Origin of the sequence: Klenkia sesuvii (genome assembly GCF_037083825.1) — a bacterium.
In the GTDB taxonomy this organism is placed as follows: Bacteria; Actinomycetota; Actinomycetes; order Mycobacteriales; family Geodermatophilaceae; genus Klenkia; species Klenkia sesuvii.
On the sequence record NZ_JBAPLU010000004.1, the window covers coordinates 113,806 to 226,543 of the forward strand.

A 112,738-nucleotide genomic window follows, 5' to 3' on the forward strand; every position below is an offset into this window, starting at 1 on the left:
GCCCGGCCGCTTCTCGATCAGCCGCGCGCTCACACCGGGGAACTGGGAGAGCTGGGCGAGGGCGACCGACCCCGCCGGACCCGCGCCGACGACGAGCACGTCGACCTCGTCGGGCAGGTCGGCCGGCCGGTCCAGGCCGACGCCGGCGGCTGGTTCGACCCGGGGGTCGCCCGACACGTAGCCGCTGTGGTGGAACTGCACAGGTGCCCTCAATTCGTTCGGATAAAGAACGCATCACTCTGAGATCGAGCTGGCCCGCACAGTACGTCGCACATCACACCAGGACAAGGAGGGAAAAGGGGTGGGCACACGGAGGAGCGGGTTGTCCCCACCGGGGTGCGCGGGTGGGTCGGCGATGTGACGGCCCGGTCAAGATTCGTGAACGGCTCGTACAGACTCTTGACGTATACGATCAGCAACTGCGAACCTCCCGGTGAGCCCGGTCACTCGACCGGGGAGCCGGACCGGGAGGTCAGCGTGGCGATGGACCAGACCTGGGCGCGGCGCACCGCCGGGGCCGCCCTGCAGCGCTACGGCCTGCACGACGCGGACCTGCAGTTCGTGAAGTTCCGGGAGAACTGGGTCTTCCGGGCGACGTGCGACGGAGCCGACTACGCCGTCCGGCTGCACCGGCCGGGTCTGCACACCGCGGAGGCTGTCGGCACCGAGCTGGCCTACCTGTCGGCCCTGCAGCAGCGCGGGTTCCCGGTCCCCGAACCGGTCCGCACCACCGACGGCGAGCTCATCTGCGCGGTCGAGGACGGGCCCGGCGGCACGGTGCTGGTGTGCGTGATGCGCTGGGTCGTCGGCGGCCGGCAGCTCGGCGACGCCGGTGCCGCCTTCGACGGCTCCAGCCCGATCACCCCGGAGGACCTGCACCGGGTGGGCCAGCTGGCCGGCGCCCTGCACAACCACCTCACCGAGCTCGGCCGGCTGCCGGGGTTCGACCGGGACGCCTGGGACGGCCCCGGCCTGCTGGGTGCGCAGGCGCTGTGGGGGGACCCGCTGGCGCTGCCGGCGCTGTCGGCGCCCGACCGCGAGCTGCTGAGCGGGGCGGTCGACCGTCTGGCCGCCGACCTGGCCGACCTCGGCGACGGACCCGACGTCTACGGCGTCATCCACGCCGACCTCACCCCGGAGAACGTCCTGGTCCGCGGGTCGGAGTTCGTCGTCATCGACTTCGACGACTTCGGCGAGGGCTGGCACCTGTTCGAGCTCGCCACCGTCCTGTTCTTCTTCCGCCCGCACCCGCGGTTCGCCGAGTTCGTCGACGCCGTCGTCAGCGGCTACCGCACCCAGCGCGAGCTGGACGACCGCCAGCTGGCCCACTGGACCGGGATGCTGCTGGCCCGCGGCCTGACCTACCTGGGCTGGGCGGCCGCACGCCCGGGCGAGGAGACCGCCGCCTGGATCGCCGAGGAGGTGGTCCCGGTCGTCGTGGCGCTGGCCCAGGAGTACCTGGCCGAGCGCGCCGAGCTGGTCTGAACCACCTCATCGAGTCCCGGGCCCACCCGGCCCGACAACGGAAGGAACCGCCATGTCCACCTCCGGCTCCACCCCCGGTCCGGCGTCCGGGCTCGCCCGCAACCAGCTCGGCGTCCCCGGTGTCGTGTTCCTCGTGCTCGCCGCGGTCGCCCCGCTGACCGGGGCGATCGTGGTCATGTCCCTGGCCATCGCGCTCGGCAACGGCGGCGGCGTCGTCTTCGCCGTGCTCGCGGTGGCAGCGATCCTGCTGTTGTTCGCCGTCGGCTACGCGGCCATGTCGCGCGACCTGGTCAACGCCGGCGGGTTCTACGCCTTCGTCGTGCGGGGTCTGGGACGACCCGCTGGCCTCGTCGCCGGGTTCATCGCCACGATGGGCTACAACTTCTTCGTCGCCGGTGCCATCGGCACCTCGGGGTTCTTCACCTCGCTGGTAGCCGCCGACCTCCTGGGCGTCGACATCCCCTGGTACGTGGCCGGCCTGGTCATGATGCTCGCCTCCTTCCTCCTGGCTCGGGGCGGGATCGAGATCAGCGCCAAGGTGCTGGGCGTCGCCCTCGTGCTGGAGACCCTGGTCCTCGCGGTGTTCTGCGTCGCGGTGCTGGTGCGGACCGGCTTCAGCTTCTCGGTGTTCGGCACCGACGTGGCGTTCAGCGGGTCCGTCGGGCTCGCCCTGCTGTTCGCCGCGACGGCCTTCCTCGGGTTCGAGGCCACCGCACTGTTCGGCGAGGAGTCCCGCGACCCCCGGCGGACCATCCCCCGGGCGACCTACGCCGCCATCACCATCATCGCGCTCATCCACGCCCTCACGGTGTGGGCGTTGGTGAGCGCGGCCGGTGTCCAGGACGCCCAGCAGGTCGCCGTCGACCGCCTGGCCACCGGCGACTTCGTCTTCGTGCTCATCGAGCAGTACCTGGGCACGGTTCTGCTGGACCTGGCGCAGGTGCTGCTGGTCGTGAGCATGTTCGCGGCGTTGCTGGCCTTCCACAACATGGCCGCGCGGTACCTCTACGCGCTCGGGCGGGTGGGCATCCTGCCCAGGGGTCTGGCCACCACCCGCACCAACGGCGCGCCGCAGACGGCGTTGGTCGCCAACTTCGTCTTCTCCGTCGCGATCGCGGCGCTGTTCGCCGTCCTGGGGTTGGACCCCATCCTGAGCCTGGTGCCCGTGATGATCGGCTTCGGCACGCTGTGCGTGCTGGTGCTCCAGCTGATGGCCGCCACCTCGGTCGTCGTCCACTTCCGCCGGGTGCGTGACACCCGCTGGTGGTCGACCCTCGTGGCCCCGGGTCTGGGGATGGTGGGGTTGCTGGCGATCTGCGTGATGGCGGTGGACAACTTCACCCTCGTCGCCGGGTCCGATGCCCTGTACGTCCGGTTGCTGCCCTGGCTGCTGGTCCTCGCCCTGGTCGGTGGGCTGGCGTACGCGGTCTGGCTGCGCCGCAGCCGCCCCGAGGTCTACCGGGCGCTGAACACCGACCTCGAACGGTTCGACCCGGCCGCCGACCGCACCGACCAGCCGGCCCGCTGACGGCCCGGCACCCATCGTCCCAGGAGGAGGCGCGCGCATGGCCGACCTCGGCCTCACCGGCAGCAGGGTGCTCATCACCGGCGGCACGTCGGGCATCGGCTTGGGCGTCGCCTCGGCCTTCCTCGCCGAGGGCGCATCCGTGGCGGTGCTGGGCCGCAGCGCTGCCCGGATGCAGGCCGCCCTCGACCAGCTCGGCGACGCGGGGGAGGAGGGGGTGCTGCGCTCGGCGGTGGAGGACGTCGTCAGCCGGCTGGGCGGGCTGGACCACGTGGTCGGCAGCGCCGGCATCGCCGGCACCCTCGGCGACCCCGTCGAGGAGGTGCCGGCCACGGAGTTCCTCGAGGTGCAGCGGGTCAACGTGGCCGGTCCGTTCCTGCTGGCCAAGACCGCGCTGCCCCACCTGCGGGCCGGCACCAGCCCCACGTGCACCTTCATCGGCAGCGACTCGGGGTTCGTCGCGGTGCCCGGGATGCTGGCCTACAACGCGTCCAAGGGCGCCCTGGTGCAGCTGACCAGGGCACTGTCGGTGGAGCTGCACGGCCCGTTCGGCATCCGGGTCAACAGCGTGTGCCCCTCGATCGTGGACACCCCCATGGCGCGCGACGGCCTCGGCGTGGACTCCTTCGACGACGTCGGCTACCCCGTCAGCAGCGCCGCCGACATCGCCTGGCTGGTGCTGGGCCTGGCCTCACCGCGCTCCCGCGCCGTCACCGGCGTGTCCCTGCTGGCCGACCACGGCTACCACGCCCGCTCCTCGTTCCCCGCCTGAGCGCGGTGGTCAGGCCGGGTCCTGTGCCGGGCCCCAGGTGACCGGCAGGGAGGTCAGGCCCCGGAACACCCAGCCCGCCCACTGCTCCGACCGCCGGGGGTCGGTGCGCAGGCCGGTCAGGACCTCGTAGGCGAGCGGGACGGCGATCTCCCCGATCGAGATGCGGGCGGCCCAGTGGCCCGCGCACAGGTGCACCCCGCTGCCGAAGCCCAGGTGGGACTGCCGGGGGCGGGCGCTGTCGAAGACGGAGGGGCGGTCGAACTCGGCGGGGTCGCGGTTCGCCGCGGCGACCACGACGCCGATCGGGGCCTGCGCCGGCAGACGCATCCCGGCCAGCACGGTCTCCCGGGTGGTCTGCCGCGGGTACATGCCGATCGGGGACAGCCAGCGGACGGCTTCGTCGAACACGGCCGGCCACGCCGAGGGATCGGCCAGCACCCGGCGGCGCTGGTCGGGGTGGCCGCTGAGCGCCCACACGAGGGCGGTCACCATGTGCTGGGGCTCGTTCATCCCGCCGGCGATGGTCAGCTTCACGTTGGCCGCCACCGCCCCGTCGGGCATCCCGCTGTTCGCGAACGCCGAGGTCATGGACTCGTCGGGGTGCGCGCGGTAGTGGGGGACCAGGTCCTCCAGCAGGGCGTCGACCTCCGCCCGTGCGGCGTCGCAGCGCCGCCAGACGTCGGCGTCGTCGTGCAGGTTGCCCGTGCCGGCGATGAAGGCGTGCGACCACCGGTGCATGTCCGCCACGGCCGCGCCCTTGAGCCCCAGCAGGTCGATGAGGTTCTGCGCGGCCACCGGGGCGGCGTAGTCGCGGTCGAGGTCGGCCGCCTCGGGGCCGACCTCGCGCAGCACGTCCAGGTGGGTGCGGGCGTTGCGCTCGAACACCGGGACCCAGGTCTGGCGGATGCTGCGGGGGCGCATGGTGGCGTTCACCGGCTGCCGCTCGGCGGCGTGCTCGGGGTCGTCCTTGCGCAGCATGGGCGTCGCGCCCAGCGCCCGGGCCATCGTCCCGCCGGTGACCGACGCGGAGAAGGTCTCCTGGTCGGCCTCGACGTCGCGGCACGCGGCGAAGGAGACGGCGAGGTACTTGCCCATCGCCGGGACCCAGACCACGGGCCCCAGCTCGCGCAGGCGCTCGTAGGTGGCGTAGGGGTCCCGCACCATCTCCGCCGGGTCGACCCAGTCGGCCGTCGGGGGCTCGGTCGGGGTCGGGACCACGGGGTCCCCCGTCGCCGGCATCACGCGGCCGACGCCGTCTGCCCGGCGAACCCCTTGAGCGTGAAGGCCGGGTCGGCCGCCTGCTGCGGGGTGGGGGTGACCTCCGCGGCCAGCACCCGGCGGGCGGCGACGTGGTCGGCGGGGCGGTTCAGCGACTCCACGGCCACCAACACCCCGTCCCGGAACGCCAGCACGGAGAACCGGCGGCCCGGGACGTCGCCGCAGACCACCGTGGTGTCCCCGGGCCGGGCGAGCCCGGCGATCTGCAGCCGCAGCGGGCCCTGGTTGCTCCAGAACCAGGGCACCTCCGTGTAGTCCCCGGCCGACCCGAGGATCCCGGCCGCGACGTGCCGGGCCTGGTCGGTCGCGTTCTGCACCGACTCCAGGCGCACCCGTGTCCCGGGCGACCGTCCCGGGAAGCTGGCGCAGTCGCCGACGGCGTAGACGTGCGGGTCCGACGTGCGCAGGCGGGAGTCCACCACGACCCCGTCGTGCACGAGCAGGCCGGCGGCCCGCGCCAGGTCGTCGCGGGGGCGCACGCCCACCCCGACCAGCACGACGTCGGCTGCGTGCTCGGCGCCGGCCCCGGTGCGGACACCGGTCACCCGGCCGTCCCGGCCGAGGAGCTCGGCCAGGCCCTCGCCGAGGCGCAGATCGCTGCCCATCTCCCGGTGCGCGGCGGCGAGGCAGTCCGACATCACAGGGGTCAGGGCCCGGGCCATCGGCCGGTCGGCGGCCTCCAGCACGGTGACCGGGATGCCGTGGGCGCGGGCCGCCGCGGCGAACTCCAGCCCGATGAACCCCGCGCCCACGACCGCGGCGGACCTGGCCTGCCCGAGGTCGGCCCGCAGTGCCTCGGCGTCGGCCAGTGTGCGCAGGTCGTGCACGCCGGCCAGGCCGCTGCCGGGGAGGGCGAGGGTCCGGTTGGCGGCGCCGGTGGCGAGGACCAGCGCGGTGTAGGACAGCTCGTCGCCGTCGTCGAGGACGACCGTGCGGCGGGGCAGGTCCACGGCGGTGGCCCGGACGCCGGTGCGAAGGTCGATGCGGTGGTCGGCGTAGAAGCCGGCACCGCGCAGCGGCAGCGGCTGTGCGGGCCGGCCGGGGGAGAGGTGCTCCTTGGACAGCGGCGGGCGCTGGTAGGGCAGGGCCGCCTCGTCCCCGACGACGGTCACGGCCCCGGCGAAGCCGCCCTCGCGGAGCGACGCGGCCACCTGCACCCCGCCGTGCCCGGCCCCGACGACGACCACCCGGTCCTGGTCGGCCACGGATGCGCCTCAGACCTGGCTGGCCGGCACGTCGACCTCGACGCCGTCGAGGTCGGGGCCGGCGAGCAGCTGGCAGGACAGCCGGCTGCGGTCGTCGTCGCGGGGGGCCGTGGTGCAGTCGAGCATCTCGTCCTCGTCCTCCCCGACGTCGGGGAGCACGCCCAGCCAGGGCTCGCGCACGTAGACGTGGCAGGTGGCGCACATGGCCTGCCCGCCGCACTCGCCGACGATGCCGCGGACGCCGTGGCGCACCGCCGCGTGCATCAGGCTGGTGCCGGCGTCGACGTCGACGACGTCGGGCTCACCGGAGTCGTGGTGGTAGGTCACCGTGGGCATGTCGGTCTCCTCGGGGGTCAGGACCACAGGACAGGCAGGTGGGTGACCCCGCGGAACACCCAGCCCCGCACCTGGGCGGGGGAGGCGGGGTCCAGCCGCAGGTCGGGCAGCTCGCCCACCAGCAGGGGGAGGGCGACGCCGACGACCGACGCGCGGGCCACCCAGGCACCGGCGCAGAAGTGGCTGCCGCCGCCGAAGGCCAGGTGCGGCACCTTGGGCCGGTCGACGTCGAAGCGCTCGGGTTCGTCGAACAGCGCTGGGTCGCGGTTGGCCGCGCCCACGTGCACGCCCAGCCGCGCACCGCCGGGGATGGCCATCCCGTCGAGCACGGTGTCCCCGGTGGCCTGCCGCGGGTACATGCCGATGGGCGCGACCCACCGGATCGACTCCTCGAAGGCGTCGGCCCAGCGCCGGTCGGCCACCACGCGGTCGAGCTGGTCGGGGTGGGACAGCAGCGCCCACAGGGTGGTGGCGATGGCGTCGCGCGGTTCGTTCAACCCGCCGCCGATGGTCATCTTGAGGTTGGCGCGGACGGCCTCCAGCGGGATGGGCAGGTCGGCCAGCCCCGACAGCAGGGTGTGGTCGGGCTCGTGCCGCAACCGCACGAGCATCTCGTCGATCGCGGTGTCGACCTCGGTGGAGGAGCGCTGCGCCGCAGCCCACACGTCGGGGTCGTCGGCGTAGTTGCCGGTGCCGTCGATGAGGGTCTGCGACCAGCGCTGCAGGTCCTCGGCGGTGGCGTTGTGGAACCCGCAGATCTGCCGCAGGTTCTCCGCGGCGTAGGGCGCGGCGAACTCCGCGACCAGGTCGGCGCCGGGCCCGGCTGCCCGCAGCCGCTGCAGGTGAGCCTGGGCGTTGCGCTGGAACAGCGCGTCCCAGTGGGCCTTGATGGCCCGGGGGCGCAGCACGCCGCCGTAGGACTGACGCTCGACCGCGTGCTCGGGGTCGTCCTTGCGCAGCATGCTGTGGCCCATGGCCCGCTTCATCAGCGAGCCGGCCTCGTCGGCGGTGAAGCGGTCGGCGTCGAGCTCGACCTCGTGGGCGGCGTGGTAGCCGACCACCAGGTAGCGGTCGACCGCCGGGACCCAGTGCACCGGGGCCTGCGCACGCAGCCGCGCGAACACCGGGTAGGGGTCCTCGACCAGGTCCGGGATGGTGACCCACTCCGCGGTGGGCACCGGGCGCACCTGCTCGCTGGTCTGCGTGCTCATCGAGCCTCCTTGCTCATGACGTGGACCCACTGTGGTCGGTGTCACCTCAGCACGTAAAGTTCCGTTTCGTTGCCAACAAGCGAAGACGAGGTGGGGTAGCGGTGGCCGAGTACACGCTCCGCCAGCTGACCTACTTCGTCGCCGTGGCCGACGCCGGCTCGATCGCCGGCGCCGCGGCCCGGTTGCGCATCACGCCCACCGCGGTCGCGGCGTCGCTGTCCGGGCTCGAACGGGTGCTGCGCACCCAGCTGGTGGTCCGCCGCAAGGCGCACGGCATCACGCTGACCCCCACCGGGGTCTACCTGCGGGAGCGGGCCGAGGCCCTGCTGCGCGACGCCGAGGAGCTGCGCCTGGCGGCCTCCAGCGGCGGAGCGGGGCTGAGCGGCCCGCTGGCCGTGGGGTGCTACGCCACCGTGTCGCCGACGATCCTGCCGCTGCTGGTGCAGTGGACCGCCGAGCACCACCCCGACGTCGAGCTCGAGGTGGTGGCCCGCGGCCAGCACGACCTGGTGCAGATGCTGTTCTCCGGCGCGCTGGACCTCGCCGTGGTCTACGACATGGGCCTGCCCGACGGCCTGCAGTCGGTGCTGCTGTACACGGTGCGGCCCTACGTGCTGCTGCCGGCCGACCACCGCTGCGCCGGTGCGGGCGCGGTGGCGCTGGCCGACCTGGCCGACGAGCCGCTGATCCTGCTCGACCTGCCCCCGGCCGCCCAGCACACCGCCCGGGTGTTCGCCGAGGCCGGGGTCGTCCCGCGGGTCACCCAGCGGACCACCGACTTCGAGCTGACCCGCTCGCTGGTCGCCCGCGGGCTGGGCTACTCGGTCGTGGTGCAGCGCCCTGCCGTGGACCGCTCCTACGAGGGTCTGCCGCTGGCGACGGTGCCCATCACGCCACCGGCCGGCGAGGTGGGCGTGCTGGTGGTGTGGCCCCGGGGCGTCTCCCTGACCGACCGGGCCCAGGCGTTGGTCGGCTTCGCCGCCGAGCACGCGCACTCCACCGATGTCCGGTACCGCGCGTCGCCGGCTCAGTAGGAGGCGCGCTCGCCGTCCTCCCCCGTGGCCACCCACCGTGCGGCCAGGGCCTCCGAGCCGCGCGCGAGCAGGGCGACGTCGGCCCCCACGAGCACGAAGGAGGCGCCGGCCTCGAGGTAGGACCGGGCGGCGTCGGGGTCGAAGGCGTTGACCCCGACGGGGGTGCCCGCGGCCCGGACCGCCCCGAACGCCGCGATCACGGCCGCCACGACGTCGGGGTGGGTCTGCTGACCGAGCAGGCCCATCGACGCGGCGAGGTCGGAGGGACCGACGAACACCCCGTCGACGCCGTCCACCGCCGCGATCGCCCCGGCGTTGGCCACGCCCTCCACGGTCTCCACCTGGACCAGCAGGGACACGTGTGCGTCGGCGTCGGCGAGGTACCCGTCCACCCTGTTCCAGCGGGCCGACCGGGCCAGCGCGGACCCCACGCCGCGGCGGCCGCGGGGCGGGTAGCGGACGGCCTGCACGAGCGCCTCGGCCTCCGCGGCGGTGGACACCATCGGCACCAGCAGGTTCTGCGACCCGGTGTCCAGCACCTGCTTGATGGTCACCACGTCGCCGGCCGGCACCCGGACGACCGGCGTGACCGGGTAGGCCGCCACCGCCTGCAGCTGGGCGAGCACGGACTCCAGCCCGTTGGGGGAGTGCTCCATGTCCACCAGCAGCCAGTCCAGCCCGGCCCCCGCGCAGATCTCGGCGACCAGGGGCGAACCGGTGCAGACCCACATGCCCGCCAGCGGCCGGTCGGCCCGGCGGAGGTCGTCGCCGAACGTCGGCCTCAGACGAAGCGGCACGAGACCACCCCCAGCGACCCGTAGTCGCACACCACGCTGTCCCCCCGCGAGACCCACATCGGCCGGGTGAAGGACCCGGCGAGCACGACCTCGCCGGCGTCCAGGACGGTGCCGTGCTGGGCCAGCTTGTTGGCCAGCCAGGCCACGCCGAGGGCCGGGTGGCCGAGCACGCCGGCCGCCACACCGGTCTCCTCGATGCTCTCGTTGCGGTACAGCACCGCCGACACCCACCGCAGGTCCACGTCATCGACCCGCTTCGGGGTGCCGCCGAGCACCATGCCCCCGTAGGCGGCGTTGTCGCTGATGGTGTCCACGATGGTGCGCCCCTCCAGCTCGATGTGGCTGTTGAGCACCTCCAGCGCAGGCACCACGTACTCGGTGGCCCGCAGGACGTCGACCAGCGTGCAGTGCGGCCCCGCGAGCGGCTGCGCGAGCACGAAGGCCAGCTCGACCTCGATGCGCACGTTCGTGTAGGCGTCGTGGGGGATCTGCGCCCCGCTGTCGAAGACGGTGTCGTCGAACATGACCCCGTAGTCGGGCTCGGTGATCCCCGTCGCCTGCTGCATGGCCCGCGACGTGAGCCCGATCTTGTGGCCCACCAGCCGGCGTCCCGCCGCGAGCTGGGCGTCCCGCCAGACCCCCTGGATGGCGTAGGAGTCCTCGACGGTGGCCTCGGGGTGGCGCGCGGTGATCCGCGGGACGAGCCGCCGCTCGCGGTCGGCGGCGGCCAGCTCCTCGGCCAGCGAGGCGATCACGTCAGGTGGCAGCATCGGTTCCTCCGCAGGTCCCGGTGACCCGGCTCAGAGCTGGTTGCCCAGCTTGTACTCGCCCTGCTTCCACGACGGCATCGACTCCTCGCCCTCGGCCGGCCGGGTGTAGGAGAACCCGTCGGCGCCGATGGTCACCGCCATCTCCGAGGACTCGGTGCGGGCCACCACGGGCTGCGGGTTGCCGTCCAGGTCCAGCACCAGCGAGGCCTCGGTGTACCAGGAGGGGACGACGGGGTTGCCCCACCAGTCGCGGCGCTGGTTGTCGTGGACGTCCCAGGTGACCACCGGGTTGTCGGGGTCGCCGGTGTAGTAGTCCTGGGTGTAGATCTCCACCCGGTGGCCGTCGGGGTCGCGCAGGTAGAGGTAGAAGGCGTTGGACACCCCGTGCCGGCCGGGGCCGCGCTCGATGGCGTCCGAGCGCCGCAGGGCGCCCAGCTTGTCGCAGATGGCCAGGATGTTGTGCTTCTCGTGGGTGGAGAACGCGACGTGGTGCATGCGCGGGCCGTCGCCGCCGGTCATCGCGGTGTCGTGCACGGTGGGCTTGCGCCGCATCCAGGCTGCGTAGACCACGCCCTCGCCGTCCTGGATGTCCTCGGTGACCCGGAAGCCGAGGTTCTGCATGTAGGCCACCGCGCGGGGCACGTCGGGGGTCACCTGGTTGAAGTGGTCCAGCCGAACCAGCGCACCCGGGGTGTAGAGGTCGTAGCGCCAGGCCAGCCGCTCGACGTGGTCGACGTCGTGGAAGAACTCGTAGGGGAACCCGAGCGGGTCCTCCACGCGCACCGAGTCGCCGATGCCCCGTGTCCAGCCCTCGGCCCGCCGCTCCACCCGGCAGCCCAGCTCGGTGTAGAACGCGACCGCCTTGTCCAGGTCCCCGGGCGTGCGCACCCGGTAGGAGAACGCGGCGACGGCGGCCACCGGGCCCTGGCGCAGGACCAGGTTGTGGTGGATGAACTCCTCCATCGAGCGGAGGTGGACGGTGTTCTCGTCCTCCTCGGTGACGACGAGGTCGAGCACGTCGACGTAGAACTGCCGCGACGCCGCCAGGTCGGTGACCACCAGTTCCATGTAGGCGCACCGCAGCACGTCCGGGGGCTCGGCCTGCGGGGTGGCGATCGGGTTCGCGGCCTGGATCGGCGTCTCCTGGGAGACGTAGAAGCCCGAGGAGGTCAGGGTGCGGTCACTGGCGCGGGTCATGTCGGCGTCCTTGCTCGAGAGGGGTCCGGCGGGTGAGGGGAGGGCTCAGCGGGGTTCGGGGTCGGCCAGCGAGGGCTCGTGGTGCTCCTGCTTGCCGAAGGTCGGGTTGTGCACCGCGCCCAGCGTGATGTGCACCGCCTGCTGGTCGGTGTAGAAGTCGACGGAGCGGTAGCCGCCCTCGTGGCCCAGCCCGGAGGCCTTCACGCCGCCGAACGGGGTGCGCAGGTCGCGCACGTTGTTGGAGTTCAGCCAGACCATGCCCGCCTCCACGGCCTGCGAGAAGTTGTGCGCCCGCTTGAGGTCGTTGGTCCAGACGTATGCGGCCAGGCCGTACCGGGTGTCGTTGGCCAGGGCGAGCGCCTCCTCGTCGGTGTCGAAGGGCGTGATGGCCACGACCGGGCCGAAGATCTCCTCCTGGAAGATCCGGGCGGTCGGCGGGACGTCGGCGAACACGGTCGGGGCGACGAAGTTGCCGGTGGGGAACCCCTCGGGACGACCGCCGCCGGCCACCAGGCGGCCCTCGCCCTTGCCGATCTCGACGTAGCTCATCACCTTGTCGAAGTGCTCCGGGTGCACCAGCGCGCCGACCTCGGTGTCGGGGTCGTGCGGGTAGCCGACCGTGACCCGCCCGGCCTGCGCGGCGTAGCGCTCGACGAACTCGTCGTACACCGCGCGCTGCACCAGGATGCGGCTGCCGGCGGTGCAGCGCTCCCCGTTCAGGGAGAACACCCCGAAGACGGTGGCGTCGACGGCCGCGTCGAGGTCGGCGTCGGCGAACACCACGGCCGGTGACTTGCCGCCGAGCTCCATCGACAGCCCCTTCAGGAAGGGGGCTGCGTTGGCGAAGATGAGCTGCCCGGTGCTGCTCTCGCCGGTGAAGGAGATCAGCGGCACGTCGGGGTGCTTGACCAGCGCGTCGCCGGCGGCCTCGCCCAGCCCGTTGACCAGGTTGAACACCCCGGTGGGCACCCCGGCCTCCTCGAAGATTCCGGCCCACAACGACGCGGACAAGGGGGTGAACTCGGCTGGCTTGAGCACGACCGTGTTGCCGGTCGCCAGCGCCGGGCCCAGCTTCCAGGACTCCAGCATGAACGGGGTGTTCCAGGGGGTGATCAGGCCCGCGACGCCGATGGGCTTGCGGTTCACGTAGTTGATCTGCCGACCCGGCACCTTGAAGGTGTCGTCGGCCTGGGCGACGACGAGGTCGGCGAAGAACCGGAAGTTCTCCGCCGCCCGCCGCGCCTGGCCCAGCGCCTGGGTGATCGGCAACCCCGAGTCGAAGGACTCCAGCTCGGCCAGCCGGGCGTCGCGGGACTCCACGATGTCGGCGACCCGGTGCAGGATCCGGGAACGCTCGCGGGGGAGCATCCGCGGCCAGGGGCCCTCGGTGAAGGCCACGCGGGCGGCGGCGACGGCCCGGTCGACGTCGGCTGCCCCGCCGGCCGCGGCCTGCAGGTAGACCTCGTTGGACACCGGGTCCAGCACGTCGAAGGTCGCGCCGTCGACGGAGTCGACGAACTCGCCGCCGATGTAGTGCTGGATGCGGGTGGGCAGGTCGGCCGGGACGTGGCCCTGCGGGGTCGTGGTGTCGGTCATGGATTCTCCCAGGTCGGGGTGCGGAGGCCGGCGGCCCCCTCGGGCAGGACGGTGCTCAGGGAGTGGCCGACCGCTGCCGGTCGGCCTCGTACCGGGCGCGCCACTCGGCGTTCATCGGGAACAGCCCGTCCACCGGGTGGCCCTCGGCCACCCGCTCGGCGATCCAGGCGTCCTGCTCTTCCTGGGCGAGGGTGGCGTCGGCGACCTCCTCGGCCAGGGCGGGGGGGATGACGACCACGCCGTCGGCGTCGCCGACGACGACGTCGCCGGGCTGCACCGTCGTCCCGCCGCAGCCGATGGTGAGGTCGAGGTCCCAGGGCACGTGCCGGCGGCCGAGCACGGCCGGATGGGCGCCGGCGGCGTAGACCGGGATGCCGACCGCGGTGACCGCGTCGAGGTCCCGGACCCCGCCGTCGGTCACGATCGCGGCCGCACCGCGGGCGTGCGCGCGGATGGCCAGGATGTCGCCGAGAGTGCCCGAGGTGGTCACCCCCCGTGCCTCGACGACGATGACCTCACCCTCGCGCACGGCGTCGAAGACCCGCTTCTGGGCGTTGTAGCCACCGCCGTGGGAGGCGAAGAGGTCCTCGCGGTGCGGGACGAAGCGCAGCGTGCGGGCGGTGCCCACGACCTTGCGGTCGGGGTGCAGGGGCCGGACGCCGTCGATGGTGACGTCGTCGAGCCCGCGCTTGCGCAGCTGCCCGGACAGCCCGGCCACCGGGGCGCGCTCGAGCTTCGCGCGCAGTTCCGGGGTGAGCACGCCGGCCGGCTCGGCCGGGAGCCCGGCGGCCTCGCGCGAGCCCCACGCCTCGGACCGCTGGGCGTCGTCGACCGAGGGCACCGACCCCACCGACGCGTCGAAGGGCGTGCTGCCCTGCACCACCGTGGTGACCAGCCGCCCCGACGTCGGGGCACCCGGGGCGCCCGGCGCGTCGACCTCGACCTCGACGACGTCGCCGGGGACCACCACCGTGGACCCCGCCGGGGTACCGGTGAGGACGACGTCGCCGGTCTCCAGGGTGAGGTGCTGGGACAGGTCGGCCACCAGCTGGGCCAGGGGGAACAGCAGCCCCTCGGTGGTGTCGTCCTGGGCAAGGGTGCCGTTCACCCATACCCGGACCCGCAGCTGCTCGGGGTCGACCGTGCCGGCGTCGACCAGCCCGGGGCCCAGGGGGGTGAAGCCGTCGCCGCCCTTGGACCGGACGTTGGAGCCGCGGTCGGCGGCGCGCAGGTCGTAGACGCCGAAGTCGTTGCCCGCGGTCACCCAGGCCACGTGCGACCAGGCCTGGGACACCGGCACCCGGCGGGCGGGGGCACCGATGACCAGCGCGACCTCGCCCTCGAAGGCCAGCAGCTCGGTGCCCGCAGGGCGCTCGATCGTCCCGCCGGACGGTGCGATCGAGCTCGACGGCTTCAAGAAGTAGGACGGGTGGGCCGGACGTCGACCCCGCTGGTCGGCCCGTGAGGGGTAGCTCAGGTGCACGGCCAGGACCTTGCCCGGCCGGCTCGGCAGGGCGGCGAAGCGCGGGTCGCCTGTGGTGGGGCGCGGGTCGCTCTCGGTGGTCATCGACAGCCCTTCTTTCCGGGACGAATCGTATACGTTGCGCACCTGGGTGGTCAAGGAAGCAGGACGGCCACGACGAGGTGACCGTTGAGCACGATGACGAGGCCGGCGACGACTGCGCCGGTCAGGGTCGTCAGCCGACGGTTCGTCCACGCGCCCATCAGGTCCCGGCGGCTGGTCAGCCACAGCAGAGGCACCAGGGCGAAGGGGATGCCGAAGGAGAGCACGACCTGCGACCAGACCAACGCGGTGGTCGGGTCGACGCCGATCACCAGGACCAGGAGAGCGGGCAGCAGTGTGATCAGTCGGCGGGCGAGCACCGGTACCTGCCGGCGGAGGAAGCCGGCCATCACGACCTGGCCCGCGTGCGTGCCCACCGACGAACTGGCGAAGCCGGCGGCCAAGAGGGCGAGGGCGAAGGCGAGCGCGGCGCCGCCGCCCAGCTGCGCCCCGATGCCCTGGTGCACGCTCTGGAGGGACTCGATGCCGTCACCCGGGGTGAACAGCTGCGCGGCGATGATGAGCATCGCCGCGTTGACCAGGCCGGCGAGTCCCATGGCCACCAGGACGTCGATCCGCTGGGCACGCAGCAACCGCTGACGCCCGACGAGGGTCGCGCCCTCGCGCACGGCGTCGCCGTAGCGGCCCGGGGTGAGCGCGGAGTGCACGTAGATGACGTGCGGCATGACCGTGGCGCCGAGGATGCCCGTGGCCAGGAGAACGCTCTCGTTGCCGGCGAAGCCGGGCACCAGACCGGCGGCCACCCCAGAGGGATCGACCCCGGAGTCGACCAGCGTGTAGGCGAAGCCGGCCCCGATGACCAGCAGCAGTCCGGCGATCACCCGCTCGAAGGGTCGGTGGCCGCGGGACTGGGCGCCCAGCAGGACGAAGGCCGCGACCGCGGTGATGATCCCACCGACGGGCAGGGGGACGCCGAGCAGGAGATCCAGGGCCACGGCGCCGCCGACGATCTCGGCCAGGTCGGTGGCGATGGCCACCGCCTCTGCCTGCAACCACAGCCCCCAGGTGACCGGGCGGGGCAGTCGCTCTCGGCAGTTGGACGCCAGGTCACGACCGGTGGCCAGGCCGAGCTTGGCGGTCAGGGCCTGGATGAGCATCGCCATCAGGTTCGCTGCAGCGATCACCCACAGCAGCGTGTACCCGAACGAGGCCCCGCCGGTGAAGTTGGTGGCGAAGTTGCCCGGGTCGACATAGGCGACGGCGGCGACGAACGCCGGACCGAGTAGTGGCCACAGTCTGCGACCGGAGCGCCGCGGCGCCGGGGGGCGAGCCCTGTTCGCCCGACCCGGGAGGTCGGTGACTCGGAGCGGCGACAGGGGCATGGCGATCTCCAGGCCGGGCTCGACATCGATGTCGGTCGGAACGTATACGATGAGAACCTCGGGGGGAAGGGTCGAATACGATGACCGGCATGGTCACGCGACGTCGCGGTTCGGACGACCCTGCATGGTGACCGGCGCAGCCCCCGGGGTGTCGCCGAGCAAGGCGCAGCTGTCCTACGAGTGGATTCGCGAGAAGATCACCTCCGGTCGGTTCACGCCGGGGTACCGGCTCGTGCTGGCCCAGATCGCCACCGAGCTCGGGGTCAGCGTGGTGCCCGTGCGCGAGGCGGTGCGACTGCTGGAGGCCGAGGGACTGGTCACCTTCGTGAAGAACGTCGGGGCGCAGGTCGCCCTCGTCGACGAAGCTGAGTACGTCCACACGATGCAGACCCTCGCCCTGGTCGAGGGGTTCGCCACCGCGCTCGCCGCGCCGCTGCTGACCCCGGCCGTGCTGGCGCAGGCGCGCGCGGTCAACGAGCAGATGCGGGCGGGTCTGGCCGACTTCGACCCGCACCGGTTCACCGAGCTGAACCGCGAGTTCCACGCCCTGCTGTTCGACCGGTGCCCCAACCCGCACGTGCGGGACCTGGTCGGGCGCGGATGGAGCCGGTTGGCGGCGTTGCGCGACTCCATCTTCGGGTTCGTCCCGGGTCGCCCGCCGGCCAGCGTGGACGAGCACGAGCAGATCCTGCGGGTGATCGAGGGGGGCGGCGACCTGGTCGAGGTCGAGCTCGCCGCCCGGCGGCACCGGGCCGCGACCCTGGATGCGTTCCTGGCAGCCCGGGCCGAGGCTGGCCCGGGGCCGGTGGACGTTCGCTGGACCTCGGCCCCGGCGCGGCCGGATCCCTCAGCGAGCCCCGAGGGCCGCGACCGCGGCGTCCAGCAGCTGGAGCTGGGTGGCCGGGGACGAGGGGGAGTCGGGCAGCAGGGCCAGCACCTGTAGCCCGTAGGCGGTCGCCAGCAAGTGGTCGACCAGCACTGCGTCGGGGGTGTCGACGGTGACGTCGCCGTCGACCCGGCCCTGGGCGAGCAACGCTGCCAGCTCCTCCCTCCACCGCACGACCGAGGCGTCGCTGAGCCTGGCCAGCCGGTCGTCCGTCACGGTGCGGCTCCAGAAGGGCAGCACGATCCGCGCCTCGGACCGGGTGGTCTCGGTGGTGGGGAACACCTCGACCAGGAAAGCGCGCAGCGCCGCCACCCCCCGGAGCCCGGCGAGCGCCGCTCGGATGCGGTCGTTGGTCCGTTCGAAGACGAAGAGGAAGGCTGCCTCGACCAGCTCGTCCTTGCTCGCGAAGTAGGGCGCGAGCGCCCCGTTGGCGTAGCCGGCCTCCCGGGCGATCTCCCGCATGGTCGCCGAATCGGCTCCCCGGGTGGCCATGATGCGCCAGGTGGCCTCCAGGATCTCCTGACGCCGCAGCTCCCGGTCGACCAGCTTGGGCACGCCGACCCCCCGCGATCAGTCGGAGCAGCAGTCGCCGGCGCCGCCCGCAGGACCGTCGGGATCGCCGTCCTCGGCGGTGCGGGAGCGGCAGTGCGCGCTCGCGCTGGGCGGCACGTCGAGGGTGGGGTTGCGGTCGAAGAAGCCGACGGGCTTGAGCTTGAACCCGGTGTAGTCCACCGGCATGATCGGCCAGTCCTCGGGCCGCGGCACGTGGGTCAACCCGAAGGTGTGCCACAGGACGACGTCGGTGGCCTCGACCCCGCGGTCGGCGGCGGCGTACTGCGGCAGCCCGGCCCCGCCGGCGTGCTGGTTGACGAAGTCGCCGGCGGCGTAGCGCTCGGCCGGGTCGTAGGCGGTGACCCACAGGTGCTTGGCGGCGAAGGTCGCGCGGCGGTGGATCGGGCTGTCCGGGTCCGCGAGCAGGGCCGGCTGCCCCTCGGGCAGGAGGGCGTAGGCGACCGGTTCGCCGAGGCGGTTGCGGCTGTCGGGGTTGGTGACGTGCCAGATGCGGCCTACCCCCTGGTCGGCCATCCGCTGGGCGTCGGACTCCCGCCGCAGCGTCGTCCGGCGCTGGGTGAACGCGTTGCCGCGCGGGTTGTCCGGCCCCATCGGCACCCGGACGAAGTCCAGCTCCTCCACGCTGTTGGTGGTCCCGTCGACCGTCATGTCCAGCCGGGCGCTGAACAGGTGCTGGTGGAAGGGGGCACCCAGCCCCGGAGCCACCTGCGAGGCGTACGGGTAGCCCTCGCCCGGGTAGGCGGAGGTGAACACGACCCCGGTGGCCTTGACCTCGAACCCGATGGTGCCGTCGAGGTAGAGGTACCAGTAGAAGCCGTAGTCGTAGTTGCCGATCGTGGTGAAGAAGCTGATCACCATCCGGCGCTGCCGCCGGGTCTCCGCCGAGCCGGCCCACAGATCGGTGTGCTTCCAGAGGATGCCGAAGTCCTCCTCGTGCATGCAAATGGCGTTGCGCAGCACCTGCGGGTGGCCGTCCTCGTCGGCGATGACCGCGTCCATGTAGGTGATGTCACCCAGGCAGTCGCAGCCGAGCTCGAGGGCATTGGCGTAGCGGCCCACCAGGTACTCGCCGGTGTCGAAGTAGTTCTGCCAGGACCGCACGGGGGAGGGGTCGGCGTAGGGCACGACCATCTCCGCGATCGAGGCGCGGTGGATGATCGGCCGCAGCCGGTCGCCGTCGCGGAACCCGATCTGGTGCAGCGTCAGCCCCTCGCGGGCGTCGAAGCCGACGCGCAGCTCCCAGTTCTCCCAGCGCAGCAGGTTGCCCTCGAGGCTGAAGCTCGGGCCCTCGGGCTGGGTGATCTCGATGGGCTTCTGCGTGGTCCGCATCGGCCCGGTGACGGCGGGGTCGTCGAAGTTGCCCGACTCCTCGGGGATCGGCACCGGACCGAGGTCCATGACCTGGTCGACGGTCTTGTTCACCACGTCCACGTAGGCCACCAGGCCGTCGATCGGGTGTGCCCACGGGTGGTCCCCCGGGTGGTCCTGCCGGAAGGCCAATCCGCGCAGGATGCGCCGCCCCTGCTCCTCCGGGTACTCGAAGACACCTGCGGACAGGGGGGCGACCCGCACGTCGGCGACGTCCAGGTCCCGGGCCGCCAGCGCGGCCAGCCACTGCAGGTCGGTGGCGAGGACCTCCTCGACGACGGCGAACTCCGAGTCCAGCACCGGCAGCTGACCGTCGGTGGCGGCGTCCAGGTCGCGCCGGCCGGTCACCTCGCCCCGGGTCAGCGAGACGACGACGTCCTTGGCCGACGGCGGGGCGAGCTCGTGCAGCAGCACCCGGACGGCCCGGTCGGGCGTGCCCGCCCCGTCCCGGAGGTGGATCTTGTGCGGTTCCTCGAGGCCCACGTAGACGAACCGGGTGCTGCCGGTGACCAGCCCGGCCTCCACGAGCACGGCGCGGGCCGCGGCGACCTCGTCGGCGGTCAGCTGGTCGAGCGGGTGGGTGGACGGGGTCGCACGAACGCTGGTGGACATGGTTCTCCCGGTGTCTCTACACGTGTAGAAAATGCGTGTGACCGAGGTTACCGCTGAGGGCGCGTCCTGGGAAGGTGCCCGGAAGAACGACCCGCACGGTCAGGACACCTGTGCTCGACGGACCGCCCGGTGGCTGCGGGTCATCACGACCGGCGCGGCCGGCACGACCACGGCGGCGGCCAGGGCCGAGGCGTCGCCCAGCCTCACCAACGCCCGGCCCCACCGACGCGCCGCCGGTCACAGCGCCGCCCGCCATCAGCGCGACGGCTCCACCTCGGCGGAACGAGTGCGCACCGGAGGACCCCGCCGAGGCGGGACTTGCTCCCCGTGGAGACCAGGACCAACCCCAGGTAGCTGGTCGCGTCGACCATCCCGGTGCCGAAGATCGGCAGGAAGGCCGCGGCCTGCAGGGGATGCCGGGGCCTCGTCGCTCCCGGGTGGTCGGCCGGATCGTCGGGGCGCTCACCCTGCGGGCACCACGTCGGACTCGACGAGGACGAGGTCCTCGGGCTCACCGGGCCCGGACCGCCCACCACCCAGCGCGGGGCGGCCATCGCCTGCTCGGGGGAGACGCTCCGTCCGCGAGGCGCCGCGCGACCTCGAGGTGCGCGGAATGGTGGACGACACCGTGGGCTGGGGCGACGGTGCTCCGCCCGTCTCCCCGTTGCGGGCGCTGCTCGGGGAGATGGCAGGGAAGAACCGGCCGACCCACGTCGCCCGGCTGGACCGGACCCAGCAGGCGAGAGCACCTGCTGATCGCCGAGCGGACCCGCTCCTCCCACCGTGAGCACCACCGGAGCGCCGAGGACCCATCGGGCGGGTGACGAGGCCAGCGCCGTTGCCGCAGCGGCGGCCCGTTCAGCCGGCGTCCAGCGCCACGTGGCCAGCCGGTGACGCATCGGGTCCGCCCGCCGCGCGCGAATTCTGTACGCTGCGTTCAGACTCCGGTGTGCACCGCTACGGGCCCCGGCGTCCCTGACCGAGGAGAAGACGCCATGTCGACCGACCAGCACGCTGCCGCCGACGCGCTCCGGGCGCGACGCTCGGCCGTCATCGGCCCGCACTCGCCGCTGTTCTACGACCAGCCGCTGCACGTCGTCTCCGGGCAAGGGGTCTGGTTGACGAGCGCGAACGGGGTCGACTACCTCGACGCCTACAACAACGTGCCGCACGTGGGTCACTGCAACCCGGTGGTCGTGCGGGCCATCGCCGAGCAGGCGGCGAAGCTCAACGTGCACACCCGGTACCTGCACGAGGGGGTGGTCGAGTACGGCGAGATGCTCCTGGCAACGTTCGCCCCGCACCTGGAGCGGGTGTTCTTCACCAACAGCGGCTCCGAGGCCAACGAGCTCGCGCTGCGCATCGCCCGCCAGCACACCGGCGCCAGGGGGCTGCTGGTCACGGACTTCAACTACCACGGGAACACCACATCGCTGGCGGAGATGTCCACCGGACTGGTGGTGCGCGAGCCGTTGGGCGCGCATGTGCGACCGCTGCGGATCCCCGACGTCCTCTCCGACCCGCGCAGCCAGGACGTGGTGCTGGCCGAGGCCCTGCGGGAGGCCGCCGACGCCATCGCCTCGTTGCAGGCCGCAGGTCACGGCGTCTCCGCGCTGCTGTTCGACCCGCTGTTCACCACAGAGGGCCTGCTGCACCCGCCGGCCGGGTACGTGCAGGGGCTGGCCGCCCTCGTGCACGGCGCCGGTGGGCTGGTCATCGCCGACGAGGTGCAGTCGGGGCTGGGGCGTTCCGGCTCGGCGTTCTGGGGGCACGAGCTGCACGACATCCAGCCCGACCTGGTGACCATGGGCAAGCCGCTGGGCAACGGCCACCCGCTCGGAGGCGTGGTGACCACGGCCGCGCTGCTGGAGGAGTTCGGCAGCACCAACATGTACTTCAACACCTTCGCCGGGAATCCTGTGTCCGCCGCCGCCGGCGCGGCCGTGCTCCGCGAGACGCTGGGGCGGGAGCTGCAGGCCGGCGCTGCCCGGCTCGGTGAGCACGCCCGGACGGCCCTGGAAGAGCTGGCAGCCGAGCGGCCCGGTGTGCGCGCCGTCCGGGGGACCGGGTTGTTCTTCGGGCTCGAACTCGTCGACGACGACGGCAAGGCCAGTGCCGACCGGGCCAAGCGTGTCGTCGAGGAGATGTACCGGAACGGGGTCTTGATCAGCCGCATCGGGCCGAAGGACAACGTGCTCAAGATCCGGCCTCCGATGGTGTTCGAGCAGGAGCACCTGCACGTGCTGCTCGACCGGCTCGGGGCGAGTCTCGACGCGGTGACGGAGCCGGAGGCCGTGGCCCGGTGAACGCCCCGCCACCCATGGAGGTCGGTCCGTAGGGTGGTGCGTGGTCGGGTCGACCGGGAGAAGAGGTGGCCAGGTGGAGTTGCAGGGGCACGCCGTCGCGGAGATGCCCGGCCGGGTTCCTCTGCGGGAGCAGAACCGGCGCCGGACCAGACGCGTCCTCCTCGATGCCGCGCTCGAGGTGTTCGACGAGAAGGGGTTCGGCGGGGCCACCGTCGAGGCGATCGCGGCCCGGGCGGGCGCCTCCAAGGTGACGCTCTACTCCTACTTCCCGGCGGGTCGGGACGACTTGTTCCGCACTCTGTACGAGGAGATCAACGAGGAGGTGCTCGATCGGGCGACGATCGAGCACCGCGAGGCATCCGGCTTGGTGGGTCAGGTTCTCGCCCTGACCCGACCTCTGCTGGACATCGGCGCCCGGCCGCTGATCGGGCGCTTCTACTCCAACAGCGACCCCACCATGGAACCCGCCCTGGCACCCGTGCGCGGGCATGCCTCCAGGGCGGTGGTCCGGCTGCTGACCGACGACATCACCGAGGCGCGCGCCGCTGGCACGATGGCGTCCGAGGTCGACCCCGGTGTCCTGGCCGAGCTCCTGGTCGGTGCCACGAGAGCTGCACTGAGGCAGGTGGCCCAGGAACCCAACCTGTCGCAGGACCTGCTGGCCGGGGTCGCTGCGCTGGTCCGGGGTCTGCTCCGCGCGGCATGAGTCGGTGGGTCTCGCCGTGGGACCGTCGAGGCGGACCCGGCCCCGGCGACCACGTCGGCAGCCGCGGGCTGGCGGCGCTGCACCGACCGCCGGTGACCTGGCTGCCGCCGGCTGCCCCGGGACCCCGACAGGGAGTCGATGCCCAGGGTCTTGACCAGCACCCCATCCGGCGAGGGTGGGCGGGAGACCCCGGCCGAGTTGCAGTCGGCGACCACGGTGATCATCGCCGCTCCCGACCGCGGCCGCCGAGCAGCTACCTGGGAAGCAGCGGCCGGCGCACCACGCGGGCACTCGACGGCGTGGGCACCCACCCGGGTGGCCAGATCCTGGTGGCGGTAGCCGTCGCGCCGAGCGGGACGGCTGGGGACGGGCGACCCCTTTCGGCACCGACCACCGCGTCGGCGTCAGCAGACAGCGATGCGTCGACCATCGTCTGCAACAGGTCCCCCGGCATCCCGTGCCGAGGTCGGCCCTCCGACACGGGGAGCTGCAGGTACCCGCCGACGGCCGGTTCAGCCACCGTGGAACACCTGCTCAGCGACCGCTGAGGCCGTTGCGGCGGGCCACGTCGCCCAACCAGGCAAGGCTGGGCTTCGCGGTCCGGGTGAAGGTCTCCCGGTCGACGGCCACCAGACCGAAGGTGGGGCGGTACCCGAGCATCCACTCGAAATTGTCCAGCAGACTCCAGTGCACGTAGCCCCGGACGTCGGCGCCGTCGGCGATGGCTGCGGCCAAGCCGCGCAGCGCCTCGTCGGTGAACCTGATCCGGTCGGCGTCGTCGGCGGTGGCGATGCCGTTCTCGGTCACCAGGAGGGGAGTGCCTGGCAGTACCGAGGCGACGTAGGCCACTGCTGCACCCAGTGCCTCCGGTCGACGCTCCATGCCGTGGGCCAGGGTCTGCCGGTCCGACGGCGGGGCGATCAATCCCTGCGGACCGAACCGCTGCGCCGTGTAGATCTGCAGACCCAAGAAGTCGTCACCGCGAGCGGACTCCAGGAACCGGTCCACCATCGCGGCGCGCGCGGCGTCCATGTGGTCGAGTCCGCCGCCTTCGTCGATGTACTCGATCCCCACCAGCGTCATGCCGGCCGGCGGTGACCCAGCGCCACGGAGGACGTCCATGCTGCGCGCGTGCAGGCCCAGGAGTGCCTCCGAGACGGCCGGGTCAGGTGCAGGCAGGCCCGTGACCTCCTCCCCGCGGCGTGCCATCGCGCCGATCACCGGCTGGACAGCCATCAGGTTGGGCTCGTTCAAGGTGGCCACGTACCCGGCGTCGGCCAGCGCCGGCGCGACGTACTCGGTGAACCGCGCGAGGCGGTCCGCGGTCCGGGCCCCCGTCCAACCGCCGTCGTCCATCAACCAACGCGGCATCGTGAAGTGCACCAGGGTGACGATCGGGGTGAGTCCGCGGTCGCGGCAGCCGTCGATCATCCGCCGGTAGTGGTCGAGGGCGGCGCGGGAGAACTCACCCTCCGCGGGCTCGATCCGGCTCCACTCGAGGCTGAACCGGTAGGTGTCCAGACCGGAACCAGCCACCAGGTCGAGGTCTTCGGACCAGCGGTGCCAGGAGTCGCAGGCGTCTCCGCTGGACTCGCTGAAGGGCGAGTTCTCGGTGTGCTCCATGGCCCAGTGGTCATTGTTGACGTTGCCGCCCTCCACCTGGTGGGCAGCGGTGGCGGTGCCCCAGAGGAAGCCCTCGGGGAAGGTGACAGCAGTCATCAGTCGATCTCCTTGCGTGTCGGAGGGGCCGGAGTGGCCGTCGTCGGGCAGTGCGCACACCCGCGCGCTGTCATCCGGGTGGGTCTTGGCGTCGCTCAGCGGAGCGGGTCCTCCGCCGTGCCGTCACCGACACCGAGCCGGCGGCTGAGCTCGTCGACCGTACGGTCCAGTGCCCGCTGAGCAGCAGTCGGTGAACCCAGCCACATGTGGTTCGCGCCCTGGAGGACCTCGAGGTCGGTGTCCACTCCCGCATCCGCGAGGGCGGCGTGCAACCGTGCGCTCTGCACGGCAGGGATGAACACGTCGTCGGCACCGTGGAGCAGCAGGACCGGCGGGGCACCGGGGGCCACGTGCGTGATCGGGCTGGCCTGGGCAGCCAGGTCGGGGACGTCCGCCGCGGGCGCGCCGAGCAGGAGGGCCTCCCTCGTGGTGGCGTCGGAGAGGTCGGCGCCGGTGTCGGCAGCCACGGCGGCGATGTCACTGGGGGCGTACCAGGCGACGACGGCGGTGACCTGGCTCGAGGGTCCGGTGAACCCGAGGTCACCTTCGAGCGCGGGATCGTCGGCGGTGAGCCCCAGCAGCGCGGCGAGGTGGCCGCCGGCGGACTCGCCCCAGGCCGCGATCCGCAGCGGGTCGAGACCCAGCTCGCCGGCGCGGGCGCGCAGCCACCGGACCGCGGCCTTGGCGTCGTGGAGCTGGGCCGGGAACGTGGCCTCCCCGGAGAGCCGGTAGTCGACACTGGCGACGGCGATGCCCGCCTGGGCGACCCGCTCGAACGGTGTGGGCGAGGCGCCGCGGTACATCGGTCCGACGGTGCGGCGGCTGCCGAGGCGCCAGCCGCCGCCGTGCAGGAAGACGACGGACGGTGCGGTGACACCTCGGTCCGGGGGCAGGATGAGGTCGAGCTCGAACGGCCGGACGCCGGGGACCGCGGCGTAGGGGACGCCGAGCAGGAGCCGGGTGCCGCCGGGACCGGGGAGCATCGGGGGTAGCGGCAGTTCGTGGGCCGCCGGGGGAAGGGGCATCGCGGGGGCGGGCACGCTCGTCCTCCAGGGGCCGGGTGCGACCCGGAGAGGCCGCACCCGGCGTGCGTCGTCGGTGGGCAGGTCAGCGGTCTCCCTGGGCGTCCGACCAGTCGTAGTCGGGCGGGAAGAACTGCATGTTGTGCTGCTGTGCGGCGGCCTGCATGCGGGGGAAGTCGGGGATGAAGGGGGGCTGATCGGTGGTGGCGTGGTCGGTGGGGGTGCCGATGTGCTGGAAGAACCGTTCGAACCCGCCGGACAGGGTGCCCATCATCCGGGCTGCCTCGACGACCTGGTACGAGTGGGCGAAGCCGGCGGGTACGTAGCCGAAGTCGCCGGCGTCCAGCAGCGAGGACCTCTTCTGCCCGTCGGCGTCCTCGTAGAACAGCTTGACCTTGCCCTCGAGGACGTAGAACGTCTCGTGGGTCTCGTTGTGCGAGTGGGTGGGGATGATGTCGCCGGCGGGGGAGTCGGCGGTGATGATGCCGAACTGGCCGTCGGTCTCGTCGCCGGAGAGCAGGACGGTGAAGAGGTCACCGAAGAGGTTGGCGTGCTCCCCCTCGCCGCGGCGGAGCACGTAGGGCGCCGGCCGGCCGGGCAGCAGGCCCGTCCACTGCGGCCCCTTCGCAGGGTCGATCAGGTACTCGAAGCTCAAGGGTTCCTCCAGGGCACACGTCGTCGGTGACGTTCCGAGAATTGCGGAGAACGATCACCACCGACAGGTATCCTGCCAATCAATGGCACGGCGATGGCCCCCGATGCCGTCGGCCGTCGGGCCGCGCGCCGGCCCGCGTCAGGCCTCCGGCCAGGCGGGCACGGCTACTCGTCTGCGCCAGCGGTCACGACGACCTCCACCCGTGCACCGACTCGACCAGTAGTGCTGTCCATCGCAGCTGGACCCGGTGCAGCGCCGGCATGGTCGGTCCGATGTCCGGCGCCGAGCATGCGGGAGATGGACCGTGCCGCCGTCCGAACGGCGGGGCCGAGCAGGCGCGGCTCGGCGTCTTCCCGGGGTACGACGACCGACAGGGCGGCGACGATCTGCTCATCGGCGCCCAAGACGGGCGCGGCGATGCTGACGGCCGGGGTCGGTTCGCGGCGGCGGACCACCGCCAGACCGTCACGTCGGACCTCGGCAAGCGTGCGGCGCATGGCCGCGGGCGACACCGGGACCTCCTCCCGAGGGTGCGCCATCGGCCCGGCGAGGACCGATTCCTGGAATTCCGGACCCGCGAACGCCAACAACACCAGACCCACACCGGTGGACTGCAGTGGTAGCCGGCTGCCGGTGTCGTACAGCGCCGGTATGGCGCGGCGGGCCGACAGGCGCTCGACCAGCAAGGCATCCGTGCCCTCGCGGACGGCCAGGAGCACGTGCTGGCCGGCCACCTCCGCGAGGTCGCCCATGAACGGCATGGCCACCTGCCGGAGCCCCTGCGCCCGCGGCGCGAAGGAGGCCACTTCCCACAGCCGGATGCCGATGGTGAAGCGTCCGTCAGGACCGCGCTCCAGCGCTCCCCACGCCATCAGCCGGTTGGCCAGCCGGAGTGTCGAGCTGGTGGGGATCGCGCTGCGCCGACTCAGCTCCCCGAGGCTCAGGGAGCGGTGCCGGGCATCGAAGGCCGACAGCAGCGCGAAGGCGCGGTCGACGACCGGCTCCCCTCTCGGGGGGCGGCGACCCCGCGTCCGGGGCGGCTCATGAGATCCGTTGTTCACGGGTTGGTCACTGGAAGGTCACGATTGCGGCAGGCGGCACGATTGTTTTCCATTGGATGGCATTGTGCCTTACGGCACATCGAGGCCGTTCGCATCGTTGCGCGCAGGACGAGCAGCGCTCGGGCCGGGCCGACGGATCGGCCGCTCTCATCCCAGCCGTTGCTCCAAGCAGAGGGGTATCAAATGAATCGTTCCAAGAGCAGGACCGGTCCGGCCCTGACCGCCGTGGCTGGCATGGTGGTGCTGGCCGCCTGCGGCGGTGGCGGAGGCGGGGGCGGATCCAGCCAGAGCGCCAGTGACACGCTGACCGTCGGGTTCGACGCGGACGCCGCCCCCACGGGCTACGACCCGCTCACCTATGCGCAGCGGCAGTCGGAGTTCTTCTCGCCGTTGTACGACTCGCTGTTCGTCAGCAGCCCGGACGGTGGCATCGAGGGGAGCCTGGTCTCCGACTTCTCGAACAACGAGGACGACACGCAGACCACCCTCACGTTGCGGGACGACGTCACCTTCGACGACGGATCACCGCTGGACGCCGAGCTGGTGAAGGCCAACCTCGACCGCCGCAGCGACCCGGACATCCTCGGCTACGGGCTCCTGGCCGCCGGGGAGGCCGCAGAGATCGTGGACGTGGCCGCGCCGGACCCGCAGACCGTCGTGATCACCTGGGCTCAGCCCCAGGCGACGCCCGAGGCCAACCTGTTCGACGCCACGGGGATGATCGTGGGGCCGCAGGGCATCGCCGACCCTGCGTCGCTGCAGACGCAGCCCGATGGCTCGGGCGCCTACGAGCTCAGCGAGAGCGGCACCACGCGGGCCAGCCAGTACACGCTCGAGAAGAACGAGGACTACTGGAACGACGAGGGGTGGGCGTTCGACACGATCGTCTACCGGATCATCACCGACCAGCAGGCCCTGGCCAACGCCGTCAACTCCGGGCAGGTCGACATCGCCGGCCAGCTGAGGGGGAACGCCCTGACCCAGGTCGAGAACCAGCAGAGCGTCATCAGCATCGGCGGAACCGTGGTGGGGATGCCCATCACGGACAAGACCGGCGCGTACAACGAGGCCTTCGGCAGCGTCCAGGCGCGGATGGCGATCATGTACGCGATCGACCGGGAGTCCCTGGTCGACGACCTGCACGAAGGGTCCCGCCCGACGTCCCAGCTGTTCCCCGAGGACGCACCCGGCTTCGACCCGGCGCTGGACGAGGAGTTCGGCTACGACCCGGACCGCGCTCGCGAACTGCTGGCCGAGGCCGGGTACCCCGACGGCTTCGAGATGAACTACACCTACCTGGGCCAGCCCGACGAGGACGTCATCGTGGTCCAGCAGCAACTGGCCGAGGTGGGCATCACCCTGAACCTCGTCGCGGCGTCCTCGACGGACCAGGTCTTCGCTGCGGTCACCACCGACCCGGTGATCTTCGGTCCGTTCGCCGTCGGTTCCCAGCCGGAGGGGTTCGTCGCCGGCGTCCTGTACGGCGGCTTCATGAACCTCCAGGGGGCCGAGGAGCCCGAGATCGCGCAGCCCATGGGGCAGGCCCTCGCCTCGACCGGCGAGGAGCGGGAGCAAGCCCTGACCGACCTCAACCGGGCGATCGCGGAGAACGTCTGGTTCGTCGGGATGTACGAGGACTTCACCCACTACGGCTACAACTCCGAGAAGGTGGCCGAGCCGTCCTTCGCCGGCCAGAACAACTGGCTGCTGATCTCGTCGGTCGAGCCGGCCTGACCCACTGGTGGCCGCGGCGCCCGCCGCGGCCACCAGCCCGGTGCGCCGGTGACCGCGCGGGACGACGCACGACACAGCCCCTGCACATCCACTACCACGACGAGGAACGGTGATGGTCGGCTACGTCGCACGGCGTCTGGCGCTCGCGGTCGGCACCGTGCTCGCCGCAGCACTGATCAGCTTCCTGCTGGCACACGCCACGGACACGAGCCCAGGTGCGGTACGCCTCGGTGTGAACGGCACGCCCGAGCGGGTCGCCGCGCTCAACGAGCAGCTGGGCTGGAACCGGCCGCTGTACGAGCAGTTCGGCGACTACCTCGGCGGCCTCGTGCGCGGTGATCTGGGGACGTCGCTGATCGACGGCCGGTCCATCGCAGCGGACCTGGCCGCACGGGTCCCCGTCACGGCCTCCATGGCGCTGTTCGCCACCGTCCTGTCCGGGATCGTGGGGGTCGTCCTCGGCGTCACCGCAGCGGTCCGGGGCGGGCGCATCGCCCGACTGATCACCACCGGCAGCGGCATCGCCCTCTCGCTGCCGGCCTTCTGGGTCGGCATCCTCCTCGTGTACGTCCTGTCCCTGCGGCTGGGGTGGCTGCCGGCCACCGGCTACGTCCCCTTCGCGACCGACCCCGCGGCATGGTTCCGCAGTTTGCTGCTGCCGGTCCTGACGCTGGGTATCGGGGGCGCTGCGGTCATCGCCCGCACGGCAGGTGCCGGGATGCGGGAGGCGCTGGCCCAGGAGCACATCCGGACGCTGCGGGCCATGGGCACGCCGGAGTGGCGGGTGCGCTACGTGCACGCGCTGCGCTACGCCAGCCTGCCGGTCGCCGCGGTGCTCGGCATCCAGTTCATCGCCCTGTTCGGCGGCTCGGTCATCATCGAGAACCTCTTCGCGCTCCCCGGCCTCGGCCAGGCCGGGCAGATCGCCGCCGCGGCCAGCGACTCCCCCGCGCTGACCGGTGTGGTGATCGTGGCCACCGTCGTGGTCGTGGTCATCAACCTCCTGCTCGACCTCGTCGTCGCGATCCTCGACCCGAAGGTGCGTTCCGCATGAGCCTGCTGCCCCCGGACGAGTCCGACGCGGTCGTCACCGAGCCTGCTCCTCCGGTGCACCAGCGGCGCGGGCTGCCGTACTTCCTGCGGCGCCCGGGTGGTCTGTTCGGTGCCTCCTGGTTGCTGTTCATGCTGGTGGCGTCGCTGTCGGCCCCGTTGTGGCGGCCCTACAACCCGGCACAGCAGGACACCGCCAACCGCCTGGCGCTCCCCTCGGGCGACCACTGGCTCGGCACGGACCCCCTCGGCCGGGACCTGCTCAGCCGGATCTTCACCGCAGGCACCGAGCCGCTGGTCGCATCCGCCCTCACCGTCCTGGTCGCCTTCACCCTCGGCCTGGCCATGGCGCTGCTCGCCGCCGAGCACGGGCCGCGCGTCGAGCGCGTCACCAGCAGACTTGCCGATGTCGCGATGTCGCTGCCCGGCGTCATCATCCTGCTCGCCGTGATCGGCGCGATCGGCGTCCGCATCTTCGTCGTCATGTCGATCCTGGGCGCGCTGATCTCCGCCTCCGTCTACCGGGTCATGCTGGGCGTGGCCAAGTCCGTGCGGCAGCGGCTGTACGTCGATGCCGCCCGCGTCAACGGCCTGGGCTCGTTGCGGGTCAACCTGGTCCACGTGCTGCCCTCGATGGGGACGATCATCGCCGTCCAGGCCGCCCAGCTGTACGCCATCGGCCTGCTCATCGTGTCCGGCCTGGCGTTCCTGGGTTTCGGGCCGTCCGAGCCCCAACCCAGCTGGGGCTTCATGATCCAGGACGCGTCCCGGTACGTGTTCACCTCTCCGTGGCTGATGGTGCCCACCGGCCTCGTCCTGGCGTTGACCGTCGTCGCCGCCAACGAGCTCGCCGACGCGATCGCCAGCAGGGGTTCGGTCGCGTCGCCGGTGCGCCGCCGCAAGCGGCCGCCGGTCCGGACCCCGGCCCCCGGGACGACGGGCGCCGCGGCCACCGACCCGACGTCGCTGCTCGAGGTGCGCGACCTCCACGTGGGCGTCGAGGACGGCCCAGCGCTGGTCACCGGAGCCTCCTTCGACCTCCAGCCGGGCCGCGTGCTCGGTCTGGTCGGCGAGTCCGGCTGCGGCAAGACGATGACGGCCCGCGCCCTGCTCGGCCTGCTGCCCGACGGCGTGTCGGTCTCCGGCGGCTCCATCCACTGGCAGGGGCGCGACCTCGTCGGGTGCCAGGAGCGGGAGCTCACCGCGGTCCGCGGCAGGGGGATCGCCCTGATCTCCCAGGAGCCGATGGTGGCGCTGGACCCCATGTTCTCGGTCGCCTACCAGCTGGTCCAGCCGATCCGACGGTTCCGGGGAGTGGGCAAGGCCGAGGCGCGCCGGATAGCCGCCGAACTCCTGCGCCAGGTCGGCATCGTCGACGGGGCGCGCGTGCTGAAGAGCTACCCGCACCAGCTGTCCGGCGGCATGGCCCAGCGCGTCTGCATCGCTCTGGCGCTCACCGGTCAACCCGAACTGTTGATCGCCGACGAACCGACCACCGCCCTCGACGTGACGGTGCAGGCGGAGATCCTCGGCCTGCTCCGGACGCTGGTCACCGACACCGGGTTGGCGATCATCATCGTGAGCCACGACCTCGGCGTCGTCGCCGACATCTGCGACGACGTGCGGGTCATGTACGCGGGGCAGATCGTGGAGTCGGGTACCACCGCCGCGGTGCTCGATGATCCGGCGCACCCGTACACGATGGCGCTGCTGGGGGCCAATCCGCACGTCCCCGAGGGGGAGCCGGTGCCCGCGCGCCTGGCCTCCATCCCCGGCACGGTGCCGCCGCCGGGCTCCTGGCCCACCGGATGCCGTTTCGCCACGCGGTGCCAGTTCGTGCAGGAGGCGTGCACGACGCCGTTCCCTGCCGTGCCTGCGCACGGAGTGGGCACCGCCGAACGCTCGGGGACGGTGCTCTGCGTACGCGTCGACGAGATCCACGACGAAGGCGTGCGCTGGGGTGCCGAGCCGGTCGGCGCCGAGGTCGCCCCGGCCGAAGGACGGCCCGCCGATGACCCCGCACCGAACGCCGGAGCCGCACGATGACCGCCACCGCCCAGACGGCCTCCGCCGTACCGTCCACCGTCCCGGCGCTCGAGGTCAAGGACCTGGTCGTCCGCTACGGCAGAGGCCGGAGAGCGCGCAAGGACGTGCCCGCCGTGGACGGCGTGAGCTTCGACATCGCCCCGGGCGAGACGCTCGGTGTCGTGGGCGAGTCCGGTTCCGGGAAGTCGACCATCGGCAAGGCGGTCCTGGGGTTGCAGGCCCCGTCCGCCGGCACGGTGAAGCTGAACGGGCAGGACATCACCTCGTTGTCGCTCAAGCAGCGCAGTCGGGTGGTGGCCGACCTGCGGGTGGTGTTCCAGGACCCCTATTCCTCGCTCAACCCCTCTCGCACGATCGGCCAGACGCTGGTCGAGCCGCTCCGGCTGATGGGCATCAGAGGCGCCGACGCCCTGGGCAGGGCCCGCGCCGGGCTCGAGTCCGTCGGGCTGCCCGGCGACGCCGTCGACCGCTACCCGTCGCAGTTCTCCGGTGGCCAGCGGCAACGCGTCGCCATCGCCCGCGCACTGGTGTGCGAACCCAAGGTCGTCGTCCTCGACGAGCCGGTGTCGGCGCTGGACCTGTCCACCCAGGCGCAGGTGCTCAACCTGCTGGCCGATCTCCGCGACCAGCGTGGCCTGGCGTTCCTGTTCATCGCCCACGACCTCGGCGTCGTCCGGTTCCTGGCCCAGCGGACGGTGGTCCTCTACCGGGGCCAGGTCATGGAGACCGGCCCGGTCGACGCGGTGAGCAGCGCACCCCGCCACCCCTACACGGTGGCGCTCACCGCCGCGGCCCCGGTGCCGCGGCCGGCTGAGCAGGCGGCGCGCAGGCAGGCGCGCGAGGCGGCCGGATTCGGCGTCGCCGGGGCAGCGCAGCCGTCGGCGACCGGTTGTCCGTTCGTCCCACGCTGCCCGCTGTCCACCGATCTCTGCGCCGACCAACGGCCACCGCTCCGGCTCGTGGACGCCAACCTCGCCGCATGCCACCACGCCGAGCGCGTACCGGCGCTGTGAGCCAGGCCCCCCGCGCAGAACCACCCTGCCTGACCCTGGTCGACCGGATCGCGACCCCACCAGAGTGCGCACGATGAGCGAGGACACCCCTGCCTGGGCCGGACCCGCCCGCTTCCTCCGGCCGGTCGAACCCACCCGTCGCCCGGACGGCACCAGGCACTTCTCCGCGATGACCTACGCCGTTGCGTTCGGGTACCGGCCGCTCCAGCTGGACCTCTGGGTGCCGGCGACGTCCACGCCGGCCCCAGTGGTCGTCTGGGTGCACGGCGGTGCGTTCATGATGGGCGACCGGCGGCTGCTGCCCGAGACGCTGCGTCCCGACCAGGTGTTCCAGGCGCTGACCGCGGCCGGGCTGGCCGTCGCGACCATCGACTACCGGCATGCCCTGGAGGCCCCGTTCCCGGCCCAGCTCCACGACGCCAAGGCCGCGGTCCGCTGGCTGCGGGCGCACGCCGCCGAGCTGGCCATCGGCACCGAGCGGATCGGGGCGTGGGGCGAGTCGGCGGGCGGGTACATCGCGGCGCTGCTCGGGCTGACCGGCCACCGTCCCGACCTGGAGGGCACGCACGGCGTGCTGGGCCCCTCCAGCTCGGTCGACGTCGTCGTCGACTGGTACGGCCTCGCCGACCTGTCGACCATGCCCCGGAAGGCCCCGCCGCCGGAGATCGCGGCGTTGCTGCCCGAGGAGCTCCGCACCCCGCCGGAGGACCACCTCCTCCGCGGGCTGACCGGCGACGCGCTCGCCGATGCGAGCCCCGTCGCCCACGTGCGGGCCGACTCACCGCCCTTCCTGCTCCAGCACGGCACGGCCGACTGGCTGGTGCCCTGCGACCAGAGCACCCAGCTCGCGGCGGTCATGCAGTCCGTCGGGGCACCGGTGATCCTCGAACCCGTGCCCGGCGCCGGGCACATCTGGCTCGGTCACCCCGACGTCGACGCGATCGTCGACCGGTCGGTGCGCTACCTGGCCGACCACCTCCTCCCCGACCCCACCGGAGCACAGCACGCATGAGCGACCTGACCGTCCAGCCCGTCACCGTCGAGCACCACCGCGAGCCGCTGGGCATCGGCGAGCCCGCGCCGCGGCTGTCCTGGGTCACCCGCACCGAGCTGCCCGGCTGGCGGCAGACCGGCTACGAGGTCGAGGTCGAACCCGAGGGCGGACCGGTGTGGTCCTCCGGCCGGGTCGACTCCGCCGAGTCGGTGCTCGTGCCGTGGGGTGCGCCCCCGCTCACCAGCCGGGAACGCCGGGTCGTCCGGGTGCGGGTCTGGGGGAGCGGCCCCGCGGGGCCGTCGGCCTGGAGCGAGGACGTCGTCGTCGAGGCGGGGCTGCTGGCGCCGGAGGACTGGACCGCGCAGCTGGTCCGTCCCGTGCTGCCGGCCACCGAGGAGGCGGTGGCACTGCTGCGCCGGGAGTTCACCCTCGACCGCCCGGTCGTCCGGGCCCGGCTGTACTCCACCGCGCACGGCGTCTACGAGGCGGAGCTGAACGGGTCCGCGGTGGGGGACCACGTGCTCGCCCCGGGCTGGACCAGCTACCGGCACCGGCTGCGCTACCAGACCTACGACGTCACCGCCCAGGTCACCGAGGGGCGCAACGTGCTCGGTGCCCAGCTCGCCGAGGGCTGGTTCGCCGGGTACGTCGGCTTCACCGGCGGGCGCAGCTGGTACGGCGACCGGACCGGTGTGCTGCTGCAGCTGGAGGTCGACCACCCCGACGGCGGGCGCACCCTGGTCGCCAGCGACGGGTCCTGGCGCTCGACCACCAGCGGCCCCACGGTGACCGCGGGCATCTACTCCGGGGAGACCGTCGACCTGCGGCGGGAGCTGCCCGGCTGGTCCGCCCCCGGTTTCGACGACGCCGGCTGGACGCCGGTCGAGGTGGGTCCCCTCGACCGGGGCACCCTGGTCGCGCCGACCGGCCCGCCGGTGCGCCGGACGCAGACCGTGCCGGTGGAGGCGATCACCCGTTCGCCGTCGAGCCGGCTGCTCGTCGACTTCGGGCAGAACCTCGTCGGCCGCATCCGCTTCTCCCTGCCCGACGCCCCGGCCGGCACCGAGATCACCGTCCGGCACGCCGAGGTGCTCGAGCACGGTGAGCTGGGCACCCGGCCGCTGAAGAAGGCCCGGGCCACCGACGTCGTGGTGCTCGACGGCCGCGGGCCCCGCACCTGGGAGCCCAGGTTCACCTTCCACGGGTTCCGCTACGCCGAGGTGAGCGGCTGGCCCGGTGAGCTGCGCGCGGAGGACCTGACGGCGGTCGTCGTGCACACCGACCTGCGCCGCACCGGCACCTTCACCTGCTCCGACGCCACCGTCACCCGGCTGCACGAGAACGTCGTCTGGGGCATGCGCAGCAACTTCCTCGACCTGCCCACCGACTGCCCGCAGCGCGACGAACGGCTGGGCTGGACCGGCGACGTCCAGGTGTTCGCCCCGACCGCGGCCTTCCTCTACGACACCGCCGGGATGCTGCGGTCCTGGCTGGCCGACCTGTCCGCCGAGCAGCTGCGCGACCACGGCGGGATCGTGCCGCCCTACGTCCCCTTCCTGCCCTTCATCCCCATCCCGATGCAGGCCGACGTCGGCTGGGGCGACGCGGCCGTCGTCGTGCCCTGGGTGCAGTACCAGCGTTCCGGCGACGCCGGGCTGCTGGACGACCAGTGGGACAGCATGGTCGCCTGGATCGACGCGTTCGCCGCCCGGGCCGGGGAGGGGCTGGACTTCCCCGACGGCGGCTTCTCCTTCGGTGACTGGCTGGACACCTCGGCTCCGCCGGACCAGCCAGGTGCCGCCCGCACCCCCTGGCAGTGCGTGGCCACCGCCTACCTGGCTCGCTCGGCCCGCACCGTCGCGCAGGCCGCGGAGGTGCTGGGCCGGGACGGCGCCCGGTTCGTCGAGCTCGCCGAGCGGGCGGCCGAGCGGTTCCGCGCCGAGTACGTGACGCCGACCGGCCGGGTCACGTACCCGTCGCAGACGGCCTACGCCCTGGCGCTCGAGTTCGACCTGCTGGCGCCGGAGCAGCGGCCGCACGCCGGCCGGCTGCTGGCCGAGCAGGTGCTCCAGGACGGGTTCCACATCGCGACCGGCTTCCTCGGTACCCCCCTGGTCACCGACGCGCTGAGCAACGCCGGTGAACTGGCCACGGCCTACGAGCTGCTGCTGCAGCGGGAGAACCCCTCGTGGCTCTACCCGGTGACGATGGGGGCGACGACGATCTGGGAGCGCTGGGACTCGATGCTCCCCGACGGGACGATCAACCCCGGGGAGATGACGTCGTTCAACCACTACGCACTCGGCGCCGTCGCCGACTGGCTGCACCGCACGGTGGCCGGCCTGGCCCCGGCCGAGCCCGGCTACCGGCGCCTGCGGATCGCACCACGGCCGGGGCCGGGGATCACGTCGGCGGCCGCCACGCACGAGACGCCCTACGGGACGGCGGCGGTCTCCTGGACGGTGGACGGCGAGGCCTTCGTCGTGGAGCTCACCGTGCCGCCGGGCACGACGGCGGAGATCGCCCTGCCCGGCGACGACGGGGTGTTCGAGGTCGGGTCAGGCCGGCACTCGTTCACCCGCACGATCACCGTCCCGGCGCGGGTCGAGAAGCCCGCCCTCTTCTTCGACCCGGAGGCCCACGCATGACCGCCCGACCCGTCGTCCCCGGGTTCCACCCCGACCCGAGCATCTGCCGGGTCGGGGACACCTACTGGATGGTGCACTCCAGCTTCGAGTACGCCCCCGGCGTGCCGTTGTACCGCTCCACCGACCTGGTCTCGTGGGAGCAGGTCGGCCACGTGCTGGCCCGTCCGGACCAGCTGGACGTCTCGGCCGCACCCGGGTCAGGGGGCATCACCGCCTGCACGATCCGCCACTCCGCCGGCCGCTTCTGGATGATCACCACCAACCTCGCCGACGGCGGCTGGCAGACCCTCGTCACCGCCGAGGACCCGCTGGGTGAGTGGTCGGCGCCGGTGCGGATGACCGAGGTCCGCGGCATCGACCCCGACCTCGCCTGGGACGACGAGGGCACGCTGCTGGTCACCTACGCCGGCTTCGACGCGGACGGCCCGGCCGGGGTGGTGCAGCAGGCGGTCGACCCGGTGACCGGTGCGGCGCTCACCGAGCGGCGACACCTGTGGCAGGGCACCGGCGGCAAGTTCCCCGAAGGCCCGCACCTGTACCGGGTCGGCGACCACTGGTACCTGCTCATCGCCGAGGGCGGCACCGAGCGCGGCCACGCGGTGACCATCGCCCGCGGCCCGTCGCCGCAGGGCCCGTGGGAGGCCTGCCCGCACAATCCGCTGCTCACCGCCCGCGGCACCGACTCCCCGGTGCAGAACACCGGCCATGCGGACCTGGTGCAGCGCCCTGACGGCAGCTGGGCGATCGTCTTCCACGGCGTCCGCCCGCGCGGCACCAGCCCGGAGTTCCACGTGCTCGGCCGGGAGACCTTCGCCGCCGAGGTGCACTGGGACGACGAAGGCTGGCCGCGGCTGGGGGACTGGCTGACGCCGCCCGAGGACGGGCGGGAGGTCGAAGAGCTCGCCGGCGGCGACCTGCCACCTGCCTGGGTCTCGCCGCGGCGCTTCCCCGCCGACGTCATCACCCGGGTCGAGGGCGGCTGGCAGCTCGTCGCGGCCGATCCGGACACGGGCTCGGAGGACCTGGCGTTCGTCGGCCGCAGGCAGGAGCACCTGACCTGCCGGGCGCGGGTGGTCCTGGCCGCCGGCGACGGGGTCGGAGGCCTGTCGGTGCGCATCGACGCCCGCCACCACCTCGACGTCGCGGTGGCCGGTGACGTCGTCCGGGCGGTCGCCCACGCCGGCCCGTTCCGGTCGCTGCTGGGCGAGCGGACGGTGCCACCGGGCGACGTCGTCCTGGAGGTCCGTGCGGTGCCGTGTGAGGGGCACTTCTCCTCGACCGCGCTGGCCCCCGACCAGCTGGTCGCCGGGGTCGTGGCCGCCGACGGCGGGTTCACCGAGCTCGGCCGGCTCGACGGCCGCTACGTCTCCACCGAGGTGGCCGGAGGGATGACCGGCCGGCTGATCGGCGTCTGGTGCTCGACCGGCTCGGTGCTCGTCCGGTCCTTCAGCTACGCAGGTCGGGACACGCCGGGGGAGTGGTCGTGACCGCGTGGCTGCGCTGCTGACCGACGCGGTTCCCGCAGCCGGGAACTGGTCGTCGCCGGTGGAGGCCGACCATGTGGCTGACGGCGTCACCACGGCGAGGGGCCGTCCGCGCTGCGGTACTGACGGGGCCGGTGCGCACGCGCGCCACGCTCGGGCCGGGGTGGGAGCCCGATAGCCCGGGGTTCATCCGCCCACCACCTCGGCGACCAGGTCGAGGGCGCGGTCGACCGGCCCGATGCCGGCGTGCAGGTTGAGGAACCCGTGCAGCATCCCGGGCACCAGGACCTGCCGGACGTCGACCCCGGCCAGCGCCAGCGCGGCGGTGAAGTGCTCGGCGGAGGCCCGCAGGTCGTCGTACTCCGCGGTCAGCGCGAGCACGGGGCACAGGCCGGTCAGGACCGCCCCCGAGGGCATCGCGTAGCCGTCGGCCCGGCTCTCGGGACCACCCAGGTAGTTGCGGGTGATCGACACCCGGGCCTCGGGCGGGAACCGCAGCATCGCAGGCACCTCGGCCATCAGCGCGGACAGCTCGGCCGACAGCGGGGGAAGCACCGCGTGCGTCGTCGTGTAGGCCAGCACCAGTCCACGGGGCTGCCAGCCGTCGTCGTCGCGCAGTCGCAGCGCTGCGCCAGCGGCCAGGTTCCCACCCGCACTGGCACCGCCGACGGTGATCCGGGCGGGGTCGATGCCCAGGACCGCGGCCTGGTCACGCACCCACCGGACGGCGGCGACCACGTCGTCGTGCGGCACCGGGTAGGTCACCCCGTCGACGGCCAGCCGGTAGTCGACGCTCACCACGACGGCACCGGCCCGGGCGCACACCTCGCGGGCGACGCGGTCGGCCTCGGGCATGTCGAGGTCGCCCATCCGGAACGCCCCGCCGTGCATCCAGACGAACCCGGGCCGGGACTCGGCCCCGTCGTCGGGGGAGTAGACGCGCACCTGGACATCACCGTGCGGTCCGGGCGCCGCAGCCGGACCGACGTGGACCTCGGGCGCCGGCGGCGCCTCATCCATCGACATGAACTCGTCCAGGCGGGCCCGCGACGCCGGGTCGGCCATCGCCTCCTCGAAGGAGGTCAACCCATCGAGCAGGTGGAAGCGCGACGACTGGGACGGGTGGACGGGCAAGGCAGCTCCTCGGGACGACGGTCACCCCGACCTTGCCCGACCCGGTGCCGCCAGCACACTCCCGTGCCATTCATCGGCACGGGAGCTCAGGTGCCGCTGGGCCGACCGGCGTGGACGTCGTCGTGGACGTCGTCGTGGACGTCGTCGTGGACCAGGGCCGGCACGCCGTCCAGCGGTGGTTCCTCGGTGACCGCCTCGCCGCGGGCTACGAGCCCGGCCTCGGTGGCCAGCGGGATCTCCCGCAGGAAGAGGGCCAGCACCAGCGCGACCACCAGGATCGGGACCAGGTACCAGAACACCGGGGCCAACGCGTCGGCGTAGGCGACCACCACCGCGCTGCGCAGCGGGTTGCCGGCGGCGTCGACGGCGCCCGGGGTGAGGGAGTCCGGCGACAGGATCCCGGCGGTCGAGGCCTGCTCGGCGTTGGCCGACAGCGCCGTGCCCAGCCGCTCGGCCAACCGGGTGGTGAACAACGTGCCGAACACCGCGACGCCCAGGGTGGCGCCGACCTCGCGGAAGTAGTTGTTCGTCGACGTGGCCACGCCGAGCTGGGTGGCCGGCACCGCGTTCTGCGCGGCCAGCACCACGTTCTGCATGATCAGGCCGAGACCGGCGCCGAGGGTGAAGACCATTGTGCCGATGGTCCACAGCGAGGTGTCCCCGGCCAGCTGGGTCATCCAGACGACCGCGGCCAGGATGGTGGCCACGCCGGCGACGGTGAACACCTTGTAGCGACCGGTCCGGGCGATGAACCCGGCGGTGCCCTGGATGGTCACGATGATGCCGGCGGTCATCGGCACCAGCAGCAGACCCGAGACCGTGGCCGACTGCCCGGAGCTCATCTGCAGGTAGGTCGGCAGGAACGCGACTGCCGAGAACATGCCCAGCCCGACGGCCAGGCCGAGGGCGGTGGCCACGGCGAACGTCGGGTTGGCGAACAGCCAGAGCGGGACGACCGGCTCCACCGCCCGACGCTCGACCTGCACGAAGACCGCGAGGGCGACCACGAAACCTGCGCCCAGCGCCAGCGTCCACGGCGCCGTCCAGCCCTCGCTGCCGCCCAGGTCGGTGGCCAGCACCAGGCAGGTGGTGACCGCCGACAACGCGAGGATCCCGGCGATGTCCAGCGGGGTGGTGCTGCGCCGCCTGGGCAGGGTGAGGGCGAACCAACCGATGGCGAAGGCGGCCAGCCCGACCGGCACGTTGATCCAGAAGCACCATCGCCAGCCCAGCGAGGAATCGGTGAAGAACCCGCCGACCAGCGGCCCGGCAACGGCGGCGAGCCCGAACAGTGCACCGATCGGGGCCATGTACCGGGCCCGCTCCCGGGCCGGGACGATGTCGGCGATGATCGCCTGGGACAGGATCATCAGCCCGCCGCCGCCCAGCCCCTGCACCCCCCGCCACAGGACGAACCAGCCGAAGGCCGGCGCCAGCGCGGCACCGACGCTGGCCACGGTGAACAGCCCGATGGCCACCAGGAACAGGGTCCGGCGGCCGAAGAGGTCGCCGAGCTTGCCGTAGACGGGCATGACCAGGGTGGTGGCCAGCAGGTAGGCGGTGGTCACCCAGGCCATGTGCGAGACGCCGCCGAGGTCGCCGACGATGGTCGGCATCGACGTGGACACGATCGTCTGGTCCAGGGCGGCCATGAGCATGCCGGCCACCAGGGCGCCGAAGATGATGTTGATCCGTCGCCGGGTGAGGACAAGCGGGGGTGCTGCAGTGGTCACGGTTCTCCTAGGCCGACGGAACGGGGAGGCCTGCGGCCAGGGACGTCCAGGCCTCGTCGACGAGGGCGGGCAACTCGGCGGCGAAGTCGGTGGTCAGCCAGTGGTGCAGCGCGCTGCGCAGCGCGGCAGCAGCGGCCCCGGCCAGCAGCTGGGGGTAGAGATCGTGCGGATCGCCGCCGGTGCGTCCTGCGACGACCGCGGCCATCGCCTGCTCCGAGTGGCCGAACGCAGCCATCAGCCGGGCCAGAAGTACGGGATGGGTGTCGACGACCCGCATCCGCAGCCGCCACAGGTCGACGTCGCCGGCCATGCCCTCGGCCTGCGTGCGGGCCACTGCCCGCACAGCCTGCACCGGCGACTCCTCGGCCGGGCGGGCCGCCACCTGTGCAGCGAGCTCGCCCAGCTCGTCGGCGTCGAAGCCGAGGACGGCCTCGTCCTTGGTCGAGAAGTAGTTGAAGAATGTTCGTGGGGAGACCCCGACGACCTCGGCGATGTCGTCGACGACCACTCCGTCCAGGCCACGCACCGCCACGAGCTCGAGGGCGGCGCGGTGCAGGGCGGCTCTGGTGGCCGCCTTCTTGCGCTCGCGCAGACCGGTGCTCACCTCGGCAGGATAACCCGAGAACGTGCAGACTCCGCAAAAATGCGAAGACTGCACCTTCCGCGAGTCGGTCACCCCCCGGTCGTCCGCCGCTCGGCCGCCGCCCACGCACCGGGGTCACCGCCGGGCTCGTAGCGGACGACGTCCTGGGTCGCGCGCAGCAGCGCGCGCAGCTCAGGCAGGCCGCCGGTCACCGTTCCCGCGGCGCGCGCCTGCACCAGCACGTTCCCCAGCGCCGCGGCCTCCACCGGGCCGGCCAGCACCGGCAGCCCGCACGCGTCGGCGGTGAGCTGCATGAGCAGAGTGTTGCGGCCGCCCCCGCCGACCACGTGCACCACCTCGACCTCGGCGCCCGAGACGCGCGCCGCTGTCCGCACGGCGCGGCGGTAGGCCAGCGCGAGGCTGTCGAGGATGCAGCGCACCGTCTCGGCGCGGCCCTCCGGCGGGGTCTGCCCGGTCTCGCGGCACAGCTGGGCGATGCGCGCCGGCATGTCGCCCGGCGGCAGGAAGCGGGGGTCGTCGCAGTCGACGACGGCGGCGAAGGCCGGCACCCGGGCCGCGGCGGCCAGCAGTTCGGCGAGGTCGGCCGGCGGTCCCGCTGCCGACCAGGTGCGGAGCGACTCCGACAGCAGCCACAGACCCATCACGTTGCGCAGGTACCGCACGGTGCCGTCGACGCCCAACTCGTTCGTGAACCCGGCCGAGCGGCTCGCCTCGGTCAGCACGGGCGTTGCGAGCTCGACGCCGACCAGCGACCAGGTGCCGCACGAGATGTAGGCGAACCGGTCGGTGGCCGCCGGGACGCCGACGACGGCGGAGGCGGTGTCGTGCGAGCCCACGGCGGTGACCGGCACCGGGCCGGTGAGCCCGGTCTGCTCGAGGACGTCGGGGGAGAGCACGCCGAGCGGATCACCGGGGGCCACCAGCGGCGGGAAGAGGTGCCGGGGGAGGTCGAGGGCGTCGACCAGCGGCCACGACCACTCCCGGGTGCGGGTGTCGAGCAGGCCGGTGGTGGAGGCGTTCGTGAGCTCCGCCGCGACGGCACCGGTGAGCCAGTACGCGACCAGGTCGGGTACCAGCAGCGCTGTGCGGGCCGCGTCCAGCTGGGCCGACCCGCGCCGGGCGGCGAGCTGGAAGACGGTGTTGAAGGGGAGGTGCTGCAGCCCGTTGACCCGGTACAGCTCGGCGGCATCGGCCACCGCGTGCACCTGCGGCACACCCGCCTCGTGGCCGGCGTCCCGGTAGTGCAGCGGGTTGCCCAGCAGCGCACCGTCGGCGTCGAGCAGGCCGACGTCGACCGCCCAGCTGTCGATGCCGACGCCGTCCAGCGGGCCGGTGCGCCCGGCGGCCCGCAGGCCGTCGAGCACGCCGGCGTACAGCGACAGGACGTCCCAGTGCAGGCGCCCGCCCGCCGCCACCGGCCGGTTGGCGAACCGGTGCACCTCGGTGAGCTCCAGCCGACCGGGGCCGACGTCGGCGACCATCACCCGCCCGCTCGAGGCGCCGAGGTCGACGGCGGCGAACCTCACCGCACCCTCATCGGAGGAAGGCGGCGGCGACGCCGGAGTCGACGGGCACGTGCAGACCCGTGGTGCGGGTCAGCTCCCCGCCGGTGAGGGCGAAGACGGCGTCGGCCACGTGCTCGGGCAGCACCTCGCGCTTGAGCAGGGTGCGCTGGGCGTAGTAGGCGCCCAGCTCCTCCTCCGGCACGCCGTAGACCGCGGCGCGCTGGGCGCCCCAGCCGCCGGCGAAGATGCCCGAACCGCGCACCACGCCGTCGGGGTTGATGCCGTTGACCCGGATGCCGTGCTCGCCCAGCTCGGCGGCCAGCAGCCGCACCTGGTGCGCCTGGTCGGCCTTCACCGCGGAGTAGGCGATGTTGTTCGGGCCGGCGAACACCGAGTTCTTCGAGGAGATGTAGACGACGTCGCCGCCCAGGCCCTGCTCGACCATCACCCGGGCCGCCTCGCGCGAGACCAGGAAGCTGCCCTTGGCCATGACGTCGTGCTGCAGGTCCCAGTCGCGCTCGGTGGTCTCCAGCAGCGGCTTGGAGACCGACAGGCCGGCGTTGTTGACCACCAGGTCCACCCCGCCGAAGGCCAGCACGGCGTCGCGGAAGGCGGCGGCGACCGCGGCGGCGTCGGACACGTCGGCAGCCACGCCCACGGCCACGTCGGTCGAACCGATGCCGGCGGCTGCCGCCTGGGCCTTCGCGAGGTCCAGGTCGGCGACGACGACGCAGGCGCCCTCGACGGCCAGCCGCTCGGCGATGGCCTTGCCGATGCCCGAGGCGGCGCCGGTGACCAGCGCGACCCGGGAGGCCAGCGGCTTGGGCTTCGGCATCCGGGCGAGCTTGGCCTCCTCCAGCGCCCAGTACTCGATGCGGAACTTCTCGACCTCGTCGATGGGGGCGTAGGTGGAGACCGACTCCGCACCCCGCATCACGTTGATCGCGTTGACGTAGAACTCACCGGCCACCCGGGCGGTCTGCTTGTTCGCCCCGAAGCTGACCATGCCCACACCGGGCAGCAGCACGATCGCCGGGTCGGCGCCGCGCATGGCGGGGCTGTCGGCGTCGGCGTGGCGCTCGTAGTAGCCGGCGTAGTCGGCGCGGTAGGCCTCGTGCAGCTCGCGCAGCCGGGCGGTCACCTGCTCCAGCGGGGCGGTCGGGGGCAGGTCGAGCACCATCGGGCGCACCTTGGTGCGCAGGAAGTGGTCCGGGCAGCTGGTGCCCAGCGCGGCCAGCCGCGGGTGCTCGGCCGAGGCGAGGAAGTCCAGGACGACGTCGGCGTCGGTCAGGTGGCCGACCTGCGGCTTGTCCGTCGACGCCAGCCCGCGCAGCAGCGGCATGAGCGCAGCGGCACGCTCGCGGCGCTCGGCCTCGGGCAGCGGCTCGAACTCCGGGAGCCGCGCGCCGAACGGGTCGGCCTTGCCGTGCTCGGCGAGGAACGACTCGGCGGTGCGGATGATCTCCAGGCTGTTGGCCCGGCACTGCTCGGAGGTGTCGGCCCACGCGGTGATGCCGTGCCCGCCGAGGACGGCGCCGATGGCCTGCGGGTTGGCCTCGGCGACCGCGGCGATGTCCAGCCCGAGCTGGAAGCCCGGGCGGCGCCAGGGCGCCCACACCACGCGGTCGCCGAAGCAGCGGCGGGTGAGCTCCTCGCCGTCCGCGGCGGTGGCCAGGGCGATGCCGGAGTCGGGGTGCAGGTGGTCGACGTGGGCGGCCCGCACGAGGCCGTGCATGGCGGTGTCGATCGACGGCGCGGCGCCGCCGCGGCCGTGCAGGCAGTAGTCGAACGCGGCGACCATCTCGTCCTCGCGGTCGACGCCGGGGTAGACGTCGACCAGGGCGCGCAGCCGGTCCAGCCGCAGCACGGCCAGGCCGGGCTCGGTGAGGGTGCCCAGGTCGCCGCCGGAGCCCTTCACCCACAGCAGCTGGACCGGCTGGCCGGTCACCGGGTCGGTGTCGGTGCCGGCGGCGGAGGTGTTGCCGCCGGCGTAGTTGGTGTTGCGCGGGTCGGCGCCCAGCTCGTTCGAACGCTGGAGCAGCTCGGTCACCACGGGGTTGGTCATGTCGTCGTCCTGTCGTTCAGGCGCCCCAGGAGGCCGGGGTGCCCCCCGTGCGCTCGGCGGCGATGCGGTCGGCGTAGCCGGAGGCGGCGTACGCCCGGTAGGGGTCGGGTGCCAGGCCCGCGGACTCGCGCAGCTCGGCCAGCAGCGGCCGGACGTCGGTGGCGAAGGCGTCGTTCAGCGCACCGTGCGCCCCGAGCACGTCACCGGCCTGCTGGGCGGCGTGCAGCGCCTCGCGGTCGACCAGCAACGCCTTGGCGGTGGCCTCCTGCACGTTGGTCACCGACCGGATCTGGCCGGGGATCTTCGGCTCGATGTTGTGGCACTGGTCGAGCATGAAGTTGATGCCCGAGTCGGGCCGCAGGGCGTCGGCCTCGACGATCTCGTTCATGATCCGGAACAGCTGGAACGGGTCGGCCGAGCCGACGATGAGGTCGTCGTCGCCGTAGTAGCGGCTGTTGAAGTCGAAGGCGCCGAGGCGCCCGACGCGCAGCAGCTGCATGACGATGAACTCGATGTTGGTGCTGGGCGCGTGGTGGCCGGTGTCGAGCACGACCTGGGCCTGGTCGCCGAGGGCCAGGCAGTGCACCAGCGAGGTGCCCCAGTCGGGGATGTCCATCGCGTAGAAGTAGGGCTCGTAGATCTTGTACTCGATCAGCAGACGGTGCCCGGGGTCGAGCAGGGCGTAGATCTGCTGCAGCGAGTCGGCGAGCCGGTCCTGCCGGGCGCGCAGGTCGTCCTGGCCGGCGTAGTTGGTGCCGTCGGGCAGCCACAGCTTGAGGTCGGTCGAGCCGGTGGCCCGCATGACCTCGACGCACTCGGCGTGGTGCGCGATCGCCTTGTCCCGGATCGCCGTGTCCGCGTGGGTGAGGGAACCCAGGCGGTACTCGTCGTCCTGGAAGAGGTTGGAGTTGATCGCGCCGATCGCGACGCCGAGGTCGGCGGCGTGGGCGGCGAGCTTCCCGTAGTCCTCGACCCGGTCCCACGGGATGTGCAGCGAGACGCGGGGGGCAGCGCCGGTGCAGGCGTGCACCTGCGCGGCGTCGGCGATCTTCTCGAAGGGGTCGCGGGCGACGCCGGGGGCGCCGAAGACCTTGAACCGGGTGCCGGAGTTGCCGAACGCCCACGACGGGATCTCGATGGTCTGGGCACGCAGCGCCTGCAGGGCTGCGGCGCGGAGGTCGGTCATGGTGTGTCTCCGGTGTCGGTGGTGGTGGCGAGGTGGGCCTCGGAGTCCAGGGCCGGCTCCGGCGGTGTCTCGCCGGTGCCGAGAAACCTCGTGACGGCGCGCAAGACGAGCACGGCCGATCCCGGGGCGGCTGCCTCGGGGGGGGAGGAGGAGGAGGGGCGGCCAGGTGGCCTCGTGGTCGTGTGGGTGGTGTTCAGTGAAACGATTCAATGGCTGATGGCACGAACGTTAGGAGGCCGGGCTGTGCGCTGTCAATCACCCGGCAGCGTCGCGGCACGGGACGCGTCGATGTGGTTGACACGTTTCAGGTCTGTGCCAGCATGTCGGCGTCCGGGTCCTACCGTGAACCGGCCACGTCGACCCGAGGAGACCGCCCTGTCCGCGAGCATCCGCGACGTCGCCCGCCGGGCCGGGGTCTCGCTGGGCACGGTCAGCAACGTGCTGAACCGACCCGACCAGGTCGGCGCGGACAGCCGCGAACGGGTGCTCGCCGCGATCGCCGAGCTGCGGTTCGTGCGCAACGAGTCGGCCCGTCAGCTGCGCGCGGGCACGTCCCGCACGCTGGGCCTCGTCGTCCTCGACATCGCCAACCCGTTCTTCACCGACGTCGCCCGCGGGGTCGAGGACGTCGCGAACGACGCCGGCCTCGCCGTCATCCTGTGCAACTCCGACGACCGACCGACCAAGGAGTCGGCCTACCTCGACCTGCTGGCCGAGCAGCGCGTGCAGGGCGTGCTCATCACCCCGACCGCCGACCTCTCTACACACCTGGAGTCGTTGCGCCGGCGGGGCATCCCCGTGGTGCTGGTCGACCGCCGAGCGACAGGCCCCGGGCAGTGCTCGGTCGCGGTGGACGACGTGCTGGGTGGCCGGTTGGCCGCCGACCACCTGATCCAGCGTGGCCACCGGCGCATCGCCTTCGTGGGCGGGTCCTCGGGGCTGCCGCAGATCCAGGAGCGGTACACCGGCGTGGTGGCCGCGGTCCGCGAGCAGTGGGGTGCCGAGGAGTCGCTCACCGTGTTCGCCCCCGAGGTGCTGACCGTCGCGACCGGCCGCGAGGCCGCCGCGCAGATCATCGGCATGCCGGCGGCGGTGCGCCCGACCGCGGTCATCTGCGCCAACGACCTGCTGGCCCTGGGTGTGCTGCAGGAGATGACCAGGCACGGCGTCCGGGTGCCCGACGAGTGCTCCATCGTCGGCTACGACGACATCGACTTCGCCGCAGCCGCCGCCGTGCCGCTCACCTCGGTGCGCAAGCCGCGCCAGGAGATGGGTCGGCGGGCCGCGCAGCTGCTGCTCGACGAGGCCTCCGACGAGCACGTGCACGAGCAGATCGTCTACGAACCCGTGCTCGTGGTGCGCGAGTCCTCCATGGCCCGCCGCTCGACCGCCCGGGGTGAGCGCACCGCATGACACCCCGACCCGACGTCCTCGAGGTGCTGTGATGCCACCGGTCCGCCGCCAGTCGCCCCGCCCCGCCGAGCTGCTCGAGCTGGTGCGGTTCAAGAAGCCGGAGCTGAGCGGGAAGAGGCGCCGGTTGGCTGCTGCGCAGACCATCGCCGACCTGCGCAGGGTCGCGAAGCGGCGCACCCCGCGGGCGGCGTTCGACTACACCGACGGCGCGGCGGAGGGCGAGCTGTCGCTGGCCCGGGCGCGGCAGGCGTTCGCCGACGTGGAGTTCCACCCCGACGTGCTGCGCCCCGCCGTCGACGTCGACACCTCGGTGCAGGTGCTGGGCGGGCCCAGCGCGCTGCCCTTCGGGATCGCCCCGACCGGGTTCACCCGGCTGATGCAGACCGAGGGCGAGACGGCCGGCGCGGGTGCGGCGGGAGCGGCAGGCATCCCCTTCACCCTCTCCACCCTGGGCACCACGACGATCGAGGACGTGCAGGCGGCCAACCCGCACGGCCGCAACTGGTTCCAGCTCTACGTGATGCGCGACCGGTCGATCTCCTACGGCCTGGTGGAGCGCGCCGCCGCTGCGGGGTTCGACACCCTGCAGTTCACCGTGGACACCCCGATCGCCGGAGCCAGGCTGAGGGACAAGCGCAACGGGTTCTCCATCCCGCCCCAGCTGACCGCCTCCACGGTGCTGGACGCCAGCCTGCGGCCGTGGTGGTGGTGGGACTTCCTGACCACCCCCAAGCTGGAGTTCGCCTCGCTGTCGACCACCGGCGGCACCGTGGGTGACCTGCTGGACATGGCGATGGACCCCACCATCAGCTACGACGACCTCGACGTCATCCGCGGCATGTGGCCGGGCAAGCTCGTGGTCAAGGGTGTGCAGTCCGTCGCCGATGCGGTCCGAGTGCTGGACGCCGGGGTCGACGGCATCGTGCTGTCCAACCACGGTGGTCGTCAGCTCGACCGCGCGCCGGTGCCCTTCCACCTGCTGCCCGCGGTGCGCGCGGAGGTCGGGGACGAGGCGTGCGTCATGGTCGACACCGGGATCATGCACGGCGCTGACGTGGTGGCTGCCATGGCCCTGGGCGCCTCGTTCACGCTCATCGGCCGGGCCTACCTCTACGGCCTGATGGCCGGCGGCCGCGCCGGCGTGGACCGGACCATCGAGATCCTGACGACGGAGATCGTGCGCACCATGCGGCTGCTCGGGGTGAGCTCGATCCGCGAGCTCGAGCCCCGGCACGTCACCCAGCTGCACCGGCTGGTGCCCCGCGGCTGACCGGCGGGGGTCTCGGCGGGGATTTCGATGGGGGTTTCGGTGGGGGTTTCGGCGGTGCCGGGCCCCCGGGTAGGGCAGGTCGATGTGGTTCGACACCTGGTCCGACCTGCTCCGGATCCTGCTGGTGGGGGTGAGTGCCTACGCGGCCCTCGTGCTGGTGCTGCGCGTGTCCGGGAAACGGACGCTGGCCAAGCTCAACGCCTTCGACCTGGTCGTCACCGTCGCCCTGGGGTCGACGTTGGCAACGGTGCTGCTCAGCTCCGACGTCTCCTGGTCCGAGGGCGCGTCGGCCCTGGTCCTGCTGGTGGCCCTGCAGTACGTGGTCGCCCGGCTCACCGTGCGGCTCCCGTGGGCCCGGTCGGTCGTCACGGCCCGGCCGACGCCCGTGCTGGTCGACGGCGACTTCCGCCCGGACGCGATGCGCGCCCAGCGGGTCGCGGAGTCCGAGGTCAGGCAGGCGGTGCGGGCCAGCGGTCAGGGCGCGCTCACCGACGTGGCCGCCGTCGTCCTGGAGAGCGACGGCACGCTCAGCGTCGTCCCGGCGTCGGCAGCGGGGGACCGGACCGCGCTCGCCGACGTCCCGGACGCGGGTGGTCAGCCGACCTGGGACGACCGCCGCGACAGGCCGGGTGCGTAGCCCTGCGGCGTAGCCCTGCGGCGTAGCCCTGCGGCGTGGGTCATGCGGCTCGACTCGCTGCTGGCCCGGGCGGCCCCCGAGGGGGCGCTGACGGCCACCTGCACCCGCCCCGTCCGGTGACCGGCCGCGCCGCGATGACCCGTGTCGGTACCGGCCACTAGCCTGGGCTGGTGGCTGTGGGGGAGCGAGGGACCGCCGAGGGTGCCAAGGCGCCCCCGGTGTCGCGTGACGAGCTCGGCGACGCGGTCTGGACCGTCCCCAACGCGCTGTCGGTGCTGCGGCTGCTCGGCGTCCCGCTGTTCCTGTGGCTGCTGCTGGGGCCGCAGGCCGACGGCTGGGCGGTCGTCGTCCTCATGGTCTCGGGGGTCACCGACTGGGCCGACGGCAAGCTCGCCCGGGCGCTGGGGCAGTCCAGCCGGCTCGGTGCGCTGCTGGACCCGGCCGCCGACCGGCTCTACATCGTCGCCACCCTGGTCGCCTTCGTCCTCCGCGACGTGGTGCCGCTGTGGTTCGTGGCGGTCATCGTGGCCCGCGAACTGCTGCTGGCCGTCGTCCTGCTCGTGCTGCGCGCCCACGGCTGGCCCCCGCTGCAGGTCCACTACCTGGGCAAGGCGGCCACGTTCATCCTCCTCTACGCCTTCCCCGGCCTGCTGATGGCCGACGGCACCGGCTGGCTGGCCACCGTCATCGCCCCGCCGGCCTACGCCCTGACCATCTGGGGCGGGGCGCTGTACCTGCTGGCCGCCGTCCTGTACGTGGTGCAGGCCGTCGGCCTGGTCCGCCAGAGCCGGGCCGAGCGGTGACCGGCACCCAGCAGGCCTCCCGCACCCGGTCGCTGGGCGCCTCGCTGCTGGACCAGGTGCTCGCCGAGACCGTCGACCCGGCCTACGCGCAGGCCGCTGCCGCGCGGGCCACGCGCCCGGCCCCGACCCGGGCTGCCCGCCGACGGGGCCAGGCCGCGGTCGCGGCCACGATGGCCCTCGCCGGCCTGCTCGCCGCGCTGACCTACGACCAGGCAGCTGCGGGGTCCGAGGGGCGCCAGCAGATCCGCGAGGCCCTGATCGCCGACATCGACCGCGAGTCCGAGGTGACCGACGACCTGGTCACGGGTCTCGCGCAGCTGCAGGCCGACGTCGGCGCCGCCCGCGACCAGGCGCTGTCGGCCTCCGCCGTCGGCCAGGTGGCCCTGGCCGACCTCGCCCGCCAGGAGGCCGGTGCCGCCTCGCAGCCGGTGCGCGGGCCGGGGCTGGTGGTCACCCTGGGCAACGCCCTGCCCTCCGCCGGCGACGACCCGGTGGCCGACGCCACCGCCGACGACGAGGTCGCCCAGGTGCTCGACCGGGACCTGCAGCTGCTGGTCAACGCCCTGTGGTCGGCCGGCGCCGAGGCGATCAGCATCGACGGGCAACGGCTGGGGCCCACCACGACCATCCGGCAGGCCGGCGGGGCGATCCTGGTCGACCTGCGCCCGGTCACCAGCCCCTACGAGGTGCAGGCGATCGGTGACCCCGACGCGCTGAACAACGGCTTCCTGCAGACCCCCGAGGCCACCTACCTGGGCCAGCTGCAGGTCACCTACGACTGGGTGTTCACCTTCGGCCGGTCCGAGGACCTCCAGCTCCCCGGGGCCAGCAGCGCCGAGCTGCGCAACGCCGAACCGGTGGACCCCGCCGGTTCGGCACCGGCGACTGATCCGGCCACCGACCCGGACACACCCCCGACCACGGACGACGGAGACTGACCCGGTGATCCCCATCCTCGGCCTCGCGGTGGGCGTGGTGCTCGGCCTGCTGCTCGACCCGAGCGTGCCGGTCTGGCTGCAGCCCTACCTGCCCATCGCCGTCGTGGCCGCCCTCGACGCCGTCTTCGGCGGCATCCGGGCCCGCTTCGACGGCATCTTCGACGCCCGGGTGTTCGTGGTGTCGTTCGTGTCCAACGTCGTCGTCGCCGCGGTCATCGTCTTCCTGGGTGACCAGCTGGGGGTGGGGGCGCAGCTGTCCACCGCCGTGGTCGTCGTGCTGGGCATCCGCATCTTCGGCAACGCCGCCGCCATCCGCCGACACCTGTTCCGGGCCTGAGGGGAGCACCGATGGCCGACGCCCACCGACCCGACCACGACACCGCCGACCACGACACCGCCGACGCAGACGCCCCGCAGCCGGCGGACGCACCCGCGACCACCCAGGCCGGCGGGCCGTCGCTGTGGCACCGGGTCCGGCACCACCGGCGCGACCGGCTGGCGGCCGCCCTCATCGGGGTGCTCACCCTGCTGCTGGGTTTCGCCTTCGCCGTCCAGGTCCGCAGCACCGACACCGACGCCACCTACAGCGGTGCCCGCGAGGAGGACCTCGTGCGCATCCTCGACGACGTCAACGCCCGCGAGGACCGGTTGCGCGAGCAGATCCAGGAGCAGCGCACGGCCCTGCAGCAGCTGACCGACACCGACAGCCAGTCCGCCGCGGCCCTGGCCGAGGCCCAGCGCCGGGCCACCGAGCTGGGCATCCTCAACGGCAGCATCGCGGCCCAGGGCCCCGGCCTGACGATGACGATCACCGACCCCGAGGGCCAGGTGACCCCCGCGGTCCTGCTGAACGCCATCCAGGAGCTGCGCGGCGCCGGTGCCGAGACGATGCAGGTCGACGACGTCCGCGTCGGGGTGAGCAGCGCGGTCACCGGCTCGGCGGGCAACCTCACCATGGACGGCACGGGCCTCACCGCCCCCTACGTCGTGGTGGTCATCGGCGACCCGCAGGTGCTGGCCACCGCCATGGGCATTCCCGGGGGGGTCAGTGCTGCCGTCCGCGGCAAGGGCGGCGACGTCCGCATCGAGCAGTCCGACCTCGTCGTGGTCGACGCGTTGCGGCCCCTCGACGAGCCTCAATACGCTGAACCCGTCGACGACTGACCGCACCCGTCCCACAGGAGCCCCGCCCCGCATGAGCACGCCCGAGGACCGCCGCTACACCGACCAGCACGAGTGGGCCCAGGTCCAGGGGTCCTCCGGGGCCGCCACCGTGGTGCGCATCGGCATCACCGACCACGCCCAGGACGCCCTGGGCGACATCGTCTACGTGCAGCTGCCCGAGGTCGGGGAGGAGCTCGCGGTGGGCACCCCCGTCGGCGAGGTCGAGTCCACGAAGAGCGTCTCCGACGTCTACGCCCCGCTGGCCGGCACGGTCACCGCGGTGAACGCGGCCCTGGCCGAGGCGCCCGAGACGGTCAACTCCGATCCCTACGGCGAGGGGTGGTTGCTCGAGATCGAGGTCACCGGCGACGTCGAGGACCCCACCGCCGAGCTGCTCGACGCGGCTGCCTACCAGGCGCTGGTCGACCAGGGCTGAGTCCCCCCGGGCACCCCGGGTGCGGCGATCACTATGCTCGCCGGACAGGTCGTCGTCGGCGCGAGCAGCGCGTCGTGGACGGCCTCGCACCACAAGCCTCGACGTCCGGTTGACCCTCGGGTCGGCCGACTGGTTCGATGATCCCGGCCCGTCCGCAGACGCGGCGGCCGACCCACGGCGGGCCGCCCGGCCCGTCGTCCGCCGGCCGGCCGCGGCCCGACCCCCTGCTCGACACCAGAGTCGGCAGGAGGACCGCGGCGGCGCCGCCTGCACACCGGAGGAGACACCGTGCACTGCACTCGATGTGGACACCAGAACCCCGAGGGCAGTCGCTTCTGCGCGCAGTGCGGCTCGGCCCTCTCCGCCGAGCGCGTGGGTGAGTCCACCAGCGTCATCCCCAAGGTGGGCGGCGAGGACTCCGGCGAGGCGCCGCAGACCGGGGAGACGCCGCTCGACGCCCACGCGGGCGCCGTGGAGTCGCTCCCGGCCGGTTCGGCCCTGCTGGTGGTCAAGCGTGGCCCCAACGCCGGCAGCCGCTTCCTGCTCGACCAGGAGGTCACCACCGCAGGCCGGCACCCCGACAGCGACATCTTCCTCGACGACGTCACCGTGAGCCGTCGGCACGTCGAGTTCCACCGCGAGGGCGGCGGCTTCACCGTGCACGACGTCGGCAGCCTCAACGGCACCTACGTCAACCGCGAGCCGGTCGACGTAGCCTCGCTCGCCGGTGGTGACGAGGTGCAGATCGGCAAGTTCCGGCTGGTCTACCTGACCGGGCCGCGCACCGGCGAGCCCGCCACGTCGTGACCGCCGCGCCCCGGCCCGGGGACCAGCTCCCCGACGCGGGCGCGGCCCAGGTCGACGGCCGGCCCCGGTTCACCATCGGCGAGGTGCTCGCCGACCTGCGCGACGAGTACCCCGACGTCACGATCTCCAAGATCCGCTACCTGGAGGGCGAGGACCTCGTCCACCCGCAGCGCACGCCGTCGGGCTACCGCAAGTTCTCCACCGCCGACATCGCGCGCCTGCGCTACGTGCTCACCGCGCAGCGGGACCACTACCTCCCGCTGCGCGTGATCAAGGAGCAGCTCGACGCGATCGACCGGGGGGAGGAGCCGGCCGGCGCGCTCGCCCCACCCGCGGTAGACCCGGGCACCCCGGCGCCGCCGGCCGGGCCGCCGGCCTCGCCCACCGCGCCGGCCGCGGCGACGTCGGGTGCCCCGACCGAGCCGACGACGGAGCCGACGACCGAGCTGACGTCCGGGCCGCTGTCGGAGACCGAGCTCTGCGCGGCCGCGGGCCTGGAGCGGGAGCAGCTGGCCGACTGCGTGCAGTTCGGGCTGCTGGCCCCCGGTGCCGACGGGCGCTACCCGGCGGCCGCGGTGGCGGTGGCCCGCGCGGCCGGCGGGCTGGCCCGGCACGGCATCGAGGCCCGGCACCTGCGGGTGTACCGCACCAGCGCCGAGCGCGAGGCGGCGCTGCTGGAGCAGGTGGTGGCCCCGGCTCTGCTGGCCCGCTCCGAGGACGCGCACGCCCGGGCCGCGGAGCAGCTGACCGACCTGGGGGCGCTCTCGGCCCAGTTGCACACGGCGCTGCTGCAGGCGCGGCTGCGCGAGGTGCTGGGCGCCGACGCCGGCTCCTGACGCCGCGTAGGTTGATGGGCAGCGACCGCAGCACCGGCCCCGCCACCGGCGGGGCCGACCACACCGACCGGGGGAGGCCCGACGTGCAGGAGCTCAGAGTGGTCGGCGTGCGGGTCGAGCTGCCCGGCAACCAGCCGATCCTGCTGCTCAAGGAGACCCAGGGCGAGCGCTACCTGCCGATCTGGATCGGCGCGGTGGAGGCCGCGGCGATCGCGTTCGAGCAGCAGGGGGTGCGGCCGGCGCGGCCGATGACCCACGACCTGCTGCGCGAGGTGGTGACCGCGCTGGGTGCCAGCCTGCAGGCGGTGCACATCACCGAGATGAAGGACGGCATCTACCTGGCCGAGCTGGTGTTCGGGGAGCAGCGCACCGTCAGTGCCCGCCCCTCCGACGCGGTGGCCCTGGCCGTGCGCACCGGCGCGCCGATCTACGGCGCCGAGGCACTGCTCGACGAGGTCGGCATCGAGATCCCCGACGAGCAGGAGGACGAGGTCGAGAAGTTCCGGGAGTTCCTGGACCAGGTGACCCCCGACGACTTCTTCGGACCTGGCCAGCAGGAGTCCGGCAGCTGACCGTCTGTGACGGGGCGGTCACGGCCAGCCCATCGCAGGTCACGGTCAGGTCACCCCGGCGGGTGAGCTGGTCGACACGCCGCACGCCTCGGTTGACCACCCCAGCAGGCCCGCTTACCTTCGACGAATCACCCCGGTGCAAGTCGAGCCCTCGGCTCGGCCGCCGCACGGGGACTGCGACCCGGACGTCCGGTTCGGCCGCTCGACGAGGAGGACGCTGACGTGGGCGACGGCAACCAGGGTCAGCTGTTCACCGACGCAGCCGTGGGCGCTCCCTCCTACGACGAGGCCGACAGCGACGCCTTCGGCTACCGCGGCCCGACGGCGTGCGCCGCCGCTGGTATCACCTATCGGCAGCTGGACTACTGGGCGAGAACAGGTCTGGTCTCCCCGTCGGTGCGCACCGCCACCGGGTCGGGCACCCAGCGCCTCTACAGCTTCCGCGACATCCTGGTGCTCAAGGTCGTCAAGCGTCTGCTGGACACCGGGGTCTCGCTGCAGAACATCCGCAAGGCCGTGGACCACCTGCGCACCCGCGGGGTGAAGGAGCTGTCCAACATCACGCTCCTGTCCGACGGCGCCACCGTCTACGAGTGCACCTCCGCCGAGGAGGTCGTCGACCTGCTCGCCGGCGGGCAGGGCGTGTTCGGCATCGCCGTCTCCGGTGCGCTGCGCGAGCTCTCCGGCGAGCTCGCCGAACTCCCGGCCGAGCGCCTCGACGGCGGGCCGGTGCAGGCCGACGACGAGCTGTCCGCGCGCCGTCGGCGTCGCGCCACCGCCTGACCCCACCCGGGTACGTTCGGGGCGTGGACTTCCCGCTCCCCGCACTGGACGCACTGCAGCCGACCGGGGCGTTCGCCGCCCGGCACATCGGGCCCCGCCCCGCCGACGTCGCCCGCATGCTCGAGGCCGTCGGGCAGCCCTCGCTCGACGCGCTGGTCGACGCCGCGGTGCCCGAGGTCGTGCGCGACCGCAGCCCGCTCCAGGTGCCCGCCGCCGCGGGGGAGGCCGAGGTGCTCGCCGCCCTCCGCGAGCGGGCGGCCGCCAACGAGGTGTTCACCTCGATGATCGGCCTGGGCTACAGCGGCACCACCACCCCGGCGGTGATCCAGCGCTGCATCCTGGAGAACCCGGCCTGGTACACCGCCTACACCCCCTACCAGCCCGAGATCAGCCAGGGCCGGCTGGAGGCCCTGCTCAACTTCCAGACCGTCATCGCCGACCTTACCGGGCTGCCCGTCGCCGGCGCCTCGATGCTCGACGAGGCCACCGCCGCTGCCGAGGCCATGACCCTGGTGCGCCGGGCCGGCCGGGCGAAGCCCGAGAGCGTCTTCGTGGTCGACGCCGACACCCTGCCCCAGACGCTGGCGGTGCTGCAGACCCGGGCGGAGCCGCTGGGCATCACCCTGCACGTGGCCGACCTGTCGCAGGGCTGGCCGGCCGACGTCCCGTCCGCGTTCGGTGTGCTGCTGGCCTACCCGGGTGCCTCCGGGGCGGTGCGCGACCACCGGGCGCTCACCGCGGCCGCGCACGCCGCCGGTGCCGCCGTCGTCGTCGCCGCCGACCTGCTGGCACTGACGCTGCTGGAGGCACCGGGGGAGTGGGGCGCCGACGTCGCCTGCGGCACGACGCAGCGCTTCGGCGTGCCCATGGGCTACGGCGGCCCGCACGCCGGCTACCTGTCGGTGCGCGAGGGCCTGGCCCGGCAGCTGCCCGGCCGCCTGGTGGGCGTCTCGGTGGACGCCGACGGCGACGTCGCCTACCGGCTGGCCCTGCAGACCCGCGAGCAGCACATCCGCCGCGAGAAGGCGACCAGCAACATCTGCACCGCGCAGGTGCTGCTGGCGGTGATCGCCGGGGCCTACGCGACCTACCACGGACCCGAGGGGCTGGCGGCGATCGCGGCGCGCACCCACCGCAGCGCCACCACGCTGGCCGGGTGGCTGCGGGCCGGTGGGGTCGACGTCGTCCACGAGCACTTCTTCGACACCGTGCTGGCCCGGGTGCCCGGGCGCGGTGCCGCCGTGCTCGCCGCTGCCGCCGAGCGCCGGATCAACCTGCGGCTGGTCGACGCCGACCACGTCGCGGTCGCCTGCGACGAGACGACCACGGTGGCCACGCTCCACGACGTCGCCGCCGCCTTCGGCGTCGAGCCCGGAGGCCTGGACGACGCCACCGACGCGTTGCCGGCGCAGCTGCACCGGCGCAGCGAGTACCTGACCCACCCGGGGTTCGCGGCGCACCGCAGCGAGACCGCGATGCTGCGCTACCTGCGCTCGCTGTCGGACAAGGACCTCGCGCTCGACCGCACGATGATCCCGCTGGGCTCGTGCACCATGAAGCTCAACGCCGCCACCGAGATGGCCGCCATCACCTGGCCCGAGTTCGCCGGCCTGCACCCCTTCGCCCCGGCCGAGCAGGCCCGCGGGTACGCCCAGCTGGTCGACGAGCTGTGCGCCGGGCTGGCCGAGATCACCGGGTACGCCGCGGTGAGCGTGCAGCCCAACGCCGGGTCGCAGGGCGAGTTCGCCGGGCTGCTGGCGATCCGCGGGTACCACCAGTCCCGCGGGGACTCCCAGCGCGACGTCTGCCTGATCCCGTCCTCGGCGCACGGCACGAACGCGGCGTCGGCGGTCATGGCCGGCATGCGCGTGGTCGTGGTGGCCTGCGACGACCAGGGCAACGTCGACGTCGCCGACCTGCGGGCCAAGGTCGAGCAGCACGCCGACCGGCTGGCCGCACTGATGATCACCTACCCGTCGACGCACGGGGTGTTCGAGACCGCGGTGTGCGACATCTGCGCCGCGGTGCACGACGCCGGCGGTCAGGTGTACGTCGACGGCGCCAACCTCAACGCGCTGGTCGGGCTCGCCCGCCCGGGGCGCTTCGGCTCCGACGTCAGCCACCTCAACCTGCACAAGACGTTCTGCATCCCACACGGCGGCGGCGGCCCCGGCGTGGGGCCGATCGGTGTGGCCGAGCACCTGGTGCCCTTCCTGCCCGGTCACCCGCTGGTCGAGACCGGTGGGCAGGGCCCCGCGGTGTCGGGCGCGCCCTTCGGGTCGGCGGGCATCCTGCCGATCTCGTGGGCCTACCTCCGGCTCATGGGCCCCGACGGCCTGCGCTCGGCCACCGAGCACGCGATCCTGGCCGCCAACTACGTGGCCGCCCGGCTGCGCGAGCACTACCCGGTGCTCTACACCGGCGCCGAGGGGCTCGTGGCCCACGAGTGCATCCTCGACATCCGCGGCATCACCAAGGCCACCGGCGTCACCAACGACGACATCGCCAAGCGGCTGGTCGACTACGGCTTCCACGCCCCGACCATGAGCTTCCCGGTCAACGGCACGCTGATGGTCGAGCCGACCGAGAGCGAGGACCTCGCCGAGCTCGACCGGTTCGTCGACGCGATGGTCGCCATCCGTGGCGAGATCGCCCGGGTGGAGTCGGGGGAGTGGGACGCCACCGACAACCCGCTGCGCAACGCCCCGCACACGCTGGCGATGCTGGCCCGCGACTGGGACCGGCCGTACTCCCGCGAGGTCGCCGTCCACCCGCTGCCCGCGCTGGTCGACCGCTCGTACCTGGCTCCGGTGCGCCGCATCGACGGCGCCCACGGCGACCGCAACCTGGTGTGCTCGTGCCCGTCCCCCGAGGCGTTCGCCGACGTCGAGCCCGCGCCGGTCGCTGCGCAGCAGCCGCGGGCGGACGGCGACCCCGAGGGCGTCGGCACCGTCCAGGAACTCGCCCAGGCCTGACCTCCGCTTTCCCGGCCCCGCCCCCCTCGGCCCCTGGCCCCGCCCCCGGCCCCCGGGGCGTGGGAGCCCATGCACCCGGTTCCGGAGGTCCGGACCGGGTGCATGGGCTCCCATGCCGGGTGCGGGTGGGGTCAGGCGGGCGACTCCACCGTCACGACCGGGCAGTGCGCCTCGGCGATGACCCGCATGGCGTTGCTGCCCCGCAGGAACGTCATCGTCACCGACCGGCGGCGCGCGGGCAGCACCACCATGTCCGCGCCGTCGGTAAGGGTGATGAGGGCCTGGGCGACGTCCTCGGGCTGCTCGTGCACCACGTGGTCGACCCCGTCGGCGCTCGAGGCGATGGGCTCCCGCGGACGACGTCGATGATCCAGTTGGCCGAGGTCACCGGGGTCTCCTGGGCGACCGCGCAGGGCCACGTCGCGGCTCTCGACGCCGGCGGCCGGCTCGACCTGCACCTGGAGCACGGGACCACCGGACGGAACGAGCAGCGCTACACGCCCCGCGGCTGAGCCTGCGCCTCGGCCATCCACGCGCTGAGCCCGTCGGCGTCGACCGGCAGCGCGTCCGACAGCACCCGCGGCGCGCCGTCGGTGACCACCAGGTCGTCCTCCAGCCGGACGGCGATGCCGCGCAGCTCGTCGGGCACGGTGCGGTCGTTGACCTGGAAGTACAGACCGGGCTCCACGGTGAGGCAGTGCCCGGGCTGCAGGGTGGTGGCCAGGTACTCGGCCCCGTCGAGGCGGGCGCAGTCGTGCACGTCGAGGCCGAGCAGGTGGCTGGTGGAGTGCAGCGTGTACCGCCGGTGCGCCCCGGCGCCGGGCCGCTCGAGGTCGGGGTGCAGCGCGTCGTCGGCGGGGTGGGTGATCAACCCCCAGCGGTGCAGGTGGTCGGCGAGCACCCACTGGGCCGCGTGGTGGGCGGCCAGGAAGGGGTTGCCGGCGCGCACCTCGGCGATGCCGGCCAGGTGCGCCTCCCGGACGGCGTCGTGGACCCGCCGTTGCACCGGCGTCCAGGTGCCGTCGAGGGAGAAGGTGCGGGTGACGTCGGCGGTGTACAGCGACGTGGTCTCCACCCCCATGTCGGCCAGCAGCAGCTGCCCGGGGCGCAGGTCGCCGTCGACCGGCGCCCAGTGCAGCGAGGTGCCGTTGGCCCCGGCGGCGACGATCGAGGAGTACCCGACGTCGTTGCCCTCCAGCCGGGCACGGCGCCAGAAGGTGCCCTCGAGCCAGCGTTCACCTCGCCGCCCGCCGGCCGCCAGCAGGCCGGGCAGCTCCGCGACGACGTCGGCGAACCCGCGCGCGGTGGCCGCGCACGCCTCGGCGAGCCGGTCGACCTCCCACTGGTCCTTGACCGCCCGCAGCCGGTCGATCGCGGGGCCGAGCTCGGGGTCACCCGGGCCCAGGTCGGGGTCGATGCCACCGAGCACCCGGGGGTCCACGGCCGAGCGCAGGTCGGCGGCCAGCTCGGTGCGCGGCTTGACCTGGACGTCGAGCCGGTGCGCGGTCGTCGCCGCCGAGGGGATGCCGCCGACCCACAGCGCGCCCTCGCGGCGGTCGGTGACGTAGGCGAGGGTTCCCGGGCCGGCCGAGGGCGGCAGGTAGAGGATGGCCGCGCCGTCGGGGGCCAGCAGCAGGACGGCACCCTCGGCCTGGTCGCCGGTCAGCCAGGTGTAGGCGCTGGCCGGCCGGAAGCCGAACACGGTGTCGTTGGCCCGCACGGGCGCCGTCCCCGACGGGACGACGACCGCGCGGCCGGGCAGGGCGGCCAGCAGCCGGGCGCGGTGCGCGGCGGCCGCCTGGGCGGCTCCCGGGACGGCCGGGTGCGGAGCCTCGGGCTCGGGGTCCCACCCGTCGGCCAGCGTGGTCTGCACCCAGGGACCGAAGGGCTGGTCGTGGGGGGCACGACGGGTGGGGTCGGGGGAGCTCATGCGCCCAGTCTCCCGGGGCTCGACCGCAGGGCGCTCACGCGGCGGACACGAAGACGCAGAACGGGTGCCCGGCCGGGTCGGTGAGCACGTACAGCGGCTCGTCGGGGTCGTCGCTGCGGTCGTACCGGACGGCGGCCCCCAGCTCCTGTGCTCGGTGCAGCACGGCCTGGAGCGCCTCCACGTCGGGGACCGAGCAGTCGAGGTGCAGCTGCATGGGCACGGCGTCGTCGGGCCAGGTGGTGGGGGTCAGCTCGTCGACCTGCTGGAACGCCAGCTGCACGGCGCCGGCCGGCCCGTGCAGCACCAGCCACTCGAGCTCGTCGGCGCCCGGTGCACCCGGTTCGTCGCCCGGCCGGTAGGCGTACCCGAACAGGTCACGGTAGAACTCGGCCAGCTGACGCACGTCGGTGCCGTCGAGCACCACCTGGCGGATCGTGGGGGTCACCATGCCCTCACCCTGCACCCGGGGTACGACAACCTCAGCCCGTGCGGCCGCGCCCCGCTCGGTGCGACGGGCTGGTCCTGTCGGTGCCCCGTGCCATGGTCGTCGGCATGAGACCCGTCATCACCCTGCTGACCCTCGGCGTCGCCGACCTGCCCCGCGCCCGCGCGTTCTACGCCGCCCTGGGGTGGCGGGAGTCCGGTGACTCCCAGGAGTCGGTCGCCTTCCTGCACGGGGCCGGCACCCACCTGGGGCTGTGGTCGCGCACCGAACTCGCCGCCGACTCCGAAGTGCCCGACGACGCCGGCGGGTGGGGCGGCATCACCCTGGCCCACAACGTGGGGTCGCCGGCCGAGGTCGACGCGGTGCTCGCCGAGGCAACGGCCGCGGGCGGCACGGTGCTGCGTCGCGGCTCGGCCACCTCCTGGGGCGGCTACAACGGGGTGTTCGCCGACCCCGACGGCCACCGGTGGGAGATCGCGCACAACCCGAGCTGGCCGCTGGACGAGCAGGGCCGGGCCCTGCTGCCCGGCTGAGACGACGGGTGGGGGATCAGAGCTTGCGCAGCAGCACCCGGCGCACCGAGTGGTCGGCCGCCTTCTGCAGCACCAGCCGCGCCCGCGACCGGGTCGGCGCGATGTTGTGCCGCAGGTTCGGCCCGTTCACCGCTGCCCAGATGCCGCGTGCGGTCCCCACGGCCTCGTCGTCGGTCAGGTCGGCGAACCGGTGGAAGTAGGCGCCCGAGTCCTGGAAGGCCGTGCGGCGCAGGGCCAGGAAGCGTTCGACGTACCACTGCTCGACGTCGGCCTCGCCCGCGTCGACGTAGACCGAGAAGTCGAAGAAGTCCGACAGGAACACCTCGGGCACGCGGCCGTCGGCACGGCTGCCGGCCTGCAGCACGTTGAGGCCCTCGAGCACCAGGACGTCGGGCCCGTCGACCACCTGCGCCCGGTCGGGCACCACGTCGTAGCTCTGGTGGGAGTACAGCGGGGCGCTGACCGACCCGCGCCCGCTCTTCACGTCGGCCAGGAAGCGCAGCAGCGCGCGCCGGTCGTAGGTCTCGGGGAAGCCCTTGCGGCCCAGCTGCCCACGGGCCTCGAGCGTGGCGTTGGGGTACAGGAAGCCGTCGGTGGTGACCAGGTCCACCCGCGGGGTGTCCGGCTGAGCGGCCAGCAGCACCTGCAGCAGGCGGGCGGTGGTGCTCTTGCCCACCGCGACGCTGCCGGCGACGGCGATGACGTAGGGCACCTTGGCCGTGCTGGTGCCCAGGAACTCCGACTGCGCGGTCCACAACCGGCGGCTGGCCGTCACCTGGAGGGCCAGCAGGCGGGCCAGCGGCAGGTAGACGGTGCGCACCTCGTCGAGGTCGATGCGGTCGCCCAGGGTGGCCAGCCGCGCCAGCTCCTCGGCGTCCAGCGGCAACTCCTGCCCGTCGGCCAAGGCGCGCCACTGCGCCCGGTCGAAGGCGGCGTAGGGCGAGGGATGGCTCCTCGTCGAGACCGTCACGGCGACCATGGTGCCGTCGTGCCGGGCGTCCCCCTCGCCCGGGTGGCCCCGACACGGTCGGTGGGTGCATCGGGCCGGCCGCGTCTAGGGTGCGGGTGTGCCGAAGCGACCCGCTCTGCTGGACCGCATCGAGCGCTACTTCGCCCTCTCGCCGCTCCCCGACACCCCGGTGCGCACGGTGGGCGGGTTGGTGGTGCCGACGGGGTCACCCGACTGGCCCTACCCGGCCCGACCGGTGCCCGGCGGTGGTCCGGTGGCTGCCACCGACGTCGAGGAGGCCCTGGCCGTCCAGCGCGCGGCGGGCCTGCCGGAGGCCGTCGAGTGGTTCGCCGAGCGCAACCCCGGGCTCGGTACGGCGGTCCGGGCCGCCGGCCTGGTCGTCGACGAGCTGCCGCTGCTGGTCGCCGTCGACGACGTCGAGGTCACCCTGCCCGAAGGGGTGCGGTTCTACCTGGTCGGCGCGGAGGACCCCCAGCTGGCCACCTACCAGCGCCTGGCGCAGCTGGCCTTCGCCGTCCCGGTGGGGGCGGCAGCCGGACCGGTCTCGTCGGCGCCCGGGGTGGCCCCCGAGCGGCTGGTCGACCCGCCGCAACCCACCGACGTGCTGCGCGAGCGCATCGCGGCCGGTCGGACGGTGATGATGGTGGCCGTCGAGGACGGCGACCCGGTGGCGGTCGGCTCCCACCAGCCCCTCGACGTCGACGGCGTGGGGTTCAGCGAGATCGTCGGTGTCGCCACCTTGCCCCGGTTCCGGGGCCGTGGTCTGGGCGCCGGGCTGGCCTCGACCCTAGTCGAGCACGCCCGCGAGACCGTCGACACGGTGTTCCTCGCCGCCGGCGACGACGACGTGGCCCGCGTCTACGAACGGGTGGGCTTCGCCCGCATCGGCACCACGCTGGTGGGGGAACGACCCACCGACTGACCGGCCCGCCGGGTCCGGCGCAGACCGCGGAGCACGCTCGTCGGACCGCGCCCGTCCGATCGTGCCCGTCCGATCGTGCCCGTCGCGTCCGCTAGCTGCCGGTGGCGGCCTCGGCCGCGGCGTCGAGGGCCGACCGGGCGGCGGGCCACTCCACCTCGGTCGGGAAGGCGGCCAGCAGCACCACCACGGTGCCGGCGACCAGACCGACCGAGTGCAGGTGCCGGACGCCGTCCAGGCAGCACATCCAGCCCTGCTTGGCCGCCACGTCCGGCTCCCGCTCCAGCAGGTCGGCACCCAGCAGGCCGAAGGACTGGTCGAAGCCGTCGGCGCCCAGCGGGGTCGCCCGGTGGAGGGCGCCGAGCACGCGGTCGGCGTCGTCGGGGTGGGCCACGTCGGGCAGCTGCACGAGGAAGCGCGCCAGGTCCGCCGCCGTGGTGGTGGTGCTGCCCCAGACTCCGGGGTCCGGTGTGGGGGGCGCGGTGCCCGTCAGGCCGTACCGCGCGACGACGTCGGCCAGCACCGCCGCGCCGTCGTGGGCCACCCAGAGCTCGGAGGCCGCCGCGTCGTCGGACACGGTCAGCATCGCCTCGATCCGCTGCAGGTCCGCGGCCGGCAGCGGAGCACCGGCGACGCGGGCGGCGGCCAGCACCCCCTCGGCGAGGTAGAGCTTCACCAACGACGCCGTGGGGACCGGCGAACCGACGTCCCCCGCGGCGGAGGTGCCGGCCACGGACCGGGCCGACGCGTCGGCGGTCGTGCCCGGCACCTGGGCCGGGTCCTGCGGGGTGACCAGCACGGTCACCGCCCCGGCGGCCCCGAACGCGGCCCGGGCGGCGAGCGCGGGGTCGGTCTGGGCAGTCGTCCCGACCCGGTCGGTCGCCTCGGCCCCGGCCGGCAACATGGCCCCGGCCGGCGGCGCGGACGCCGTCGGGGTGGGGGCCGACCCGGTCCCCGGCGCGGCCGCAGCCGGGCCCGGGACCGACAGCAGACCGGCGACCAGACCGGCGCTGAGCACCGTGACCCGTCCACCCCGACCGCGCATGGTCGTGCGCTACCCGGTGGGGCCCCAGGTCCACACCGGGTGCGTCGTGCCGATCAGGACACCTCGTAGGTGGGCACCAGGGTCGCGCGGGCCAGCGTGTGGCTGAAGAGGTTGAACCCCAGGAAGGCGCAGGAGGCCTCGGCCGGCACGCCCAGGTCGTCGGTGTCCAGCGCGTGCACCACCACGAAGTAGCGGTGCGGGCCGTGGCCCTCCGGCGGTGCGGCGCCCACGAACCCGGCGAACCCGGCGTCGTTGCGCAGCTGGAGCGCACCGTCGGGCAGCTCGCCGTCGGCCGCGCCGGAGGGCAGCTCGGTCACCGAGGCCGGGATGCCGGTCACGGCCCAGTGCCAGAACCCGCTCGCGGTGGGGGCGTCGGGGTCGTAGACGGTGACGGCGTAGCCCTTCGTGCCCTCGGGGGCGCCTGACCACGACAGCTGCGGCGAGCGGTCCTCGCCGTCCAGGCCCATCTTCCCGCTGACCTGCTCGCGGCCCATCGGCTCGCCGTCGCGGACGTCGGTGCTGGTCACGGTGAACCCGGGGACCTGGGGCAGGAAGTCGTAGGGGTTGGGCGGCGTGGGACGGGACATGGCGGTGCTCCTCCGGCTCGCGGGACTCGGTCGCACCCAACGTAGGAGGGGGAGCGGCGTCCCGCTCGACAGGTGGAGACGATCTTCGCGCCGTACCGTGCACGGCGTGCTCGGACTCCCAGACGCCATCCGTGGCTGCCTCTTCGACCTCGACGGGGTCCTCACCCGGACCGCGACGGTGCACCAGGCCGCCTGGAAGCGCACCTTCGACGGCTTCCTCCACGACCGCGACCCGCAGGCGGGGGAGTTCACCGACTCCGACTACCAGCGCTACGTCGACGGCAAGCCGCGGGCCGACGGCGTCCGCGACTTCCTCGCCTCCCGTGGCATCGAGCTGCCGGAAGGGTCCCCGGACGACGGACCGGGTGCGGCGACCGTGCAGGGCGTCGCCACCCGCAAGAACGACCTGGTGCAGGCCGAGCTCGACGAGCACGGCGTCGACGTCTACGAGGGGTCGCTGCGCTACCTGCGGGCGGTCAAGGACGCCGGGCTGCCCGTCGCCGTCGTGACCGCCTCGGCCAACGGCGAGAAGGTCATCGCCGCCGGCGGCTTCGCCGACCTGGTGGACGCCCGCATCGACGGCGTGGTCACCGCCCGTGAGGGTTACCGCGGCAAGCCCGCACCCGACACGTTCCTGGCCGGGGCCCGGGCGCTGGGTCTGTCCCCGGCCGAGGCCGTGGTGTTCGAGGACGCCCAGTCCGGCGTGGCCGCGGGGCGGGCCGGGGAGTTCGGGTTCGTGGTGGGAGTCGACCGGGTGGGCCAGGCCGACGAGCTGCGGGCGCACGGCGCCGACGTCGTGGTCACCGACCTGGCGCAGCTGCTGTGACCGAGCTTGCGAGGTCACGCACGAGCACGGCACCGATCGGCACGGCGTCGGCGAGCGCCAGCGAGGTGACGTCGTGACCGAGGGGCGGGCGCACTTCCCGGTCGAGCCGTGGGCGGTGACCGAGACCGCCATCGACCACGAGAGCCTGGCGGTCAACGAGTCGGTGTTCGCCCTGGCCAACGGGCACATCGGCATGCGGGGAACCCTGGAGGAGGGCGAGCCCTCCGCCGTCCCGGGCACCTACCTGAACGGGTACTTCGAGGAGCGGCCGCTGCCCTACGCCGAGGCCGGCTACGGGTTCCCCGAGGAGGGGCAGACCGTCGTCAACGTGACCGACGGCAAGCTCATCAGGCTGCTGGTCGGTGACTCGCCGCTGGACCTGGACTACGGCCAGGTGATCGCCCACCGGCGCACCCTGGACCTGCGGGCCGGGGTGCTGGAGCGGGTCACCGAGTGGCGCTCGCCCAACGGGCGCACCGTCGAGGTGCGCAGCACCCGGCTGGTGTCGCTCACCCGTCGGTCGATCGCCGCGATCCGCTACGAGGTGCGCTGCACCGACGACCGCGGCGACCTGTACGTGGCCCTCCAGTCCGACCTGCTGGCCAACGAGGTGGTCGAGAACACCGGCGCCGACGACCCCCGCGCCGCGGCCGCCCTGCGCAAGCCGCTGGTGGCCGAGCAGCACACCGGGAAGGGCCGGCACGCCGTCCTGGTGCACCGGACGAAGGCCAGCGGGTTGCGCATGGCCGCCGGGATGGACCACGACGTGCTCACCCCCGACAGCGTCAACGAGGACCTGGAGGTCTCCGGCGACCTCGCCCGCTACACCCTGGCCGCCCGGCTGCCGGCGGGTGAGAAGCTGCGGCTGACCAAGTACCTGGCCTACGGCTGGTCCTCCCGCCGCTCCCCGGCCGCGCTCCGCGACCAGGTCGAGGGCGTGCTGGGCATCGCCAAGCTGGCCGGCTGGGAGCGGCTGGTCTCCGAGCAGCGCGAACTGCTGGACGGGCACTGGGCCCAGGCCGACGTCACCATCGAGGGCGACGACGAGCTGCAGCAGGCGGTCCGGGTGGGCATGTTCCACGTCCTGCAGGCCGGCCTGCGCGCCGAGCGCCAGCCCATCCCCGCCAAGGGCCTCACCGGCCCCGGGTACGACGGCCACGCCTTCTGGGACACCGAGACCTACGTGCTGCCGGTGCTCACCTACACCGCCCCCGAGGCGGTGCGCGACGCCCTCATCTGGCGCTGGACCACCCTCGACCTGGCCCGCGAGCGGGCCCGGGTCCTCGGGCACGGGGGTGCCGCCTTCCCGTGGCGCACCATCCGCGGCGAGGAGACCAGCGGCTACTGGCCGGCCGGGACCGCGGCCTTCCACGTCAACGCCGACATCGCCGACGCCGTCGTCCGGTACTGGCACGCCACCCACGACGAGGAGTTCGACGCCGCGCACGGCACCGAGATCCTGGTCGAGACCGCCCGCCTGTGGGCGTCGCTGGGTCACCTGGACGACGGGCGCGGCTTCCGCATCGACGGGGTCACCGGCCCCGACGAGTACACCGCCGTGGTCGACAACAACGTCTACACCAACCTCATGGCGCAGCGGAACCTGCGCGAGGCCGCCGCGGCGGTGGGCCGCCGCCCCGAGGTCGCCGCCCGGCTGCAGGTGACCGAGGCGGAGGTCGCGGTCTGGGTCGAGGCGGCCGACCAGATGCGGATCCCGTTCGACGACCACCTCGGCGTGCACATGACCAGCGAGGGCTTCACCCGCCACCAGGAGTGGGACTTCGAGGGCACCCCGCCCGACAGGTACCCCCTGCTGCTGCACTACCCCTACTTCGAGATCTACCGCAAGCAGGTGGTCAAGCAGGCCGACCTCGTCATGGCCCTGCACCTGCGCGGCGACGCCTTCACCCACGAGGAGAAGGTCGCCGACTTCGCCTACTACGAGGCCCGCACCGTGCGGGACTCCTCACTGTCGGCCGCCCAGCAGGCCGTGGTGGCCGCGGAGGTCGGGCACCTGCAGCTGGCGCACGACTACTGGGGCGAGGCGGCGCTGACCGACCTGCAGAACCTGCACGGCAACTCCGGGCACGGCCTGCACATCGCCTCGCTGGCCGGTGGCTGGACGGTGGCCGTCGCCGGCTTCGGCGGGATGCGCGACCACGACGGCCGGCTGACCTTCGCCCCCCGCCTGCCGCCGCGGCTCGCGGGTCTCGGCTTCCGGGTCGTCCACCGCGGGCGGTGCCTGCGGGTGCGGATCACCGGGGAGCAGGCCAGTTACCAGCTCGTGTCGGGGGAGCCGATGGAGATCGGCCACCACGGCGAGACGGTGACGGTGACGGCCGACGAGCTGGTGCTGGCGGTCCCGCCGGCACCCGACGTGGAGCCCGTGCGCCAGCCCGCCGGCTGCGCCCCGCGGCGCCGGGGGCGCTGAGGGTCACGGCACCAGCCACCGGACGGCGAGGACCAACGCCGCCAGGTCGACGGCGAGGAAGACCCCGACCCAGACCAGGCCGGGGAGGCCGGTCAACCGGGCGAGCTGGTCGGCGTCGCTGTCGGGGCTGCGGCGCCGGCGCCGAGCGGCCTGCAGCTCCGCCACGGTGCGCGGGGCGGCGAGCAGCAGGAACCAGACCACGACGTGGGCGAACCCGGCCTGCCACTGGGCCGGGAGCCACCACGTGGCGGCGAACACCACGGCCCCGGTGGCCAGCACCGACCACAGGCCGTAGTAGTTGCGGATCTGCAGCAGCAGCAGCGCCAGCAGTGCCAGCACCGCCCAGAGCATGCCGATCGCGTGGCCGGCCGCCAGCAGCGCCGCTGCCCCCAGGCCGAGCAGGCCCGGGCCGACGTAGCCGGCCAGCGCGGTGACCACCATGCCCGGCCCGGTCGGGTGCCCGCGCGAGACCGTCACCCCGGAGGTGTCCGAGTGCAGCCGGATGCCGGCCAGCCGGCGGCCGGTGAGCAACGCGGCCACCCCGTGGGCGCCCTCGTGGGCGATGGTGACCGCGTGGCGGCTCACCCGCCAGGCGTCGCGCTGGCCCACGAGCACCAGTGCCACGAGGGCGGTGCCCACCAGCCAGGGCAACGCCAGCGGGGGAGAGGGGGCGGTGACGCGGTCCCAGATCTGCTCCATCGTGCAGCAGTCAACCGCGTGCACCTGTGCTCGACGGGTGCGGCACACTGACCTGGCCCTCCGCCCCCGGAGGACCGCCGTCGAGGAGGCCCCCGTGACCACCCCGCCCTTCGTCTACCGGGTCGTGATGGCCATCGGCACCCCCGCCGTCCGCTGGTGGGGGAGGCTCGAGGTGCGGGGGCTGGAGAACCTGCCACCGTCGGGGCCGACCGTGGTCATGGCCAACCACGACAGCCAGTGGGACCCGGTCGTGGCCGGCATCGCCGCCCTGCGCCGCCGGCACCTGCGCGCCCTGGCCAAGGACTCGCTGTGGAAGAACCCGGTGGTCGGCAGGTGGCTCACCGGCATGGGGCAGATCCCCATCGCCCGCGGCCGGGGTGACAAGGGTGCGCTGCAGGCGGCCATCGACGTGCTCCGCGACGGCGGCTGCATCGGCGTCTTCCCCGAGGGCACCGTGTCCCGCGGTCGCACGATGCGCTTCCTCTCCGGCGCCGGGCGGCTCGCGCTCGCGGTGCCGGGCACCACGGTGCTCGGTCTGCGGATCACCGGGCAGACCGACATCGTGCGCTTCCCGAAGCGGCCCCGGGTGCTGGTCGAGTTCCTGCCGCCGGCGACCCCGCAGGAGGGGGAGTCCGCGGTCGCGTTGACCAACCGGGTGATGCAGCAGGTGCGCACCGGTGCCCCGCCGGTCATCCCGGGTCGGGCGAAGACGGCCGCCAGGTACCGGGCCCTGGTCGCCGAGCACGAGGCAGGCCAGCGCGGGGACGTCTGGGGCGGGGACGTCCAGGGCGAGGACGTCCAGGGCGAGAGGACCGAGCGCGGGGACCGCGCCTCCTGAGCTCAGGCGACGAACGCGGGCGCGAGGACGGCGGACGACGCGGTCGCCACGACCAGCACGGTCACCGGCCAGCGCCCGGGCCGCCCCCGGCGGACCGCCGAGTGGACGACGGCGGCGACGCCCAGCGTCAGTGCCGTCACGGCGTCGAGCGCCCACGTGCGGACGGCGGCGTCCAGACCCGTGCGGTCGTGGGCGAACAGGTCCAGGAAGACGTCGAGCCAGGTACAGGCCATGGCCGCCAGCACCACCGCCACCGAGAACCCCACCGCGGCCTGCGCTGCCCGGTCGCCGTGACCGGGCCACCGGCGTCGACCCGTCCGGACCGGACCGGTGCGGCCCGAGGTGGGGTGGCTGGGGACGGCGACCGCGGCGGCACGCTGGTACGGGCTCATGCCCTCGACCCTGCCGGGATGGCGCGCACCGCCCCAGGGGGTCACTACTCAGCCCGGAATGTCCGAGCTCGGGCCTACGGTGCGGGCACCACCGAGACCGAGGAGACGCCATGACCACGCTCACCGACCGACCGGGCACCGCGCTGCTGGTGATCGACGTGCAGAACGGGGTGATGGCGGCCTCGCACGACACCGAGGCGGTCATCGAGCGCATCGGGGGCCTGGTCGCCCGAGCGCGCGAGGCGCACGTGCCCGTGGTGTGGGTGCAGCACTCGTCCGAGGAACTCCCCGTGGGCAGCGAGCAGTGGGAGTACGTGCCGCAGCTGCAGCGCGCCGACGGCGAGGCGCTGGTCGCCAAGGAGCACGGCGACTCCTTCGAGGCCACCGACCTGGAGCAGGTGCTGGCCGAGGCCGCGGTCGGGCGGTTGGTGGTCACCGGCGCGCAGACCGACGCCTGCATCCGGTCCACGATCCACGGCGCCTTCACCCGGGGCTACGACGTCGTGCTCGTCGGCGACGCGCACACCACCGAGGACCTCAGCGCGTACGGGGCCCCGGCCCCGGGCGACGTCATCGCGCACACCAACCTGTACTGGGGGTTCCAGTCCGCGCCGGGCCGCACCGCCGCCGTCGTGCCGGCCGCCGACGTCGCGTTCGCGGGCTGAGCACGGTGCGCACGCTGGGTGTCACCACCAACCTGCACGTCGAGGACATCGCCGCCGCCGAGGGGTTCTGGGCGGGGTTCCTGGGCCTGCGTGAGCAGGAGTTCAGCCTCGGTTGGGTGGCCCGCTACACCGACCCGGGCACCGGGGCCCACGTCCAGCTCGTCACCCGCGACGCCACCGCGCCCGAGGACTCCGCGCTGACGGTGAAGACCGATGACGTCGACGCCGCGCACGCCGAGGCCGTCGCCGCCGGGTACGAGATCGTGCACCCGCTCACCACCGAGCCGTGGGGCGTGCGCCGGTTCTTCGTCCGTGCGCCCGACGGCACGGTCGTGAACATCGCCCAGCACCGCGACTGAGGGGGATCAGGTGCTGGCTAGGCTGCCGCGGTGAGCTCCACGCCCCGGTTCGGCCGCCTGATCACCGCCATCGCCACCGCGTTCGACGCCGACGAGAAGGTCGACCTCGAGGCGACCGCCCGCATCGCCCGGCACGTGGTCGACACCGGGAGCGACGGCGTGGTCGTCTCGGGCACCACGGGGGAGGCGCCCACCACGACCGTCCCCGAGGACGGCGAGATCCTGGCGGCCGTGCGCGAGGCCGTCGGTGACCGGGCATCGGTGATTGCCGGCGTCGGCACCAACAGCACGGCGCACTCCGTCGAGATCGCCGAGCAGGCCGCGCGCGTCGGCGCCGATGGCCTGCTGGTCGTCACGCCCTACTACAACAAGCCCAGCCAGACCGGCATCCTCAAGCACTTCCGCACGGTCGCCTCGGTGAGCGACATCCCGGTGATGCTGTACGACGTGCCCGGTCGCACCGGGTCGGCGATCGGGCTCGACGTCTACCGGGAGGCCATCGGGATCGAGTCCGTGGTCGCGGTCAAGGACGCCACCGGCAACCCGGCGCACGCCGCGCGGTTGGTCGACCTCGGCTACGAGGTGTACTGCGGCGACGACGCGTTGACCCTGGGCTACCTGGCCTACGGCGCCGTCGGCCTGGTCAGCGTGGTCGCGCACGCCGCCGGCACGCCGCTGCGCACGATGATCGAGGCGTTCCTGGCGGGGGAGCACGCGGCCGCGCTGGCCGCGCACACCCGCCTGCTGCCGGCCTTCGACGCCATCATGGGCGTGCCCAACTACGGAGCCACGACGGCGAAGGCCGCGCTGCAGTTGCAGGGCGTGCTGGCCGACCGCCGGGTGCGCCAGCCGTTGGAGCAGCTCGACGACGCCGAGGTCGAAGCCCTGCGCACCGGCCTGGCCGCCGCCGGCCTGCTGGCGCCGGCGGGGGAGCAGCGCTCGGGGGTGGACCCCAGCACCGACCTCGACCCCTGGTGGGGCACCTACCGCGGCCTCGCCGCCGACATGTGACCGGCTCCCACCTCGTCGTCCGGCCCCGGGCGGGTCGTGGCCTAGTGGCCCTGCACCCGCCGGCAGCTGGGCTGGCGGGAGATCGGCACGGCCCGGCAGCACTGGGGCCAGCACGAGGCCGACGCTGCGCTGATGGTGCCCGGCGTTCCCTGACCCAGCGGGTCGACGCAGCGCGCGGGGGAGACTGACGCGGTGTTCCACATCGCGTTCCACGAGCCACGGATCCCGCCCAACACCGGGAACGCGATCCGCATGGTGGCAGCCACCGGTGCGCACCTGCACCTGATCGAGCCGTTGGGTTTCGACCTCTCCGACGCCAAGCTGCGCCGGGCGGGGCTGGACTACCACGACCTCGCCTCGGTGACGGTGCACGAGGGCTGGACGGCCTTCCTCGACTCGGTGCCGACCGCACGGGTCTTCGCCTTCACCGCCTCCGGCGCCACGAGGTACACCGACGTTGCCTACGAACCCGGCGACGTCCTGCTGTTCGGCCCGGAACCCACCGGGCTGGCGGAGGAGGTGCTGGCGCACCCCCGGGTGACCGACCGGCTGCGGCTGCCGATGCTGGCCGGGCGCCGCTCGCTCAACCTGTCCAACGCGGCGGCGGTGGCCGCCTACGAGGCCTGGCGCCAGCACGACTTCACCGGCTCCTGACCGGAGGCGCCGTATCACCGGTCATACGCTGACGGCCATGGACGCGGTGACGGTGCGAGAGCCCCGGGACAGCGGGGGAGATGTGCTCAACCGGGTAGCTCGTGGCGAGCGCTTGGTGGTGACACGGGACGGCGTCGGGGTCGCCGAGCTGCGCCCCACCACCCGCCGCAGCCCGTCGTCCGCAGAGCTCGTCGCCAGGCGCCGGGCGCTGCCGGTCGTCGATCCGGTCGCGTGGCGTCGCGACGTCGACGACCTGCTGGATCCGGCACTCTGACCTCGCCGACGAGCCGAGGGATGCTGAACACCTCGACCGTCGAATACCGCTCTACACCTGCAACCCGGACGACTTCGGCGACATCGACGGCTTCACCTCAGGGTGGTGCCTCATCCCGACCGCCCTGACGGCTGGCAGGACTGAACGTTCAGGACGATGTATCTCATTGTTGACAAAACCGCGAGAATGTCCACAATGAGATACATGCCATCGGCCAGTCCGTACACGAGCCCCGAACAGCAGGCAGACCTCGTCCGCCTCGGGGAGCGGCTGCGCGAGCACCGGAAGTCCCTGGGGGTGTCGGCGGTGGCCTGCGCCGAGGCGGCCGGGGTGTCCCGCGTGACCCTGCACCGCATCGAGGCCGGCAACCCGTCGGTCACCATCGGCGCCTACTGCAACGTCGCGGCTGCCCTGGGTCTGCACCTGCAGGTGCCGGCCGTCGAGCCGGCGACGGGGGAGCCCGCGCCGGTGGAGGTCGGCGACTACCCGGGTCTGCGCGCCCTGGCGTGGCAGACCGACGCCGGCACGACGCTCACCGAGACCGAGGCGCTCAACCTGTACGAGCGCGGGTGGCGGCACCTCGATCAGGCGACCCTGTCCGACCGCGAACGGGCCTTCATCCAGCACCTGGCCGACACCTACAGCCACGGGGCGCTGCTTGTTTGACCGCCCGCACCACCGGCTCGTCGCCGACGTCCTGACCCGGCTCGACGGCGCGCTGCTGGCCGAGCACAGCTGTTGGTTCGGCGGGGGCACGGCCATCGCGCTCTCGTACGGCGAGTACCGGGAATCGGTGGACATCGACTTCCTCGTCTCGGACACCGTGGCCTACCGGGCCCTGCGCCAGCTCGTGCGCACCGACGGGCTGGCGGCGCTGGCCGGGGGTGAGCTCGACCTCGTGCGGCCGGCCCGGGTCGACAACTACGGCATCCGGGCGGTGGTGCGGGCCGGGGACGTGCCGATCAAGTTCGACATCATCCAGGAAGGGCGCATCGACCTCGACGCCTCGCCAGCGCAGGAGCTCATCTGCGGTGTGCGCGCCCTGACCCGGGCCGACCAGGTGGCGAGCAAGCTCCTGGCCCACGACGACCGGTGGGCCGACCCGTCGACCTTCAGCCGCGACCTGATCGACCTGGCGATGATGGACCCGTCGTCAGGGGAGCTGGCGGCCGGTGCCGGCAAGGCGGTCGCGGCCTACGGGGCCACCGTGGGCGCCAGCCTCCGCGACGCGGTCGACCACCTGCGCCGGCGACCGCAGCGGCTGGATGCGTGCCTGCGGGCGCTGAAGATGCACGCGACCCGGGTCGAGGTCTGGCAGCGCATCCGGACCCTCGGGAGCAGGTGCGCGGGGATCGACGTCCTCGGGTCGGAGCACGTCGACCTGACATAATGTCGATTATCGGCGCGAGGCCGAGGTGCGCGGGCAGCGGCCGTCCGACCTGGTCCGCGCCGTCCGTGGCCGTCGAGCCGTCGCAGCCCCGTGCGACGCCGGCCGGCCCGAGCCGTGGACGGCCGCACGGTCCCGCGTGACGAACACGTGGCGATGTGTGGCGATGCGTGACCGCCGTCCCGCCCGGCCGGCGGTCAGCGGCCACTCCCTCGTCCCGCCCCCCAGACCGGTCTCGTTCCGTCACTCTGACGCAACGAGACCGGCCCGCCCACCTGCGGCGACCCCCCCCCCCAGGGTGGACCCGGTGTGCCTCCGTCGTTGCGTCACGCTGACGGAATGACGGGTGCTCAGCCCTGCTCGGCCGCCGCCCGCAGGGATGCGAGGCCCTTGTCGAACGTCGGGCCCAGGAACTTCTCCATCGGCAGCAGCCGCATCAGCCGGCCCTGTCGGCCGGACCCGGACCAGGTGACCACCGTGCCGCCGTCGGCCTCGGCCAGGGTGAAGGTCGACGTGCTCGCCGAGCGGATCGGCTTGGTGTTGACCTGCTCGACGACGACCCGGGTCGGCTCGACCTCGGTCATCCGCATCGAGCCGCTGCCGGCCTTGAGGGAACCGGCCCAGCGGTAGCTGCTGCCGCCGCCGGTGCCGTCGTACTCGCGGGCCATGTCCGGGTCGAGGTCCTCGAACGGTGACCAGGCTCGCCAGCGGCGGAAGTCGGCCAGCAGGGCGTGCACCGCGGCGGGCGGCGCGGCGACCCGGACCTGCCGGGTGACCGTGTAGGTGTCGGGCACGCGCGGATGATGCCAGACCTGGCCGCTGCGCAGACGGTTCGCGGCCGTGGTGTCGGGTGCCCGCCGCGGCCGCCGGTCCCTTAGGCTCCGCACATGCAGATCCGTCGTCCGGTCGTCTCCGCCCTCGCCGTCCTCGCGCTCCTCGGCGGCGGGGCCGCCCTGACCGGGTGCAGCGACACCGACGGGCTCGGCCAGCGCACCGGCACGTCGAAGGACTCCACGTCGAACTTCTCGGGCGACGACCCGACCAGCGTGCGCCAGGGCAGCGTCTACAACCACGGCAACGAGGACCCCGAGGGTGACGTCGGCATCGAGGAGGGCGCTCCCGCCGACTGAGCGGGCTGTCGGGATCAGGCAGGTGGGCCGGCGGGGATCAGCCCGCCGCCCGCCCGGACAGCCAGAGCTTGTCCAGCCGGCCGGTCGAGCGCACGAGCTCGGTCAGCGCCCGCTCCAGCTCGGCCTTGGTGGGCTTCTCCGTCAGCAGGGTCTGCACGTCCTCGAGGGCGCACCGCAGCTGGAACAACCGGTCCTGGAGCCCGTCGAGCTCGGTCCGGGTGACCAGCACCACGTCGGGTGACAGCCCGGCCTTCGCCGTCGCCGAACGCTGCTCGTAGGCGCGCTGCCGGCAGGCCTGGCCGCAGTACAGGCGCGGCCGCCCCACCGACTCCTGGGCCGGCAGGACGTTGCGGCACCACCCGCAGCGCCGCTCCTCGGCGTCGGCCTGACGCCGCCGGGAGCGCCGGGGCACCGTCTTGACCACCGGGGACGCCGGGGCGTCGTGCGCCGCGACCTGCTCTGCCACCACGACGGAGAAGGTAGACCGCCCACCGCCTGTGCAGATGCTGGACACGCCCGCGTCGACCCCGCCCACCACCCCCGCTACACCCGGCCCTAGCGTGTGCTCGTGCCGGCGCCGCGCTTCCCGTTCCTCGACGGGCCCACGCCGTTGGCCATGGCCCACCGCGGCGGCGCGGTCGAGCACGTCGAGAACACCGGGCCCGCGTTCCAGGCCTGCGTCGACCTCGGGTACCGCTACCTGGAGACCGACGTGCGCGCCACGGCCGACGGCGTCCTCGTCGCCTTCCACGACCCCGTGCTCGACCGGGTCACCGACCGCACCGGCCGCATCGACGCCCTCCCCTGGCGGGAGGTGCGGGGCGCGCTGATCGGTGGCCGCGAGCCGGTGCTGCCGCTGGAGGACCTGCTGACGGCGTGGCCCGACGTCCGGTTCAACATCGACCTGAAGGCGGCCGGCGTCCTGGCCCCCCTGGCCGCCCTGGTCCGGCGCACCGGCACCCTGGACCGCATCTGCCTGGCCTCGTTCTCCGACGCCCGCGTCGCCGCGGCCCGCCGGCTGCTGGGACCGGACCTGTGCACCTCGTTGGGGCCCAAGGGGGTGGCTGCTCTGCGGCTGTCCTCCTACTCCCCGCGCGCGGCCGGGCTCGTCCGCATCCAGGCCGGGTGCGCGCAGGTGCCCTTGCACCTGGGCGGTCGACCACTGGTCGACGAGCGGTTCCTCGCCGCCGCGCACGAGCGCAGCCTGCAGGTGCACGTGTGGACCGTCGACGACCCGGCCGAGGCCGACCGCATGCTCGACCTGGGCGTGGACGGCATCATGACCGACCGGCCGCGGATGCTCCGCGAGGTCTACCAGCGCCGCGGCGCGTGGGCGTCGACGTGAGGGAGCGGGTACGCCGCTGGCGGCCACACGCCCCTGCGCTGCCCGCCGAGCTCGAGGCCTCCGTCGTCGACACCGACCCGGAGTGGTTCGGCCGGGAGCTGGCCATCGCCGCACAGCCGCCCTGGTGGTTGTGGCGGACCCTGCTCACCACGCTGTCGCCGGCGGTGTCGCTGTTCGGCCGGGTGCTGGTGACCGGGTCGGTTGCCGAGCACCTGCGCCGGGGCCCGCTCATCATCGCCGCCAACCACATCGGCGACTACGACACCTTCACCGTCGCCGCGGCGCTGCACCGGGTCGGGGTCGTCCCCCGGTTCCTGGCCACCGGCGGCATCATGCGGGCTCCGGTCGCCGGGCCGCTGCTCGAGCGCTGCGGCGGCATCCGGGTCGACCGGGGCACCGACGTCGCCGCGCACGCCATGCGGGTCGTGCTGGTGGCGCTGGAGCGCGGCGGCCAGGTGCTGGTCTACCCCGAGGGCAGGGTCGGGCTCACCGCCGACGGCTGGCCCGAGCGCGGCCGCACCGGCCTGGCCCGGCTGGCGCTGCAGACCCGGGTGCCGGTCATCCCGGTCAGCCAGTGGGGGGCGCACGAGGTGCTGCAGTACGCCAACGACTGGGGCAAGCTGCGCACCCTGCTGTCGGCCGCGTGGCGGCAACCCGCGCTGCGGGTGCACGTCGGCGAGCCGGTCCCCCTCGACGACCTCGACCCCGGCCGCACCGGCGACGCCCACCGGGCCCGCACCCGCATCGTCGCCGCCCTCACGCGCGGGCTGGTCCCGCTGCGCGCCGGTGAGCCCACCGACCGGGTCGCCTTCCACGACCCCACCCGTCCGGTGCGGGCGGTCGCGGCCTTCCCCGGTGGACGCGTCCCCGACGACGTGCCCGGTGCTGGACCGACCCCTCCCCCGGCTGGCACCCTGCGCCGGTGAGCGCACCGCAGGGCACGACGAGCACCCCCGACCGCGCACTGCGCCGCGAGCGGACCGGGTGGTACTCCTACGACTGGGCGATGTCGGTGTTCAACACCAGCGTCACCACCGTCTTCCTCGGCCCGTACCTGACCTCGGTCGCCCGCGAGGCCGCCGGCCCCCAGGAGCGGCTGGGGTTCCTCGGGGTCGACCCCGGCAGCTGGTTCTCCTTCGTGCTGTCGTTCTCGGTCGTCGTCCAGGTCGTCGTCCTGCCCGTCACCGGTGCCGTGGCCGACCGCACCGGACGGCGACGGGAGCTGCTCGCGGGTTTCGCCCTGCTGGGGGCCGCAGCCTGCACCGGGCTGTTCTTCGTCGCCGACGGCCGCTACCTGCTCGGTGCGGCCTGCTTCGTCGTGGCCAACGTCTGCTTCGGCGCCGCCACGGTCGTCTACTACTCGTGGCTGCCCGACCTGGCCGCGCCCGACGAGCGCGACAAGGTCTCCAGCCGCGGCTGGGCGGTCGGGTACGTCGGTGGTGCGCTGCTGCTGGCCGTGCACCTGGCGCTCTACCTGTCGCGGGACTCCCTGGGTCTGACCGAGGGCGAGGCGGTGCGCATCTGCCTGGCCACGGCCGGGCTGTGGTGGGGCACCTTCACCGTGTTCACGGTGTCCCGGCTGCGCAACCGCCCCGTCGCGGCCGCGGCCGGGCGCACCGGCAGCGGGTTCCGCCAGCTCGCCGCGACGCTGAAGGAGATGCGGGCGTTCCCGCTCACCCTGTGGTTCCTGGGCGCCTACCTGCTGTTCAACGACGGCGTGCAGACCGTCATCTCGCTCTCGGCGGTCTACGCCACCGAGGAGCTGGAGCTGGACCAGTCCGTGCTCACCGGTGCGATCCTCATGGTGCAGGTGGTCGCCATCGCCGGGGCGCTCGGCCTGGGCCGGGTGGCCGCCCGCCACGGCGCCACGCGCACGGTGCTCGGTTGCCTGGTCGCCTGGACGGCGGTGCTGGTCGTCGCGTTCTTCCTGCAGGAGGGCGCGGTGCTGCAGTTCTACGCCCTCGCCGCCGTCATCGGCCTGGTGCAGGGCGGCACCCAGGCGCTGTCCCGGTCGCTGTTCAGCCACCTCATCCCGGCGGGCAAGGAGGCCGAGTACTACGGCTTCTACGAGATCAGCGACCGCGGCACCAGCTGGTTGGGGCCGCTCGCCTTCGGCCTGACCTACCAGTTCACCGGCTCCTACCGGCTGGCCATCATCAGCCTCGTGGTCTTCTTCGTCGCCGGCTTCGTGCTGCTGGCCCGGCTGCCGATGCGCCGGGCGGTGCTGGCCGTGGGCAACACGCCGCCGGCGAAGCTGTGAACGCCGTCCCGGCGTCCGGTGACCGCCGGCGGCACGCCGCCCCGGCCCACCTGACCTTCTTCCACGGCCCGATGGACTGCGGCAAGTCCACGCTGGCCCTGCAGGTCGACCACAACCAGAGCCGGCAGGGCCGCCAGGGCCTGCGGCTGACCCAGGGCGACCGCTCGCAGTCCCCGCGGATCAGCAGCCGCGTGGGCCTGTCCCGCGACGCCGTCGAGGTCGACGCGGGCACCGACGTCCGGCTGCTGGTGCGCGAGCGGTGGGCGGCCGGGCACCGGGTCGACTACGTGGTCGTCGACGAGGCCCAGTTCCTCACCGACGGCCAGGTCGAGCAGCTGGCGGAGCTGGTCGACGAGTCGCACGTCGACGTCTACGCCTTCGGGTTGACCACCGACTTCCGCGCCCAGCTGTTCCCCGGCACCCAGCGGCTGTTCGAGCTGGCCGACGTCGTCCAGCGCATCCAGGTCGAGGTGCTGTGCTGGTGCGGGGCGCCCGGGCTGCTCAACGCCCGCGTGGTGGACGGGGCGATGGTGCGCGAGGGCGAGACCGTCGTCGTCGCCGACACCGCCCCCGGAGCCAGCGCCGCCGACCCCCGGTACAAGGTGCTGTGCCGCCGCCACCACGTCCGTGGCCAGCTCGGGCCGACCCCGACGGGGCCGGGCCAGCTCACCCTCCACGGGCAGCCGGTGGAGGACGCACAGGTGTCCGTGCGATGATGACCGACTGACGAGACGGAATCTCCGTCCCACCTCCGTCGTTGACCTCATCGGCCCCTCCGGGTGACGCCCGGCCCGCATGCCTGCGGCCGCGTCACCGGCACGCCGACGGGGTAGTGAGCACGGACCGACACGAGCACGAGAGGACGGTGTGCCATGGGCGAGCGTTCCCTTCGCGGCAGCCGACTGGGCAGCGTCAGCTACGAGACCGAGCGCAACACCGCGCCGATCGAGCGGCAGTACGCCGAGTACCGCTGCGAGCAGGGCCACCTGGTCACGGTGCCCTTCGCCGACGACGCCGAGATCCCCGACACCTGGGAGTGCAAGTACGACGGCACCAACGCCAAGCTGGTGGGCGGCGCCGAGCCGGCCCCCAAGAAGGTCAAGCCACCGCGCACCCACTGGGACATGCTGCTCGAGCGCCGCTCGGAGGCCGACCTGGAAGAGGTGCTCGCCGAGCGCCTCGACGTGCTGAAGAGCCGCCGCACCAAGGTCTCCTGACCTACGCAGAAGGGCCCCGCCGGAGCGATCCGGCGGGGCCCTTCGTGCGTCGTGCGGAGGTCCCTCAGCCCTCGACGACGCGGGTGCTCTGCACGCGCGCGACGCCGGGCTGGGGCTCGACCCGGGGGTCGACCTGGGCCGGGCGGGTGCTCTGCACGCGCACCGGGCCACGGGCCCGGTCGGGCAGCCGCGAGAGCACCGCGCGCGCGATGAGCGCCCGCGGGAGCTTGCGGGTCCCCGGCAGCAGGCACATCAACCCCAGCACGTCGCCGAGGAAGCCCGGCAGGATCATCAGCGCCCCGCCGGCGGCCACCAGCCCGGCGTCGCCGAGCGCGGTGCCGGGGGCGCGGTGCTCCTGGGCCCGCAGGCGCAGCTCGGTCAGGGTCTTGGTGCCCTGCCGGGCCAGCAGCACCCAGCCCAGCACGCTGGTGGCCAGCGCGGCCAGGATGGTCCAGCCCCAGCCGATGGCCGCGCCCAGGGCGATGAACACCACCACCTCGGCCAGGGCCCCCAGACCCAGGGCGGTGCGCAGTCGGCTCGTCATGCTCGTCCCTTCGTCGTCCTGCCCAGCTCAACGCGCGAGGGGCCCTGCGTGCTCCCGACCCGTCGGCCGCGCACCCCGGCGACCACGACGACCGCGACGGCGCCTCCGCCGAGCAGCGTCAGCGCGACCTCGGGCCAGGCGCCCAGGCGGGCGGCGACGGTGGTCTGGTCGCGCTGGGCGACGTCCTCGACGAAGGTGGCAGGCACGAACAGGTCGGAGCTGCGCACCACCGAGCCGTCGGGGGCGATGACCGCGCTGATGCCGCTGGTGGAGGCCACGACGACCGACCGGCCGAACTCGACGGCCCGCAGCCGGCTCATCGCCAGCTGCTGCGGGCTCTCGTCGGAGAACCCGAACGTGGCGTTGTTGGTCTGGACGACGACCATGGTCGCCCCGCCGTCGACGACGTCCCGCACCAGGCCGTCGTAGGCCACCTCGAAGCAGATGACGTCGCCGACGACCGACCCGGCCATCTCCAGGGTGCCCACCTCGGCGCCGGCGTGGAAGTCGGCCCGCACCAGGTCGACCTTGTCGCTGAAGAACCGGAAGAAGGAGCGGTAGGGGACGTACTCGGCCATCGGCACGGGGTGCCGCTTGGTGTAGGTGTCCCCCGGCCCCGTCTCCGGGTCCCACACGATGGCGGTGTTGCTGATGAACCGCCCCGGGCCGCTCACCACGGCCCCGACCAGGATCGGCGCGTCGATCGCGCGTGCGGCGCGGTCGATGGCGGCCGCGGCGTCGTCGTTGAGGTAGGGGTCGATGTCGGAGCTGTTCTCCGGCCAGATGACCAGGTCGGGCTGGGCGACGTCGCCGGCGGCGACCCGACCGGCGAGGTCGACGGTCTGCTGCACGTGGTTGTCCAGCACGGCGCGGCGCTGCTCGTTGAAGTCCAGTCCGGCGCGGGGCACGTTGCCCTGCACGACGGCGACCGTACGGGTGGGCCCGCCCTCGGTCAGCGAGCCGCCGGCCAGGGGGACCGCCGCCAGCAGGCCGACCGCCGGGACGGCGAGGGCGGTGACGACGGCGAGCGCGGCGGCTCGCAGGGAGCCGGCCCGGCGCTGCGCGGCCGAGCTGTCGCGCCAGGCCCGGGCGAGGGCGAGGACGGCCGCGGCCAGCAGCGTCCCGGTGAGGGCGACGGCGAAGCTGACCAGCGGTGCGCCGCCGTAGGCCGCGAACGCGGTGAACGGGCCCTCGGCCTGGCTGAACGCCAGCCGCCCCCACGGGAAGCCGCCGAAGGGCCAGCGCCCGCGCAGGGCCTCGTCGGCCACCCACAGGCCGGCGGCCCACAGCGGCCAGGCCCGCAGCCGGGCGGTCAGCGCCAGCGCGCCGCCCAGCAGGGCCAGGTAGAGGGCCTCGGTGACCGACAACGCCAGCCAGGGGAACTCCCCGACGTAGATCCCGGTCCAGGACAGCAGGGGCACGAAGAACGCCAGCCCGTGCACCAGCCCCAGCCACAGGCCGAGCCGGAAGCGCACCCCGCGGGTGGCCAGCGAGAGCGTCGCCGGGCCCAGGACGGCGAGACCGGACAGGTCCCAGGCGGGGAAGGCGAGGAACAGCAGCAGGCCGCCGGCCGCGGCCAGCAGCGTGCGCGCCAGCCACCGCCCGGGGCGTCGTCCGGGCTCGGCGGAGGCCGCTGCCGGGGCGTCGCGCTCGGCGGACTCGGTGACCGTCACGCGTCGAGCATCCCACCCGGGGTGGACCGGGGACGCCGGCGTCGGCTGCCCACCGGCGGCGGCACCCCGGCCTTCGGGCCGGCGGCCCGGTCGACTGGCTGTCACCGGGGCCGCCGTTGTCTGGTGGCGCGGGGTGCCGCCCGGCGGTCCCGTGCTGCTGGGACCGCAGCGGGACCGCAGCAGGGATCGCGAGGTGCGACGGGGTGACCCTAGGGACACCCGGCGGCCACGGACAGGTCATCGGGACGACTGCGGCAGGCCGTTACCTGATCGTTACGTGTCACTCACGCTCAGTGGCGTCGACGAGGGGGACGACGAGCGTGGCGGTCGCCTCCACCACCCGCAGCGGCTCGGGGAGCACCGACGCCGCCGACGCCCCGCGCTCCGGGGTGGCCCGGGCGACCACGTCGGCCCAGCACCGCAGGGTGCGCGACCTGCTGCCCACCCGCACCACCTCGCAGGAGGCCTCCAGCACGTCCCCGGCCTGCACCGGTGCGAGGAAGCGGACGTCGGAGTACCCGGCGAGCAGGCCCTCGTCGCCGTCCCCCACGATCGCCACCTCGGTGGCCACGTCGCCGAACAGGCCGAGGGTGTACGCGCCGTCGACGAGGGAGCCGCCGTAGTGGGCGTGCGCGTAGGGCACGTAACGGCGGTGGGTGACGGTCAGGCCGACGGTGCTCACGCGGCGCTCTCCTCGGGCAACAGGGCGGGATCCGGGGTCGCGTCGGGCAACAGGGCGGGATCCGGGGTCGGGTCGGGCAACAGGGCGGAGACGAGGTAGGAGGCGACCTCGCCGGGGGTGGTGCCGCGGCCGAAGACCTTGTCGACGCCGAGGTCGCGGGCCATGGCCGGGTCGAAGCGCGGGCCGCCGACCACGAGCAGGGGGCGGTCCTCCCCCATCGCCTCGCGGAACGCGCCGGCCAGCTCGCGGGTGTTGCGCAGGTGTGCGTCCTTCTGGGTGACCACCTGGCTGACCAGGACGGCGTCGGCGCGGGCGGCACGGGCACGGCTGACCAGCTCGGGGACGGTGACCTGGGCGCCGAGGTTGGCGACGTCCATCTCGCGGTAGTGCTCCAGGCCCTTCTCCCCCGCGAAGCCCTTGAGGTTGAGGATCGCGTCGATGCCCACGGTGTGCGCGTCGGTGCCGATGCAGGCGCCCATGACCACGAGCTTGCGGTGCAGCCGCGCCCTGATCGCCCCGTTGACCTCGGTGGGGCTCAGCAGCGGGTAGGCGCGCTCCTCGACCTCGACCTCGTCGGTGTCGACCAGGTGGGTCACCGAGCCGTAGACGACGAAGAAGGTGAAGCCCTCCCCGATGCCGTGGCTGTGCACCACCATCGCCGGGTGGATGCCCATCTTGCCGGCCAGCTGCAGGGCGGCGCCCTCGGCACGGGGCCCCGGCGGCATCGGCAGGGTGAAGGAGGTCTGCACCATGCCGTCGCCGGTGGTGTCGCCGTAGGGCCGGATGACGGTCATGCCCGTCCCTCCATCAGTTCCGTGGCCGGGTCGAGGTGGCCCGGGGCCTTGACGACGACGCCGTCCAGGCCCTTGCCGCGGTCGGCCGGGCGCTTGGTGATGCCGAAGGTGCCCTGGGCGATCGAGGGCAGCAGGCCGTCGGCGGCGATGCGCTCCAGCAGCTCGACGGCCTCGCCCAGCACGGTGTGCGCACGGGTGTCGAGGAACCCGCCCGGCGGCGGGGCGAGGTCCTCCTCCAGCCCGCCGGCGGCGTCGAGCACGTAGCGGACGTTGCGCAGCGCGAGGTCCCGGTCGGAGAGCCACGGGGTGACCACGGCCTCGGTCATCATGCCGACCAGCAGGATCGACTGGTCGGTGAGCAGCCCGGCCAGGTTGAAGAAGCCGTCGAGCAGGTAGCCGCCGAAGACGTCGCCGGTCATGTGCTTGGTCGGCGGCATCCACTTCAGCGGCGCGTCGGGGAACAGCGAGCGGGCCAGCATCGCGTGCGCCAGCTCCAGCCGGAACGACCCGGGGACCGTCGGGTTGATCTCGAAGGCGTGGCCCAGGCCCAGCTGCCAGTCCTCGAGCCCGGCCTCGCGGGCGAACCGCTCGTTGAGCAGCTGGCTGACGGTGACGGTGTGCGCCTCGTCGACGGCGTCGGCGGTGGTGAGGTAGTTGTCCTCGCCGGTGTTGATGATGATCCCGGCGCGGGCGTGCACCATGCGGCTGAACCGCTGGTCGACGAAGGTGCGGATCGGGTTGATGTCGCGGAAGAGGATCCCGTACATCGCGTCGTTGAGCATCATGTCCAACCGCTCCAGGCCGGCCAGCGCCGCGATCTCGGGCATGCACAGCCCCGAGGCGTAGTTGGTGAGCCGGACGTAGCGGCCGAGCTCGGCGCTGACGTCGTCCAGGGCGGCCCGCATGAGCCGGAAGTTCTCCTGGGTGGCGTAGGTGCCGGCGTACCCCGTGCGGGTGGCGCCCTCGGGCACGTAGTCCAGCAGCGACTGGCCGGTGGAGCGGATGACGGCGATGACGTCGGCGCCGGCCCGGGCGGCGGCCTGGGCCTGCGGGATGTCCTCGTGGATGTCGCCGGTGGCCACGATCAGGTAGATCCAGGGACGGCGGGGCGGGTCGCCGTGGGTGGCCACCAGCTCCTCCCGCCGGCGGCGGGCGGCGTCCACCCGGCCCAGGCCGGCCCCGACCGCGGCCAGCGCGGCCTCCCGCGCGCGTTCCTCGTCGCCGCCGGCCGGGACCTCGAACCGGGCGGTGCCCGCGCCCACCTGCTCGGCCACGTCCTGCAGGCTGCCGGCGGAGCCGGACGCGACCGCGTGCCAGACCGGCAGCGCGACGCCGTGCTCGAGGCCCACCTGGTCGCGGACGACGTCCACCACGCGGTTGACCCAGGGGATCTCGCCCTCGCCGGTGACCGGGTCGGTGCCCTCGAGGCCGGCCAGCCGCAGCACGGCCCGCTCGACCGAGACGGTGGTGTGCTGTGCGGCGAGGTCGATGACCGGCTGGGCCGCCTGCTCGGCCAGCGTGCGCGCACGGGCGACCAGGTGCGGGTCGAGGGTCAGGCGGGCGCTCACGGGTCTCCTCGGACGGCGTGGCCACCGACGAGCAGGCCGGTGCAGGCGGGGCGGGCGCGCTGGGCCAGCACGCCGGACAGGGTCAGGTCGGTGGCCCACAGCGCCAGGTGGGCCGGTGCGCCGACGGCCAGCGGGCCGTCGCGGTGCTCGGCGCGGGCGGCGTACCAGCCGCCGTGGGTGGCGGCGTCGTAGGCGTCGAAGGGGCGCATCCCGGCGCCGGGGGTGCGGTGGTCCACCGCGGCGTGCACCCCGCCCCACGGGTCGAGCGGGGTGACGGGGGCGTCGCTGCCCAGCGCGACGGCGACCCCGGCGTCGGAGAGGTCGGCCAGCGGGTTGCACCCCAGCGCGCGTTCGGCACCCAGCCGTTCGGCGTACATGCCGGCGTCCCCGCCCCAGGCGGCGTCGAAGGCCGGCTGCACGCTGGCGACCATCCCCAGGGAGCGCATCGCGGTGATGGCCGCGGGCGAGACCATCTCGACGTGCTCGAGCCGGTGCCGGCAGGCCCGGACGGCGGCGCGGCCCAGCTGGTCGGCCACCTGCGCGACCGCGGCGAGCACCTGGTCGACGGCGGCGTCGCCGATGACGTGGAACCCGGCCTGCACGCCCGCGACGGTGCAGGCGCGCACGTGCTCGACGAGCTGCCCGGTCTCGAACCGCAGCGCGCCGGAGGTCTCCGGGCGGTCGGTGTAGGGCGTCGAGAGCGCGGCGGTGTGCGAGCCGAAGGCGCCGTCGCAGAACAGGTCGCCACCCGCGCCGGCCAGCCCGAGCTCGGCGACGACGTCGAGCCCGCCGCGCTCGGCCAGCTCGCCCCACCACCCCAGCACCTGCGGACCGGGCACCTCGCGGGCGAGGGCGAGCAGCCCGGCGAGGTCCTCGGCGCCGGACACCTCGGGGCCGGCCATCTCGTGGACGCAGCCGATGCCCAGGTCGGCGGCCGCGTCGAGGGTGGCGCGCTGCGCGGTGGCCCGCTGCACCGGGTCCACCGAGCCGTAGGCGACCTGCCGGGCGGCGTGGTGGGCGTCCAGGCGCAGCTGGCCGTCGGCGGCGAAGCCGGGCAGGTCGGTGATGCCGGGGATGCGGTCGAGCAGGGCGGTGGAGACGGTGGCCGAGTGCACGTCGACCCGGGCCAGGTAGGCCGGCCGGTCGCCGACGACGCCGTCCAGGTCGTGCCGGGTCAGCGCGCGGCCCTCGGGCCAGACGGTCTCGTCCCACCCGGTGCCCAGCACCGTCCCGGTGGGCTGCGCGGCGACGTGGTCGGCGACGGCGGCCAGCGCCGACCGCAGGCTGTCCGCGCCGTGCAGGGCGAGGCCGGTGAGCGCCAGACCGGTGGCGGTGGCGTGCACGTGGGCGTCGACGAACGCCGGGGTGAGCAGGGCTCCCCCGCCGTCGCGGGTGCGGTCGGCGGCGGGTGCGTCGGCGGCCGGGCCGACCCAGGCGACGGCGCCGTCGACGACGTGCACCGCCCGCCCCGGCGCGTCGCCGACGGTGACCCCGGTGACGAGCAGGTTCATGCGTGCACGCGCGGGTCGACCAGTGCGCGCACCCCGGCGCTGCGCCGGTAGAGGTCCAGGGCCAGGGCGGCGTGCCCCGGCGTGTAGCCGTTCCCGATCAGCATCCGCACGTCCGCTGCCATCCCCTCCGCACCCAGGGCCGCCGCCGGGAACGACGTGGCCATCCCGAAGAAGACCACAGTGCCGCCGTCGGCCGTCGCCAGGACCGCGCCGTGCTCGGCCCCGGGGACGTCGACGCACACCACGGTGGTGTCGACCGGCTCCCCCACCGCTGCGGCGACGGCGAGCGGGTCGGTGGCGTCGGCCACGACGACCTCGTGCGCCAGCCCCGCGCCGCGCAGCGCCGCGGCCTCCCGGTCGTCCCGGACCACGCCCACGACCCGTCGCGCGTGCGCGTCGCGGGCTGCGGCCGCCGACAGGCAACCGGACTTGCCCGCGGCCCCCAGCACCGCCACCGACGAGCCCCGTCGGACGACCCGCTCGACCAGGGCGGGGGCGCCGCAGACGTCCAGCAGGGCGAGGGCGACGACCTCCGGCAGGTCGTCGGGCAGCACGGCGGCGATGGACCGGGCGAACAGGACGGCGGTGCCCCGCGCCGGCACCTGCTCGCTGCGGCCGTCCCAGCGGGCGAGGCCGTCGGTGATCCGCAGCGGGGTCAGGGTCAGCGAGACCAGGGTGGCCACCCGCTGACCGACGGAGAGACCGAGCGGGGAGTCCTCCCCCACCTCGGCGACCCGGCCGATGAGCATGCCGCCCGACCCGGTGACGGGGTTCTGCATCTTGCCGCGCTCGGCGACGATCCCCAGCACCGCGGCGCGCACGGCGTCGCCGTCGCCGCCGTGGGCCTCGGTGAGCTGGCGGAAGGACGCCGCGTCGAGGTTGAGCCGCTCGACGTCGATGCGGACCTCGTCGCGCCCGGTGGGTGCGTCGGGGTCCAGCCGGTGGGCGGCCTGGGGCAGCACCCCGGCCGGTGCCAGCACCCGGTGCACCCCGAGCGCGCGCTGCACTGCCGTCGTCACGTCGTCCCTCCTGGTCGCTGCTGGAGAAACTATCGCAGACATCACGTTTTGCCGAACGATCTCCCGTAGGGTGCGGGTGTCGCACTCAGAAGTCGTTGGAGGATGCCGTGCTGGAGCAGCCCTACGAGTACACCGCCCGGGAGCTCGTCGAACCCGACCGGCGGCGGCTGCCCGGCTTCGTCGACGTCACCGACGAGCAGTGGCGCAGTGCGCAGTGGCAGCGGGTGAACTGCGTGAAGAACCTGCGGCAGCTGCGCGGCGTGTACGGCGACCTGCTCGACGAGTCGTTCTACGCCGACGTCGAGGCCGACCAGGCCGGCCGCGCCACGATGTCGTTGCTGCTGCCCCCGCAGATGCTCAACACGATGGTGCCGGACGCCGTGCCGACCACCGCGGCGATGCTGGCCGACCCGGTGCGCCGCTACATGCTGCCCGTGGCCTCCGACCGGCTGCCCGGGGCCGCGGCCAGCCACCCGTACGCCGCGCGTGACTCGCTGCACGAGCACGAGATGTGGGCCGTCGAGGGCCTCACCCACCGCTACCCCACCAAGGTGCTCGCCGAGCTGCTGCCCACCTGCCCCCAGTACTGCGGTCACTGCACCCGGATGGACCTCGTCGGCAACTCCACGCCGGCGGTCACCAAGCTGAGGTTCGACCTCAAGCCGGTCGACCGGCAGGCCGAGATGCTGGGCTACCTGCGCCGCACGCCCGGTGTCCGCGACGTCGTGGTCTCCGGCGGCGACGTCGCCAACCTGCCGTTCCGGAACCTGGAGGCCTTCGTCTCCGGCCTGCTGGAGATCGAGTCGGTGCGTGACGTCCGGCTCGCGTCCAAGGCGCTCATGGGCCTGCCGCAGCACTGGCTGCAGGACGACGTCGTCGCCGGGATGACCCGGCTGGCCACGACTGCCCGGGCCCGCGGGGTGTCCCTCGCCGTCCACACGCACGTCAACGCCGCGCAGTCGGTGACCCCGCTGGTCGCCGAGGCGGCGCAGGCGATGCTGGCCGCGGGGGTGCGCGACGTGCGCAACCAGGGCGTGCTGCTGCACGGGGTGAACGACACCGCCGACCAGCTGCTGGACCTGTGCTTCGCGCTCCTCGACGGCGCCGGCGTCACGCCGTACTACTTCTACATGTGCGACATGATCCCGTCGGCCGAGCACTGGCGGGTGCCGCTGTCGCAGGCGCAGACCCTGCAGCACGACCTCATGGGCTACCTGCCCGGCTTCGCCACCCCGCGGATCGTCTGCGACGTGCCCTACGTCGGCAAGCGCTGGGTGCACCAGGTCGCCGAGTACGACCGCGAGCGCGGCATCAGCTACTGGACCAAGAACTACCGGACCGGGATCGAGCGCACCGACGAGGCCGCGCTGGACCGCCGGTACACCTACTACGACCCGATCCACACGCTGCCGGCGAGCGGGCAGCGCTGGTGGGCCGGACGGTCGGTCGACCCGGTGGCCGCCGAGGCCGCCGCGGCGGCCTCCCGGGCGACCTCGGTGGCGCAGCTGGGCTGAACCTGCGGTAGGCAGGAGCGGTGGAGCTGCTGCGCACCGACCGCCTGCGCGTCCGCGCCTGGACGACGTCGGACGACGACCTGGCCCGGCTGGCCGACCTCTACGGCCGACCCGAGGTGCTGCGGTTCCTGTCCGGGCCGCCGTCGGGTGGGGTCCGTGCCCTGGTGGAGCGGTGGGGGCAGGTCCACGCCGCCGACCGCCGGGCCGGCTGCTGGGCGGTGGAGCCACTCGCGGGCGGCCCGCCGGCCGGCACCGTGCTGTTCAAGCCGCTGCCGGGTGGGGTGGGCGAGTTCGAGGTGGGGTGGCACCTGCACCCCGACAGCTGGGGTCGGGGCTACGCCACGGAGGCCGCCGCAGCGGTGGTGCAGCACGCCTTCGAGGACGGGTTGCCCGAGGTGTACGCCGTCGTCCGGCCCTGCAACGAACCCTCGGTGGCGGTGTGCCGACGGCTGGGCATGGAGCCGCTGGGGCGGACCACCCGCTGGTACGGGGTGGAGTGCGAGGCGTTCCGGCTCAGTGCGCCCTGCGTCGTCGACTGACCGACGGGCCCAGCAGGTGGCGCACCCGCTGCACGAGGGTGCGCTCGACCTTCACCGCGGTGCCCTGCACGTCGTGGATGTCCAGCTCGTGCGCCTCCTCCGGCGTCGGCGCGGTGCCGCCGAGGTGGGCCGGCAGCCACCACCGGTCCTCCTCGCCCGCGGGGGCGTCGGGGTAGCTGCGCTGTGCCTGCTCGAGCAGCTGCTCCATCGCCACCCGCGTGCGGCGCAGCAGCGCCTGCGGCTTCTCGCCCGGCTCGGGGACCAGGGGCTCCCCCAGCAGGACCGTCACCGGTACACCGCGGCGCAGCACCACCCGCCGGTTCTTGGTCGCCACGCGGTGCCCGCCCCAGACGGCGGCCGGGACGACCGGGACGCCGGCCTGCACCGCCATGCGGGCGACCCCCGCCTTCAGCTCCTTGACGGTGAAGGAGCTGGAGATGGTGGCCTCGGGGAAGACCCCGACCACCTGGCCGTCGCGGAGTGCGCGGACGGCCTCGTCGAAGGCGGCGACGCCGGCCCTGCGGTCGACCGGGATGTGCCGCATGGCGCGCATGAACGGGCCGGAGACCCGGTTGTGGAACACCGATGCCTTCGCCATGAACCGCACGAGCCGGTGCCGGGGCAGCGCGACCAGACCCAGGTAGGTGAAGTCGAAGTAGCTCACGTGGTTGCTGGCGATCACCGCCCCGCCGCGAGCCGGCAGGTGCTCGGTCCCGCGGATGTCGAAGCGGAAGCCGAACAGCTGGAACACCACGAAGGCGACCCGGATGACCAGCCGGTAGGGACGGTCGCGGGGGTCGGGTGCGGGGCCGAACAGGTCGCGGCGGACGACGTCGCGCCAGCGCGGGCTCTGCATGGGCGCCGACCCTAATCGGGTGGCAGGCGGGCCACCCGTTGGTCGTCGGTGCCGGGCCCGGGTCGAATCAGCAGAGGGCCAGCTGCTCGGGCTCGGCCCGGGCCCGCACGGCCGCGGCCCGGTCGGGCAGCGACCCGTGCGGGAAGCTCGCCGACTCGTCGCCGGGCAGCCCGCCCTCGATGCCGCGGGCGGCGCCACCGGTGTGCCGGTCGAGCCCGTGGGCGGCCAGGATCGGGGCCACCCGGGCCGACAGCCACGCGCGGTACTCCGCCGGGACGTAGGCCCCCCGGCCGTAGAGGCTGCGGTACCGGCCGACCAGGCGCGGGTGCTCGCGGGACAGCCAGGCGGTGAACCACTCCCGCGCACCGGGGCGCAGGTGCAGCGGCAGCACGGTGACCCCGGTGGCGCCGGCCTCGGCCACCGCCGCGATCGCCTGCTCCAGGTGGTCGCGCTGGTCGGTCAGGCCGGGCAGCACAGGGGCCAGGAAGACCCCGCACGGCAGCCCGGCGTCGGCGATGCGCCGCACCAGCTCCAGGCGGGCCCGGGGGGTGGGTACCCCGGGCTCCAGGCTGCGGTGCAGGTCGTCGTCCCAGATGGCCAGGGACACCCCCAGCCCGATCGGCACGTCGCGCGCGGCCGCCGCCAGCAGCGGCAGGTCGCGGGTGAGGAGCGTGCCCTTGGTCAGGATCGAGAACGGCGTGCCGGAACGGGCGAGGGCGTCGATCACCCCGGGCATGAGCCGGTACCGGCCCTCGGCGCGCTGGTAGGGGTCGGTGTTGGTGCCCAGCGCGACGTGCTCGCGCTTCCACGACGGCCGGGACACCTCGCGGCGCAGCACGTCGGCGACGTTGGTCTTGACCACGATCTGGCTGTCGAAGTCCGACCCCGCATCGAGCTCGAGCCATTCATGGGTCTTCCTGGCGAAGCAGTAGATGCACGAATGGCTGCATCCCCGGAACGTGTTGACCGTGTAGGCGAACGGCATCGACGAGCCCTCGGGGACCTTGTTGAGCGCGGACTTGGCGCGGACCTCGTGCAGGGTCAGGCCGGGGAACTCCGGCACCTGCAGGCTGCGCAGCAGCCCGGCCACGGTGGGCAGCCCGGGGAGCGTGCCCGGCTCCTCGAGGTCCAACCGCTGGGCGTCCCATCGCATGCACCCAGTCGAACACACGTTCGGCGCGTTGTCGACGCGCCGTGCCGGGTGCGGGCCGCTCAGACCGGCGGGCGGTCCTCGTAGAAGGTCGACAGCACGACGGTCGTGCGGGTGGTGACGTTGGCGGCAGACCGGATCTGGGCGAGCAGGCCCTCCAGGGCGTCGGGCGAGGCCACCCGCACCTTCAGCATGTAGCTGTCGGGCCCGGCCACCGAGTGGCAGGCCTCGATTGCGGTGAGGTGGGCCAACCGGGCTGGGGCGTCGTCGGGTTGGGCGACGTCGATCGGGGTGATCGCGACGAACGCGACCATGGGCAGACCGACGGCCTTCGGGTCGAGCCGGGCCCCGTAGCCGGTGATGACCCCCCGTTGCTCCAACCGGCGCACCCGCTGGTGGACAGCCGACACCGACAACCCGACCTGGGTGGCCAGCTCGGTGTAGCTGGCGCGCCCGTCGCGGGCCAGGGCGGCCAGCAGCGCGCGGTCGACGTCGGCCCGGGGCTCGAGCTTGTCGACGGGTTCGGCGGCCAGCGGGTCAACCCGGGAGTTCGACGAGCTCACGGGGTCCTCCGTTCAGCAGTCGCGCGCCGTCCTCGGTGCAGACGACGATGTCCTCGATGCGGGCACCGTGCCGACCGGGCAGGTAGATGCCCGGCTCGACGGAGAAGGCCATGCCCGGCTGCAGCACGGTGCTGGCCCCGGCCACGATGTAGGGCGCCTCGTGGGTGTCCAGGCCGATGCCGTGGCCGGTGCGGTGGACGAACGCCTCGCCCCACCCGGCGTCGGCGATGACGTCGCGGGCGGCCGCGTCGACGGCCTCGGCGGTCACGCCGGGACGGACTGCTGCGCACGCGGCCGCCTGGGCCTCCTGCAGCACCGCGTACCAGTCGACGGTCTCCTGGTCGGGCGGCGCCCCGACCACGTAGGTGCGGGTGCAGTCGGAGCGGTAACCGCTGGGCAGCTCGCCGCCGATGTCGACCACCACCAGGTCGCCGGCGCCGACCACGCGGTCGGACAGCTCGTGGTGCGGGCTGGCGCCGTTGGGCCCCGAACCGACGATGGTGAAGTCGACGGCCACGTGGCCCTCGGCCACGATCGCCGCGGCGATGTCGGCCCCCACCTCGGCCTCGGTGCGGCCGACCCGCAACCACTCGGCCATGCGGGCGTGCACCCGGTCGATGGCGGCGCCCGCCAGGGCCAGCTCGGCGACCTCGGCGGGCGACTTGACGGCGCGCAGCCGGTCGACGACCGGGGTGGCCAGCTCCAACCGGGCACCCGGGACCGCACGCTGCAGGCCCAGGGCGTGCTCGGCCCAGGTGCGGGCGCCCACGGCCAGCGTGGTGGGGGCGGCGCCCAACCGGCTGCGCAGCTCACCGGCGACGAGGGCGAACGGGTCGTCGGTCTCGTCCCAGGCGAGGAGCTCCAGGTCGAGGGCGCCGGCCGGCGAGGCAGCCACGACGGGCGCCTCGAGCCGGGGCACCACCAGCAACGGCTCACCCCGGCGGGGCAGGACCAGGGCGGTCAGCCGCTCCAGGGCGTGCGCGGCGTAGCCGCACAGGTAGCGGAGGTCGGCACCCGGGGTGACGACGACGGCGTCGAGGTCGAGCTCGTCGGCGACCTCGCGGGCACGCCGCAGCCGGTCGGCGGTCTCGGCGCGGCTGGTCGACACGTCCGGCACCCTAACCACGGGGTACGACGGTTCCGTGCGGGTCGTTGCCGAGCCGTTACCGTCCCCGGGTGTGACGACGATGCTGCTGGACGCCGCGAGCCTGTACTTCCGCGCCTTCTACGGGGTGCCCACCAGCGTCACCGCGCCCGACGGCCAGCCGGTCAACGCCGTCCGCGGCTTCCTGGACATGTCCTCGCGGCTGATCGTGGCCCACCGCCCCGACCGCTTCGTCGCCTGCTGGGACGACGACTGGCGACCGGCCTTCCGCACCGCTGCCGTCCCCTCCTACAAGACCCACCGGCAGTCCCCGGACGGCGGCGAGGAGGTGCCCGACGAGCTCGGTCCCCAGGTGCCCGTGCTCGTCGAGGTGCTGGCCGCCGCCGGCCTGGCCCGCGTCGGTGCGCCCGGGTACGAGGCCGACGACGTCATCGGCACCCTGGCCACCCGGGCCCGCGGCCCCGTCGACGTGGTCACCGGTGACCGCGACCTCTTCCAGCTCGTCGACGACGCCCGCGGTGTGCGGGTGCTGTACACCGCCCGCGGCGGGATCGGCGACCTCGACCTCGTCGACGAGTCGGCGGTGGCCGCGAAGTACGGCGTGCCCGGCCGGTCCTACGCCGACTTCGCCGTGCTGCGCGGCGACCCCAGCGACGGCCTGCCCGGGGTCAAGGGCGTGGGCGAGAAGACCGCGGCCGCCCTCGTCACGGCCTTCGGGTCGTTGGCCGGCATCCGCGAGGCCGCGGCGCGGACCGCCGTCCCGAAGGCACCCCTGACCGCGTCGGTGCTGCGCAAGCTCCACGAGGCCAGCGCCTACCTCGACGTGGCGCCCGCAGTGGTGGAGGTCGTCCGCGACATCGACCTGCCTCCCGTCGAGGGGCACCTCCCCACGGCGCCGGCCGACGCCGACGCCCTGGCGGCCCTCGCCGAGCGCTACGGCCTGCAGACCTCCGTGGCCCGCCTGTCCGCAGCGCTGGGCTGGTGAGGTCCGGCGACCGGACCGGTCACTCGGACCACTCGTAGGCCCCGTCGTCGTCGGTGACCCGGATGGTGATGGTGACGTCCTCGTCGTCGCCCGTGGTCCCGCGGCAGGTGTAGGTGGCGTCGACGTCGACGGCCATGTCCTCGTCGCAGGTGAGGTCGAGGGAGACGTTCTCCCGCTCCTCGAACTGGGCGGCGACGTCGCGCTGCACGGCCTGCGGGTCCAGGGTCGTGCCGCCGAGCACCATCGGCAAGACGATCGCGGCGGCGATGACCAGGACGCCGAGGACGGCCAGACCGATGATGAGCCCGGTGCGCTTGGGCTTGGCGGGGGTCGCGGGCTGGCCGAAGCCGCCCTGACCCTGCTGCCCGTTCTGGCCCTGCTGCCCGTACCCGCCCTGGCCGTACTGGCCCTGCTGCCCGTACCCGCCCTGCCCGTACTGGCCCTGCTGCCCGTACCCGCCCTGGCCGTACTGGCCCTGCTGCCCGTACCCGCCCTGCCCGTACTGGCCCTGCTGCCCGTACTGACCGGGCTGCCCCTGTCCGTACTGACCGGGCTGGCCGTACTGCTCCTGGCCGTACTGACCAGGCTGGCCGTACTGGCCCTGCTGGCCGTACCCGCTCTGGCCGTACCCGCCCTGGCCGTGCTGGCCCTGCTGCCCGCCGGCGGCCTGGCCGTACTGGCCCTGCTGGCCTGACTGGCCGTACTGACCCGGCTGGCCGTACTGGCCCTGCTGGCCTGACTGGCCGTACTGACCCGGCTGGCCGTACTGGCCCTGCTGCCCGTACCCGCCCTGCTGAGCACCCTGGCCACCCTGGCCCCACGGGCGAGCGGACGACGTGCCCGACTGGTCGCCCCCGGAGGACCACGACGGCGACTGTCCGCCGGCGGTGGGCGCACCCCACGCGGGCGGCCCCCCGGCCGAGCCCGAGCTGGCGGACGGCGCCGACGGCCCCGCCCCGCTCCCCTGCTCGCTGCTGCCCTCACGCGCACCGTCCTGCTGGCCCCACCCCGAACCGCTGACGGCCGACGACCCCGTCGACTCCTCGGGTTGCCGGAGGGGGATGAGCCGGGTGCTGTCCGGGTTGCCCGGGTCCCGGCCCCCGGTCGCGGGCTGCTCGCCGTCCTGCGTGCGCTCGGGGTCGTGCTGGTCGCCACCCTGCGGCGGGTTGGTCATCGTCGCTCCCTCGTCGTGGCGGGCCGGGCCCGCGCAGGCACCCGGCAACGGGCCGGGCCGATTCTCCACCACCGGGCTCGGCATCCCCAGTCGGACGCCGGGCCCCGGTGTCAGCCGCTGACCGCGACGGCCACGACACCGCGGCGGACGCGTTCGACGGCGCTCCGCGCGGTGCGCGCCACCGCGCCGTCGGCGACCTTGGCCAGCTGGTCGAGCAGGTCGACCAGCTGCCGCGCCCACCGCACGAAGTCCCCGCCGGACAGCTCGACCCCTGCCTGCTCGGCGCCGGCCAGCACGCGGTCCAGCGTCTGGCCGTCGGCCCACCGGTGCGCGGCCCAGACGAAGCCGAGGTCGAGGTCGCGGCCGGGCCGCACGCCGTGGTCGAGCTCGACCCCGTGCAGGTCGGCGTGCACCCGGCGCATCGCGGCGAGCGCGGCGCTCACCGGCCCGGACGGCACGGGCGGTTGGCCAGGGCCGTCGCGGCGGGCCTCGAACACCAGCGCGGAGGCGCAGGCGGCCAGACCGGGGGCGTCGAGCCCGTCGAAGACACCGGCTCGCAGGCACTCGGCGGTCAACAGGTCGGCCTCGGACCAGATGCGGGACAGCTGCCGCCCGGCCGCGGTGACCACCGGCGCCTCTGTGGCCGGGTGCGGGCCCTCGCCGGCGGCGTCCGCTGCCGAGGGGGCGGCGGGCACCAGGTAGCCCAACTGCTCGAGGACGTCGCACGTGCGGTCGAACTGGCGCGTGAGGGAACCGGTGCGCTCGGCCATCTCGGCACGCACCCGCTCGGCGTCGCGCCGGGCGCGCAGCCAGGTGTGGGCGCTGCGCACGAGGTCCTCCCGGTCGGGCAGGGCGTGCACCGGGTGACGGCGCAGGGCGTGGCGGAGGTCCTCCAGCACCGGGTCGTCCTCGGCGCCCGAGCGCGTCCTGGTGCGGCGCGCCCCGAGCTCGTTCTCCCGGCGCGCCTCGCGCAGGACGGCCGCCAGCTCGCGCCGGGCGTGCGGGCTGCGGTGGTTGAAGTTCTTCGGCACCCGCACGCGGGCCAGGGCGTCGACCGGGCTCGGGAAGTCCAGCGGGCCCAGCCGCCCGGCCCACCGGTCCTCGGTCAGCACCAGGGGGCGAGGGTCGGCCAGCTCGTCGACCCCCGGGTCCAGGACGACGGCCAACCCCTGCCGCCGTCCGGACGGGACCCGGATCACGTCGCCGGTGCGCAACGCCAGCAGCGTCTCGGTGGCCTCCCGCCGCCGGCGGGCAGCGGTGTCGCGGGAGAGGGCCTTCTCGCGGTCGGAGATCTCGGCCCGCAATCGGGCGTAGCCGACGACGTCGCCCCGGTCTGCCGGCACGGCCGCCTCCAGCCGGGCCGCGTCCTCCTCGTTGCGGGACGCCTGGCGGGCCAGCCCGACCACCGACCGGTCGGCCTGGAACTGGGCGAACGACGACGCCAGCAGCTCTCGCGCGCGCTCGCGGCCGTAGGAGCCGACCAGGTTGACGGCCATGTTGTAGCTGGGCCGGAACGAGGAGCGCAGGGGGTAGGTGCGCGTGCTGGCCAGGCCGGCGACGGTCGCCGGGTCGACGCCGGGTGACCAGACGACGGCGGCGTGCCCCTCGACGTCGATGCCGCGGCGCCCCGCCCGACCGGTGAGCTGGGTGTACTCCCCCGGCGTGACGTCGACGTGGGCCTCGCCGTTCCACTTGGTGAGCTTCTCGAGGACCACGGTGCGGGCGGGCATGTTGATGCCCAGCGCCAAGGTCTCGGTGGCGAACACGGCCTTGACCAGCCCGCGCACGAAGCACTCCTCGACGGCCTCCTTGAACGCGGGGACCAGTCCGGCGTGGTGGGCCGCCAGCCCGGCGAGCAGGCCCTCGCGCCACTCCCAGAAGCCCAGCACCTGCAGGTCGGCCTCGTGCAGGGACCCGGTGTGCCGGTCGACCACCTCGGCGATGTCGGCCCGTTCCCCCTCGTCGGTGAGCCGCAGACCGGCGCGCAGGCACTGCTCGACCGCGGCGTCGCACCCCTTGCGGCTGAACACGAAGGTGATGGCCGGCAGCAGGCCGCCGGCGTCGAGGCGGGTGAGCACCTCGGCGCGGCCGGGTGGGGTCCAGCGCGGGCGGTGCTCGTAGCGGTCGCGGGTGCGACGGCTCGACCCGCCGTGCCAGGAGTCCAGCCGCCGCTCCTGCTCCTTGACGTAGCGCACCAGCTCCGGGTCGACCACGGCCGCGCCGCGCTGCCGGGCCGACAGCTGCACGTCGCCGGCCAGGTGGGCCCCGGGACGCAGTGCGAACAGGTCGAACACGCGTCCGCCGACGAGCATGTGCTGCCACAGCGGGATGGGCCGCACCTCGCTGACCACCACCCGGGTGTCGCCGCGGACGGTGACCAGCCAGTCGGCGAACTCCTCGGCGTTGCTCACCGTCGCCGACAGCGACACCAGGGCGACGTCGTCGGGCAGGTGGATGATCACCTCCTCCCACACCGCGCCGCGGAACCGGTCGGCCAGGTAGTGCACCTCGTCCATCACGACGTAGCCCAGCCCGCGCAGCGCCGGGGCGTCGGCGTAGAGCATGTTGCGCAGCACCTCGGTGGTCATGACCACGACAGGGGCATCGCCGTTGACCGCGTTGTCGCCGGTGAGCAGGCCCACCCGCTCGGGGCCGTACCGGTCGACCAGGTCGGCGAACTTCTGGTTGGACAGCGCCTTGATCGGCGTTGTGTAGAACGCCTTGCGCCCCTCCGACAGGGCCTTGTGGACGGCGAACTCGCCGACCACCGTCTTCCCGGCCCCGGTGGGTGCGCAGACCAGCACGCCTGACCCGCCCTCGAGCGCCTCGCACGCCTCCTGCTGGAATGGATCGAGGGTGAAGCCGAGGTCGAGCACGAAGTCCGACAGCAGCGGGAAGCGGCCCCGGCGGCGCGAGGCCGCGTACCGCTCGGCAGGGCTGAGGTCCCCGGTGTCGAGCATGCCCCCACCGTAAGGCGGCCCACCGACACGGCGCCGGGTCAGCGCCGGGCGCCGCCCAGCACCACGAGGGACGCCGGCACGACCGCCGCGCGCACCGGCACCGGCCCCACGAGCTCCCCGTCGGCCCAGGTGGTGAGCGGCTCGGCACTGTCGAGCCGCACCTCGCGGGCCCGCGCCACCTGCACCGCCGGGTGGTCGACGTGGGTGCCGCTGGCCAGCCGCGGCCGGGTGCGGACCAGCTCGCGGCGGCCGACGGGGCCCACCACGGTGACGTCGAGCAGCCCGTCGGCGGGGTCGGCCCCCGGGCAGATCCGCAGGCCGCCGCCGTAGAAGGGGGTGTTGCCGACGGCGACCAGCGTGACGTCGTGGTCGGTGGTGACCCCGTCGAGGGTCAGCTGCACCGTGCGGGGCCGCAGGCGGGCCAGCTCGAGGGCGATGGCCAGGTCGTAGCGACGCGGGCCGCGCGGCCAGCGCAGCCGGTTCACCCGGTCGCTCACCGCGGAGTCGAAGCCGCAGCACAGCACCGTCGCCCACCACCGGTCCCCCGCGGCCGAGGTGCTGCGCACGAGGTCCACCGACCGGCCGGTACCCGCCCCGAGGTCGGCGACCGCGGCGTCGGCCGCCGCGCGGGGGTCGGGCGGCACGCCCAGCGCGAGGGCCAGGTCGTTGCCGGTGCCCGCGGGCAGGACCGCGAGCGGGGTACCGCTGCCGGCCAGCCCCTGGACGGCCGCGTGCGCCACGCCGTCCCCGCCCAGCGCGGCCACGGCGTCGACCCGGTCGCGCACCCCGGCGACCGCGGCCTCGGCGACCGACCGGTCGGTGGCGACCAGCGGCTCGACCTCCACGCCGCCGGCCCGCAGCCGGTCGGTGACGGCCACGGCCACCGACCGGGCGCGGCCCCGGCCCGCCGCCGCGTTGACCAGCAGGGCGACGCGCACCCCGGGTCAGCTGCCGCGGCGGGTCGCCGGGGAGCTGCCCGGCCCCGAGGAGGTGTCCAGCGCGGAGGGGTGGGTGCCGAGCGCGGAGGGGCGGGCGTCCAGGGGGGACGCCTCGTCGTCGTCGAGGTCGGCGTACCCGGCCGTGCCGTCGCGGCGGGCCCGGCGCCTGTCCACGACCCGCGCGATCTGGATGGCGACCTCGAACAGCACGCACATGGGCAGCGCCATGAGCAGCATGGTGAACGGGTCCTGGGTGGGTGTGATGAACGCGGCGAACACGATGGTGAGGAAGAAGATCCACCGGCGTGCCTTGGCCAGCGCGGCGTAGGACAGCACCCCGACCAGGTTGAGGGCGATGGCGATGAGCGGGAGCTCGAAGGAGACACCGAAAGCGAGCAGGATGGAGATGACGAAGCCGATGTAGTCCTGGGCGGTGAGGGCGATGGCGACGTTGTCACCCGCCAGGCCCAGCAGCAAGGTCAGTCCGGCCTGGAGCGAGATGTAGGCCAGCGCAGCGCCGAGGGCGAACAGCGTGCTCGCAGCCGCGACGAAGCCGAGCCCGTAGCGCTTCTCGTTGGTCTTCAGACCGGGCGTCAGGAATGCCCAGATCTGCCAGAGCCAGAAGGGCGCGGACAGCACCACGCCGGCGATGAAGGCAATCTTCAAGCGGATCAGCGCACCGCCGAACACGTCGGTGACCAACAGCTTGCAATCCCCCACGGTGCCGCCCGTGCCGAGTGCACGGTCGTCGGAGGGGATCGAGCAGTACGGCGCCCGGATGAACTGACCCAGGCCGTGGTCGTACCACCAGAAGGCGATCGCGGTGCCGATGAGGATGAACAGCAGGGCCACCGCGATGCGGTTGCGCAGCTCCCGCAGGTGCGCGATGAGCGTCATGGTGGCCGCTGCGTCGCGCGGCGGCCGCTTCCGGCGCCGCGGACGGGCCCAGCTCGTCCCGGTGGTGCTCACGCCCGGCGACCCGCCGGGATCAGCGGGTGCCGTCGAGCGGGGTGCTGCCCGGGCGCGCGGCGTCGGCGCGCGCCCGCGCCTCGGCCGCGCGTGCCTCGGCCGCGCGGGCCTCGGCCTCGTAGTCCGGCTCGGCCGGCGTGGCCGCGGGGGCCACCGGCGGGGCCAGCTGGCCCCGGACCGTGGTGGCCTCGTCCTTGGCGCGGACGTCGTCGTCCTTCATGCCCTTCATCTCGCCCTTGAAGATGCGCATCGAGCGGCCCAGCGACCGGGAGGCGTCGGGCAGCTTCTTGTAGCCGAACAGGAGCAGGACGGCCAGGATGATCAGGCCGATCTCGAGCGGGCCGAGGCTCATCGGGTCCTCCGGAGGGTCGGGTGGGGCGGTGACCAGGCTACGCGTCGGCGCCGGGCCGGCGGCTCTCCGCCGCCGTGGCGAGCGCCGCCTGCAGCTGCGTGGCGACCGGGACGACCTCGTCCTGGAGGGCCGTCATCTCGCGGGTCAGCCGGCCCAGCGCGCCGACGAGCGCGTAGCCGAGGGCCCCCAGGACGACGAGGGCCAGCAGCACGACGACGCCGAGCACGATGAGCAGCACACGGCGACCCTAGCCGCCTGCACCGACGGACCGGCCCGGACCGGCCTGCCTCAGGCGGTGTACCGGGCGAGCGCGGCGCGGGCCGCGGCCGCGATCTCCTCGGCCAGCTCGGGTGGGTCCTCGACCTGGGCGGCCCCGCCGAGGGAGGCGACCAGCCGCCGCGCCCAGCCGGGGTCGGCGGTGCGGACGTCGACGACCAGTCCGCCGGGCGGGTCCTCGACCGGCACCGACTGTTCCACCGGGTAGTAGTCGGCGACCCAGCGGGCACTGCGGTCCAGCCGCAGCCGGACCAGCGGCTGGTCCTCCCCCGGCTGGTACAGGCCGTCGTCGAGGTCTCGCGGCCGGGCCTGCTCGGGCGGGGCGGCGGCCTCGTCGAGCACGGTGAGGTCGTCGATGCGGTCCAGCCGGAACAGCCGGGTGCCCTCGACCCGCCGGCACCAGGCCTCGAGGTACCAGTGGCCCTCGACGAGCAGCAACCGCATCGGGTGGACGGTGCGCTCGGTGCGCTCGTCGCGGCTGGGCACGTAGTAGTGCAGGTGCAGGGCGCGACCGGTCTCCAGTGCTCGCCGGACGACGGCCAGGACCTGCTCGCGGGCGTCGATCGACACCGACACCGCCCCGGCCAGGTCCACCGGCTCGCCGGCCGCGGCCGAGACCTTGACCAGCGCCCTGCTGACCGCGTCGGTCTCGGCCAGCCCGGGCAGGTCGAGCAGCGCACGCAGCGCCACCACGAGCGCGACGGCCTCGTCGGTGGCCAACCGGAGCGGCCGGGCCAGCCCGGCGGTGTCGGTGACCCGCACCCGGTCGCCCTCGAACGACAGGTCCACCAGGTCCCCGGGTCCGTGGCCGGGCAACCCGCACACCCACAAGAGCTCGAGGTCCTTCTGCAGCTGGCCCTCGGAGATGCCGAAGTCGCGCGCCGCGTCGGCCAGCCGCACCCCACCGGGGCGGGCCTCCAGGTAGGGCACCAGGGCGAGCAGGCGGGTCATCCGGTCGGTGGTCGGTGCGCTCATCGGGTGCCGGCCAGGCGGGTGAGCCGCTCGACGACCGCTGCCCGCAGCTCCGGGGGGCTCTCCACCAGCACGTCGGGCCCGTGGGCGGCGACCTCGTCGGCCAGCGCCCAGGGCTCGGTCGTGCGGATCTCCAGCCGGTCGTCCCCGGCGGCGTCGGTGCCGAGGGCGGTCGCCCGCCGGCGCAGCCCCACCGCGGTGCCCGGACGGGCGGTCAGGACGACGACGTGCTCGGGACGACCCACCTGCCGCGCCACGACGGCGGCGAGGTCGACGTCGGGGGGTGGCGTGAACGCGCCGGGCGGCCCGCTGGCACGGGGGGTGCCGGTGACCCGGGACAGCCGGAACACCCGGGTGGCGCCGCGGTCGAGGTCGTGGCCGACGAGGTACCAGCGGCCGTGCCAGGACACCACGCCCCACGGCTGCACCCGACGCCTGGCGCCGGCGTCCTCGTCGGGGCGGGTGTAGGTGAAGGTGAGCAGGCGACGGTCGCGGGCGGCGGTGTAGCAGGCGTCGAAGGCCGGTTCACCGGCGTCCAGTCGTGGTTGCAGCGGCAGGGCGGCGTCCACGTCCACGCCGGCGGCCCGCAGCTTGACCAGCGCACCCTGCGCGGCCCCACCGAGCTGGGCGGACTGCCACAGGCGCAGCGCCAGGCCCACGGCGGCCGCCTCGTCGCCGGTGAGGGTGATCTCGGGGAGCTCGTAGGCCGAGCGGGCGATGCGGTAGCCCTCGTCGGGGTCGAACATGCTGGTGCGGCCGGTCTCCAGCGGGACCCCGAGCTCGCGCAGGTCGGACTTGTCGCGCTCGAACATGCGCTTGAAGGCCTCGTCGGCGCGCTCGGTGCCGTCGGCGGGCTCGTAGCCGGGCACGGTGACCCGGATGCGCTCGGCGGTGACGAACTGGCGGGTCCCCAGGAGGGCGAAGACGAGGTTGACCAGTCTCTCCGCACGCTTGGCCGACACGGCTCCCAGGCTAGTGCGTCGCCTAGGTTGGGTCGGGTGAGTGCACAGGTCCCCGAGTCCCGGATCCGCTGGCGGCGCGGGACGGTGACCGCCCTGGGTCGCACGTGGCGCGACTCCGTGGAGCTCGAGGTCGAGGTGCCCGGGGACGGTGCCCTGCGGGCGCTGGCCCACCCGTCGGTCGTGGGCACCCCCGAGGTGGGCGACGCCGTGCTGCTCAACACGACGGCCTGGGCGCAGCGGTTGGGGACGGGGGGCTACGCGCTGGTGGTGGCGTTCCCGGACCGGCTGCCGCCGGACCCCCGCGGCCCCGGGCACCTGGTCAAGGGCCGCTACACCGGCCTGCAGGTGACCGTGCAGGGGGTCGACGAGCAGGAGACCCCGCACCACGCCGTCATCGCCGAGGCCGAGGACCTGGGCGGCATGCCGGTGGTGGTGGCCGACCTGCACTCCGCGCTGCCGGCGGTGCTGGCCGGCGTGCGTGCCGACGGCCCGGCCCTGCGGGTGGCCTACGTGATGACCGACGGCGGGGCGCTCCCGGCGGCCTTCTCGCGCACCCTCGACGGCCTGGCCGACCAGCTGGCCGGGGTGGTGACGGTCGGCCAGGCGTTCGGCGGGGACCTCGAGGCGGTCACGGTGCACACCGGTCTGCTGGCCGCGCGGCACGTGCTCTCCGCCGACGTGGCCGTGGTCGCGCAGGGCCCGGGCAACCTGGGCACCGGGACGCCGTGGGGCTTCTCGGGGGTGGCCGCGGGCGAGGCGTGCAACGCCGCGCACGTCCTCGGTGGGCGGGCCGTCGGCGCGCTGCGGATCTCCGACGCCGACCCGCGCCCCCGGCACCGCGGGGTGTCCCACCACTCCCTGACCGCGTTCGGCCGGGTGGCGCTGGGCGGGGTGGTGCTGCCGGTGCCGGCGGAGCTGCCCGACGAGCTCGAGCGCCAGGTCGCGGAGGACCTCGCCGGCCAACCTGACCGCAACCCTGTGGTCGAGGTCGAGGTCGAGGGTTTGGACGACGCCCTGCGGGCACTGCCCGTGGGCCTGTCGACGATGGGCCGCGGGCTGGACGCCGACCACGCCTACTTCCTGGCCGCAGCCTGCGCCGGGAGGTACGCCGCGTCGCTGGTCTGACCGGACCCCCGGCCGGTCCTCGGGGCTGCGGCCCCGCTCCGGCTCAGACCGAGCGCCACCGGTCGGGCGGGTCCTCCCCCGGTGCGCACCCAGTCGGTCGGGTCACCCGACTCGACGACGTCGGTCAGCCACCACGTGGTGTCGGGGTCCCATCCGGTGAGGACCGTCGCCGCCCGGGTGCCCGTGACGTCCAGGGGCCGACCGGCGAGGGCCAGCCACGCACCGACGGGCACGTGCACGGCATCCACCTCGGCGGCGACCGAACCCCAGTCGGGCAGGAGCCAGTCCCCCACCCGGCCGGTGCACCGGAACCAGTCGTGCCGGCAGGACGCGGTGACGTCTAGCGGGTGCCGGGCGACCAGCGCCGTCCAGTCGATGGCGCCGCGGATCTCCAGCACCCGCGCCCCGGGTCGGACCTGCACGGGCCAGGTCCTGGCTGCCGGCCACCCCACCTCGTCCTCGACCAGGTCCGCGGAGACCCAGTGGTCGCGGACCGAACCCATGGCGGTGGCCAGCGCGGACCACTGGTCGGCCCGCGGGCGCGAGGGCCAGGACCAGCCCTGCCCGCCGAACGCCAGCGCCAGGCACACGCGGCGACCCCGCGGACCGTCCAGCAGGTCGCTGACGCGGACGTCGATCACCACCGGCCTCGCCTCACATCGAGTTGAGCAGCTTCTCCACCCGTTCGTCGACGGACTTGAAGGGGTCCTTGCACAGCACGGTGCGCTGGGCCTGGTCGTTGAGCTTGAGGTGCACCCAGTCGACCGTGAAGTCGCGTCGCTTCTCCTGCGCCTTGCGGATGAAGTCGCCGCGCAGCTTGGCCCGGGTGGTCTGCGGGGGCACGTTCTTGGCCTCGAACACCCGGGGGTCGTGGGTGGTGCGCTCGACGTGCCCGGCGCGCTCGAGCAGGTAGTACAGGCCCCGCCCGCGGCGGATGTCGTGGTAGGCCAGGTCGAGCTGGGCCACCCGGGCCGAGGACAGCGACAGGTCGTGCTTGGCGCGGTAGCGCTCGATGAGCGACTGCTTGATCGCCCAGTCGACCTCGCGGTCGACCAGCGAGTGGTCGCCGGTGTCGACGGCCTTGAGCGTGCGACCCCACAGCTCGAGCATCTGCCGGTGCACCGGGCCGAGGCCCTCGCGGTCGACGTACTCGGCGGCTCGGTCGTGGTACTCGGTCTGGATCTCCAGCGCCGACATCTCGCGGCCGTTGGCCAGCCGCACCTGCCGCCGCCCGGTGAGGTCGTGGCTGATCTCGCGGATGGCCCGGATCGGGTTCTCCAGGGTCATGTCCCGCACCGGGACGCCGTCCTCGACCATGCGCAGCACGAGGTCGGTGATGGCCACCTTGAGCAGGGTGGTGGTCTCGCTCATGTTGGAGTCCCCGACGATGACGTGCAGCCGTCGGTAGCGCTCGGCGTCGGCGTGCGGTTCGTCGCGGGTGTTGATGATCGGCCGGGACCGGGTGGTCGCCGAGGACACGCCCTCCCAGATGTGCTCGGCGCGCTGGCTGACGCAGTAGACGGCTCCCCGCGGGGTCTGCAGCACCTTGCCGGCGCCGCAGACGATCTGCCGGGTCACCAGGAACGGGATCAGCACGTCGGCCAGCCGGGAGAACTCGCCCTGCCGGCCGACGAGGTAGTTCTCGTGGCAGCCGTAGCTGTTGCCGGCGGAGTCGGTGTTGTTCTTGAACAGGTAGATGTCGCCCGTCACGCCCTCGTCGGCCAGCCGCTGCTCGGCGTCGACCAGCAGGCCCTCGAGGATCCGTTCGCCGGCCTTGTCGTGGACGACGAGCTCGGTCAGGTCGTCGCACTCGGCGGTCGCGTACTCGGGGTGGCTGCCGACGTCGAGGTAGAGGCGGGCACCGTTGCGCAGGAAAACGTTGGAGCTGCGGCCCCAGGACACCACCCGGCGGAACAGGTAGCGGGCGACCTCGTCGGGCGAGAGCCGGCGCTGCCCCTCGAAGGTGCACGTGACGCCGTACTCGGTCTCGATGCCGAAGATCCTGCGGTCCACGCCGACGAGCCTAGGCCGGTTCGCCGGGCTCGGGGGCCGGGTCGCCGGCGGCGTCCGGATCCGCACCACCCGCGGTGTCGGGGGCCGTGTCGGGGGCCGTGCCGCCGGCGGTGTCGGGGGCACCCGGGTCACCGAGGCCGGGCGGGGTGCCCGGGGCGGGACTGCTGGGCAGGTGGGCGGCGTCGTCGTCGATCCCCTCGGCCTGTCCCGGGGCGCCGACGGCCGGCTGGCCGTCGCCGAGCAGGGCGCGCAGGGCAGCACCGGTGATCCGCCGGAAGGTGCGCTTGGGGCGCTCCCGGTCCAGGACGGCGACCTCGAGCTGCTCGGCCGGGAGGCTGCTGTGGGCGCCGCCGTTGGCCTGGGTGGACGAGCTGACCGCCGAGAGAGCAGCGACGCCGACGGCCAGCGCCTCACGCAACGCCAGCCCGGGCCGGAAGTGCTCGCGCAGATGGGTGCTGACCGCGTCGGCCTGGCCGCCCATGACGACGAAGTCGGGCTCGTCCACCACCGAGCCGTCGAAGGTGAGGCGGTAGAGCTGGTCGGTCTCGGGGCTGGTGCCCACCTCGGCGACGCACAGCTCGACCTCGAAGGGCTTCATCTGCTCGGTGAAGATCGAGCCCAGCGTCTGGGCATAGGCGTTGGCCACGACGCGGCCGGTGACGTCGCGCCGGTTGTACGAGTAACCCCGGACGTCGGCCAGCCGCACGCCGGCCACCCGCAAGCTCTCGAACTCGGAGTAGCGCCCGACGGCGGCGAAGCCGATGCGGTCGTAGATCTCGCCCACCTTGTGCAGGGTCGAGCTGGGGTTCTCGGCGATGAGCAGCACACCGTCGGCGCAGGTCAGCACGGCGACGCTGCGGCCGCGGGAGATGCCCTTGCGGGCGTACTCCGAGCGGTCGCGCATGACCTGCTCGGCGGAGGCGTAGTACGGCATGGTCATGGCTCAGGCCTCCCGGTTCTCGGGCCCGGCGGACCGCTCGGCGGTGATGTCGGCGGCCACCGCGGCCACCTCGCTGTCGGGCAGCCGGACGGCGCCCTCGGCGTCGACCCGGTAGAGGATCGGGTACAGCCGGCGGACGGCGTCGGGGCCGCCGGTGGCGGAGTCGTCGTCGGCGGCGTCGTAGAGGGCCTCGACCAGGCTGCGGGTGGCGGCCTCTGCCGACAGGCCGGGGCGCCAGGTCTTCTTCAGCGACCCGCGGGCGAACAGGGAGCCCGAGCCGACGGAGGCGTAGCCGCGCTCCTCGTAGTTGCCGCCGGTGACGTCGTAGCTGAAGATGCGGCCCGGGCTGGTGCCGGGGACCGCGTCGAGGTCGTAGCCGGCGAACAACGGCACCACGGCCAGCCCCTGCATGGCCGCCCCGAGGTTGCCGCGGATCATCGCGGCCAGCCGGTTGGCCTTGCCGTCGAGGGACAGCGTCATCCCCTCGATCTTCTCGTAGTGCTCGAGCTCGACCTGGTAGAGCCGCACCATCTCGATGGCGATGCCGGCCGCACCCGCGATGCCGATCACCGACCAGGAGTCGGCCGCGTAGACCTTCTCGATGTCGCGGCTGGAGATGAGGTTGCCCATGGTGGCCCGCCGGTCCCCGCCCATGAGGACGCCACCGTCGAAGGTGGCGGCCACGATGGTCGTGCCGTGCGGGGCGAGGTCGCCGACCGGCGCGGCCGGGGCCGACCGGCGGCCGGGCAGGAGGTCGGGCGCGGTGGCGCCGAGGAAGTCGGTGAACGAGGACCCCACCCGGTCCAGGTAGGCGGGGGTGAACCCGCTCCGTCCGGCGATCTGCTCGCTCACCCGTGCGCCTCCTCCGCCGGCCCGTCGGGGCCGGCACTGTGCTCGTCGACCGACCCGGGAGCGGGCCGGTCGGTGCTGCGCCGACCGGGGCGGGGCCCCGTCGGTCTCGTCGATCCGACCCTAGTCGCGGTGTCGCCGCGCAGCCCGGCGCCGGGGTTCCTGCTGTGGTCACCGGCGTGGACCCGTGCTTCTCGAGGTAGGTGACGGCGGCCAGCAGGACGACCGGGTCGTCGCGGAACTGGCCAAGGCCACCGTTGCAGTTGAAGCACAGCAGCTCGCGGACCGCGCCGGTCGCGTGGTCGTGGTCGACGTGCACGGCCGGTGCTGACCGGCAGATCGCACACACCCCTGCCTGCGCCTGGAACATCTCGTCCGCCTCAGCAGCCGTGATGCCGTAACGCCTCCGTAGATGGTAGGACCGCGCACCACCTGCCTTGTCGAGCGCGGCTCGCCCACGTGCGTTGTGGCAGGGCTTGCAATAGGTCGCTCGATCGTTCTTGCTCCGAGCGTTCCGCCCGAAGTCCGACCACGGTCGAACGGTGTCGCAGTCAGGGCACCACTTGTAGCCGTCCGGGACAGCTCTGTCCCGGGGGTGACGGTGACGTGGTGGACCATTCCGGCTGTCCCGACTGGCCGCATGCCGCTGACGGGCGTGCGTGATGCAGTAGAAGGCCAAACCGTCCTTCGAGTTCCTGTTGCGACTGAACTCAGATACCGGACGTTCCGCGCCGCAATCGCGGCAGTATTTGGTGTCCACGGGCGGCGACCCAGACCGGAATGATCTTGATCACTCCCCCCCTTTCTGGACGTACCCCTTGATGAACTCCTCGGCGTTCGACTCGAGCACCCCGTCGATCTCGTCGAGGATGTCGTCGACGTCGGCGCTCATCTTCTCGCGGCGCTCGGCGCCCTCGGCGTCGACCGGGGCCTCGACCTCCTCGGTCTCCTCCCGTGACCGCGTGGCCTTCTGCTGCCCGCCGGTGTCCCTGGTGGCCATGTCGCCCTCCCGTTCCTGTGGGTGTGCTGCCCTGCTGCGCAAGCTACCCCGCGGGTACGACAGGAACCGCTCAGGCTTCCCAGCCGCCGAGGTGGCCGGCGTGCGCGTCGGCCAGCTCGTGCAACCAGGCGATGCGCGCGTCGAACGCCGGCGTCATCGGGGGCTCCAGCACCCGCACGGTGACCTGCCACTGCACGTCACCCACCCATCGTCCGGGCTCGGCCGGGACGGGCTCGACCACCTCGTCGCCGGCCCGCCGGGCCGCTCTCGCGGTGAACGCGTCGGCCTGCTCGCGGGTGGCGAACCCGACGAGGTGACGGGTCTCGTCCGACGGCCCGGGTGCGGTGCCCCCCGACCGCAGACGACCGGCGAGGTCGTCGAGGGCGATGAGCAGCTCGGCGGGCGTCGCCCCGGCACCCAGCAACCCGGCGCCGGTGAGGTGCCGGGTCAGGGACGTGGTGAGGGAACCCGGCAGGTCACCGGACAGCAGGTGCACCTGCAGGGCCGACAGCACCCGCACCAGGGCGGCGACGTCCCCGGGCGCGATGGACCGGGTGGCCGTCCGCCGGGGGCGGCGCGGCTGGTCGGGCGTGGTCACGGCCCGGTGATGGTGTCGACCAGCTCCTGAGCGCTCCCGACCCGCTCGAAGAGGGCACCGACGTGGTCGCGCGTCCCGCGCAGCGGCTCCAGGGTGGGCACCCGCACCAGGTTCTCGCGGCCCAGGTCGAACACGACCGAGTCCCACGACGCGGCCGCCACCTGCGCCGGGTAGCGCCGGAGGCACTCCCCGCGGAAGAAGGCCCGGGTGTCGGTGGGGGGCTCCGTCATGGCGGCGGTGACCTCCTCCTCGGTGACCAGCGTCTGCATGGCCCCCCGGGCCACCAGTCGCTGGTAGAGCCCCTTGTCCGGCCGCACGTCGGAGTACTGCAGGTCCACCAGCGCCAACCGGGCGTCCCCCCACGAGAGCCCGTCGCGGGCGCGGTAGCCCTCCAGCAGCCGCAGCTTGGCCGGCCAGTCCAGCCGGTCGGCCAACCGCATGGGGTCGACGGCGAGGTCGTCGAGCACCTCGCCCCAGCGGGCGAGCACGTCGTGGGTCTGCGGGTCGGTGTCACCGGTGGTGGCCACGAAGGCCCGCGCGCGGTCCAGGAACTCCTGCTGCACCTGCACCGCGGTGAGCCGGCGGCCGTCGACCAGTCGGATGCGGTGGGTCAGCGAGGGGTCGTGGCTGACCGCCTGCAGCTCGGCCACCGGGTCCTCGACCGCCAGGTCGAAGGTCAGGGCGCGGGCCTCGATCATCGCCAGCACGAGTGCCGTCGTCCCCACCTTGAGGTAGGTGGACAGCTCGGCCAGGTTGGCGTCGCCGATGATCACGTGCAGCCGCCGGTACTCCTCGGGCACGGCGTGCGGCTCGTCGCGCGTGTTGATGATGGGGCGCTTGAGGGTGGTCTCCAGCCCCACCTCGACCTCGAAGAAGTCGGCGCGCTGGGACAGCTGGAAGCCCTGGGTCCGGCCGTCGGTGCCGATGCCCACCCGCCCGGCCCCGGCGAACACCTGGCGGGTGACGAAGAACGGCACGAGGCCCTTGATGATGTCCAGGAACGGGGTCCGCCGGTCCATGAGGTAGTTCTCGTGCGCCCCGTAGGACTGGCCCTTGCCGTCGGTGTTGTTCTTGTACAGCTGGATCGGTTGCGTGCCGGGCACCCGGGCGGCACGCACGGCGGCCTCGGCCATGACCCGCTCCCCCGCCTTGTCCCACAGCACGACGTCGCGCGGGCTGGTCACCTCGGGGCCGGAGTACTCCGGGTGGGCGTGGTCGACGTAGAACCGGGCCCCGTTGGTGAGGACGACGTTCGCCATCCCCGGGTCCTCGTCGGGGTCGTTGTGGTCCAGCGCGCGCGCCGGGGAGAGGTCGAACCCGCGCGCGTCCCGCAGCGGGTTCTCCTCCTCGAAGTCCCACCGGGGCCGACGGCGCACGGTCGCCTCGGCCGGTGCCCAGGCGTTCACCACCTGGCTGGACAGCGTGGTCGGGTTGGCCCCGGGCTGCCCGGGCACCGAGATGCCGTACTCGACCTCGGTGCCCATGACCCGCCGCACGCTCATGGACCCACCCTAGGCAACGGGCCCCGTCGTCCCCACGACGTGCTCGACACGCCACGGGACCCACGACGGGACCGTCCCGGACCGGGACCGCGTCAGGCGTCGCGGAAGGACGTGCTCGTGGTGCCACCGGCGGCCGGGACCAGCACGCAGCTCGGGAAGGGGTACCGGGCCCAGGACTGCGCGTCCTCGGTGGTGATGTCCAGCAGCACGTCGGCCGGCAGCGGACCGTCGAGGTAGTCCACCGCGTCGGGCAGGCACTGCTCGGCGAGTACCGACCGGGCTGCCCGGTCGGCCGGGAACGGGGTGCCCTCGGCGACGTCGGGCCAGCCGATGAGCTGCTCGGCCCAGTGCGGCTCGCTGCAGGCGACCACGTCGTGGACGACCGGGTCGCCGTCCAGGCACGCGCGGTAGGGCGCGGTGACGCCGGACTGCAGCGCCCCGGCCAACCGACCGGGGGCCGGCTCGGGGCGCCCGTACCCGTAGGTCACGTCGCAGGCCACCCAGCGTGCCCCGGCGGCCCACTGCTCCTCGGTGGGCAGCACCCGTGCGCTGCTGGCGTAGGTGCGGTCACCGGGGCCGGCCTGCAGGTAGTCGTCGACCAGCTGGTAGTCGCAGACCTCCTCCCAGGCGTCGCCGAGGTACCCGTCCTCGAGCTGGTCCTCGGTCGGGTAGGGAGCGTCCAGGGCCAGCCCGGTGTCGGCGACGGCGGCGGTCTCGCCGCTGTGCCCGTCGCCGCAGTCGACCACCGGCGGCACCTCCAGGGGCAGGTAGGCGACCTCGATGTCGTGGCAGGTGCCGATGGCCGGTGCCCCGAACGACGGGTCGCCGGTGGCCGGG

The 112,738-nt window shown here is 73.8% G+C and carries 109 protein-coding genes and 1 pseudogene (2 of these 110 running past the window's edge); 49 read left to right on the plus strand and 61 right to left on the minus strand.

What is annotated here, in order from left to right:
• Positions 1 to 201 carry the 5' end (the start) of an FAD-dependent monooxygenase gene (locus tag TEK04_RS05615; protein WP_336403333.1) on the minus strand. The gene continues 1,680 nt to the left of window position 1, outside the view, so the window shows 201 of its 1,881 coding nt (coding positions 1–201); the start codon lies at positions 199 to 201; its stop codon lies off the left edge, out of view.
• 282 nt (positions 202 to 483) lie between these two features.
• Between TEK04_RS05615 and TEK04_RS05620 the strand changes: the two genes are divergently transcribed.
• Genes TEK04_RS05620 through TEK04_RS05630 form a run of 3 tightly spaced genes read left to right on the plus strand, consistent with a single transcriptional unit; the run spans position 484 to position 3,782 of the window.
• Positions 484 to 1,485: a phosphotransferase enzyme family protein gene (locus TEK04_RS05620; RefSeq protein WP_336403334.1), complete on the plus strand. Its 1,002-nt coding sequence runs from the start codon at positions 484 to 486 to the stop codon at positions 1,483 to 1,485.
• Between the two features lie 52 nt (positions 1,486 to 1,537).
• A complete protein-coding gene (locus TEK04_RS05625; protein WP_336403335.1) occupies positions 1,538 to 3,013 on the plus strand; it encodes an APC family permease in 1,476 nt (491 codons plus the stop codon).
• A 37-nt stretch (positions 3,014 to 3,050) separates the two neighbouring features.
• The gene (locus TEK04_RS05630) at positions 3,051 to 3,782 is read left to right on the plus strand and encodes an SDR family NAD(P)-dependent oxidoreductase (RefSeq protein WP_336403336.1); all 732 of its coding nucleotides are present in this window, start codon (positions 3,051 to 3,053) and stop codon (positions 3,780 to 3,782) included.
• Between the two features lie 9 nt (positions 3,783 to 3,791).
• On the opposite strand, the gene TEK04_RS05635 is transcribed toward TEK04_RS05630, so the two are convergent.
• From TEK04_RS05635 to TEK04_RS05650, 4 genes are read right to left on the minus strand one after another with little or no spacing between them, the layout of a single operon-like run.
• On the minus strand, positions 3,792 to 5,000 hold the full coding sequence (locus tag TEK04_RS05635; protein WP_336403337.1) for a cytochrome P450: 1,209 nt from the start codon (positions 4,998 to 5,000) through the stop codon (positions 3,792 to 3,794).
• A gap of 20 nt (positions 5,001 to 5,020) precedes the next feature.
• A complete protein-coding gene (locus TEK04_RS05640; protein ID WP_336403338.1) occupies positions 5,021 to 6,265 on the minus strand; it encodes an NAD(P)/FAD-dependent oxidoreductase in 1,245 nt (414 codons plus the stop codon).
• A gap of 9 nt (positions 6,266 to 6,274) precedes the next feature.
• Positions 6,275 to 6,601 (minus strand): 2Fe-2S iron-sulfur cluster-binding protein, encoded by a 327-nt coding sequence (locus TEK04_RS05645; protein ID WP_336403339.1) that lies wholly within the window; start codon positions 6,599 to 6,601, stop codon positions 6,275 to 6,277.
• Between the two features lie 17 nt (positions 6,602 to 6,618).
• Positions 6,619 to 7,812 (minus strand): cytochrome P450, encoded by a 1,194-nt coding sequence (locus TEK04_RS05650; protein ID WP_336403340.1) that lies wholly within the window; start codon positions 7,810 to 7,812, stop codon positions 6,619 to 6,621.
• A 101-nt stretch (positions 7,813 to 7,913) separates the two neighbouring features.
• On the opposite strand from TEK04_RS05650, the gene TEK04_RS05655 reads away from it, so the two are divergent.
• A complete protein-coding gene (locus TEK04_RS05655; protein WP_336403341.1) occupies positions 7,914 to 8,846 on the plus strand; it encodes a LysR family transcriptional regulator in 933 nt (310 codons plus the stop codon).
• Here the strand turns inward: TEK04_RS05655 and TEK04_RS05660 are convergent.
• The 6 genes from TEK04_RS05660 to TEK04_RS05685 are packed head-to-tail and all read right to left on the minus strand — an operon-like array spanning position 8,840 to position 16,113.
• Positions 8,840 to 9,643 carry an HpcH/HpaI aldolase family protein gene (locus TEK04_RS05660; RefSeq protein WP_336403342.1) on the minus strand — a complete coding sequence of 268 codons (804 nt, stop codon included), beginning with the start codon at positions 9,641 to 9,643 and terminating at the stop codon, positions 8,840 to 8,842. The genes TEK04_RS05655 and TEK04_RS05660 overlap by 7 nt on opposite strands.
• On the minus strand, positions 9,628 to 10,413 hold the full coding sequence (hpaH, locus tag TEK04_RS05665) for a 2-oxo-hept-4-ene-1,7-dioate hydratase (protein WP_336403343.1): 786 nt from the start codon (positions 10,411 to 10,413) through the stop codon (positions 9,628 to 9,630). The genes TEK04_RS05660 and hpaH overlap by 16 nt, the downstream gene beginning before the upstream one ends.
• Positions 10,414 to 10,443: 30 nt before the next feature.
• On the minus strand, positions 10,444 to 11,610 hold the full coding sequence (gene hpaD, locus TEK04_RS05670; protein WP_336403344.1) for a 3,4-dihydroxyphenylacetate 2,3-dioxygenase: 1,167 nt from the start codon (positions 11,608 to 11,610) through the stop codon (positions 10,444 to 10,446).
• A 45-nt stretch (positions 11,611 to 11,655) separates the two neighbouring features.
• Positions 11,656 to 13,206: a 5-carboxymethyl-2-hydroxymuconate semialdehyde dehydrogenase gene (gene hpaE, locus TEK04_RS05675; RefSeq protein WP_336403345.1), complete on the minus strand. Its 1,551-nt coding sequence runs from the start codon at positions 13,204 to 13,206 to the stop codon at positions 11,656 to 11,658.
• 55 nt (positions 13,207 to 13,261) lie between these two features.
• On the minus strand, positions 13,262 to 14,773 hold the full coding sequence (locus tag TEK04_RS05680; RefSeq protein ID WP_336403346.1) for a fumarylacetoacetate hydrolase family protein: 1,512 nt from the start codon (positions 14,771 to 14,773) through the stop codon (positions 13,262 to 13,264).
• 50 nt (positions 14,774 to 14,823) lie between these two features.
• Positions 14,824 to 16,113 carry an Nramp family divalent metal transporter gene (locus TEK04_RS05685; protein ID WP_336403347.1) on the minus strand — a complete coding sequence of 430 codons (1,290 nt, stop codon included), beginning with the start codon at positions 16,111 to 16,113 and terminating at the stop codon, positions 14,824 to 14,826.
• Between the two features lie 124 nt (positions 16,114 to 16,237).
• On the opposite strand from TEK04_RS05685, the gene TEK04_RS05690 reads away from it, so the two are divergent.
• On the plus strand, positions 16,238 to 17,056 hold the full coding sequence (locus tag TEK04_RS05690) for a GntR family transcriptional regulator (RefSeq protein ID WP_336403348.1): 819 nt from the start codon (positions 16,238 to 16,240) through the stop codon (positions 17,054 to 17,056).
• Here TEK04_RS05690 and TEK04_RS05695 read toward each other — a convergent pair.
• Together TEK04_RS05695 and TEK04_RS05700 are read right to left on the minus strand one after the other, a co-directional pair.
• Positions 16,961 to 17,554, minus strand: a complete 594-nt coding sequence (locus TEK04_RS05695; RefSeq protein ID WP_336403349.1) for a TetR/AcrR family transcriptional regulator — start codon at positions 17,552 to 17,554, stop codon at positions 16,961 to 16,963. The two genes, TEK04_RS05690 and TEK04_RS05695, sit on opposite strands and share 96 nt — an antisense overlap.
• A gap of 15 nt (positions 17,555 to 17,569) precedes the next feature.
• Complete coding sequence (locus TEK04_RS05700; RefSeq protein ID WP_336403350.1) at positions 17,570 to 19,552, minus strand: primary-amine oxidase; 1,983 nt, start codon at positions 19,550 to 19,552, stop codon at positions 17,570 to 17,572.
• A gap of 995 nt (positions 19,553 to 20,547) precedes the next feature.
• Here TEK04_RS05700 and TEK04_RS05705 point away from each other — a divergent pair.
• Together TEK04_RS05705 and TEK04_RS05710 are read left to right on the plus strand one after the other, a co-directional pair.
• Positions 20,548 to 21,858 carry an aspartate aminotransferase family protein gene (locus TEK04_RS05705; protein ID WP_336403351.1) on the plus strand — a complete coding sequence of 437 codons (1,311 nt, stop codon included), beginning with the start codon at positions 20,548 to 20,550 and terminating at the stop codon, positions 21,856 to 21,858.
• A 73-nt stretch (positions 21,859 to 21,931) separates the two neighbouring features.
• On the plus strand, positions 21,932 to 22,564 hold the full coding sequence (locus TEK04_RS05710) for a TetR family transcriptional regulator (RefSeq protein WP_336403352.1): 633 nt from the start codon (positions 21,932 to 21,934) through the stop codon (positions 22,562 to 22,564).
• Positions 22,565 to 23,098: 534 nt separating this feature from the next.
• Here the strand turns inward: TEK04_RS05710 and TEK04_RS05715 are convergent.
• From TEK04_RS05715 to TEK04_RS05730, 4 genes are all read right to left on the minus strand, one after another.
• Positions 23,099 to 24,283, minus strand: a complete 1,185-nt coding sequence (locus TEK04_RS05715; RefSeq protein WP_336403353.1) for a glycoside hydrolase family 1 protein — start codon at positions 24,281 to 24,283, stop codon at positions 23,099 to 23,101.
• A 95-nt stretch (positions 24,284 to 24,378) separates the two neighbouring features.
• Positions 24,379 to 25,266 carry an alpha/beta hydrolase fold domain-containing protein gene (locus TEK04_RS05720; RefSeq protein WP_336403354.1) on the minus strand — a complete coding sequence of 296 codons (888 nt, stop codon included), beginning with the start codon at positions 25,264 to 25,266 and terminating at the stop codon, positions 24,379 to 24,381.
• Positions 25,267 to 25,390: 124 nt separating this feature from the next.
• Positions 25,391 to 25,960: a quercetin 2,3-dioxygenase gene (locus tag TEK04_RS05725; RefSeq protein ID WP_336403355.1), complete on the minus strand. Its 570-nt coding sequence runs from the start codon at positions 25,958 to 25,960 to the stop codon at positions 25,391 to 25,393.
• A gap of 164 nt (positions 25,961 to 26,124) precedes the next feature.
• The gene (locus TEK04_RS05730; protein WP_336403356.1) at positions 26,125 to 27,021 is read right to left on the minus strand and encodes an IclR family transcriptional regulator; all 897 of its coding nucleotides are present in this window, start codon (positions 27,019 to 27,021) and stop codon (positions 26,125 to 26,127) included.
• A 183-nt stretch (positions 27,022 to 27,204) separates the two neighbouring features.
• On the opposite strand from TEK04_RS05730, the gene TEK04_RS05735 reads away from it, so the two are divergent.
• The 7 genes from TEK04_RS05735 (at position 27,205) to TEK04_RS05765 (ending at position 37,993) form a co-directional block, all read left to right on the plus strand.
• The gene (locus TEK04_RS05735; protein ID WP_336403357.1) at positions 27,205 to 28,755 is read left to right on the plus strand and encodes an ABC transporter substrate-binding protein; all 1,551 of its coding nucleotides are present in this window, start codon (positions 27,205 to 27,207) and stop codon (positions 28,753 to 28,755) included.
• Positions 28,756 to 28,867: 112 nt separating this feature from the next.
• Positions 28,868 to 29,809: an ABC transporter permease gene (locus TEK04_RS05740; protein ID WP_336403358.1), complete on the plus strand. Its 942-nt coding sequence runs from the start codon at positions 28,868 to 28,870 to the stop codon at positions 29,807 to 29,809.
• A complete protein-coding gene (locus TEK04_RS05745) occupies positions 29,806 to 31,851 on the plus strand; it encodes a dipeptide/oligopeptide/nickel ABC transporter permease/ATP-binding protein (RefSeq protein ID WP_336403359.1) in 2,046 nt (681 codons plus the stop codon). The genes TEK04_RS05740 and TEK04_RS05745 overlap by 4 nt, the downstream gene beginning before the upstream one ends.
• Positions 31,848 to 32,864: an oligopeptide/dipeptide ABC transporter ATP-binding protein gene (locus TEK04_RS05750; protein WP_336403360.1), complete on the plus strand. Its 1,017-nt coding sequence runs from the start codon at positions 31,848 to 31,850 to the stop codon at positions 32,862 to 32,864. The genes TEK04_RS05745 and TEK04_RS05750 overlap by 4 nt, the downstream gene beginning before the upstream one ends.
• A gap of 73 nt (positions 32,865 to 32,937) precedes the next feature.
• Positions 32,938 to 33,876 carry an alpha/beta hydrolase fold domain-containing protein gene (locus tag TEK04_RS05755; protein ID WP_336403361.1) on the plus strand — a complete coding sequence of 313 codons (939 nt, stop codon included), beginning with the start codon at positions 32,938 to 32,940 and terminating at the stop codon, positions 33,874 to 33,876.
• Positions 33,873 to 36,506: a glycoside hydrolase family 78 protein gene (locus TEK04_RS05760; RefSeq protein ID WP_336403362.1), complete on the plus strand. Its 2,634-nt coding sequence runs from the start codon at positions 33,873 to 33,875 to the stop codon at positions 36,504 to 36,506. Before TEK04_RS05755 ends, TEK04_RS05760 begins: the two co-directional genes overlap by 4 nt.
• A complete protein-coding gene (locus TEK04_RS05765) occupies positions 36,503 to 37,993 on the plus strand; it encodes a glycoside hydrolase family 43 protein (protein WP_336403363.1) in 1,491 nt (496 codons plus the stop codon). Before TEK04_RS05760 ends, TEK04_RS05765 begins: the two co-directional genes overlap by 4 nt.
• Positions 37,994 to 38,176: 183 nt before the next feature.
• Here TEK04_RS05765 and TEK04_RS05770 read toward each other — a convergent pair whose 3' ends face one another.
• The 6 genes from TEK04_RS05770 to rhaI form a co-directional block, all read right to left on the minus strand.
• Complete coding sequence (locus TEK04_RS05770; protein ID WP_336403364.1) at positions 38,177 to 39,124, minus strand: alpha/beta hydrolase; 948 nt, start codon at positions 39,122 to 39,124, stop codon at positions 38,177 to 38,179.
• A gap of 86 nt (positions 39,125 to 39,210) precedes the next feature.
• On the minus strand, positions 39,211 to 40,857 hold the full coding sequence (locus TEK04_RS05775) for an MDR family MFS transporter (RefSeq protein WP_336403365.1): 1,647 nt from the start codon (positions 40,855 to 40,857) through the stop codon (positions 39,211 to 39,213).
• 7 nt (positions 40,858 to 40,864) lie between these two features.
• Positions 40,865 to 41,461 (minus strand): TetR/AcrR family transcriptional regulator, encoded by a 597-nt coding sequence (locus TEK04_RS05780; protein ID WP_336403366.1) that lies wholly within the window; start codon positions 41,459 to 41,461, stop codon positions 40,865 to 40,867.
• A gap of 68 nt (positions 41,462 to 41,529) precedes the next feature.
• Complete coding sequence (locus TEK04_RS05785; RefSeq protein WP_336403367.1) at positions 41,530 to 42,987, minus strand: rhamnulokinase; 1,458 nt, start codon at positions 42,985 to 42,987, stop codon at positions 41,530 to 41,532.
• A 7-nt stretch (positions 42,988 to 42,994) separates the two neighbouring features.
• Positions 42,995 to 45,031, minus strand: a complete 2,037-nt coding sequence (locus TEK04_RS05790) for a bifunctional aldolase/short-chain dehydrogenase (RefSeq protein WP_336403368.1) — start codon at positions 45,029 to 45,031, stop codon at positions 42,995 to 42,997.
• A gap of 16 nt (positions 45,032 to 45,047) precedes the next feature.
• Entirely contained in the window at positions 45,048 to 46,217 is a 1,170-nt protein-coding gene (gene rhaI, locus TEK04_RS05795; protein ID WP_336403369.1) for an L-rhamnose isomerase, read from the minus strand.
• 342 nt (positions 46,218 to 46,559) lie between these two features.
• On the opposite strand from rhaI, the gene TEK04_RS05800 reads away from it, so the two are divergent.
• The 13 genes from TEK04_RS05800 (at position 46,560) to gcvP (ending at position 58,851) form a co-directional block, all read left to right on the plus strand.
• Positions 46,560 to 47,630 carry a LacI family DNA-binding transcriptional regulator gene (locus TEK04_RS05800; protein ID WP_336403370.1) on the plus strand — a complete coding sequence of 357 codons (1,071 nt, stop codon included), beginning with the start codon at positions 46,560 to 46,562 and terminating at the stop codon, positions 47,628 to 47,630.
• A gap of 31 nt (positions 47,631 to 47,661) precedes the next feature.
• Positions 47,662 to 48,900 (plus strand): alpha-hydroxy acid oxidase, encoded by a 1,239-nt coding sequence (locus TEK04_RS05805; RefSeq protein WP_336403371.1) that lies wholly within the window; start codon positions 47,662 to 47,664, stop codon positions 48,898 to 48,900.
• Positions 48,901 to 48,982: 82 nt separating this feature from the next.
• Positions 48,983 to 49,537 (plus strand): DUF421 domain-containing protein, encoded by a 555-nt coding sequence (locus TEK04_RS05810; RefSeq protein WP_336403372.1) that lies wholly within the window; start codon positions 48,983 to 48,985, stop codon positions 49,535 to 49,537.
• Positions 49,538 to 49,707: 170 nt separating this feature from the next.
• Positions 49,708 to 50,340: a cardiolipin synthase ClsA gene (clsA, locus tag TEK04_RS05815; RefSeq protein ID WP_336403373.1), complete on the plus strand. Its 633-nt coding sequence runs from the start codon at positions 49,708 to 49,710 to the stop codon at positions 50,338 to 50,340.
• A complete protein-coding gene (locus TEK04_RS05820; RefSeq protein WP_336403374.1) occupies positions 50,337 to 51,278 on the plus strand; it encodes a DUF881 domain-containing protein in 942 nt (313 codons plus the stop codon). Before clsA ends, TEK04_RS05820 begins: the two co-directional genes overlap by 4 nt.
• A gap of 4 nt (positions 51,279 to 51,282) precedes the next feature.
• Complete coding sequence (locus tag TEK04_RS05825; RefSeq protein ID WP_336403375.1) at positions 51,283 to 51,615, plus strand: small basic family protein; 333 nt, start codon at positions 51,283 to 51,285, stop codon at positions 51,613 to 51,615.
• Between the two features lie 11 nt (positions 51,616 to 51,626).
• Positions 51,627 to 52,442, plus strand: coding sequence for a DUF881 domain-containing protein (locus tag TEK04_RS05830; RefSeq protein ID WP_336403376.1), 816 nt, complete (start codon positions 51,627 to 51,629; stop codon positions 52,440 to 52,442).
• Positions 52,443 to 52,473: 31 nt separating this feature from the next.
• The gene (gcvH, locus tag TEK04_RS05835) at positions 52,474 to 52,878 is read left to right on the plus strand and encodes a glycine cleavage system protein GcvH (RefSeq protein ID WP_336403377.1); all 405 of its coding nucleotides are present in this window, start codon (positions 52,474 to 52,476) and stop codon (positions 52,876 to 52,878) included.
• Between the two features lie 288 nt (positions 52,879 to 53,166).
• Positions 53,167 to 53,685, plus strand: coding sequence for an oxoglutarate dehydrogenase inhibitor Odhl (odhI, locus tag TEK04_RS05840; protein WP_336403378.1), 519 nt, complete (start codon positions 53,167 to 53,169; stop codon positions 53,683 to 53,685).
• Positions 53,682 to 54,521, plus strand: a complete 840-nt coding sequence (gene ftsR / locus TEK04_RS05845) for a transcriptional regulator FtsR (protein ID WP_336403379.1) — start codon at positions 53,682 to 53,684, stop codon at positions 54,519 to 54,521. Before odhI ends, ftsR begins: the two co-directional genes overlap by 4 nt.
• 83 nt (positions 54,522 to 54,604) lie before the next feature.
• Entirely contained in the window at positions 54,605 to 55,093 is a 489-nt protein-coding gene (locus tag TEK04_RS05850; protein ID WP_336403380.1) for a bifunctional nuclease family protein, read from the plus strand.
• 222 nt (positions 55,094 to 55,315) lie between these two features.
• Positions 55,316 to 55,876, plus strand: a complete 561-nt coding sequence (locus tag TEK04_RS05855) for a MerR family transcriptional regulator (RefSeq protein WP_432277317.1) — start codon at positions 55,316 to 55,318, stop codon at positions 55,874 to 55,876.
• A gap of 23 nt (positions 55,877 to 55,899) precedes the next feature.
• Positions 55,900 to 58,851, plus strand: coding sequence for an aminomethyl-transferring glycine dehydrogenase (gene gcvP / locus TEK04_RS05860; RefSeq protein WP_336403381.1), 2,952 nt, complete (start codon positions 55,900 to 55,902; stop codon positions 58,849 to 58,851).
• A 131-nt stretch (positions 58,852 to 58,982) separates the two neighbouring features.
• On the opposite strand, the gene TEK04_RS05865 is transcribed toward gcvP, so the two are convergent.
• The 3 genes from TEK04_RS05865 to TEK04_RS05875 are packed head-to-tail and all read right to left on the minus strand — an operon-like array spanning position 58,983 to position 61,229.
• The gene (locus TEK04_RS05865; RefSeq protein WP_336403382.1) at positions 58,983 to 59,318 is read right to left on the minus strand and encodes a universal stress protein; all 336 of its coding nucleotides are present in this window, start codon (positions 59,316 to 59,318) and stop codon (positions 58,983 to 58,985) included.
• Positions 59,319 to 59,344: 26 nt separating this feature from the next.
• Positions 59,345 to 60,781: an aminopeptidase P N-terminal domain-containing protein gene (locus tag TEK04_RS05870; RefSeq protein ID WP_336403383.1), complete on the minus strand. Its 1,437-nt coding sequence runs from the start codon at positions 60,779 to 60,781 to the stop codon at positions 59,345 to 59,347.
• Positions 60,782 to 60,815: 34 nt separating this feature from the next.
• Positions 60,816 to 61,229, minus strand: a complete 414-nt coding sequence (locus TEK04_RS05875; RefSeq protein ID WP_336403384.1) for a VOC family protein — start codon at positions 61,227 to 61,229, stop codon at positions 60,816 to 60,818.
• 104 nt (positions 61,230 to 61,333) lie between these two features.
• Between TEK04_RS05875 and TEK04_RS05880 the strand changes: the two genes are divergently transcribed.
• Positions 61,334 to 61,759, plus strand: a complete 426-nt coding sequence (locus tag TEK04_RS05880) for a VOC family protein (RefSeq protein WP_336403385.1) — start codon at positions 61,334 to 61,336, stop codon at positions 61,757 to 61,759.
• A gap of 16 nt (positions 61,760 to 61,775) precedes the next feature.
• Here the strand turns inward: TEK04_RS05880 and coaA are convergent, their stop codons facing one another.
• Positions 61,776 to 62,738, minus strand: a complete 963-nt coding sequence (gene coaA / locus TEK04_RS05885) for a type I pantothenate kinase (protein ID WP_336403386.1) — start codon at positions 62,736 to 62,738, stop codon at positions 61,776 to 61,778.
• Between the two features lie 88 nt (positions 62,739 to 62,826).
• Between coaA and TEK04_RS05890 the strand changes: the two genes are divergently transcribed.
• A complete protein-coding gene (locus tag TEK04_RS05890; RefSeq protein WP_336403387.1) occupies positions 62,827 to 63,651 on the plus strand; it encodes a GNAT family N-acetyltransferase in 825 nt (274 codons plus the stop codon).
• 91 nt (positions 63,652 to 63,742) lie between these two features.
• On the opposite strand, the gene TEK04_RS05895 is transcribed toward TEK04_RS05890, so the two are convergent.
• Positions 63,743 to 64,666: a serine hydrolase gene (locus tag TEK04_RS05895; protein ID WP_336403388.1), complete on the minus strand. Its 924-nt coding sequence runs from the start codon at positions 64,664 to 64,666 to the stop codon at positions 63,743 to 63,745.
• An 80-nt stretch (positions 64,667 to 64,746) separates the two neighbouring features.
• The gene (locus tag TEK04_RS05900; protein WP_336403389.1) at positions 64,747 to 65,280 is read right to left on the minus strand and encodes a YbhB/YbcL family Raf kinase inhibitor-like protein; all 534 of its coding nucleotides are present in this window, start codon (positions 65,278 to 65,280) and stop codon (positions 64,747 to 64,749) included.
• A 106-nt stretch (positions 65,281 to 65,386) separates the two neighbouring features.
• Here TEK04_RS05900 and TEK04_RS05905 point away from each other — a divergent pair, with 106 nt between their 5' ends.
• On the plus strand, positions 65,387 to 66,106 hold the full coding sequence (locus TEK04_RS05905) for an HAD family hydrolase (RefSeq protein WP_336403390.1): 720 nt from the start codon (positions 65,387 to 65,389) through the stop codon (positions 66,104 to 66,106).
• 73 nt (positions 66,107 to 66,179) lie between these two features.
• Entirely contained in the window at positions 66,180 to 68,537 is a 2,358-nt protein-coding gene (locus TEK04_RS05910) for a glycoside hydrolase family 65 protein (protein ID WP_336403391.1), read from the plus strand.
• Between the two features lie 3 nt (positions 68,538 to 68,540).
• Here TEK04_RS05910 and TEK04_RS05915 read toward each other — a convergent pair whose 3' ends face one another.
• Positions 68,541 to 69,236: a M50 family metallopeptidase gene (locus TEK04_RS05915; RefSeq protein ID WP_336403392.1), complete on the minus strand. Its 696-nt coding sequence runs from the start codon at positions 69,234 to 69,236 to the stop codon at positions 68,541 to 68,543.
• A 94-nt stretch (positions 69,237 to 69,330) separates the two neighbouring features.
• Here TEK04_RS05915 and TEK04_RS05920 point away from each other — a divergent pair, with 94 nt between their 5' ends.
• The gene (locus TEK04_RS05920; protein ID WP_336403393.1) at positions 69,331 to 70,074 is read left to right on the plus strand and encodes a lysophospholipid acyltransferase family protein; all 744 of its coding nucleotides are present in this window, start codon (positions 69,331 to 69,333) and stop codon (positions 70,072 to 70,074) included.
• 2 nt (positions 70,075 to 70,076) lie between these two features.
• Here TEK04_RS05920 and TEK04_RS05925 read toward each other — a convergent pair whose 3' ends face one another.
• Positions 70,077 to 70,466 carry a hypothetical protein gene (locus tag TEK04_RS05925; RefSeq protein WP_336403394.1) on the minus strand — a complete coding sequence of 130 codons (390 nt, stop codon included), beginning with the start codon at positions 70,464 to 70,466 and terminating at the stop codon, positions 70,077 to 70,079.
• A 110-nt stretch (positions 70,467 to 70,576) separates the two neighbouring features.
• Here TEK04_RS05925 and TEK04_RS05930 point away from each other — a divergent pair, with 110 nt between their 5' ends.
• The 7 genes from TEK04_RS05930 to TEK04_RS05960 all read left to right on the plus strand — a co-directional run bounded on the left by TEK04_RS05930 (position 70,577) and on the right by TEK04_RS05960 (position 74,819).
• On the plus strand, positions 70,577 to 71,131 hold the full coding sequence (locus TEK04_RS05930; RefSeq protein ID WP_336403395.1) for a cysteine hydrolase family protein: 555 nt from the start codon (positions 70,577 to 70,579) through the stop codon (positions 71,129 to 71,131).
• 5 nt (positions 71,132 to 71,136) lie between these two features.
• Positions 71,137 to 71,490: a VOC family protein gene (locus TEK04_RS05935; RefSeq protein ID WP_336403396.1), complete on the plus strand. Its 354-nt coding sequence runs from the start codon at positions 71,137 to 71,139 to the stop codon at positions 71,488 to 71,490.
• A 30-nt stretch (positions 71,491 to 71,520) separates the two neighbouring features.
• Positions 71,521 to 72,501 (plus strand): 4-hydroxy-tetrahydrodipicolinate synthase, encoded by a 981-nt coding sequence (gene dapA, locus TEK04_RS05940; protein WP_336403397.1) that lies wholly within the window; start codon positions 71,521 to 71,523, stop codon positions 72,499 to 72,501.
• Between the two features lie 192 nt (positions 72,502 to 72,693).
• Positions 72,694 to 73,155, plus strand: coding sequence for a tRNA (cytidine(34)-2'-O)-methyltransferase (locus TEK04_RS05945; protein WP_336403398.1), 462 nt, complete (start codon positions 72,694 to 72,696; stop codon positions 73,153 to 73,155).
• Between the two features lie 37 nt (positions 73,156 to 73,192).
• Entirely contained in the window at positions 73,193 to 73,429 is a 237-nt protein-coding gene (locus TEK04_RS05950; protein ID WP_336403399.1) for a type II toxin-antitoxin system Phd/YefM family antitoxin, read from the plus strand.
• A gap of 204 nt (positions 73,430 to 73,633) precedes the next feature.
• A complete protein-coding gene (locus TEK04_RS05955) occupies positions 73,634 to 74,095 on the plus strand; it encodes a helix-turn-helix domain-containing protein (protein WP_336403400.1) in 462 nt (153 codons plus the stop codon).
• Positions 74,088 to 74,819: a nucleotidyl transferase AbiEii/AbiGii toxin family protein gene (locus TEK04_RS05960; RefSeq protein ID WP_336403401.1), complete on the plus strand. Its 732-nt coding sequence runs from the start codon at positions 74,088 to 74,090 to the stop codon at positions 74,817 to 74,819. Before TEK04_RS05955 ends, TEK04_RS05960 begins: the two co-directional genes overlap by 8 nt.
• A 347-nt stretch (positions 74,820 to 75,166) precedes the next feature.
• On the opposite strand, the gene TEK04_RS05965 is transcribed toward TEK04_RS05960, so the two are convergent.
• Positions 75,167 to 75,610, minus strand: coding sequence for an SRPBCC family protein (locus TEK04_RS05965; protein ID WP_336403402.1), 444 nt, complete (start codon positions 75,608 to 75,610; stop codon positions 75,167 to 75,169).
• A gap of 93 nt (positions 75,611 to 75,703) precedes the next feature.
• On the opposite strand from TEK04_RS05965, the gene TEK04_RS05970 reads away from it, so the two are divergent.
• Positions 75,704 to 75,946 carry a hypothetical protein gene (locus TEK04_RS05970; RefSeq protein ID WP_336403403.1) on the plus strand — a complete coding sequence of 81 codons (243 nt, stop codon included), beginning with the start codon at positions 75,704 to 75,706 and terminating at the stop codon, positions 75,944 to 75,946.
• A 37-nt stretch (positions 75,947 to 75,983) separates the two neighbouring features.
• Here the strand turns inward: TEK04_RS05970 and TEK04_RS05975 are convergent, their stop codons facing one another.
• The gene (locus tag TEK04_RS05975) at positions 75,984 to 76,415 is read right to left on the minus strand and encodes a hypothetical protein (protein WP_336403404.1); all 432 of its coding nucleotides are present in this window, start codon (positions 76,413 to 76,415) and stop codon (positions 75,984 to 75,986) included.
• A gap of 99 nt (positions 76,416 to 76,514) precedes the next feature.
• Here TEK04_RS05975 and TEK04_RS05980 point away from each other — a divergent pair, with 99 nt between their 5' ends.
• The 5 genes from TEK04_RS05980 to TEK04_RS06000 all read left to right on the plus strand — a co-directional run bounded on the left by TEK04_RS05980 (position 76,515) and on the right by TEK04_RS06000 (position 80,768).
• Positions 76,515 to 77,291: a glycerophosphodiester phosphodiesterase family protein gene (locus tag TEK04_RS05980; RefSeq protein WP_336403405.1), complete on the plus strand. Its 777-nt coding sequence runs from the start codon at positions 76,515 to 76,517 to the stop codon at positions 77,289 to 77,291.
• Positions 77,276 to 78,217: a lysophospholipid acyltransferase family protein gene (locus TEK04_RS05985; RefSeq protein ID WP_336403406.1), complete on the plus strand. Its 942-nt coding sequence runs from the start codon at positions 77,276 to 77,278 to the stop codon at positions 78,215 to 78,217. Before TEK04_RS05980 ends, TEK04_RS05985 begins: the two co-directional genes overlap by 16 nt.
• Positions 78,214 to 79,551 carry an MFS transporter gene (locus TEK04_RS05990; protein ID WP_336403407.1) on the plus strand — a complete coding sequence of 446 codons (1,338 nt, stop codon included), beginning with the start codon at positions 78,214 to 78,216 and terminating at the stop codon, positions 79,549 to 79,551. The genes TEK04_RS05985 and TEK04_RS05990 overlap by 4 nt, the downstream gene beginning before the upstream one ends.
• The gene (locus tag TEK04_RS05995) at positions 79,548 to 80,267 is read left to right on the plus strand and encodes a thymidine kinase (RefSeq protein WP_336403408.1); all 720 of its coding nucleotides are present in this window, start codon (positions 79,548 to 79,550) and stop codon (positions 80,265 to 80,267) included. Before TEK04_RS05990 ends, TEK04_RS05995 begins: the two co-directional genes overlap by 4 nt.
• 156 nt (positions 80,268 to 80,423) lie before the next feature.
• Positions 80,424 to 80,768 (plus strand): RNA polymerase-binding protein RbpA, encoded by a 345-nt coding sequence (locus TEK04_RS06000; protein WP_336403409.1) that lies wholly within the window; start codon positions 80,424 to 80,426, stop codon positions 80,766 to 80,768.
• Between the two features lie 64 nt (positions 80,769 to 80,832).
• Here the strand turns inward: TEK04_RS06000 and TEK04_RS06005 are convergent, their stop codons facing one another.
• The 7 genes from TEK04_RS06005 to kdd all read right to left on the minus strand — a co-directional run bounded on the left by TEK04_RS06005 (position 80,833) and on the right by kdd (position 88,559).
• Positions 80,833 to 81,312: an FxsA family protein gene (locus TEK04_RS06005; RefSeq protein ID WP_336403410.1), complete on the minus strand. Its 480-nt coding sequence runs from the start codon at positions 81,310 to 81,312 to the stop codon at positions 80,833 to 80,835.
• Positions 81,309 to 82,985: an apolipoprotein N-acyltransferase gene (lnt, locus tag TEK04_RS06010; protein ID WP_336403411.1), complete on the minus strand. Its 1,677-nt coding sequence runs from the start codon at positions 82,983 to 82,985 to the stop codon at positions 81,309 to 81,311. The genes TEK04_RS06005 and lnt overlap by 4 nt, the downstream gene beginning before the upstream one ends.
• 280 nt (positions 82,986 to 83,265) lie before the next feature.
• Complete coding sequence (kal, locus tag TEK04_RS06015) at positions 83,266 to 83,667, minus strand: 3-aminobutyryl-CoA ammonia lyase (protein WP_336403412.1); 402 nt, start codon at positions 83,665 to 83,667, stop codon at positions 83,266 to 83,268.
• Entirely contained in the window at positions 83,664 to 84,461 is a 798-nt protein-coding gene (gene kamE, locus TEK04_RS06020; protein ID WP_336403413.1) for a lysine 5,6-aminomutase subunit beta, read from the minus strand. The genes kal and kamE overlap by 4 nt, the downstream gene beginning before the upstream one ends.
• Entirely contained in the window at positions 84,458 to 86,029 is a 1,572-nt protein-coding gene (gene kamD / locus TEK04_RS06025; RefSeq protein ID WP_336403414.1) for a lysine 5,6-aminomutase subunit alpha, read from the minus strand. Before kamD ends, kamE begins: the two co-directional genes overlap by 4 nt.
• On the minus strand, positions 86,026 to 87,540 hold the full coding sequence (locus TEK04_RS06030; RefSeq protein ID WP_336403415.1) for an amidohydrolase: 1,515 nt from the start codon (positions 87,538 to 87,540) through the stop codon (positions 86,026 to 86,028). Before TEK04_RS06030 ends, kamD begins: the two co-directional genes overlap by 4 nt.
• Entirely contained in the window at positions 87,537 to 88,559 is a 1,023-nt protein-coding gene (gene kdd / locus TEK04_RS06035) for an L-erythro-3,5-diaminohexanoate dehydrogenase (protein ID WP_336403416.1), read from the minus strand. The genes TEK04_RS06030 and kdd overlap by 4 nt, the downstream gene beginning before the upstream one ends.
• A 107-nt stretch (positions 88,560 to 88,666) precedes the next feature.
• Between kdd and TEK04_RS06040 the strand changes: the two genes are divergently transcribed.
• Both TEK04_RS06040 and TEK04_RS06045 read left to right on the plus strand, forming a co-directional pair.
• Complete coding sequence (locus TEK04_RS06040) at positions 88,667 to 90,073, plus strand: KamA family radical SAM protein (protein ID WP_336403417.1); 1,407 nt, start codon at positions 88,667 to 88,669, stop codon at positions 90,071 to 90,073.
• 20 nt (positions 90,074 to 90,093) lie between these two features.
• Positions 90,094 to 90,612, plus strand: a complete 519-nt coding sequence (locus tag TEK04_RS06045; protein WP_336403418.1) for a GNAT family N-acetyltransferase — start codon at positions 90,094 to 90,096, stop codon at positions 90,610 to 90,612.
• Here TEK04_RS06045 and TEK04_RS06050 read toward each other — a convergent pair.
• From TEK04_RS06050 to TEK04_RS06065, 4 genes are all read right to left on the minus strand, one after another.
• Positions 90,587 to 91,468, minus strand: coding sequence for a lysophospholipid acyltransferase family protein (locus TEK04_RS06050; protein WP_336403419.1), 882 nt, complete (start codon positions 91,466 to 91,468; stop codon positions 90,587 to 90,589). The genes TEK04_RS06045 and TEK04_RS06050 overlap by 26 nt on opposite strands.
• A 67-nt stretch (positions 91,469 to 91,535) precedes the next feature.
• On the minus strand, positions 91,536 to 92,621 hold the full coding sequence (locus tag TEK04_RS06055; RefSeq protein ID WP_336403420.1) for an Rv2578c family radical SAM protein: 1,086 nt from the start codon (positions 92,619 to 92,621) through the stop codon (positions 91,536 to 91,538).
• A gap of 59 nt (positions 92,622 to 92,680) precedes the next feature.
• Entirely contained in the window at positions 92,681 to 93,181 is a 501-nt protein-coding gene (locus tag TEK04_RS06060; protein ID WP_432277318.1) for an Lrp/AsnC family transcriptional regulator, read from the minus strand.
• Positions 93,156 to 94,289: a M24 family metallopeptidase gene (locus tag TEK04_RS06065; RefSeq protein WP_336403421.1), complete on the minus strand. Its 1,134-nt coding sequence runs from the start codon at positions 94,287 to 94,289 to the stop codon at positions 93,156 to 93,158. Before TEK04_RS06065 ends, TEK04_RS06060 begins: the two co-directional genes overlap by 26 nt.
• A gap of 79 nt (positions 94,290 to 94,368) precedes the next feature.
• Between TEK04_RS06065 and TEK04_RS06070 the strand changes: the two genes are divergently transcribed.
• The gene (locus TEK04_RS06070; protein WP_336403472.1) at positions 94,369 to 95,271 is read left to right on the plus strand and encodes a 5'-3' exonuclease; all 903 of its coding nucleotides are present in this window, start codon (positions 94,369 to 94,371) and stop codon (positions 95,269 to 95,271) included.
• 19 nt (positions 95,272 to 95,290) lie between these two features.
• On the opposite strand, the gene TEK04_RS06075 is transcribed toward TEK04_RS06070, so the two are convergent.
• The 8 genes from TEK04_RS06075 to TEK04_RS06110 form a co-directional block, all read right to left on the minus strand.
• Positions 95,291 to 96,445 (minus strand): DUF4333 domain-containing protein, encoded by a 1,155-nt coding sequence (locus TEK04_RS06075; RefSeq protein ID WP_336403422.1) that lies wholly within the window; start codon positions 96,443 to 96,445, stop codon positions 95,291 to 95,293.
• A 110-nt stretch (positions 96,446 to 96,555) separates the two neighbouring features.
• Positions 96,556 to 99,405 carry a DEAD/DEAH box helicase gene (locus tag TEK04_RS06080; RefSeq protein ID WP_336403423.1) on the minus strand — a complete coding sequence of 950 codons (2,850 nt, stop codon included), beginning with the start codon at positions 99,403 to 99,405 and terminating at the stop codon, positions 96,556 to 96,558.
• Between the two features lie 38 nt (positions 99,406 to 99,443).
• Entirely contained in the window at positions 99,444 to 100,343 is a 900-nt protein-coding gene (locus tag TEK04_RS06085) for a diacylglycerol/lipid kinase family protein (RefSeq protein WP_336403424.1), read from the minus strand.
• 6 nt (positions 100,344 to 100,349) lie between these two features.
• Positions 100,350 to 101,312 (minus strand): twin-arginine translocase subunit TatC, encoded by a 963-nt coding sequence (gene tatC / locus TEK04_RS06090; protein ID WP_336403425.1) that lies wholly within the window; start codon positions 101,310 to 101,312, stop codon positions 100,350 to 100,352.
• Positions 101,313 to 101,331: 19 nt separating this feature from the next.
• A complete protein-coding gene (gene tatA / locus TEK04_RS06095) occupies positions 101,332 to 101,664 on the minus strand; it encodes a Sec-independent protein translocase subunit TatA (protein WP_336403426.1) in 333 nt (110 codons plus the stop codon).
• A 37-nt stretch (positions 101,665 to 101,701) separates the two neighbouring features.
• On the minus strand, positions 101,702 to 101,902 hold the full coding sequence (locus TEK04_RS06100) for a hypothetical protein (protein ID WP_336403427.1): 201 nt from the start codon (positions 101,900 to 101,902) through the stop codon (positions 101,702 to 101,704).
• A 50-nt stretch (positions 101,903 to 101,952) separates the two neighbouring features.
• On the minus strand, positions 101,953 to 102,915 hold the full coding sequence (locus tag TEK04_RS06105; RefSeq protein ID WP_336403428.1) for a helix-turn-helix transcriptional regulator: 963 nt from the start codon (positions 102,913 to 102,915) through the stop codon (positions 101,953 to 101,955).
• The gene (locus TEK04_RS06110; protein ID WP_336403429.1) at positions 102,912 to 103,874 is read right to left on the minus strand and encodes a helix-turn-helix transcriptional regulator; all 963 of its coding nucleotides are present in this window, start codon (positions 103,872 to 103,874) and stop codon (positions 102,912 to 102,914) included. Before TEK04_RS06110 ends, TEK04_RS06105 begins: the two co-directional genes overlap by 4 nt.
• Before the next feature lie 36 nt (positions 103,875 to 103,910).
• On the opposite strand from TEK04_RS06110, the gene TEK04_RS06115 reads away from it, so the two are divergent.
• On the plus strand, positions 103,911 to 104,999 hold the full coding sequence (locus TEK04_RS06115) for a DUF3866 family protein (protein ID WP_336403430.1): 1,089 nt from the start codon (positions 103,911 to 103,913) through the stop codon (positions 104,997 to 104,999).
• On the opposite strand, the gene TEK04_RS06120 is transcribed toward TEK04_RS06115, so the two are convergent.
• The 9 genes and pseudogenes from TEK04_RS06120 to TEK04_RS06160 form a co-directional block, all read right to left on the minus strand.
• Positions 104,948 to 105,640 carry a hypothetical protein gene (locus tag TEK04_RS06120; protein ID WP_336403431.1) on the minus strand — a complete coding sequence of 231 codons (693 nt, stop codon included), beginning with the start codon at positions 105,638 to 105,640 and terminating at the stop codon, positions 104,948 to 104,950. The genes TEK04_RS06115 and TEK04_RS06120 overlap by 52 nt on opposite strands.
• A gap of 13 nt (positions 105,641 to 105,653) precedes the next feature.
• Positions 105,654 to 107,012 carry a Pup--protein ligase gene (gene pafA / locus TEK04_RS06125; RefSeq protein WP_336403432.1) on the minus strand — a complete coding sequence of 453 codons (1,359 nt, stop codon included), beginning with the start codon at positions 107,010 to 107,012 and terminating at the stop codon, positions 105,654 to 105,656.
• A gap of 10 nt (positions 107,013 to 107,022) precedes the next feature.
• Positions 107,023 to 107,952 (minus strand): proteasome subunit alpha, encoded by a 930-nt coding sequence (gene prcA, locus TEK04_RS06130; protein ID WP_336403433.1) that lies wholly within the window; start codon positions 107,950 to 107,952, stop codon positions 107,023 to 107,025.
• A gap of 3 nt (positions 107,953 to 107,955) precedes the next feature.
• On the minus strand, positions 107,956 to 108,804 hold the full coding sequence (prcB, locus tag TEK04_RS06135; RefSeq protein WP_336403434.1) for a proteasome subunit beta: 849 nt from the start codon (positions 108,802 to 108,804) through the stop codon (positions 107,956 to 107,958).
• A gap of 247 nt (positions 108,805 to 109,051) precedes the next feature.
• Positions 109,052 to 109,171: pseudogene (locus tag TEK04_RS06140) on the minus strand (endonuclease domain-containing protein); the annotation flags it as partial.
• Between the two features lie 420 nt (positions 109,172 to 109,591).
• Positions 109,592 to 109,801, minus strand: a complete 210-nt coding sequence (locus TEK04_RS06145) for a ubiquitin-like protein Pup (RefSeq protein ID WP_336403435.1) — start codon at positions 109,799 to 109,801, stop codon at positions 109,592 to 109,594.
• Positions 109,802 to 109,871: 70 nt separating this feature from the next.
• Positions 109,872 to 110,399: a hypothetical protein gene (locus TEK04_RS06150; protein WP_336403436.1), complete on the minus strand. Its 528-nt coding sequence runs from the start codon at positions 110,397 to 110,399 to the stop codon at positions 109,872 to 109,874.
• Complete coding sequence (dop, locus tag TEK04_RS06155; RefSeq protein WP_336403437.1) at positions 110,396 to 111,901, minus strand: depupylase/deamidase Dop; 1,506 nt, start codon at positions 111,899 to 111,901, stop codon at positions 110,396 to 110,398. The genes TEK04_RS06150 and dop overlap by 4 nt, the downstream gene beginning before the upstream one ends.
• A 92-nt stretch (positions 111,902 to 111,993) precedes the next feature.
• Positions 111,994 to 112,738, minus strand: the 3' portion of a protein-coding gene (locus tag TEK04_RS06160; RefSeq protein ID WP_336403438.1) for a septum formation family protein. Its footprint extends 95 nt past the window's final position; only the last 745 of its 840 coding nucleotides appear in the window; its start codon lies off the right edge, out of view; its stop codon occupies positions 111,994 to 111,996.

What these genes read in the sequence shown, in the direction of transcription:
- TEK04_RS05720 (WP_336403354.1), bottom strand. Translation starts at nt 25,266, where the DNA reads ATGCTCCCCGGTCCCGGCGGCACCCGGCTCCTGCTCGGCGTCCCCTAC.
- TEK04_RS05740 (WP_336403358.1), top strand. Translation starts at nt 28,868, where the DNA reads ATGGTCGGCTACGTCGCACGGCGTCTGGCGCTCGCGGTCGGCACCGTG.
- TEK04_RS05830 (WP_336403376.1), top strand. Translation starts at nt 51,627, where the DNA reads ATGGCCGACGCCCACCGACCCGACCACGACACCGCCGACCACGACACC.
- TEK04_RS05620 (WP_336403334.1), top strand. Translation starts at nt 484, where the DNA reads ATGGACCAGACCTGGGCGCGGCGCACCGCCGGGGCCGCCCTGCAGCGC.
- TEK04_RS05750 (WP_336403360.1), top strand. Translation starts at nt 31,848, where the DNA reads ATGACCGCCACCGCCCAGACGGCCTCCGCCGTACCGTCCACCGTCCCG.
- TEK04_RS06050 (WP_336403419.1), bottom strand. Translation starts at nt 91,468, where the DNA reads ATGCAGAGCCCGCGCTGGCGCGACGTCGTCCGCCGCGACCTGTTCGGC.
- TEK04_RS05645 (WP_336403339.1), bottom strand. Translation starts at nt 6,601, where the DNA reads ATGCCCACGGTGACCTACCACCACGACTCCGGTGAGCCCGACGTCGTC.
- TEK04_RS05625 (WP_336403335.1), top strand. Translation starts at nt 1,538, where the DNA reads ATGTCCACCTCCGGCTCCACCCCCGGTCCGGCGTCCGGGCTCGCCCGC.
- hpaD (WP_336403344.1), bottom strand. Translation starts at nt 11,610, where the DNA reads ATGACCCGCGCCAGTGACCGCACCCTGACCTCCTCGGGCTTCTACGTC.
- TEK04_RS06070 (WP_336403472.1), top strand. Translation starts at nt 94,369, where the DNA reads ATGCTGCTGGACGCCGCGAGCCTGTACTTCCGCGCCTTCTACGGGGTG.
- TEK04_RS06105 (WP_336403428.1), bottom strand. Translation starts at nt 102,915, where the DNA reads ATGAGCGCACCGACCACCGACCGGATGACCCGCCTGCTCGCCCTGGTG.
- TEK04_RS05650 (WP_336403340.1), bottom strand. Translation starts at nt 7,812, where the DNA reads ATGAGCACGCAGACCAGCGAGCAGGTGCGCCCGGTGCCCACCGCGGAG.
- TEK04_RS06005 (WP_336403410.1), bottom strand. Translation starts at nt 81,312, where the DNA reads ATGACGAGCCGACTGCGCACCGCCCTGGGTCTGGGGGCCCTGGCCGAG.
- TEK04_RS05880 (WP_336403385.1), top strand. Translation starts at nt 61,334, where the DNA reads ATGAGACCCGTCATCACCCTGCTGACCCTCGGCGTCGCCGACCTGCCC.
- TEK04_RS06080 (WP_336403423.1), bottom strand. Translation starts at nt 99,405, where the DNA reads ATGCTCGACACCGGGGACCTCAGCCCTGCCGAGCGGTACGCGGCCTCG.
- TEK04_RS06145 (WP_336403435.1), bottom strand. Translation starts at nt 109,801, where the DNA reads ATGGCCACCAGGGACACCGGCGGGCAGCAGAAGGCCACGCGGTCACGG.
- hpaE (WP_336403345.1), bottom strand. Translation starts at nt 13,206, where the DNA reads ATGACCGACACCACGACCCCGCAGGGCCACGTCCCGGCCGACCTGCCC.
- TEK04_RS06075 (WP_336403422.1), bottom strand. Translation starts at nt 96,445, where the DNA reads ATGACCAACCCGCCGCAGGGTGGCGACCAGCACGACCCCGAGCGCACG.
- TEK04_RS05685 (WP_336403347.1), bottom strand. Translation starts at nt 16,113, where the DNA reads ATGCCCCTGTCGCCGCTCCGAGTCACCGACCTCCCGGGTCGGGCGAAC.
- TEK04_RS05900 (WP_336403389.1), bottom strand. Translation starts at nt 65,280, where the DNA reads ATGTCCCGTCCCACGCCGCCCAACCCCTACGACTTCCTGCCCCAGGTC.
- TEK04_RS05745 (WP_336403359.1), top strand. Translation starts at nt 29,806, where the DNA reads ATGAGCCTGCTGCCCCCGGACGAGTCCGACGCGGTCGTCACCGAGCCT.
- TEK04_RS05875 (WP_336403384.1), bottom strand. Translation starts at nt 61,229, where the DNA reads ATGGTGACCCCCACGATCCGCCAGGTGGTGCTCGACGGCACCGACGTG.
- TEK04_RS05970 (WP_336403403.1), top strand. Translation starts at nt 75,704, where the DNA reads ATGCAGATCCGTCGTCCGGTCGTCTCCGCCCTCGCCGTCCTCGCGCTC.
- TEK04_RS05705 (WP_336403351.1), top strand. Translation starts at nt 20,548, where the DNA reads ATGTCGACCGACCAGCACGCTGCCGCCGACGCGCTCCGGGCGCGACGC.
- prcA (WP_336403433.1), bottom strand. Translation starts at nt 107,952, where the DNA reads ATGACCATGCCGTACTACGCCTCCGCCGAGCAGGTCATGCGCGACCGC.
- TEK04_RS05810 (WP_336403372.1), top strand. Translation starts at nt 48,983, where the DNA reads ATGTGGTTCGACACCTGGTCCGACCTGCTCCGGATCCTGCTGGTGGGG.
- TEK04_RS05870 (WP_336403383.1), bottom strand. Translation starts at nt 60,781, where the DNA reads ATGAGCTCCCCCGACCCCACCCGTCGTGCCCCCCACGACCAGCCCTTC.
- TEK04_RS05925 (WP_336403394.1), bottom strand. Translation starts at nt 70,466, where the DNA reads ATGAGCCCGTACCAGCGTGCCGCCGCGGTCGCCGTCCCCAGCCACCCC.
- TEK04_RS05680 (WP_336403346.1), bottom strand. Translation starts at nt 14,773, where the DNA reads ATGACCACCGAGAGCGACCCGCGCCCCACCACAGGCGACCCGCGCTTC.
- TEK04_RS05930 (WP_336403395.1), top strand. Translation starts at nt 70,577, where the DNA reads ATGACCACGCTCACCGACCGACCGGGCACCGCGCTGCTGGTGATCGAC.
- TEK04_RS06000 (WP_336403409.1), top strand. Translation starts at nt 80,424, where the DNA reads ATGGGCGAGCGTTCCCTTCGCGGCAGCCGACTGGGCAGCGTCAGCTAC.
- TEK04_RS06055 (WP_336403420.1), bottom strand. Translation starts at nt 92,621, where the DNA reads ATGCGATGGGACGCCCAGCGGTTGGACCTCGAGGAGCCGGGCACGCTC.
- rhaI (WP_336403369.1), bottom strand. Translation starts at nt 46,217, where the DNA reads ATGACCGACCTCCGCGCCGCAGCCCTGCAGGCGCTGCGTGCCCAGACC.
- TEK04_RS05790 (WP_336403368.1), bottom strand. Translation starts at nt 45,031, where the DNA reads ATGACCAACCCCGTGGTGACCGAGCTGCTCCAGCGTTCGAACGAGCTG.
- TEK04_RS05805 (WP_336403371.1), top strand. Translation starts at nt 47,662, where the DNA reads ATGCCACCGGTCCGCCGCCAGTCGCCCCGCCCCGCCGAGCTGCTCGAG.
- TEK04_RS05765 (WP_336403363.1), top strand. Translation starts at nt 36,503, where the DNA reads ATGACCGCCCGACCCGTCGTCCCCGGGTTCCACCCCGACCCGAGCATC.
- kamE (WP_336403413.1), bottom strand. Translation starts at nt 84,461, where the DNA reads ATGACCGTCATCCGGCCCTACGGCGACACCACCGGCGACGGCATGGTG.
- TEK04_RS05715 (WP_336403353.1), bottom strand. Translation starts at nt 24,283, where the DNA reads ATGACTGCTGTCACCTTCCCCGAGGGCTTCCTCTGGGGCACCGCCACC.
- TEK04_RS05755 (WP_336403361.1), top strand. Translation starts at nt 32,938, where the DNA reads ATGAGCGAGGACACCCCTGCCTGGGCCGGACCCGCCCGCTTCCTCCGG.
- coaA (WP_336403386.1), bottom strand. Translation starts at nt 62,738, where the DNA reads ATGGTCGCCGTGACGGTCTCGACGAGGAGCCATCCCTCGCCCTACGCC.
- tatA (WP_336403426.1), bottom strand. Translation starts at nt 101,664, where the DNA reads ATGAGCCTCGGCCCGCTCGAGATCGGCCTGATCATCCTGGCCGTCCTG.
- dop (WP_336403437.1), bottom strand. Translation starts at nt 111,901, where the DNA reads ATGAGCGTGCGGCGGGTCATGGGCACCGAGGTCGAGTACGGCATCTCG.
- TEK04_RS05630 (WP_336403336.1), top strand. Translation starts at nt 3,051, where the DNA reads ATGGCCGACCTCGGCCTCACCGGCAGCAGGGTGCTCATCACCGGCGGC.
- TEK04_RS06030 (WP_336403415.1), bottom strand. Translation starts at nt 87,540, where the DNA reads ATGAACCTGCTCGTCACCGGGGTCACCGTCGGCGACGCGCCGGGGCGG.
- TEK04_RS05950 (WP_336403399.1), top strand. Translation starts at nt 73,193, where the DNA reads ATGGACGCGGTGACGGTGCGAGAGCCCCGGGACAGCGGGGGAGATGTG.
- TEK04_RS05690 (WP_336403348.1), top strand. Translation starts at nt 16,238, where the DNA reads ATGGTGACCGGCGCAGCCCCCGGGGTGTCGCCGAGCAAGGCGCAGCTG.
- TEK04_RS05735 (WP_336403357.1), top strand. Translation starts at nt 27,205, where the DNA reads ATGAATCGTTCCAAGAGCAGGACCGGTCCGGCCCTGACCGCCGTGGCT.
- TEK04_RS05955 (WP_336403400.1), top strand. Translation starts at nt 73,634, where the DNA reads ATGCCATCGGCCAGTCCGTACACGAGCCCCGAACAGCAGGCAGACCTC.
- gcvH (WP_336403377.1), top strand. Translation starts at nt 52,474, where the DNA reads ATGAGCACGCCCGAGGACCGCCGCTACACCGACCAGCACGAGTGGGCC.
- TEK04_RS05700 (WP_336403350.1), bottom strand. Translation starts at nt 19,552, where the DNA reads ATGTCCACCAGCGTTCGTGCGACCCCGTCCACCCACCCGCTCGACCAG.
- hpaH (WP_336403343.1), bottom strand. Translation starts at nt 10,413, where the DNA reads ATGCTGCCACCTGACGTGATCGCCTCGCTGGCCGAGGAGCTGGCCGCC.
- TEK04_RS05915 (WP_336403392.1), bottom strand. Translation starts at nt 69,236, where the DNA reads ATGGAGCAGATCTGGGACCGCGTCACCGCCCCCTCTCCCCCGCTGGCG.
- TEK04_RS05760 (WP_336403362.1), top strand. Translation starts at nt 33,873, where the DNA reads ATGAGCGACCTGACCGTCCAGCCCGTCACCGTCGAGCACCACCGCGAG.